This is a genomic window from Bacillus sp. FSL W8-0640, from assembly GCF_038007725.1.
Taxonomy (GTDB): domain Bacteria; phylum Bacillota; class Bacilli; order Bacillales; family Bacillaceae_G; genus Bacillus_A; species Bacillus_A cereus.
Window position 1 is genome coordinate 155,001 of record NZ_JBBOXT010000001.1, and the last position, 87,500, is coordinate 242,500.

Consider the following 87,500-nt stretch of genomic DNA (forward strand, 5'->3'; position numbering starts at 1 on the left):
TCGCTCAACGGATAAAAGCTACCCCGGGGATAACAGGCTTATCTCCCCCAAGAGTCCACATCGACGGGGAGGTTTGGCACCTCGATGTCGGCTCATCGCATCCTGGGGCTGTAGTCGGTCCCAAGGGTTGGGCTGTTCGCCCATTAAAGCGGTACGCGAGCTGGGTTCAGAACGTCGTGAGACAGTTCGGTCCCTATCCGTCGTGGGCGTAGGAAATTTGAGAGGAGCTGTCCTTAGTACGAGAGGACCGGGATGGACGCACCGCTGGTGTACCAGTTGTTCTGCCAAGGGCATAGCTGGGTAGCTATGTGCGGAAGGGATAAGTGCTGAAAGCATCTAAGCATGAAGCCCCCCTCAAGATGAGATTTCCCATAGCGTAAGCTAGTAAGATCCCTGAAAGATGATCAGGTTGATAGGTTCGAGGTGGAAGCATGGTGACATGTGGAGCTGACGAATACTAATAGATCGAGGACTTAACCATATAATATGTAGCAATGTTATCTAGTTTTGAAGGAATATGCATTAAAATTTCTTCTTGACATTTCGAAAGAAATGTTTATAATGATAAAAGTCTGGTAATGATGGCAGAGAGGTCACACCCGTTCCCATACCGAACACGGAAGTTAAGCTCTCTAGCGCCGATGGTAGTTGGGACCTTGTCCCTGTGAGAGTAGGACGTTGCCAGGCTAATATTATTCCGCAGTAGCTCAGTGGTAGAGCTATCGGCTGTTAACCGATCGGTCGTAGGTTCGAGTCCTACCTGCGGAGCCATTATGCTTCCATAGCTCAGCTGGTAGAGCACTTCCATGGTAAGGAAGAGGTCACCGGTTCAAGCCCGGTTGGAAGCTTGGGAATAGGTTTAAAACTTTTTTGGCCCGTTGGTCAAGTGGTTAAGACACCGCCCTTTCACGGCGGTAACACGGGTTCGAATCCCGTACGGGTCACCACTTTTGGAGGATTAGCTCAGCTGGGAGAGCACCTGCCTTACAAGCAGGGGGTCGGCGGTTCGATCCCGTCATCCTCCACCATATATATTTAAAATGTCGGAGGGGTAGCGAAGTGGCTAAACGCGGCGGACTGTAAATCCGCTCCTTCGGGTTCGGCAGGAGATCGCCGGTTCGACCCCGGTCGGGACCGCCATTTTAACTTCTGCTATATAGCAGTTGTTTTTTATTGGACATTATGGTACAATAACATTTGTCTTTGAAAAGAAGATAATTATTTCGATGGGCTATAGCCAAGCGGTAAGGCAACGGACTTTGACTCCGTCATGCGCTGGTTCGAATCCAGCTAGCCCAGCCATTTACGAGCCATTAGCTCAGTTGGTAGAGCATCTGACTTTTAATCAGAGGGTCGAAGGTTCGAGTCCTTCATGGCTCATCATTTTTGCGGAAGTAGTTCAGTGGTAGAATACAACCTTGCCAAGGTTGGGGTCGCGGGTTCGAATCCCGTCTTCCGCTTAATTAATAAGGGGCCTTAGCTCAGCTGGGAGAGCGCCTGCCTTGCACGCAGGAGGTCAGCGGTTCGATCCCGCTAGGCTCCATCTAAATAAAAAAGCTTACATCATATGATGTAAGCTTTTTTTGTGTTTAAAAAGACAACTTTTATACTTGTCGTTTAAAATGAAGAAAACGTAAAAATAAGGGATGGGGAGATAATTGTGAAAGTTGTTATTGCATCTGATTCATATAAAGAAAGCCTAAAAGCTATAGAAGTATGTGGAGCTATTGAAAGAGGTTTTAGAGCAATTTTTCCTAATGCAGAGTATGTGAAAATACCAATTGGAGATGGAGGAGAAGGGACGGTTGAATCACTTGTTGATGCTACAGGGGGGAGAATTATATCAATTAGTGTGACAGGACCGCTTAGAGAAGGTATACAAGCTTTTTATGGCATTTCTAAAGATAAAAAGACAGCGTTTATTGAAATGGCAGCAGCATCAGGATTACAGCACGTTCCAGTTGAAAAGCGCAACCCACTTATTACAACGACAAAAGGAACAGGAGAACTTATATTACATGCGCTAGATCAAGGAGTGGAGTACATAATTTTAGGACTTGGAGGAAGTGCTACAAATGATGGTGGGGCAGGTATGTTAGCAGCTTTAGGAGTAAGATTTATAAATGACAAGGGTGAAGTAATAGATCCATCTGGAGGCACATTACATTCGATTGTTGCTATTGATTTTTCACGAATGGACCCCCGCTTAAAGGGGGTAAAGATAGAAGCGGCATGTGATGTGGATAATCCATTAGTCGGAATGCAGGGAGCATCTTTCATATTTGGGAGACAAAAGGGTGCAAATGTAGAGATGATGAAAGAGCTAGATGAGAATTTACAACATTATGCTAATATGCTTAAACGATATGTATCTTTTGATGTATCTGAAATACCTGGTGCAGGGGCAGCGGGAGGAATGGGAGCGGCTGTTATTTCAGTGTTAAAGGGAGACTTGCGGAGGGGCATTGAAATTGTATTAGATTATACAAATTTCGATAAACATATAGAAGATGCAAATCTCATTATAACTGGTGAAGGTAGAATAGATAAACAAACTGCATATGGAAAGGCTCCTGTGGGTGTTGCGGGGCGTGCAAAACGTTTTTCTGTGCCTGTAATTGCTATTGGAGGGTCTGTATCATCTGATTATTCAGCTGTGTACGAGAAAGGAATAGATGCGGTATTTAGTATTACAACGAGACCGATGACACTAGAAGAAGCATATAAAGTAGCAGAAGAAAATATTGAAATGACAACAAAAAATATTGCAATAGTATGGAAAATAGCATCAGAAAAACACTTCTAAATGTAGGAGTGTTTTATTATTATTATTTAATAATAGTGATTGCGATTGTTTCATTAAGTTAACTTTATACATAGAATAGTCTTGAAATTTAGTTTTCAGTATGAATATAAGTGAATAAATTGTATATCCATACAGAAAAATGTCGAGTTGAGTCAGACTATATAAAAGATTTAAAATATTTAGTGAAGGCATAAAAGGGGGATACTATCTATGAAAAAAGAAATCTCAGTTATTGGAGTTCCAATGGATTTAGGACAGATGCGTCGTGGAGTTGATATGGGACCGAGCGCGATCCGTTATGCAGGGGTAATTGAAAGAATTGAAGAAATTGGATATGACGTTAAAGATATGGGAGATATATGTATAGAGAGAGAAAAAGAGATAGATGAAAATACAAAATTAAGAAACCTTACACAAGTTGCAACTGTATGTAATGAATTAGCAAGTAAGGTGGATCATATTATAGAAGAAGGTCGTTTTCCACTTGTATTAGGTGGTGACCATAGTATTGCTATCGGTACATTAGCTGGTGTAGCAAAACATTATAAAAACTTAGGCGTTATTTGGTATGATGCACACGGTGATTTAAATACAGAGGAAACTTCACCATCTGGAAATATTCATGGTATGTCACTTGCAGCAAGTTTAGGTTATGGACATTCTTCACTTGTAGATTTATACGGAGCATATCCAAAGGTGAAAAAAGAGAATGTCGTAATTATCGGTGCGCGTGCATTGGATGAAGGAGAAAAAGATTTCATTCGCAATGAAGGTATTAAAGTGTTCTCAATGCATGAAATTGATCGTATGGGGATGACGGCTGTTATGGAAGAAACAATCGCATATTTATCTCATACTGATGGTGTACACTTATCATTAGATTTAGACGGTCTTGATCCTCATGATGCACCAGGTGTTGGAACGCCTGTAATTGGCGGTCTATCTTATCGTGAAAGTCATTTGGCGATGGAAATGTTAGCAGAAGCTGATATTATCACATCTGCTGAATTTGTTGAGGTAAATACGATTTTAGATGAGAGAAATAGAACGGCAACAACAGCAGTTGCTTTAATGGGTTCTTTATTCGGTGAAAAACTAAAATAAATGTAAGAAAAGCAACTGAGAAGTTGCTTTTTTTATTTGAAAATAGGCGTATAATAATGATTTATATTATACTGTACAATAAAAATGTTTGACATCTTACCAATTTGAGCTAAAGGGGGTTGTTTGTAATTGTCGTTTGTTTCATGTATGGTATAATTAACTAGTTGTTGGAAATACATACAGATAGAGCATAAAACAATATTTCAATATATGGATAGAATTGCTCGTAAGTAGGAGGAAGGGATAGCATGCCTTTTGAAGATACGACCATTTTGAAATATCTTAGTACGGCATTAGATATTGCCATTGTATGGTTTATTATATATAAGCTAATTCTTATAATCCGAGGGACGAAAGCTGTTCAACTTTTAAAAGGGATTACAGTTATTATCGTCGTTAAGATGATCAGTATTTTCCTTGAATTGCGTACGCTATCTTGGCTAACTGAACAAGTATTAACGTGGGGATTTTTAGCCGTTATTATTATCTTTCAGCCAGAATTGCGAAGAGCACTTGAGCAGCTAGGGCGCGGAAGTTTATTTTCGCGTGTTGGAACGCATGAGGATGATGAACCTGAAATGGTTGCAACAGCGATAGCAAAAGCAACCGAATATATGGGGAAACGTAGAATTGGTGCATTAATTACTTTGTCAAAAGAGACCGGTATGGGTGATTATGTGGAAACGGGTATTCCGCTGAATGCAAACGTATCATCGGAATTACTTATTAATATTTTTATTCCAAATACACCTCTTCATGACGGAGCGGTAATTATGCAAGGAAGTACAATTAAAGCAGCAGCATGCTATCTTCCATTATCAGAAAGTCCGTTTATTTCTAAAGAATTAGGAACTAGACATCGTGCTGCAATGGGAGTTAGTGAAGTTACTGATAGTATTACAGTAGTTGTGTCTGAAGAAACTGGTCAAATTTCTTTAACGAAAAATGGTAAGTTGCATCGTGATTTGAAGACAGAACAGCTGAAGGATATGTTATTAGCTGAATTTAGTGGAAACGAAAAAACGACTTCTTCGTCTTTATGGAATTGGAGGAGAAAGCGTCATGGATAAGTTAATGGAGAATCATTGGTTTTTAAAAGGGATCTCATTACTATTGGCGTGTATGCTTTTTATGTCAGCGACGTTAACTGAAAAAAATACGACATCAGGTATATTACCTTTTGCAAATGATACGAAAGAAACATTAACTAATTATGCTATTAATCTTAAGTATGATGAGGAGAAATATATTGTAAGTGGTATTCCGGCAGAGGGCGTTAAAGTAAAATTAGAAGGCCCAAAAGCATCAGTTGCTACAGCAAAAGCAAAAAAACAATTTGACATACCGGTTGATTTGCGAGATAGTCCAAAAGGAACTTATGAGATTTCTTTAAAAACGAACGGGCTTCCAGATGATGTGAAAGGAACAGTTCAGCCATCAACAATTAAAGTTACTCTTCATGAAAAGGCGAGAAAATATGTTCATGTAGATCTGAAATTATCAAATGAGGATCAGATGCCAGCGGGGGCTACTCTAGAAAAATCAAGCCTTAAACCGGATACTGTTGAGGTAGTTGGGACGAAAGAAGAAATTGAAAGCATTTCATCTGCCAAAGCGTATGTTGATTTAAAAGGTGTTAATAAAACTGTTACAAAAACGCCCGAAGTTACATTATACAATAAAGAAGGAAAACGTTTAAATGTAAGAACAAGTCCATCTAAGATTAGTGTAACGTTGAATGTGGCAACGCAAAATACAGCCAATAATACTGAAAAAACTGTTCCTGTAACGTATACGAAGAAGGGGAGTTTAGCAGAAGGATTGGCGGTTACAAATATCAGTGTTGAACCGAGAGAAGTAACGATAGCTGGTCCAAAAGATATTTTGGATAATATACAATCGCTAGAGGGGGTCGAAGTAGATCTTAGTCAATTGACAGAGTCTACAACATTCGATGCCTCTGTTTTATTACCCAAGGGTGTAACAAGTGCCAAACCGAATCAAGTGAAGGTTTCGGTGGGAGTGCAAAAAACAAAACAAACGAAAACAAAAACGATTGATGGTATCCCAATCCAGAAAAATGGACTTTCTAAAGATGTTACTGCTCAGCTACTTTCGCCGCAAGATGGAAAGATAAGTGTTGATATTTCAGGAGAAGCAAGTATAGTAGATAAAATAACAGCTGCTCAAATAACAGCGGTAATTAATCTGCAAAATGTATCTCCAGGAACGAAAGATATTTCAATTCAAGTGAGTGGTCCTGGTAATATTTCAATAGAGCCAAAACAAAAAAGTGCTAAAGTTACTATTGTGAAGAAAGAAAAACCAGATAAAGAAGTACAGGGTAACGGTCAACAACCGGATTCAAACACCGATCAAGAAAATCAAAATGAGAAACCAAAAAATCCTGAACCTGATTCAGAAAAAGAACAGGAAAAGAATCAAAACCAAAATCAAAATCAAGATAAAGATAAAGAAACGAGTCAAGAACCAACAGTAGATAATCACAATCAAAAAGAGCAAGAAAAAGGAGCGAATCATAATGGGTAAATATTTTGGTACAGATGGAGTACGCGGAGTTGCAAATAAGGAGTTAACACCTGAATTAGCTTTCAAAATTGGACGTTTTGGTGGTTATGTATTAACAAAAGATACAGATCGTCCAAAAGTAATTATTGGTCGTGATACACGTGTATCTGGCCATATGTTAGAAGGAGCTTTAGTAGCAGGGCTATTATCAACTGGAGCAGAAGTAATGCGCCTTGGCGTTATTTCTACACCGGGCGTTGCTTATTTAACAAAAGCACTAGACGCACAAGCGGGTGTTATGATTTCTGCATCTCATAATCCAGTACAAGATAACGGTATTAAATTCTTTGGTTCAGACGGCTTTAAATTAACAGATGAGCAAGAAGCTGAGATTGAAGCTTTATTAGACAAAGAAGTTGATGAACTACCACGTCCGACAGGTACTAATCTTGGACAAGTGAGTGATTACTTTGAAGGTGGACAAAAATATTTACAGTACATTAAACAAACTGTTGAAGAAGATTTCTCTGGCCTACATATCGCTTTAGATTGTGCACATGGTGCAACTTCTTCTCTTGCTCCATACTTATTTGCAGACCTAGAAGCTGATATTTCAACGATGGGAACTTCTCCAAATGGTATGAATATTAATGAGGGTGTAGGATCTACACATCCAGAAGGCTTAGCTGAATTGGTAAAAGAAAAAGGTGCGGATATCGGACTTGCTTTTGATGGCGATGGCGACCGTTTAATTGCTGTAGACGAAAAAGGAAACATCGTTGACGGTGATCAAATTATGTTCATTTGTGCGAAGTACATGAAAGAAACTGGTCAATTAAAACATAATACAGTTGTTTCAACTGTTATGAGTAACTTAGGTTTCTACAAAGCACTTGAAGCAAATAATATTACAAGTGATAAAACAGCAGTTGGTGACCGCTACGTAATGGAAGAAATGAAGCGCGGAGGTTACAACCTAGGTGGAGAACAATCAGGCCATATTATCTTACTTGATTACATTACAACTGGTGATGGAATGTTAAGTGCACTTCAACTTGTAAACATCATGAAAATGACGAAAAAGCCATTATCTGAGCTTGCAGGGGAAATGACGAAATTCCCACAATTGCTAGTAAACGTTCGTGTAACAGATAAAAAATTAGCATTAGAAAATGAAAAAATTAAAGAAATTATTCGTGTTGTAGAGGAAGAAATGAACGGTGATGGCCGTATTCTTGTTCGCCCATCTGGAACAGAGCCACTTATTCGTGTAATGGCAGAAGCACCAACACAAGAAGTTTGTGATGCATATGTACATCGCATTGTAGAAGTTGTGAAAGCCGAAGTTGGCGCTGAATAATTAGCTGAATTTATATGAAAAAGGAGCACAAAAAGTGCTCCTTTTTCATATGTTTTATAGACGATGAAAAAAATTTCATTGACGGTTTATCCATGTTTGTTATAAGATGGTCTTGTTCTTTTTCTCAAAGGAAATATTGTAAATTATAAAAGCGCCAGAACTACAAATAGTGTAGTTGACGAGGTGGGGTTTATCGAGATTTCGGCGGATGACTCCCGGTTGTTCATCACAACCGCAAGCTTTTACTTAAATCATTAAGGTGACTTAGTGGACAAAGGTGAAAGTGTGATGAGAGAAGAGGAACGGATGAAAACTAGCTGTATAAGTATATACGGACTTAAACCCAATCGAGAGGAAGGTGAAAGCCGTTACAAGCTTACAGGGCTAGCAATATGTAATCCGTTTTTTAGTATAAATAAAAATGGTATCGGACTATGTCGTTACATGTTCGCAGAGCAGTGTAAGCATTTGTAACGGCGACTAAACATGTGTGGAATCGTAGGATTTATTGGAGAGCAAGATGCAAAGGAAATTTTATTAAAAGGTTTAGAAAAGCTAGAATATCGTGGATATGATTCAGCAGGTATTGCAGTACAAGCAGAGAACGGTGTTGTTGTATACAAAGAAAAAGGCCGTATCGCAAAACTTCGTGAAATCGTAGATGAGAACGTAGCAGCAAGCGTAGGTATCGGACACACACGCTGGGCTACACACGGTGTTCCAAGTAAAGTAAACGCGCATCCGCATCAAAGTACATCAAAACGCTTTACATTAGTTCATAACGGTGTAATTGAAAACTATGAATTAGTGAAAAAGGAATATTTACAAGATGTAACGTTCGTAAGTGAAACAGATACAGAGGTTATCGTACAGCTTATGGAACAACAAGTGAGCACAGGATTAAGTGTAGAAGAAGCGTTCCGTAATACGCTATCTCTTTTACATGGCTCTTATGCAATCGGATTACTTGATGCTGAAAATCCAAACATGATTTATGTTGCTAAAAACAAAAGCCCGCTATTAGTAGGTGTTGGTGACAACTTTAATGTTGTGGCAAGCGACGCTATGGCGATGTTACAAGTTACAGATCAATTCATTGAGTTAATGGATAAAGAAATCGTAATCGTAACGAAAGAAAGTATTACAATTAAAAACTTACAAGGTGAAACGATTGAACGTGCACCGTTTACAGCGGAATTAGACGCAAGTGATATTGAAAAGGGAACATATCCTCATTTCATGCTTAAAGAAATCGATGAGCAACCACTTGTAATCCGTAATATAATTCAAAAGTATCAAGATGAAAATGGCGAAATTGAATTAAATCAAGACATCCGCAATGCGATTTTAGATAGCGATCGCATTTACATCATTGCATGTGGAACGAGTTATCATGCAGGTCTTGTTGGAAAACAATTTATCGAGAAGTTTGCAAAAATGCCAGTTGAAGTACACGTGGCAAGTGAATTCTCTTACAACATGCCATTATTAACAGAAAGACCATTCTTCATTTACATTTCACAAAGTGGTGAAACAGCTGATAGCCGTGCAGTACTTGTACAAACAAATGAAATGGGGCATAAAGCATTAACAATTACAAACGTGCCTGGTTCTACGCTTTCTCGTGAAGCTGATTATACACTTCCGTTATACGCTGGACCAGAAATTGCAGTTGCATCAACGAAAGCTTACACAGCACAGCTTGCAGTACTTTCAATTTTAGCGGCTGATATTGCTAAAGCAAAAGGTGAAGTTCTTGATTTCGATTTAACACACGAACTAGGACTTGTAGCAAATGCAATGATAGAACTTTGTGATCAAAAAGAAGAAATGGACGCATTAGCAAAACAATTTTTAGCAACAACGCGTAACTGTTTCTTCATCGGCCGTAGCGTAGACTTCTACGTAGGATTAGAAGGTGCGTTAAAACTAAAAGAAATCTCTTACATCCAAGCAGAAGGATTCGCTGGAGGAGAGTTAAAACACGGTACAATCGCTTTAATTGAAAATGGTACACCAGTTATCGCACTTGCTACACAAGAGCACGTAAACCTTGGAATTCGTGGTAACGTGAAAGAAGTAGTAGCACGCGGGGCTAACCCATGTATCATCTCAATGAAAGGCTTAGAAATGGAAGGTGACAGCTTCGTATTACCAGCTGTACACGAAGCGCTAGCACCGCTAGTAGCAGTTATTCCATTACAACTTATCTCATACTACGCAGCACTTCACCGCGAGTGTGACGTTGATAAGCCACGTAACTTAGCTAAGTCTGTTACTGTTGAGTAGGAGATTGGTAGGTTAATAAATATAGTTATAGCTTTAAAATAAATTTACAAATTTGCACCCCTTTAGATATTTTATCTAAAGGGGTATTTTTGTGTCGAAAAAGAACATCTAAAATTGATAAGCGGAAAGAGCCCTATAGATTAAAGTTTTACTTTATCGGATTCACTTTTATTTATCTGAATTTTCCGTTACTATTTTAAGTATCCGTGAACAATTTCCTTTATTACGACAAGAAGAGACGGTAGATTCATGGACATTACAAGGGGGCTTATTATATGAAAGTGAAAGCAAAAACATATTTAAGTATAGAAGAGATTATTTCATTACCAACCGTATCAAGTACAAACATAAGTGATGATGGTAAAAACGTAGCATTTGTTAAGAAGACGGCTGATTGGAAAGACAATACATATAGGAATCATGTATGGATATATGAAAAAGATAAGAAGCAGAGTTACCCATTATCAAATGGTGATATAGATAGTACACACCCATTATGGTCTCCAGATGCTAGGTGTATCGCATATCTTAGTCCAGTTGGTGATGGGGAAAATCAGATATTTGTTAAGTCACTAGATGATTATAGAGAGGTTCAAATTACTGATAAGAAAGAAGGAGTCAGTACATTCAAATGGGGTCCTACTGGCAAGGGTCTTTATTATGTTACGCAGTCAAAAGAATGTGAAGAGATAAAGAAACGTAAGGACCTATATGGAGATTTTCAACATATAGGTAAGGAACACCAGAATAATTGTTTATATTACATTGAAATAGAAAAGGTGATACAAAGTGATACAGATGAACACGAGAACAGAGTTGTTTATCAATTAACGGATGGTAAGGATTTTCATATCCATGAATTTGATATTTCAAATGATGGTAAAAAGGTTGTATTTATGGCGGCACCAAGCTCAAATATGGCAGATTATATAAATGGAGATCTATACATACTCCATATTAAAGCTGGAGAGCTACAAAAGCTGAATGTGGATAAGTTGTTGGGAGGGAGTGTTTGCTTTTCTCCTGACGGCAGTAAAATATGTTACACAGCAAGCATAAGAGAGAAGGATTACTATAGAAACCATATACAAGATAGTACGTTAGAGATATATGATATGAATACTGGAGAGGTAATTCAGCCTCTAACAAACTTTGATAGTACAGTTATGCCATTACAGTGGACAGCTAAAGGAATTTTAATTAGATGGCAGGATAAAACGAATTATCGTATTGGATTACTAGCTGAAGATGGCACTGTGGAAGCATTAAGCGACAAGATAGATGGCTTTATAATGGATGCCTCTATAACAAAGGATGGAAATCATATAACCTATAATAAGGCTATAACAAATGAAACCTTTGAAATCTATTTAGACGATAAAAAAATAACGGATGAAAATAGCTTTTTCAAAGGGAAACTTAAAAGTAACAGGGAAATCATCTCATGGAAAAGTAGTGATGGTCTTGAAATAGAAGGTGTTTTATCAACGCCAGTAGAGTTTGACACTAATAAAAAATATCCTTTATTAGTAGTAATTCACGGCGGTCCGGCTTGGGCATCTTTTCCGATATTTTCAGACTGTTTCAATGAGAAATATCCGATTGAACAGTTTGTTGAAAAAGGCTTTATCGTTTTAGAACCAAATTACAGAGGAAGTTCAGGTTATGGTAATGAATTTTTAAAAGCTAACTATAGAAAACAGGGGATTGCTGACTACGACGATGTTATATCAGGAGTTGATAAACTAGTTGATCAAGGGATAGTAGATAAAGATAGAGTAGGAGTTATGGGATGGAGCAATGGTGGATATGTATCAGCTTTTTGTTCTACATTTAGTAGCAGGTTTAAAGCTATTTCAGTTGGCGGTGGAATAACTAACTGGAGTACCCATTATGTAAATACAGATATACCTTACTTTATTAGAATGTATTTAGGAAATACTCCATGGAATGATCCAGATATATATACGAAGACATCACCTATGACGTATATTAAATCAGCTTGTACGCCTACCTTAATTCAACATGGGGAAAAGGATGCAAGAATTCCGATTACAAATGCATATGATCTATATCAAGGATTAATGGATATGGAAGTTGATACAGAATTAATTATATTTAAAGGAATGGCATATAGTTCTGACCAACCAGGAGTTCATGTGGCTATTATGAAGCAGAACTTGATGTGGTTTTCACACTATATGCTTGAAGAGAGTATGGAGGGTTTTAGGACTTTGTAATAGATGTTTGTACAAGACATATGATTGAAACGGTCTTCATATTGAGATGATTTATTATAAAATATATACTTAAACTACTATCAGTACATACATCAGGGAGGACTAATATGACAGGAAATAAAAATGACTTACTAGTAGAAAAACGTGAAGAGTTATTGAAAGTATTGCAAGCTCGTTTTGAGAAAAACATGAACCGCCATGAAGGTCTTGAATGGGCTAAAGTTGAAGCGAAGCTGACTACTAATAATGAAAAATTGTGGTCACTTAACGAAATGGAAGTAACTGGTGGTGAGCCGGATGTTATTGGTTATGATGAAGAAAAGGACGAATATACTTTCTATGATTGTTCAAAGGAGAGTCCTAAAGGCCGCAGAAGTCTTTGTTATGATCTTGAAGCGTTAGAATCAAGAAAAAAGCATAAACCAGAAAATAACGCTATTGATGTGGCGGCCGCTATGGGTATTGAGTTATTAACGGAAGAACAATATCGAGAGTTACAACAACTTGGAGATTTTGATATGAAATCATCGAGTTGGGTACAAACACCTTCAGATATTAGAGAGCTTGGTGGAGCTCTATTTTGCGATTATCGCTTTGGACATGTTTTCGTGTACCACAATGGAGCAGACTCTTACTATGCTGCCAGAGGTTTTCGTGGTTCATTAAAAGTTTAAATTAGGATAAATAAGAAAAAGAGCCTATATTCAGGCTCTTTTTCTTATTTATATTTTAAAAGTAAATTGTTACTACGCAGTTTTACTTAATTTATATGTTCTGTGGTTGTTTTTACGGAAAAGTTTAGGGAAAACATAGCCATCTAATCCAATACGTCCAGCGTTCTGCCCTGCAACTAAAATGAACATAGTCAAAATAAGCAGGTTTGGGTTTACACTAACAGTTCCGCTTAATAAAAATGAAAGATTCATTATGATTCCGAAAAATGCAGCTGTTTTTGTTAATCCGCCTAAAATCAAACCTAGACCTACTAAAATTTCTCCCCATTGAACTAAAAAGCTAAATAGGTCTGCGTTTGGAAGGACAAAATGTTGAAGGAAATCTGCCCACCAACTTTGTACTGCAGGGTGGTCCCCTGATGCTTGAGCAATAGCACCCTTTAGAAAGCCACTTGCGTCAAAAGATTGTCCGAAGACTTTGCCTATCCCAGCAGCGAACCATGTATATCCTATGTAAAGTCGTAAAAGTAATAATATGAAAGTAGCACGTTTATCAGTTCTTAAAAAATTGATAACCATTGAAATCCCTCCAATATTGTATTTACACGTTTATTATATATCCAATGTGAAAAGATTCACAATGGAGAGAATGTGAACAAGGATAGGTTGTGAATAATTGTTTTATTTTTTGTAACATTTTATCTGCTTTGATAAACTAAGAATAGAGATATATGTAAAGGAGACAAAGACTCAATATGTGGATGAACTTGTAATGATTAGAAACTAGATAGATAAATTTTGCTCTCATAAGCGAGGGTTTATTTAGTTATCTGTAAATCATTCAAGGAATGCATATTTGGCTTGTACATCCCTTTTATAAGGATAGGTGCCTATTTTATGTATCTGTCTTTTTTGTGGGAAAGTTTATATCTCTTATATAAAATATGCGTCCTTTAAACTTGGAGGAGTATATGATGAACCAATTAAAAAATAAAGTAGCAGTTATTACAGGGGTAAGTCGTCTAGATGGTATAGGGGCAGCGATTTGTAAAGAATTAGCAGAATCAGGATACGATATATTTTTTACGTATTGGACAGCTTACGATAAAGAGATGCCTTGGGGCGTTGATAAAAATGAACAAATACAATTAAAAGAAGAGTTACTAAAAAACGGTGTTAAAGTATCAAGTATGGAGTTAGATTTAACTCAGAATGATGCACCAAAAGAGCTTATAAATAAAGTTACTGAACAATTAGGGTACCCTCATATATTAATTAATAATGCAGCATATTCTACGAATAATGATTTCTCTACGTTGACTGCTGAAGAATTAGATAAGCATTATATGGTAAATGTTCGTGCGACTACATTGCTCAGTAGTCAATTTTCCCGGGGATTTGATAAGAAATCTGGTGGTAGAATTGTTAATATTACTTCGGGGCAATTTCAAGGTCCTATGGCAGGAGAACTAGCTTATGCGACAACGAAGGGAGCTATTGATGCTCTTACTAGTACGTTGTCAGCAGAGGTAGCTCATTTAGGAATAACAGTGAATGCAATTAATCCAGGACCAACCGATACAGGATGGATGACTGAAGAGATAAAACAAGGGTTAAAGCCGATGTTTCCTTTTGGCAGAATTGGTGAGCCAAGGGATGCAGCTAGACTCATTAAATTTTTAGTAAGTGAAGAGGCCGAGTGGATTACTGGGCAAGTTATTCATTCAGAAGGTGGATTTAAAAGATAAAAAAGAAGGCATCTCACCAGGGTGAGATGCCTTCTTTTTTAATCTTTCTTCAATCTTCGTGCAACACCATTCCCTAAAGACTGTAATCCTTGAACGAGGATAATTAAAATAAAGACGGTTGCATACATTACTTCAGGCTCGTAGCGTAAATGTCCGAAGCGGTATGCTAAATCCCCTAGCCCGCCAGCACCTACAAGGCCAGCCATTGCTGTTGCGCCGATTAAGCCGATCGTTGCGATTGTTAATCCGAGTACAAGGGAGGGACGAGCTTCTTTCACCATGACGTGCCAAATGATTTTTATAGTAGAGACTCCCATCGCTTGGTAGGCTTCAATGACACCGCGATCGACTTCTAGTAAAGCTGTCTCCATTAAACGTGCGATATAAGGGGCTGTGAAGACGACAAGCGGTACGATAACACCTTGCACGCCAATGGACGTTCCCATTAGAAACTTTGTAAAAGGTAAAATAAAGAATAATAGAATGATAAATGGAAGAGAGCGAATGATATTAATAATTGTATTAAGAATAGGATAGATGATTTTATTTTCACGCTGTCCACCAGGTCTCGTTAAAACAAGTGTGACGCCAAGTGGTAATGCAATAAGGATCGAGATGAGTAATGAGATAGATGTCATTTGAAAGGTTTGGATTGTGGCTTCCCATATGACTTTACCCCATTCATCCAAAAAGGACTTGTTTCCCATAATCTGTTCTACCTCCTTCTACGATGATTCCTTGCTCTTGTAAAAATGATAAAGCACGGTGGATTTCATTTTGTTCCCCTTGCATATGAACGACTAGTTTCCCATATGCTTCATGTTTTAACTGCGTAATATTACCGGATAAAATATTCGGATACACTTGGAAACGTTTTGTGGCAACGGCTAAGGCAGGTTCCCCTGAAGTAGTGCCAATAAATGAAAGTGTTACAATTTCTCCAGTACTTTGTAGTTCTTTCTGTACCTCTTTTGGAATTTTCGCTGCAAATGCGCTATTTACAAATTTCTTCGTGGTTACATGTTGTGGGTTTGTGAAAATATCTTTTACAGTCCCACTTTCGACTACAGATCCATGTTCCATAACAGCAACGCGGTCACATATACGCTGGATGACATTCATTTCATGTGTAATGAGTAAAATCGTAATTCCGATTTCTTCGTTAATCTTTAATAACAAATCAAGGATAGAATCGGTTGTTTCGGGATCTAATGCGCTCGTTGCTTCATCACTTAATAACACTTCAGGTTCATGTGATAGCGCACGAGCAATTGCAACACGCTGTTTTTGACCACCAGAAAGTTCGCTTGGATACGCATCTTTTCTATTAAAAAGATCGACAATGCGTAAATACTTTTCTACTCTTTTTTCAATTTCTGCTTTTGGAATGCCAGCAAGCCGTAACGGTAATGCGATATTTTCATAAACGGTAACAGTTTTAAGTAAATTGAATCCTTGGAAGATCATTCCGATTTTTTGTCTCGATTTTGCTAGTTCTTTTGTCGATAACGTTGTTAAGTCTTGTTCGTTTACAATGATATTTCCTGTCGTTGGTTTTTCTAATAAATTTACACATCGAATCAATGTACTTTTACCAGCGCCACTATACCCAATGATTCCAAATACCTCGCCTTTTTCTACTTTAAGGGAAGTAGACTTAAGAGCCTCAACATTCCCTTTTTTTGTTGTAAATACTTTGGATATGTTTTTTAATTCAATCATTATCGTAAGCTCCTACCAAGATGGTAAAACTGAACCATCAAATTTTTTCTCGATAAACTCTTTTACTTTTTTAGATTGATAAGCTTTCTTTAATTTGTTTACAACGGCATCATCTTTATTTTCAGTACGAACAACGACCCAGTTCACATATGGTGAATCTTTTCCTTCGCGGAAGATAGAATCTTTCGCTGGACTTAATTTTGCACCTAATGCAAAGTTTGTGTTAATTGCAGCTGCTTTCACTTCACTTAGTTGTGTTGGTAATTGAGATGCCTCTAATTCGACAATCTTTAATTTTTTTGGATTTTCAATTACATCTTTTGCAGTCGCTTTTTCTGTAGCCTTTGGATCAACTTTTAAAACCCCTGCTTTTTCAAATAATTTTAAAGCTCGAAGTTCATTCGTTGGGTCATTTGGTACAGCAATTGCGTCGCCCTCTTTTAAGTCTTTTACATCTTTTATATCTTTAGAATATACGCCCATAGGGAATGTTACTGTTGAAAATACTTCAGCTAATTTCATATTGCGTTCAGCTTTAAATACATCTAAATACGATTTCGTTTGGTAGCTATTTACATCAAGGCTTTTTTCATCTAAAGATACGTTTGGCGCTACATAATCATTAAATACTTTTATATCAATTTCGAGACCATCTTTTGCTGCAACTTCTTTTACCTTTTCAAAAATTTGTTCATGTGGTCCACCTGTTACACCGACAGTAATCTTTTTCTCGTCTAATGCTTTTACCTCTTTATCTGAACTCACGCTACATGCGCCTAATAATAATACTGCTCCGCTTACAATGCTTAATAATACCTTTTTCATCTATAAATCCCCCTTCATATACGTTCCAAAATAAAAAGCACCTCCCAAAAATAAGAGAGGTGCCGAATAGACGAAATAGATTCCTCTCTTATCTTCCAAAACGAAAACTCGTTTTGCAGGAATTAGCACCTTAGCTTATACGTCATAAGCTCGGTTGCCGGGCATCATCGGGCCAGTCCCTCCGCCACTCTTGATAAGAGTATGTGTATGTAGTTTTGAATATGGTACTAATAGTAAATCGTACAAAAAGAATTGTCAATGATATTTTCGGAATATATTTTATTTTAAGATAATCGAAACGTTCCCCTTTTTATGTCCTTTTTCTACATATATATGAGCTTCAGCAATTTCTTCTAATCGGTAAGTTCTATCAATAACAGGTTTTAGCTTTTCTGTTTCAGCTAGTTGTTTTAGTAGGTTCATATCTTCTTTACTGACCTTTGCCATCATTCCGTTCACAGATACATATTTTCCATTAGGCATTAATGCATCTGTACAAAGAGACTTTTTATATTTTCCAACTGCATCAAATATAATATCGTAGTGCTCGCCCTGCTTAGTAAAATCTTCTTTCATATAATCAATTATGTTGTCTGCCCCTAAAGTTGTTACTAGATCGAAATTCGAACTACTACAAATGGCTGTGACAGTCGCCCCGAAGTATTTAGCAAGTTGTATGGCAGCTGTCCCTACTGACCCAGAGGCGCCGTATATAAGTACTCGTTGCCCTTTTTTTATCTGTCCTTTTCTAAGGAAGTGCAATGCTGAAGTTCCGCCGAAAGGAATAACGGCAGCTTCTTCATATGTCACATTGGTAGGTTTTAATGCTATTAATCCACTTTCATGCACGCATGTATATTCCGCATAACCACCAAGGTTTAGTTCTGTTAATGCAAAAACTTGATCTCCTTTTTTAAATTGTGTTACATCTGTTCCAATGTCTTCGATTTCACCGGATAACTCTACGCCAAGTATAGGTTTTCTCGGTTTTCTGAAACCTAATATGATCCGCATAGGAATCCAAAATAAGAGGGGGCTATTAAAGCCACGTATTCTACAATCTCCAGTCGATACACTTGTTGCGTGAATTTTAACTAATACTTCATTTTTTTTAGGTTTAGGCTTTTCTACATTTTGAAGCTGGAGAACATTAGGTGGTCCGTACTTTGTACAAATAATCGCTTTCATAATGACCTCCTGAAATGAGTTGTTATTATTTACATCATATTTAAACTTTTTCTCAAACATGTTGTTATATAGGAAATAAATTTAAAGATAAATATTACGAATTATATAGATTTCATAGGAAAAGAGATGATATTATTTTTGGGAAGGAGGGGACGTTATGAAAAAACTTATTTTAATTTCAAGTTTAGTACTTGCAGTCGGTCTAGGAGTAGGGTGTAGTAATGAGAAAACAAAAAAGACTGACGAACCGAAAAAAGAAGCTGTGCAGAAAGAAAAGGAATTAACAGCGAAGGATGTTTTTAATAAAGCGAATGAAGCTTTTAAAAACGAAGAAAATGTAACGATGACATATGATGTGGGAATAAAGGCTGAAGGAACAGAGATGAATGTAATAAAGGCTAAAATGCAACTAGAGCCGAAGAAAAAAAATTCTCGTTCTGAAATGAATGTTTCTGGTACAGAGGTTGTTGTTTATGATGTGGGTGGCAAAATTGCTGGTCAGTTGAAAAATCCTAATACGGGTGAAATTATGTCTGTACCAGAGGAACAATTGAATGCTAACGGAATGAACGCGACTCAAGGAATGGTAGATAATTTAGAGATTCCATCGGAAATTTTAAATAAAGTGAAGATGGAGAAAAGTGGAGATAATTATAAGCTGAAGTTTGCATTAAAAGGGCAAGAGACAGAGAGTATGCTAGCTAGTATGGATGAAAAGCAGAAACAAATGCTACAAGGCCAAAATGCAAAGATAGAAGAAATAGATGGGGAATATATTATTACAAAAGATTTTAAATATGAATCAGCAAAGATAGATATGGTTATGAGTAGCAATGGTGAGGATAAAGCGCACATTATTACGGATGCAAAGTTTACATCGTATGATAAATTTGATCCAATACAATTGCCAGCAGCAAAGTAATCACTGTCAAGAGAGGTACCTGAAAGAAAGGGTATCTCTTTTTGTTGCTAATAAGGAGAGTGTCCTTTGAAAAAAAGAAAGATAGCAGCGGTCATTGTCGCATATACGGTTTTGCTTGCAACGTCTGTACATACGTATAAAAAACAAATTGATCATCCTATTATGAGTGATGTAGGTAAATTGCTTCCGACAAAAATAAAACGTGTTGAAAGTGCTACGGAAGAGCACTCGTTAATAAAATTAGTGCGAGATGCAAAAGTTTCAGGAGAGAAAATTTCCATTGCAGGCATGCAACATAGCCAAGGAGGACAGACATATTATCCGAATGGCACGATGCTCGATATGAAAGGATATAATAAAATATTAGAATTTGATCCAGAGAAGAAGCGGATTACAGTTCAAAGTGGTGTCACCTGGAATGATATTCAGAAGAAAATAAATCCTTATGGCCTTGCGGTACAGGTCATGCAGTCTCAAAATATTTTTACTGTTGGCGGTTCATTAAGTGTAAATGTACACGGGCGTGATATTCGTCATGAGGCACTGATTGATACAGTAGATTCATTTAGATTGTTAATGGCAGATGGCACGGTACGTAATGTAAGTAGAGAAGAAAATGCAGAGTTATTTCCATATGTCATTGGGGGTTACGGTTTATTTGGAGTTATTTTAGATGTGACGCTGAAGTTAACAGATGATGAATTATATGAAATGCACACGAGAATGATAGATTATAAAGAATACGCATCTTATTTCAAAGAGAAAGTGAAAAGAGATGAGAATGTTCGTATGCACTTAGCGCGTATTTCTGTTGCTCCAAATTCATTTTTAAAAGAGATGTATGTGACAGATTATACTTTGGCACAAAATCAAAATATGAGAGAAGAGTACAGTGAATTAAAGGAAGAAAATATTATAGCTGCACCGAAATTTTTACTTGGGTTATCACGTTATAGTGATTGGGGAAAGAATACATTTTGGGATATACAAAGAGGTTATTTTGAACGTACAGATGGAAAGTATGAGACGCGTAATAACGTTATGAGATCAGATAGTGCTTTTATGGAATATGAAAATCCAAATAGGACCGAAGTGTTACAAGAATACTTTGTGCCTATAGATGCTTTCACAGAGTATATAGATGATTTACGTAACGTATTAAATGAAGAAGAGTTTAATTTACTCAACATTACGATTCGTTACGTGGAAAAGAATGAAAATGCAGTTTTGTCCTATGCGAAAGATGATATGTTTGCGCTGGTTCTTTTGATTAACCAGGGACGCTCAGAGAGTGAGATAAAGAAAACAGAGGATGTCATTCGAAAGATGATTGATATTACTTTAAAGCATAATGGTAGTTACTATTTGCCGTATTATTCTTATCCAACGAAAGAGCAGTTAAAGAGGGCATATCCTCGCATTGAAGAATTTCTCAAGAAAAAGAAGGAAGTAGATTCAGAAGAGAGATTTGTGAATTTATTTTATAGGGAGTATACGAAATGACATATAGAAGATTTGTGGCTTCGCAAAGTATCATCATGATGGCAGGAAGTATGGTATTTCCTTTTTATATATTATTGCTTCGAAACGTTGGAAATAGCTTCTCGCAATTTGGCTGGGCGTATGGCTTATTTGCTTTAACATCAGCACTTGTATATCCACTAGTGGGAAAGGTATCTGATCAAGTAGGGGATAAAAAATTATTAATCATATACGCTTGGTCCATGGCAATCTTAATGCTTTGCTTTCCAATTGCCACGGAAGTTTGGCATGTGTATATTCTTCAAATTGTAATGGGCGTTTTAGGTGCTGTGCAGCGTAATACTGAGAAGACTTCGTTAGCACGAAAGGTTGCGCAGGAAAAGGCTGGTTATGAGATTGGAAAATACCATGTGTGGACATCCATTGGCGGAGCAGTAGCGGTTATTGCCACGGGATATTTAGTAGATTTCTTTACGATTGGTACAATTTTTTATATTGCATCTATTCTATATGTAGTGAGCGGGATTGTATTAAGTAGTAAAAAAATATAACTATTCCTATTTTCACCTTAATAACCTTTATTTGTTATACTAAAAGGGAATGCAAAAGAAAAGGGGACAGTGCCTTTGATGAAATTTGTAGTTTTAGCTATTCTTACTTTGTTTTTGATTCCATGGACAAGAAGTAGTAGTAAGCTTCGAGCAGTGGATAAGAAGGGAGATAAGAAGGTTGTAAAGGGTAAGAAATCATCTATTTTAGTTATTCCTGTTTTATTTTGGATAGGTATTGCAATCTATGAATACTTTTGGCTAATTGATGATCGAGTAGATTCGATTCTTACTCATTATTCTGTTGCAGTAGCAATTTTAATTGGGCTTGTTTTATTTTCACAAGATCAAATAGGGAAATTAGAAGGTACATTAAAAGGACTTCTAATGTTTATTTTACTCGCAAGTTACGGCTACTTTGGTTATTTGCACGATATAGTAATCTCGCAAAAGAAATATGATTCTGTTGTTAAGGTAGAGAAAGATATTTCAGAGCCATTTACTGAAAATGACCAGCCGTTTACAGTGCCGCCAAAGACAGCGGAGAATAAGATGAAAAAAGTATTTGGTGATATTCCAAAAGTAGCTTATTTTGAGCTAGGAGAATTAACGCCACAAATGGTAAACGGCGAGGCTTTATATGTAGCGCCGATTGAAGTTTCAGGATTTTTTAAAGCGCGTAAAGCTGAGACAATTCCAGGGTACGTAACGATGTCAGGTACGAATCCTGATGCGGAAGCGAAACTGCACCTCGGTTATAAAATGAAATATGTGCCAAGCATGTTTTTGGGTAATAATTTAGAGCGTGTGGTAAGGCAAGCAGAACCAAATTTAATCTTTAAAGGAAAACCTAAATTTGAGGTTGATGATAAAGGAAAACCATATTATACAATGACGTATGGTGAATTTATTTCAGGAAGATCTGGATTTGAGGTAGAAGGTGTTGTCGTAGTAGATGCACAAACAGGTGAAGTGAAAAGATATGATAAAGGAAAGGCACCTAAATTTGTTGATGGTGTATTAAATCATGAGACTGCATCTACGTTAAATACGTACTTTGGCAAATATATTCACGGATTTTGGAATACGAAATTCTCGCAAACAGATATGAAAATTCCGACTGAGTGGGGAACGAAAGAAGGCGTGACCCCGATCTTTGGTAAAGATGGAACACTGTATTATTTTACAGACTTTACTTCTCCAAAAGAAGGAGTAGATTCAGCTCTAGGCTATTCATTAGTAGATGCACGCACAGGCAAGCTATATTACTATAATGGAAAAGAAGTAAAGGGGATTATGGATGGTTCAGCAGCTACAGAAGTAGTAGATAATTCCTTTAAGAGAGAGAAATGGCATGGGACAATGCCTGTCATTTATAACGTATACGGTAAACCAGCTTGGATTATTCCGGTTGTTGATGACGGAGGCCTAGTACGTGCGCATACAGTTGTATATGCTGCTAATGCAAAAATATTTGCGACAGGTTCTTCGCAGAAAGAAGCGCTTGAGAATTATAAAAACGTAATGAGCGGTAATGGTGATACATTTAGACCAACCTCAACAGGAAAAGAAGCACAAAAAGAAGGTATTGTACAACGTGTATATAAAGAAAAATCAGGTGAAAATACAATCGTGTACGTACTTTTAGAGAATGAACAAAAGGTATTTATGATACCGGTGAAGAAATTCCCATATGCTATGTTTACAGAAGTAGGAGACCCAATTCAAATTACATATTTAGATACGGGAGAGACGATGGCCTCGGTATCTAAATTTACGAATAGCAATGTGAAAAAATAAAGCGGTAGAATTTCTATCGCTTTTTTTACATTATGAAAGAGGAAAATGCACTGTACTTGACGTATGTTTATGATGTAACTATAATTGTTACGATTCAGTGTGTATAGGAAAGGGTGAATTGAAAAAGTGAATGAAGTTAATCACGAAATATATAAACCTGTAAAGGCAAACAGGTTGTGGATGATTCTTGTATTAGGGACACTTACGGCGATTGGGCCATTATCTATTGATATGTATTTGCCTTCATTACCGAAGTTAACGGATGACTTGCAAACAGGTGCATCCCTAGCGCAGCTTACATTAACAGCTTGTTTGCTTGGGTTGTCAGTAGGGCAATTATTTGTTGGCTCAATTAGTGATATTTACGGAAGACGCAAACCACTTATTATTGCTCTTATTATTTATGTTGCTTCTTCTTTACTTTGTGCTGTTGCGCCATCTATTTGGACATTAGTATTATTGCGCTTCCTACAAGGAGCTTCAGGATCAGCCGGGATTGTTATATCACGTGCGATGGTAAGAGATATGTACTCAGGTTCTGAAATGACGAAGTTTTTCTCACTGCTTATGTTAGTAAACGGAGCAGCACCTATTTTGGCACCGATTATTGGGGGGCAATTGTTACAGTTTACAACGTGGCGCGGTGTTTTCATCGTTCTTGGAGCAATTAGCGTATTCATGTTAATCTCAGCTACTTTTGTATTGCGTGAAACATTACCTCCTGAAGAAAGAGAAACAGGTGGTTTGTCAGGGACTTTGGCGACGTACGGAAAATTGTTAAAGGAACGTCTATTTATGGGATATGCATTGTCACAAGGATTAGTAACAGCGGCAATGTTTGCATACATTTCGGGCTCACCATTTGTGTTGCAGAACATATACGGAGCATCACCACAGCAATTTAGTTTATTCTTTGCGATTAACGGCATCGGTATTATTATTGCTAGTCAGGTAACGGGTCGTTTAGCGGGGAAAGTGAATGAGAAGACATTATTTGTTGCGGGTATTATTATCGCAGCTGTTGGTGGCCTATCTTTACTACTGACAATCGTACTAGGAATAGGTTTAATTGGTGTTTTATGTTCGTTATTCCTTGTCGTATCAAGTGTCGGGGTTGTATCAACAACTGGGTTCTCATTAGCGATGAGAAATCAGAAACAAGCTGCAGGAACAGCATCAGCTTTATTAGGTTTATTACAGTTTATTTCAGGAGCTCTTGTTGCTCCGCTAGTAGGTATCGGTGGAAGTAATACAGCATTACCGATGGGTATTGTTATTGCGCTTTGTGAAGTAGGAGCAGTGTTATGTTATCTATTTATGGCCAGAAGAAGTGAGAAACAGTTTGAACTGCAGCAAAAACAAAATCTAGAGGCTTAACAAAAAAGAACTGATTCAAAGGGAATGTTTGAATCAGTTCTTTTTTCATTTCTTTGAAATACCTCATACAGTTTTGTAAGGTGATGTAGTAAAGCATTGCAAAAGTTATTTGTATAAAGTGACGATACTGTGACAAACATGTTGGTATATATATTACGGTGTCGTCTTAAGTGTAAAAAGTAGGATGTTCTCGGTATAATAACAAGTGGAGATAAAAGAAACTATAATGAGTAATAGTTGTAGATAAAAGGAGAAGAAGAGATGAAGAAGGTTTTGGGTATTGCCGTAATGGGAGGAATGCTCCTTCTAGCAGGATGTAATGGAAATAAAGATACGAAAGAACCGAAAGAAAAGGTAGAGCAATCTACAGAACAAACAGAAGAGATGAAAGAATACCGTGCAGTACATGAAAAATACGATATGAAAATGAATAAAGAAATTAATAAAGCACTGCAGTTATTTGAAGTAGCAAAAGAAAAGGGCGGTAAGGAAATAACGACTGCTACATATAAAGAAGATGTGCAAAAGGTAACAACGAGCATGTTAGAAGATATTGATCATATACGTAAAGAAATTCGTGTGCCGAAGTCGAAAGAGCAAGAACATGAAGTATATGTTGGTTTCTTGAATGAATCGGAGCAAGCAATGAAAAAATTACAGAAGTTAGCTAAAGAAGAAGATTCATCGTTGATTCGTGATATAGAAATTAATTTTGCAACAGCATCGACATACTATAAACGTTTTCAAGCAGAAACGAAAAAATAACCTTGCCTGTGCAAGGTTATTTTTTCTTTTTACCATCTTCATCTTCATCTTCATCCTCGGATACTAATACCTTCTGCTCTTCGTGAAATTCGGAAATAGTTTGCCCGGTAATATTATCGAAAGGAGTATAAAAAAAGTAATACGTTTCTTTTTAATAAAGAGTTTATAGAAGCCGATGATGACAAGTATAACGATTGTTAAGGGTAATCCTATAGTAGCAAGAAGTAAGGGGTCCATCTTATAACTCCTTTAACATCATTTCTTTTTATTATAAGCTGAAAAATGTAATTTCGATAAATGGATTAAAAACTGATTTTTCTAAATATACCTAATTTGATTGACTTTTCATTTTTCCAGAATTATAATTCGAAATATACAATTTGAACCAAATAATAATATAGCAATTTACTTATCCAGAGAGGTAGAGGGACTGGCCCTATGACACCTCAGCAGCGGGTTCTGTAGTAGGAACACCGTGCTAATTCCAGCAAGCAAGTCTTGAAAGATAAGTGATGGGCCTTTGTTTATTAAGCCTTGATCTTATTTTTTAAGATCAAGGCTTTTTGTATTCTAAAAAGAGAAAAGGGAGTAATGGAAAAAGTACGTTCATGAAACTAAGTAAATATATGTGTTTAGGGGGTTATTGAAGTGTATGTAATTAAAAAATTATCAGTTATGGTGTTCACGCTATGGGTTATTACGACGGTGACATTTCTAATTATGCATATTATTCCGGGGGATCCATTTTCATCAGATGCAAAAATCTTTCCTGAAGAAGTGATCCAAAACATGAGAGCGAAGTATCACCTTGATGAACCGTTGTGGAATCAATATGTGGCTTATTTAGACGGTGTAGTTCATTTTGATTTTGGTGAATCTGTTCAATCAACCGGGCAAGGTGTATCAGAAATTATAACAACTGGCTTTGGTCCATCAGCAATTATTGGTCTACAAGCACTTGTTATTTCGTTGTTAGTCGGAATTGCTGCAGGTACATTTGCTGCTCTATATCATGGGAAAGTAATTGACTATAGTGTGAGTTTGCTCGCAATTCTAGGTATTTCTATTCCAAGTTTTATTTTAGCACCACTATTTATACAAGTATTCGCTATTCAATTCGAGCTTTTACCAGTAGCCTCTTGGGGAACATTCGAACATACAGTATTGCCATCCTTTGCGTTAGCGTTAGGGCCAATCGCAGTGATTACAAGGTTTGTTCGTTCTAATATGATCGAAGTACTGCAGAGTGATTATATTAAGTTAGCAAGAGCAAAAGGCATACCAATTAAGAAGATTATTATAAGACACGCTCTTCGAAATGCGATTGTTCCAGTACTTACATTTGTTGGACCGTTAATGGCTGGACTCTTAACGGGGACTTTCGTTATTGAAAAAATCTTTTCAATTCCTGGCCTAGGAAAATATTTTGTAGATAGTATTTTTAACCGAGACTATCCGGTGATTATGGGAACAACAATTTTCTATAGTGCATTATTAATTACTTGTATTTTCATTACAGATATTATTCACCGTATTGTTGATCCACGTATTCGTTCTATTACGTAAGGAGGGGGATGTTTAGATGGGGGCTTATGAAATTAATGACCAGTTATTAACAAATGAAGAGAAAAAAGAATTAACGATAAATAAAAATCAGCAAACGATTAGCAGAAAGAAAGAAGTGTTTCGTAAGTTTATATCGAATCCAATCGCAGTTTTAGGAACAGTGACGTTATTGCTAATTATTGTTTTCTCGCTTATTGGCGAAAGTTTAACTTCATTTACTGCGAGTGAACAAGTAAAAGAGGCAACAAATTTACCGCCGAGTAGTGAACATTGGTTTGGAACAGATGATCTAGGGAGAGATATTTGGGCACGTACTTGGGCTGGTGGGAAGATTTCACTAACAGTTGGATTAGTAGCAGCTGCCCTCGATATAGGGCTCGGTGTACTGATTGGTGGATTTAGTGGATATGTGAGAGGGCGTAATCGCCTTGGAACGTTAATTGATGAGTGGATTATAAGAGGAATTGAAGTATTATACGGCATCCCATATTTATTAATTGTTATTTTACTATTAATTGTTATGAAACCAGGTCTTTTCACCATTATTATCGCCCTTGCATTAACGGGATGGATTGGAATGGCTCGTCTCATTCGAGCACAAGTATTGTCTTTAAAACAACGAGAGTTTGTTATTGCAGCAGAGCGATTAGGTACATCACATATGAAAATTATATATGGGCATTTAATTCCGAATTTAACAGGGATTATTATCGTCAATTTATCATTTACAATTCCAGCAGCTATTTTTTCAGAATCATTTTTAAGCTTTATAGGACTTGGGGTACAATCACCAGCGGCAAGTTGGGGGACGATGACGAATGATGCACTCGGGACATTATTGAGCGGAGAATGGTGGCAGCTATTTTTCCCAGCAATCATGATTGCACTCATTATGTTCGCATTTAATGCAATTGGTGATGGTTTGCAAGATGCAATTGATCCAAAAATCGTCAAACGGAATCGAAAGGAGAAAAAACATGGGACAAATCTTATCTTTAGAAAACGTAACGTTAGCCGTTGAAAAAGAGAATAGTAAGCAAGCAATTGTGAAACATGTTTCCTTTTCTATTAACGAAGGTGAAATAGTTGCACTTGTAGGAGAAAGTGGTTCAGGAAAAAGTGTTACAGCACAATCCATTATCGGCTTGAATCAAGAATTAATTCATATCGATGATGGAAATGTATCTTTCCAATCAGAGGAATTAACGAATTTACAAGAATCAGAATGGAATCAAATTCGCGGAAAAGATATTTCCTTTATATTTCAAGATCCGCTTTCATCTTTAAACCCAACGATGAAGGTAGGCAAACAAATTACAGAAGTAATTTTGCAACATGGGAAAAAGTCGAAAAGAGAGGCAAAGGGAATTGCGATTAACTTGTTAACAGATTTAGGGATACATGAAGCAGAGAAACGCTTTGAACAGTACCCACATCAATTAAGCGGGGGGATGAGGCAGCGTATTTGTTTAGCAATTGCGTTTGCTTGTCATCCAAAGCTTGTAATTGCAGACGAGCCGACAACAGCGTTAGATGTAACGATTCAGAAACAAATTATGGGGCTATTAAAAGAAAGAAAAGAAAAACAAAATACGAGTATTTTATTAATTACACATGATTTGGCACTTGTACGTGAGGTAGCTGATCGAGTAGTTGTTATGTACGGGGGACGTGTTGTTGAAAAAGGAACGATACAGGAGGTAATAGGTTCTCCTAAACATCCATATACGAAAAGCTTATTACAAGCAATTCCGAATATGGATGTTTCCGAAAAGGTATTACGTGCTATAGAAGGAACGACACCTTCCATTGAAACATTAAATAGCTTTGGTTGTCCTTTTGTAAATCGTTGTCCAGTAGCCATAAAAGAATGTATTCATCGTTTCCCAGAGAGAACAACGTATTCTAAGGAGCATAGTTCACATTGCTGGCAGCATGTTCTGGAGCATAATAAAGCGAAATCAAAAGAGAAGGTGAATGCCTCATGACGACAGATTTAATTACTGTAAAGCAAGTAACGAAAACATATGGAAGTAAAAGTAAAGAAATCACAGCGTTAAAAGATATATCACTTTCTATCCCGAAAGGAACAACACTTGGCATTATTGGTGAAAGTGGTTCAGGAAAAACAACACTTGGAAAGCTCATAGCAGGGATTGAGAGTCCAACGTTTGGTGAAATTGATTATAACGGTCAAGTTGTTCACATGCTGAAGTCAGCTCATAAGCGAGATTTTTTACAGAAAGTACAGTTCATTTTTCAAGATTCTACAGCTGCATTAAATCCGCGCTGGAAAATACGCGATAGCGTAACGGAGGGTTATATTTCATTCGGTTTAGGTGATAAAGGATTGAAGGATAAAGTAGCGGGTGATGCCCTGGAGCGTGTTGGATTAGATAGAAGATATATTGATCGATATCCGCATGAATTTAGCGGAGGACAACGTCAACGTATCGCTATTGCAAGAGCGTTATTGTGTGAGCCAGAAGTATTGATTCTTGATGAACCAATTTCAGCATTAGACGTTTCATTGCAAATTCAAATTGTACATCTGCTGCAAAAAATCCAAAAAGAACAAGGTTATACATATTTATTCATCGCTCACGATTTACCGATGGTTCACTATTTATGTGAAAAAGTAGCTGTCTTATACAAAGGAGAACTTGTTGAATTTGGAAATACGGACGAAGTATTCCGTAATCCACAACATTCTTATACAAAAACATTATTAGCATCAACACCAAAAATTTCAGGTTAAAGGAGAATGTAGGATGAAGAAGTTTTTACTGTTTGTCATTATGACTGTTTTAGCAATTACTTCTGTTGCTTGCGGTAAGAAAGAAACGCCAAAGGCGAGTGCTGGTAAGGGAGAAGGCGATCGATTAGTAACGAATATTAGTAGTGATCCATATACACTTGATTCTGCTATTGCAACAGATAGCACGTCAGGTTATATAATTGGGCAGTTGTTTTCAAGTTTATATACGCAAGATAGTGATGGGAAATATCAAAATGAATTAGCGGAGAAAGAAGAAGTAAATGCTGATGGAACTGAATATACAATTCATTTGAAGAAAGATATTAAATGGTCAGATGGTTCGCCTATTACAGCAAATGATTTTGAATTTGCATGGAAGCGATTATTAAATCCAAAAACGGGTTCTATGAATGCGACAGAAATGTATTTTATTAAAGGGGCAGAGGCGTATAATACTGGGAAAGGTGAAGAGGGGCAAGTTGGTATTCAAGTTGTTGATCCTCAAACATTAAAGGTAACCCTTGAACACCCAGTTGCTTCTATTAAACAAAAACTAGCAAGCTCACTATTTATTCCATTAGCTAAAAAGTCGATTGATGATAATAATAAATTAAAAACAGATCCAAAAGAGTTAATTACGAATGGGCCATTCACGTTAAAAGAGTGGAAGCATAACCAGGCTATTACAGTACAAAAAAATAAAGAATTCTATGATAAAAAGGTAACTCTAAAAGAAATTGAGTTTCGTATTATTCCAGACTCTAAAACAGCGTATCAATTATTTAAATCCAAAGAATTAGATTTACTAAGTGGTTTACCACAAGAGATGATCGAAAAAGAAAAAGGAAATAAAGAATATAAGCGTGTTGCAGGTTTCTCTTCGTATATTTATTCGTTTAACGTAGAAAAAGAGCCGTTTACAAATGCGAAGGTACGTAAAGCATTTTCATTAGCGGTTGATCGTAAATTTATCGTTGAAAAATTGTATAAAAATAATGCGCAAGAAGCATATGCATTCGTTCCAGAAGGAGCAAAAACACAAAGTGGCCGTGATTTCCGTAAAGAAAAAGGTGATTACGTTAAATTTGATCCAGCAGAAGCGAAAAAGTTATTAGAAGAAGGCATGAAAGAACAAGGCTGGTCTACATTACCTGAAGTAACATTAAAATTCACTACAGATACACAACATAAAAAAGTAGCAGAAGCAATGCAAGAAATGTTTAAGAAAAATCTTGGCGTAGATATTAAATTAGAAAATAAAGAGTGGAAGAGTTACATCGACACATACAAGCAAAGTGATTTCCAATTAGCTTATATGGGATGGGGCGGCTCTTTATTAGATCCAATTACTAAACTAGATTTATATGCAGGTGATGGTCCGAATAACTATGCAAAGTGGCATAATAAAGAATTTGACGCTTTAATAAAAGAAGCAAAAGTTGAACAAAACGAGGATAAGCGCTTTGAATTATTACATAAAGCGGAAGATATTATGTTTACAGATTCACCATTAATCCCAATTATTTTCCCAAGTGCCTCATATTTACAAAAATCATCAGTATCTGGTGTCCAATTCATTATTGGTTCTAGTCCAGAATTAAGATACGCAAAAATTAAAAAATAAAGAAGTAGGCAACCGCCTACTTCTTTATTTTATTTCTCTTTTGTATTCTTTTTTCGTTCCATCAGAGAAGACAACTTCTAAATCAAATTTTTGATAGTCTTTATCAAGTTTGAACACGTTCACTACTTGATCGATTACTTCTTGGTCAGCAGTATTTTTATCAAATTTTAATTCTTGTAAGAGTGGGCTTAATTTTGTGATAGCCTCGTCTCCTGTTAATTTTACATCTGCTTTATGATCTTCAATTTTTGCTTCCATTTTCTTATCAGCTGCTACATTTTTATAGTCTGCTTCGTAGTCTTTCTTTGTATCTTGGTAGTCTGCCTTTAAATCGAATTCATTGAAGTTTAGTTTTAAATCTGCAGGAGCCTCATTTTTTGCTTCTTCAGTCGTCTTTTTATTAGAAGTTGTGTCTTCTTTTGCAGGAGCTTTACATCCTGTTAATGCAGGTACTAGCATAAGAGCTAATAAAACTGATAGTAGAATTCTCATTATAAATTCCTCCTTATGTAAATTCGTTCTATACAAGTTTTTCCCAAAAACATGTAATTATGTATGTGTTGAAAATAAATTATTATTCTGTAGTTGCAAGGGCTAATCCGCAATTTAAATCAAAAAAGATTTGTATGTATATGGTAAATTGAAGTTGTGAGGAGGGGCTAAAATGCATGAAGAATATAAAGAGATAATAAAAAAATCAATTGAATATATAGAGAATCACTTACATGAGGAGCTTACAACAGAAAGAGTGGCATCTCACAGTGCAGTATCGATGTACCATTTTCATCGCATCTTTCAAAGATATGTTGGGATGAGTGTAACAGATTATATTCGAAAGAGAAGGTTAACTCATGCTGCGCAAGTTTTAGTGTCAACGGAGAGAGCTGTTATTGATATTGCAGTGCAATACGGTTTTTCCTCACAAGAGGCATTTACGAGAGCTTTTAAAAGAATGTTTCAATTGCCACCAAAGAAATATCGAAAGTACTTTCAGTTATTTTATATAGAAAGAGAGGGTGTTTCAATGCAAAAAGGTATACCGAAAGGATGGATCTTAAGTGGAAGTCATCCTGCTGAATATGAGATGGGTTTAGATTATGAAGTTGTCCATCAGGGGAAAGTATCTGCATACATAAAAGCAAAAGAGAATGTTACGCACGGAGGATTTTCAACATTAATGCAAATGTTCCGAGCGGATAAATATGTAGGAAAGAGATTACGTTTTACAGCATTTATTAAGAGTGAAAATGTAAGAGATTGGGCAGGATTGTGGATGCGAGTAGATGGAAAAGATACAGAACCGCTCGCTATGGATAATATGCAAAATCGCCCCATTAAAAATACGAATAACTGGCAATCGTACTCGGTTGTATTAGATATAAAAGAAGAAGCACTTGGTATTGCATTTGGTGTTTTATTATCAGGAGAAGGTTGTGTGTGGCTAGATAGTATTCGATTTGATGAAGTAGATGAAAAAATTCCTTCAACAGATTTGGCAGAGAACTTTTATGAAACACTTTTAGAAGAGCCGGTGAATCTACAATTTGAAGAAGTAGAAAAATAAAAAACAAGGAGAAAAGATATGCTCAAATATGTAAAACTAATAAGTATTAGTTTAGTAATATCGTCTTGTATTATGGGAGTTAATTATTTAGTTAGCTATCTTTGGTCAGGGCATATACCTTCTTTGACGTGGAGAACATATTTGATGTTTGTGTTTATATGTATGATGAGTTTTGGTTCAATGCAAAAAGAAGGAAAAGAGGATTATTGACAATAGTCTTCTTCGCCTTTCTTTCATTAACACAAATGGTTGTAACTGTTTTTGGAAATGCAGGTATGATTTTTAATATCATCTCACTATCGTTACAACTTGTAAGTTTGGGTGTAATTGTACCACATGAAATGCTTTCTAAAACATACCAAACAATCAGTGAATTATTTCCTGCAATATATGCAGGAAATGGCTATTATACAATAATATTTGGAGGAGTTAGTTTAGAAAGAAATATTATTTCATTATTAGTTATTGTATTGGTTATACAATTAGTAGCAGGTATGATTTTAGCTATAAAAGGAATGGCAAAGGGAAGAGGAAGCTCTGTAGTTAAAGTTGTATAAAAGTAAAAAGGTATCCTTCGTGGGATACCTTTTACTTTTGTTACTTTGCAACTTCTGTCCACTTGTAGTTAAATTCACCACCGAAGTCAGTTGTTACAAGTCCTTTAATGAAAGAGCGTTGTAAGTAAGAACGACCTTGTTGGTATAAAGGAGCGACAGCGCCGTCTTGTAATAGAATTTTTTCAGCTTGCTTCATTGCTTCAAAGCGTGCTTTTTCATCGCCAGCTAAATCTGTTTTCACTTTATGAATTAGCTCATCGTACTCTTTGTTAGAGTATTTATCGAAGTTATAAGTACTATCTGTTGTAAATAGATCTAAGAATGTAATTGGATCAGCGAAGTCAGGGCCCCAGCCGTCAATACCAATTTCATAGTCACCACTTAATAGTAGTTTTAGCTGTTGTTTACGTGGTTGTGGTTTTAAGTTCACTGTTAATCCGTCTAAGTTCTTTTCTAATTCACCTTTTAAATATTCACCAGTCTTTTTAGCTAAAGCATTGTCACTTGTTAATAGTTCGATTGTTACTTTGTCAGTACCAAGTTCTTGTTTTGCTTTTTTCCAGTTTTCTTTCGCTGTTTTCACATCATCCTTGACTAGATTACCATTTTCTTTACGGAAGTCGTTGCCTTCTGGGCTCTTTGCGAATTTCGCAGGAACCATTCCTTCAGCTGGAACCGCGCCGTTATTTAAGATTGTTTCTACGTAAGCTTTTTTATTCATTGCGCCGTTAATAGCAAGGCGTGCATGTTGATTTTTTAATGTTTCATTTTTCTGATTTAGTCGTAAGAATTGAATGCCGACTTCAGCGCGTTCTTTGAAGTTTGGATCGCTCTTATATTTATCAACAAACTCTGCAGTTAAAGCAACACGATCAATTTGTCCTGAATCATATAAGTTCACTTCTGTAGACTTATCTTTAACGACATTGAAGTTGATTTCTTCTAGTTTTACAGTTTTAGCATCCCAATAGTTAAGGTTTTTCTTCAATTGGAAGCTTTGTTCATGTTTCCAGTTCTCTAATGTGAAAGCACCGTTGTAAATTAAATGATTTGTTTCTAAACCATATTTATCGCCTTGAGACTTTAAGTACTCTTCATTAATTGGTAAGAATGTTGAGAATGTTGTTAAGCTTAAGAAGTAGGGAACAGGACGGTCTAGTTGTACTTCTAACGTTTTGTCATCAACAGCTTTGACCCCTAGTTGATCAATTGGCAATTGTTTTTGGTTTATTTGTTTCGCATTCTTTATATCGAAGAATAAGAATGCGTATTCAGCTGCTGTATCAGGATTTACGGCACGTTGCCAAGCGAAGGCAAAGTCCTTTGCTGTAACAGGAGTACCGTTTGACCATTTTGAATCACGCAGATGGAATGTATATTTTGTTTTATCGGGACTAATGTCAACCGACTCAGCGACACCAGGAACCGGTTTATTATCTTCTCCCATTGCATATAACCCTTCAAAAACATTGCGCATTACGTTCATGGATTCCCCATCCGTTGCTTTTGCAACATCCATTGTTGGAATTTCTGAAGCGAATGATAAGTTAATTGCCTGTTTATCAGGTGCTTTATCGTTTGCTTTCGCTCCGCTTGCATTATCCTTATTTCCCCCGCAAGCAGTTAGTAATAGACTTGCCCCTAAAACAGATGCAACAACAGGTATAACTTTTTTCTTCATTGTTCGTTCCTCCCTAAATGTGTTGTTCGTAACGTCATAATGTCCATGTCTTGAAGTAGCTATAGAAGGAGATAAAACCTATTATAAATATTTGTTTATAGGTAATCAGGTGTTCTATATGTATATACATGTTGATCTATAATCTATCGTTATATGTTTCAACGTAGTAGACATTATATTTTGATGGTGAAATATTTCGTTTCTTTGATTATTTAGAATATTAACACTGGAAAGAACTATATGTCAATAATAAAAATAGATTGTTAATTTCTTAGAATAATATATTGAAAAAGCGGATTCTCATGTGTGAGAGAACCTATTTTTAATATATTTTGCTAAAAAAACAATTGGTGTGGGCTAATAATAAGTGGGGATGAAGAAACCCCCACTTATTAAAGTTTCACTTTATTTTTCAATTTTTGCCCACTTGAAGTTTAATTGCCCTGCAAAGTCTACTTGCACAATTCCTTTCACATAAGAACGTTCTAAATAAGATTCGCCTTTTTGGTAAAGAGGAGCGATAACAGAGTCTTTAAATAATATTTTCTCGGATGCTAGTAATGCTTCCCAGCGAGCTTTTTCATCACCAGCTAAAGTTGTTTTCACTTTTGCTATTGTTTCATCGAATTCCTTATTAGAGTAATGATCTAAGTTATAAGGGTTATTCGTTGTAAATAGCTCAAGGAATGTAATTGGATCCGCAAAGTCAGGGCTCCAGCCATCGATTCCGATTTCGTAGTCACCTTTTAATAAAAGCGAAACTTGTTGCTTACGCGGTTGCGGTTTTATATTTACTGTTAATCCATCTAGATTCTTTTCTAGTTGTCCTTTTAAGAATTCACCAGTTTTCTTATCAAGGTCAGCATCACTCGTTAATAATTCTAATGTTATCTTTTCAGAACCAAGCTCTTGTTTAGCTTTTTTCCATAACTCTTGTGCAGATTTTGTATCAACTTTTGTTAAATCGCCATTTGCAGTACGGAAGTCTTTTCCTTCAGGTCCTTTTGCAAAGTTTTTTGGAACGAGACCAAATGTTGGTGTAGATCCATCATTTAATAACGTATTTACAAAGGATTTTCTATCAATTGTTTGATCAATTGCTTGGCGTGCAGAAACGTTTTGAAGCACTTTGTTTTGTTGATTCATACGTAAAAATTGTACGCCTACGTTTGGACGTTCTTTAAAGTTAGCATCCTTTTTATATTTATCGACGAAGTCAGATGTTAGTTTTATACGATCTAATTGTTTTGACTCGAATAAATTTACTTCTGTTGATTTTTCTTTTACGACGTTAAAATTGATTTCTTCTAGTTTGACAGTATCTTTATCCCAATAGGTAGGGTTTTTCTTGAATTTAAAGCTTTGTTCGTGCTTCCAATCGCTTAGTGTAAAAGCTCCGTTGTACAAGATTGTATTATCTTCTAAAGCGTACTTATCACCTTGTGCTTTAAAGAATTCCTCGTTAATTGGTAGAAATGTTGGGAACGCTGTTAAGCTAATAAAATACGGAACAGGACGCTCCAATTCTACCTCAAACGTATGGTCATCAACTGCTTTTACACCAAGTTGGTCGGCTGGAAGTTCTTTGTTGTTAATTTTTGTTGCGTTTTTAATATCAAAGAATAGAAATGCATATTCAGAGGCTGTTGCTGGATCTACGGCTCTTTGCCAAGCGAACACAAAATCTTTAGCTGTAACAGGAGTGCCGTTTGACCATTTTGAATCTCGCAAATGGAATGTGTATTTCGTTTTATCGCCACTTACTTCATTAGATTTTGCAACACCAGGAACAGGTTTGTTACCTTCACCAAGATTATACAAACCTTCAAATACGTTTCTCATTACTTGACCAGAATCAGTATCTGTAGCACGAGCCGTATCCATTGTTCGTATTTCAGTAGGTGAAGATAAGTTTAAAACCTGTTTATTAGGTGCCTCGTCTTTTGCATTTGCTCCGCTTGCTTCGTTTTTATAACTACCGCAACCAGTTAATAAAATACTTACTCCTACAACTGATGCAATACCGGGTACAAACTTCTTTTTCATTTGATTTTCCTCCTAAATAATTAAGTTTGGATGATGATGAGGGAAATGAAAAATAAAAAATCCCTCTTTTCATATTGAGAAAGAGGGATTTTTACGTACAAGTTATGCACCCGTATATAAACGAAGTCCCTCATTCTATCTTTCAAGCATAAAGCTTGCAGGAAGTGGCACAGTATTCAAAATGAACCTGTTGCCGAGGTTTCAAAGGGCCAGTCCCTCCACCTCTCTTGATACAATGAGTAAACGAATAAATTTTATTAATTTTTGTGTTTCTTTGATAATTCAAAATCTTACACCTTGAATAATGAAGTGTCAACTAAATGAAATATAGTTTAAATTTTCAGTTTTATTAAACGGAAAAACCACTGCATAGGGCAGTGGTTTTTCTACTAGAAGTTAAAGTTATCTGGATCTGGACCAACGCGACGATCTTCATTTAAAGCTTGAATTGATTTCATATCATCAGCACTTAATTCAAAGTCGAAGATGTTTGCATTTTCAATAATGCGATGTTCTTTAATTGATTTGGGAATTGTTACAACTTCGTTTTGTAAATCCCAGCGTAAAATAATTTGCGCAGTTGATTTATTATATTTTGTCGCAATTTCTTGTAACGTTGGATTATCTAGTAGTTGTCCTTGCATTAATGGTGACCAAGCTTCAAGCTGGATATTATGTTCTTTACAGAATGCATGTAACTCTTCTTGTGCTAAACGTGGGTGGTATTCCACTTGGTTGACCATTGGCTTAATTTCAGCAATTTCAAACACGTCTTGTAAGTGGTGAATGTGGAAATTACTCACACCGATAGCGCGAACACGGCCATCTTTATAAAGTTTTTCTAATGCTTTCCATGATTCGGTATATTTCCCTTTTACAGGCCAATGTACTAAATATAAATCTAAATATTCTAGACCTAATTTCTCTAATGTAGTTTCAAATGCTTGAAGTGTTGTTTCATATCCTTGATCGTTATTCCATACTTTTGAGGTAATAAATAATTCTTCGCGTGAAACACCGGATTCACGAATCGCTTGTCCAACGCCTTCTTCATTTTGATAGATTGCTGCAGTATCGATGCTGCGGTAGCCATTTTTAATTGCTGCTTTTACAGAATCAATTACTTCTGAACCATCTTCTACTTTAAAAACACCTAAACCAAACCAAGGCATTTTTACACCGTTATGTAATGTTGTATAGTCTTTTAAACTTGTTAAAATCATATTATTTCCCCCTAGCTTTTTTGTTTGTTGCTTCTACTGCTTTTTGAATTGCCTCTGAAAAATTATATTCGTATAAAGTTTTGAGACCCTCAGCTGTGGAACCACCTGGCGTTGTTACTTGTTCGCGGAGGTTAGCTGGATTTTGCGTTTGTTCGAGCATAGAAGCAGAGCCAGAAATCATTTGAATGACAAGATGTTTTGCGGTTTTTTCATCGACTCCATAACTTTTTGTTGTTTCAATTAAGCTTTCAGCAAAGTAATAAAGGAAGGCTGGTGCACTTCCAGTAACTGCAGTAAGCTGATGAACTTCTTCCTCAGTACAAAGTTGCGAAGTACCAATACCTTTTAAAAGCAGTTGCAGGGTTTCTTGATGCATCTCGTTTACTGATTGTCCCATTGTATATAAGGAGATAGATTTTCCAATTTCAGCAGCTGTATTAGGCATAATCCAAGCAACAGGCGTGCCCTTTGGGAGTCTAGCTTCTAAATAAGATGGTCCAATGCCGGCTGCGACTGTTACGACTAGTTGATTTGATATTAACGGAGATAGCTCAGCTAATAACTCTTCATGAGCAGAAGGTGGCATTGCTAAAACAACCGTATCAACAGATGTAACATGCTGTTTCCAATCTGTTGCAGTAGACACATTATATCGATGTTGTAACTGTTTTAGCTTTTCTACGTTGCTTCGGTTAGAGACGATAATTTCTTCGATGTACTCTTTGCTTGTTTTAAGTAATCCGGAAAATATAGCTTCTGCCATACGACCGGCACCAATAAATAAAATTCGATGTTTAGTTAGCATATTCTTTATTCCTTTCTAGTAGAGATATGTTATAAAAACGATATCATCTTTAAGAGAATGTTGTAAAAAGAAAAGACTTATCGTAGATGGAATGGATAATGAGAAGGCGGAAATTCATGCTAATATTAACTGTTATTAATCTCTTTATATGTGTAGCTGGTTTGCTAGAGTGGAAGAGCAATTATAAGGGGCAAGAACATACAAATAATTATATCTAGAAAATAATTAGAATTGAAAAACCCCTGAAGCATATATGCTTCAGGGGTTTACTAATAGAATATAAGATTATGCTTTTGTCATACCAAGTAATACAGCGCCGCCGATAATTAAAACACTACCTAGTGCAATAAAGATCAATTGACGTTTTGTTTTCTTTTCACCTAAGAATACAATCGCACCGAATGTTGAGATAACGATTCCAGTTTGAGATAATGGGAAGCTTGTTGCTACTCCAACACGTGGTAATGAAAGAAGTAAGAATAAGTTTCCAGTTCCCCATAGTAAACCAGACAAAGCATTACGGATTGCATATTTGTTAAACGGTTTATGTTTAGACGTCAGTACAACCGCACCAACAAACATACCAACTGCTTGTGGTAAAATAGCAGACCAACCATCAATATTATACCAACGAATAATAATTACATATACAAGATAGCCGAAAGTAGAAACAATTAAAGTAAGAAGTCCTTTTTTCAATTGTCCAGGTGGCTGAGCATTTTCTTTATCATCTAATGATGTGAATACAACACCAACTACAATTAATAGGATTGCAATCGTTCCCAGAATGATCGTTGTAGTAGTAGTCCACTCACGGAAAGCGATAACCCCAAAGATAGAAGTTGCAACAAGTTGCATACCAGTAGAAATCGTTACAGTAGTTGAAACGCCTAGTTTTTCAACTGTTTTTAATTGGTTTACTTGTCCTAAAGCCCAGAATAAACCTGAAATAAAACCAACAATTAAGATTGTCATTGTTAAAGCTGGTTGAGTAAATACATACATAATTGTTGCGAAGAATAGAGCACCGATTGTCATACCTACCGTTTGGCTATATGCACCACCGCCCATTTTTACGCTTACTAATAAGATGTTTCCCCATGCAATTGCAGGAAGAAGCGCTAATAAAATGTCCATTACAAGACTCCCTTCGGTTTGCTATACCAATATAGTTACATATCGTTCTAACGATCGGTAATGCCCCACTAATAGAGTAGAAGATTACCGATCGCTAAAACAGGATGAAGAATTCACAATATAAATGCGTTTTCATTTCTTCATTTTTTGAAACACCTCCATATAATAACAGGAAATTGCCTATTTTAGAAAGTGAATTCAAATAAAATGTATATTTAAATAAGAGGTAAAATTCAGTTATTTCCCATTGGTATATTTTATTTCCTAAGAAATAAAGAAGCAGCTTCGACAAAAGCTGCTTTAAGAGTTAGTGATTCTTTTATTAATAAGTTGAATACATAGTAGAAATACGAGTGACATACCGATAGTAATAACTACAAGTGTCCAGGCGAGTTGCATATTACTTGCATCAATAGCCATGTAAATTGCAGTTGGGATTGTCTGTGTTTTGCCAGGAATGTTCCCGGCAAACATGAGTGTAGCACCAAACTCACCGAGCGCGCGGACAAAGCTCAAAATCATCCCGCTTAATAAGGCAGGAAATGCGAGTGGAAGTGTAACGTGCAGAAAAACTTGATATTCACTTGCGCCAAGGTCACGAGCACTTTCTTCAATTTGTACATTTGCGATAGAAAATCCCGTTTTCGCTGATTGGTACATAAGCGGAAATGCAACAACTGTAGAAGCGATAATCGCAGCAGTAGATGTGAACATAATAGACTGCTGAAATAATGATTCAACCCACTTTCCGATCGGGCTGTTGTTTCCAAAGATGATAATGAGAAAGAAGCCGATAACAGTTGGTGGAAGTACCATTGGTAATAAAAATATGGTTTCTAATAGTACTTTATATCGCCATGAGGAGCGAGCTAGTGCTCGCCCGACAATTGTCCCTAAAATTGTAACGAGAATAGTGGCGCACGCAGCTACTCTTAAAGATAGAAAGACAGGCGATAAAATAGCATCAATGCTCATAGTAATTACGACAGAACTGTAAATCCATATTTCTTAAAGATAGATTGTGCATCTTTTGACTGCAAATACTCATAAAATGAAGTCGCCTCTTTCTTATGTTTAGATTCCTTTATAACACCTAAAGGATAGTGGATTGGCTCATGAGAAGTAGCTGCTGCTGTCTCACCAATCTTTACTTTATCCGAAATGAGAGCATCTGTTTTGTATACGATGCCAGCATCGACATTCCCTGTTTCTACATATGTTAACACTTGGCGAACATCTTTTGTAAATACGACTTTATTTTGAACATCATTCCAAAGGTTTTCGTGTGTTAGAGAAGCCTTTGCATATTTGCCAGCAGGTACAGATTCAGGTGTACCAAGTGCAATTTTTTTGATTTTCTCATCTTTTAAATCTTGAAATTTTGTAAGTGAACTATCTTTAGGGATGACTAGAACTAGTTCATTTCCAAGAAGATTTTTCCCTTCTTTTTCACTAATGAATCCTTTTTTTACAAGGGTTTGGAATTTATCTTCTGCTGCAGAGAAGAATAAATCAGCAGGTGCACCTTGTTCAATTTGTTGTTGAAGTGCTCCAGAAGCACCGAAGTTAAAAGAAAGTTTGATATTTGGCTCTTTTTCTTTATATTGTTTTTCGATTTCTTTTAATGCATCTTGTAAGCTTGCAGCAGCTGAGATAGTCAGTTCAACTGTTTTATCCTCTTTAGCAGCTGACTTTGTATGCTTTTCCCCACTTGTACAAGCAGCACTAAATATAAGAAGGAAAGAAAGTATAAGTGCCCCGATGGAACGTAATGTAAATTTATTCATAAAAAAATCCCCTTTCGTTTTGATACATCTAATTATAACTAATTATATCTAAATATAACTAGTTATAATTGAATGTAATTTGAACATATATCTATTTTTAAAAAATAGGAGAAATATTCTTTTCTTTGTTACAATGAAAGGAGAAAGTGAGGAATCGTCTATGGATCATCATTCCTACACAACGGAAGAAGTAGCAAAGCGATTAAAAGTATCAAAATTAACTGTATACGACTTAATTAAAAAAGGAGAACTTCCTTCTTATAGAGTTGGTAGACAGATGCGCATTGATGCAGCAGATTTAGATCAATATATAAAACAAATGAAAACAGGAAAGGTACAAGTTACTCCTGTAAAAAACGATGGTAGTAGTATCTTGAACACGTGTATTATTAGTGGTCAAGAACTAACGTTAGATATGTTAGCTAAACGTATAGAAAATCGTTTGCCAAGTTCTAATGTTTTAAGGGCGTATCAAGGTAGCTTAACGAGTTTAGTGAAAATGTATCAAGGAGAAGGAAGTATCGTTAGTTTGCATTTGTTTGATGGTGAAACTGGTACATATAATGTTCCTTACGTAAAACGCATTTTAGTAGGACAGCCATGCATTATGATTAATTTATTGTCCAGAAATGTAGGATTTTATGTCCGAAAAGGAAATCCGAAGAGAATAAAGGCATGGGCTGACATATCCGGGTCCACTATAAAGTTTGTGAATCGAGAAAAGGGTTCTGGTATTAGAGTGTTAGTCGATGAACAATTACGAATCCAAAAATTAAATAAAGCTGATATTAGTGGATATGAATGGGAAGAATCGAATCATCTTGGTGTTGCCACGCAAGTTGCAAATGGAAACGCTGATGTAGGAGTAGGTTCAGAAAAGTTTTCGCAAATTGTAAATGTGGACTTTATTCCAATCATGAAAGAACAGTATGATTTAGTAATTTTGAAGAATAAAGAAAATGAAGAGTTGATTGAAGTTGTGAAAGACATTCTGCAATCGGAAGAATTTCATAATGAATTAAATGCGATTGGCGGATATGATATTACGAAAACAGGTCAAATTGTATATGAAACAAACTAAAAAGCTGCTTGTCTATAAGACGAGCAGCTTTTTCTATATATAAAGGGGGTTGGGGAAACAAAGTGTTAAACAAGACCTTGAGCAAGTGTATAAATGAAAGCCGTAAGAAGAGTAGCTCCACTTGCAAGTCCGATAAAGTCTGATTTGTTGAAAGTAATGTTGTTCATTATAATCTCTCCTTATTTGTTTAATGTAGTTGCAACAGCTTTTGCATCGACAAGTGCGGATAGCACCATGCCCATTGTATTTAAAAGTTTATTTGATTTCATATTGTTCATCATGCGTATCCGCTCCTTTTCGAATTGTTGTTGCCCTGCTTATGTCTTAATTATAGGAAATATGTCTACTTGCAACTATCGAATTAGCTTACGAAAGACTTACACTTTTGTAAGAAAAAAAGACATTCGTGTAAGAATGTCTTTCATAGCATATTGATATGATGATGTTCTTCAATTGTTTTTAAAAAACTACGCATTGAATTCGTCATATAGCTATCTTTACGGCGTATGAAAACCGTTGAAATACTGCCGTATTTTTCAGGGATTGCATGACAATGTACCTTACCTGCTTTAGAAAGATGATGGACAGCAGACTGTGGTACGAGTGTAATTCCGAGGCCGAGTGCAACGCTGTTTAATATTGTCTCTAATATATTGAATTCCATAATTCTTTTTGGTAGCAAACCTTCATCTTTAAGCCAACGTTCTAGTTTGGAGCGGTATCCACATCCTTGGTTAAAAACGAGTAGAGGAGTTGTTGTAAATTCTTCTATATGAAAGGCTTTATTTTGTGTTATAAGCATTAATTTCTCTGTACTAACATCGTATTGTTCGATTAGTGGATGTTTAATAGGACCTGATATAAAGGCGCCATCCAATTGATGATCTAGTACTTCTCTAATTAATTCTTCTGTTAGACCCGCTTGTAATGATAAATCGACATTCGGATAGCTTTTATAGTAAGAAGATAAAATGGTAGGCAGTGTACTTACTGTTTCGACTGTACCGATTTTTAATATACCGGAGGGTGTTTCGCTATCTAAAAATACTTGTTTTAGTTCGTCGACATCTTGCAAAATTTTACTAACATAAACGAGCATTTTTCTTCCTTCAGCTGTTAAAGTCATTCCTCGTTTATGGCGGTAAAAGAGTGGGGTTTTTAATTCGTTTTCTAGTTGTTTAATACGTGCAGTTACATTTGATTGTACATAATTTAATTCCTTTGCTGCGCTACTTACACTACCCTGATCGGCAACGCTTTTAAAGATTTGTAAGTCTCGTAATTCCATTTTGTAATCCCCCTTGATGTTAACTATCATTATAAATGATAGTTAACATCATTTTGAATCATTTTACGTGATATATTTTTTCTTTTACAATTCTCTTTGTGCAAATAGAAAGAAACGGGGGATTGCGGTGAGAAGAGGTCAAATGATAATAGGGGCTTTAGCGTGTTTAATTGCGAGTATGTCATGGGGAGCGATGTTTCCAGTTGCTGATCATGCGCTAGAATACATAGATCCATTTTATTTTTCGCTTATTCGCTATGGAGCAGTGGCGATAATGCTGATTGTATTGTTGTTAATGAAAGAAGGAAAACAGGCATTTCGTTTAGAGGGAAGAGGAAAATTACTCGTCTTTTTTGGAACGATGGCATTTACAGTATATAATGTCCTCATATTTTTAGGGCAAATGTTGATGGGTAAGTCGGGTGTAATGGTAGCTTCCATTATGGAAGCACTTATGCCGATGATTTCTATTTGTATTTTATGGGGATATAAGCATAGAAAACCGAAGAAGTATATGATAACGAGTATGGTTATTGCTTTTGTAGGAGCTGTGTTTGTTATTACAAAAGGTGAAATGAGTTTCTTTGTAACATTGAAAGATAATATGTTCCCATTAGCATTTATATTTATTGGTGTTGTAGGCTGGGTTATTTATACGATGGGTGGTCAAACTTGTAGTGATTGGTCAACATTACGTTATTCTACGTTGACGTGTGTATTCGGTGCGACTGTTACAGCGATTATAACGGTAATTATTACGTCGCTTGGATATATTTCAGTTCCGAGTATGGGAACGATTTCTATTGTGAAATATGATTTGTTATTTATGATGACATTGCCAGGTATTGTAGCGCTACTTGCTTGGAACTATGGTGTGAAAATTTTATCATCCATTAATGGGATTTTATTTATTAATTTTGTACCAATTACGACTTTAGCTATTATGATGATGCAAGGGTATCAAATCACAATGTTTGATATTATAGGGACTGTACTTGTTATTGCGGCGCTTATTCGCAATAACGTTTGTCAGAGAAAAGAAGAAAATATAAATAAGAGAGTTTTACAAGAAGAACAATTACGTCAAGCTGTTTAATAGGCAAATGGAGGATTTTACATGTTAGAAAGTTTATTGTTTTTCTTCGCCGTCGGAGTTGCCTGTGAGCTTGCAGCAATTAATCGAAATGGTCGTAAAAAGATAAAACAACAAGCTGAGCTGATACAGCTTTTAAAAGAATTGAAAGAAAGAAAAAATTAAAAAGACGACCGGGCATAGACGGTCGTCTTTTTCTATATAAAGGGGAAAGGGGACACAAAGTTATACAAGCGTAGCAGCGTAAATAAAAGCAGTAAGAAGAAGAGAGCCGCTAGCTAATCCTAAAAAGTCTAATTTGTTAAAAGTGATGTTATTCATAATGAGTTCTCCTTACTTGTTTAATGTAGAAGCAACAGCTTTTGCATCGAAAAGAGCCGATAATACCATGCCCATTGTATGTAAGAAATTGTTCGTTTTCATATTGTTCATCATATCAATCGACTCCTTTTCGAATAGTTGTTGCCCTGTTTCTGACTTAATTGTATGAAATATAGTGAGAAGTAACTATCGAATTAGCTTACAAGAAAATTACACTTTTGTAAGAATTGAAATTTAACAATTCACACTTATTTTTATTACCAACTCCTAAAACTTAGTGTTATAATTGTTGTAAGAATATGATTATACTTCGGATGTTTAGAAAGGAACGAAATAAATGTATAAACCAATTACATTTTTGTTGAAATATATATTTAAAACAGCTGGGAAAGTAGAAGTGCAAGGAAGAGAAAAGCTACCAGAAGGTGGTCCGTATGTTGTTGCGTGTACACATACAAGTTTTATGGATGTATTAATGTTAGCTACAGGGATGTACCCAACTCAAATTCATTACATGGCAAAAAAAGAATTATTTGAAGGGAAATTCAAAAATTGGTTCTTTAAAAATGTAAATGCATTCCCTGTAGATCGCGCGAATCCGGGACCGAGTACACTTAAAATTCCATCACGTTTATTAAAAGAAGGAAAGGTAGTAGGGATTTTTCCAAGTGGAACGAGATCAGCGGAAGATGTTTCATTAAAAGCGGGTGCTGTGACAATTGCGATGCGTTCTAATGTTCCGTTAGTACCAGCAGCTTATGTTGGTCCATCAAGTGTAAAAGAATTAATAAAGGGGAAAAAGGCACAATTGATTTTTGGAGATCCAATTCAAATTGAGGGTGGAGAACAAATAGATCGAAAAACCGCTATGAAAATGATGACAGATCAATTAAATGAGAAGTTTGAGGAGTTAAAAGAAGCTTTGCAATCAAATCAAAAATAAGAAAAGACGACCGGGCATAGACGGTCGTCTTTTCTATTACTATTTATAATAAAGGGGAAAGGGGACACAAAGTTATACAAGCGTAGCGGTGTAAATAAAAGCAGTAAGAAGAAGCGAGCCACTAGCTAGTCCTAAAAAATCTAATTTGTTAAAAGTGATGTTATTCATAATATATTCTCCTTACTTGTTTAATGTAGAAGCAACAGCTTTTGCGTCGATAAGAGCGGAAAATACCATGCCCATTGTATGTAAGAAATTGTTCGTTTTCATTTTGTTCATCATATTAATCCGCTCCTTTTCGAATAGTTGTTACCTTGTCTCTGACTTAATTGTATGAAATGTTGCGGAAATTCACTATCGAATTAGCTTACAGAAAAATTACACTTTTGTAAGAGAAACAAATGAAGGTGTAATGATAAGAAGATTTGACATATGTTCATGAGATTCATTAACTTAAAGATAGAGGTGAGTGCATGGCTAATATTAAAGATATCGCAAAGATGGCGGGAGTTTCAGTTACGACTGTTTCGAGAGTGTTGAATGATCACCCATATGTAAGTGAAGAAAAAAGGAAAGCGGTTATAGAGATAGTTGAGAAATTGAATTACTCGCAAAACGCAAATGCTGTTCATTTATCAAAAGGAAAGACGAATATTGTTGGTGTGATTTTACCGTATATTAATCATCCGTGTTTTGATGCGATGGTGAGCGGAATGATGGAGATTGCGTTAACTCATAATTACAGAGTGTTACTTTGCCAAACGAATTATAATAAAAAAGAAGAAATGAAAAGTTTACATATGTTAAAAACAAAACAATTGGATGGTCTTATTATTTGTTCACGTGCAAATGATTGGGAAACGATAGAACCGTATGCTTCTTACGGCACAATAATTGCTTGTGAAGATAATGATATTTCAAACATCTCAAGTGTATATACGAATCATTCAGCGGCCTTTCAATTAGGAATGGATTATTTGATTGAGAAAGGTTATAAAAAAATTGGCTATTGTACGGGAAGAAAATTAGGGCCGAGTAGTCAAAAGCGTTTTGATGTTTATAAACAGCAATTGCAATCTATAGATGAAGAGGTTAACGAAGAATGGATTTTTACAGAATGTTTTACACTAGAAGATGGTGTAAAAGTGGCTCATAAGTTAAAAGAGATGCAGGATCTTCCTGGAGCATTAATAGTAGCAGGTGATGAAGTTGCGATTGGGGTTATGACAGAGGTTGAAAAATTAGGGATTCAAGTTCCTGAGGATTTAGCGATTATTGGCTTTGATAATCAACCTATCTCGCAAGTGTTACAATTGACAACTATTGATCAAAATTTAAAGGAGATAGGGAAAACTGCTTTTGAAATGTTGCATAGAAAAGTGAATGACGAGAGTTCTAAACAAGAAAAGCTGGAAATTCCATACGAACTTGTGGAACGCTCTACAGTTTAATCTTAATCCGTTATGTGTATAATCGCATAACGGATTATTTTTTTGAAATATCTTTGACAGGAAACGCGTTTCATACTTTATAAAGGAGTTAAACCGGTCTGTAATATCCATGGATTCTTTTCAAGTGTTAAAGCAGTGAATAGAATTTGGAGGAATATGCATGAATGAACTTTTATCGAGTATGAAAAAGTATGTAGATGATGATGAAAAGATTTTGGTTTTTGTGGTAGGGATCTTTGAGAAGGATAATTTCATGTTATGTTATCAACATGGAATTTTTGTTGCCACTACTAGACGCCTCCTGTTTTACGGGAAATTTCCTTACTATCCTTCAACATTTAAAGAGTACTCATATGTGCATATAGATAGCATAGATTTTCATCCGTACTTTGAGTTTACTTGTAATCATGAAACCATTCGCGCTAAGTATATTCAGAAAGGGAATGTGGAGCAATTTGTCCGTGCAGTTAGAGCAAATATGAATAATTAATCAACCCTCTGTTTAAACATAATATTTCAATTTTTAAGAGGGAAAATGCGGAATAAAAACCACTTCTAAACCTCTAGGAGATAGTGATACAATGTCAAATGGGGGGAGGGTATGAACTATGGTTAATCAACGTATAAAGGAAATAACACTAATTACAATTGGTTCATTATTATTCGCAATTGGTATTAATTACTTTGCAATTCCAAACCGTTTATCGGAAGGTGGAATTATTGGTTTAACGGTTGTTACGTACTACTTATTTGATTGGTCACCAGGGATTGTGAATTTTGCTATAAATGCAATTTTACTAGCTATTGGTTATAAATTTTTTGATAAGAAAACAATGATTTATACAATTTTAGGGATTGTAGAAACATCTTTGTTTTTATACGTTACAGAACATATTGAGTATCATGTAAATAGTGATACATTATTAGCAGCTTTATTTGCTGGTTTATTTGTGGGTATTGGATTAGGCTGTATGTTCAAAGCCGGAGGTACATCGGGAGGGTCAGCAATCTTAGCTCGGTTAGCAAATCAATATTTAGGTTGGAGCGTAGGTAAAGGCGTACTAATTATTGATATTGTTGTAATTGCTGGTTCTGTATTTATAATAGGGCAAGAAAAGGCAATGTATACACTTGTAGCTGTGTTCATCGGAGCGAAGGTGATTGATTTCATTGTAGAAGGAATGGATACAAAAACGGCTGTTACGATTATTTCGAATCAACCAGATTTAATTCGTGAAGCTATTACGAAAAATATGACACGCGGTGTTACTGTATTAGAAGGGCGCGGCGGATATACTGGTAAAAATAAAGAAGTTTTATATGTTGTTATTAATAAACAAGAGCTTGTTAAGTTAAAACAAGTTATTAGCCGGGTAGATGAAGATGCTTTCGTTGTTATACATGATGTACGTGATGTACTTGGCGGTGGCTTTAAAGCAAGCTAAAAGGTGAACGAGTAAATTCGTTCACCTTTTTTAATTCTTACAAAAATGTAAGTGTAATGTAATGAGATTCAATAGTAGATTTTATTCCCCCTTTTTAAAATGGATGTATATATATCCTGCAGAGGAGGAATGTTTATTATGAAGAAAAAAATGATCACTACTATAATAGCGATGATAGTGATAGTAGTAATGTTACTGCCTACGAAACTTGGACCGGTTATCGATAAATATAATCCATTTTATAAGACGAAAGAATACTATACGGTTGTGAATACAATTGGTCAGCATATTGGTGATGAGTGGTATGAATTTATTGCATTCGATGAACGTGGTAGAGAGCAGAAAATAAAGAAAACGGTTAAGCATATGTTAAAGAGAGATGAAGCATTAAAGGTTTTTGCAAAAGGACGTTACGGTGAATCGATTGAAGAGATTGAGGTTGCAAATATTCCTATAAATGCGAAGAGTAAACTTTTAACGATGAGATAGTGAAATATACCCCCAGCTATTTTTTGTCGAAAATAAAAATACTGGGTAAGGGTATTTTAGGGGTTAGCAAAAAAGCCTTAGTCCATATAGACTAAGGCTTTTTTATTATATAAAGGGGAAGGGGGTACATTGTAGTAGCATGGGTGAAAGGTATAAGAAGAGTAGCTACTAGCAATGCAATTTGGTTATGTGATTGTTCTTCTTATTTGGCTTACTTTCTAACTTTATTGTACGAAATATAAGTAAGGGAAACTATCGAATTACATTACACATAACTTACAAACATGTAAGTCTTCTGTAATGTAATTCGATAGTTAAAAGATAGTAATTTTCATATAGTGTAACTAGAAAGTCTTAATGTATTACTTTCTGTTTGTAATGAAGAATGAAAAACCAACTAATTTTTAATAATCCTCATCTGAATAAAGATGAGGATCCTTTTTTAAACCTTACAACATTGTAAGGTTTACGTAAGTTAATTCGATAGTAAATTTGTCATATTTTTTGCATAATAGATACAGATAGAAAAATAATTAGGGATCTAGTAAGAAGGGAGAAAAATGGGATGCGTAAAGAAGAAGTAGTGAAGTTACCAATTAAAGATTTCTGTAGCTACTTTACTGTTGCCGTAGTGTGTATTGGATTATTTGATATCATAACAAACTTAATTGTTAAATAATATAGATGCTAAAACAAGAAAGGAAGTCCTTTCTTGTTTTTTTTATGGGGGCATAAAGATGAAATGGATTGATAGTCATATACATGTTGATCAATATAAGGATGAAGAGAAGAACAGATTACTGAAAGAGGTGGAAAATAGTAATGAAATAAAGGGGCTTATTGCTGTATCTATGAATTATCAATCTTGTAAGGAAACGTTATCTTTAGCGAAGAAGTATCCCTTTATATATCCAGCGATAGGGTTTCATCCAGAGCAACAGATTCATAAAGAAGAGTGTGAACAGATTTATAAACTTATTGAACAGAACGCAGAGGAAATTGTTGCGATTGGTGAAGTAGGTTTGCCCTATTATTTGAGGAAAGAAGATGAAAGCATTGCTGTAGATCCATACATAGCTGTATTGAAAAAATTTATAGAACTAGCTAGTAAGTATAATTTGCCGATTATATTACACGCAGTTTATGAAGATGCTGACACTGTATGTGATTTGCTAGAGAAATATAAAGTTTCACGTGCACATTTCCATTGGTTTAAAGGAAGTGATGAAACAATGAAACGGATGATGAAGAATGGTTATTATATTTCGATTACACCGGATGTTTTACATAAGGAGAAGATTAGAAAAATTGTTTCGTATTATCCGCTTGAATATATGATGGTAGAAACAGATGGACCGTGGGAATTTCAAGACGATGTTATGACGCACCCGAGAATGATTCGAGATGTATTAAAGGAAATTAGTGTTATAAAAAACATATCTGTTGATCAGGTTGCAGAAACAATATATGAAAATACCATTCGATTTTACCCCGCTATTTGCCGGGGATTAAGACCCTGACTGATTAAGGTTTCGCTTTATTTGAAAGGATAGGAGAGGTACTCTTATTCTTTTTATTATGGATATTTTTTCTAATTTTTTCTATAATTTATGATATGTTTAATTTGATGAAGGAAGTAGGGGAGAAAATGGGGAAAGCACATAAAAAAATAGCTATTACAATGATGATCGGTGCACTTTCAGTTGCAGCGTTTGGTTGTGAAGCAGAAAAGAAAGCTATAAATCCCAACGCAACGCAAGAAAGTAAAGAAGAACAAATTGATCCAGTAGTTGAAAAACAGATGAAAGAAACTGAGAAAAACGGGAATTCGGTTGGAAACAGTTCTAATAAAGGGAAGATGGCAGAGAGTAATGGATGGGTTTACTATGCGGTAAATGGTGATAAAAATACAGGAGGCATTTATCGTACGAAAGATCAATTTCAGACTTCGGAACGTGTAGTGGAAGGTGTAAATGCTTCTTACATAAATATAAAAAACAAAGCTTTATATTTTATTCATACGGATGAAGAGAAGAATGCGGGATTATCTTCTTTAATGAAGTATGATATATCAAATAAAAAGTTAGATAAGTTAAAAGCGGATATAAATTATGTTTATATAAAAGATCAAACTTTATTTTATCCGAAAAAATATTCTGAGCATGGTGGTTTTGATATTGTAGGGATCGCAAAAATCAATTTGAAGACGGGACAGGAAGAAGAAGCGGCATTTAAAAATTCTGGTTGGTCTCGAACGATAGATGATAGTATTCTACATTGGAATAAAAATCGTGGAACACAAATGACAAAAGATAATAAAACTTGGTCAAAAGAAAATTATGCAACAATATCTAGTGCTACGTATAATAATGAAAAATTATATGCTGTTGTCGACTTTTCGTTACCTTTTGAAACAAATGAAGCTGAGCATGGCATATATGAAATAGACGTTCAACAAAATAATGAAAAGTTATTGGTAAAGGATGCCTTGCAGATGAATGTGAAAGGGGATACTTTTTATTATTTAAAAAAGGATGGAGTATATAAGAAGAAAATAAATGGTGGAAATGAAAAGGTAATTTATAATAAAGCGGTTGAACCAACTAAATCCTATTTATATTTTGTAGCAGGAGATATGTATCTCTATACGGATAATGGAACTATCATGAATTTGGATACAAAGAAATCAAATGAAGTAAAAGATAAGAAGCTAGCAGATAACGTTATGTTACAGAAAGTATGGAATGCACAGAAGGAACTGACTAATGTTCAAATGGCTGCACTAACAGGAAACCCAAAACGAGTAGGGGATTTTTCATACGGGGAATTAGTGAACCCTATTTATAATAAGAAAGATAATTTAGAGACTACGCTATCTACGTACTTCTCAAAATCATTTATAGCACAGTATATGAAGAGTAAATATATTAAAGAGTTAAATGGAAAAATGCACTATGCTATTGGAGATCCAGGGTCAAAAGCAGCAACTAAATTTACAAAAATTATTTCTGCCGAGTTAAAGGATGGGAAAATAAAAGCGCAGGTAGAAACGTATAATGACTATGATAATGTAACGGAAAAAGTAGAAGTTGAATTTATTTATGAAAATAATCAATGGGTTATTAATAACATGCCACGTTTTGGTTTAAGTTAAAAAAACCACCAAGCAGAATGCTTGGTGGTTTTGTATTAGGATTCTAATTTCTTCGCACGTTTTAATAATAAAAGAAAGACAATGATAACGAACCCCAGTATAAGGAAGAAGCCATATTGCTTTATATAATCAATTATGTCATTCGCACTGGTTGGTTTTTCAACGTGAATGCCGTCTTTATTCGTCGTAATATGAATATCTTTCATTTTTACTTCATTCTTTTCCTTTTGTAAATCAATCCACTCTATATTTGGAATACTTTCTAGATCCTTTAATACTTCTTTTAATGGTTTCACACCTAAGTAAGGATGATAGAATGCACCAATAATTCCATCGGATAATTTAGAAACAGATAGAGCACGTTCTTTCATTTTAGCAATAGTTTGTGGCGTATCTTCTTCAATAAATCCGACTGTTTCAGGCAATAGTTTCATTCCATGTAAAAATGACGGAGTACTTGTATAATATGGTGAGTGCATGGATTTCCAAGTTGTATCATTTAACTGTAGTTGTCCTACATAAGTTGAAAAGTACCTTGATAATATTTCATATCCTTTTTGAGACATCGTGTAATGAGGTGCTTCAAAGGCAACAGGATATAGTTTAGCATCTACAAGTTCTTGAATTCCTTTTTCAATATGATCTTTCGTATATTTTCCCTCGAATTCTTCCCCTTTTTTTACATATTGGTTATATGCCTCTATATTTGGAAAGTCATCTTTTGTCTTCGGTTTTTCATGCTTCGGTTGGCGAATTGGTTGATCTGTTTTGACATCCCAGAATTCAAAGCCCTCACCTGTTTCACTGTCATAAAATTGGTGAGTATAACCATGCATAATAATTGCTGCACCATCATCTTGCATAGAGCGTAAAAGATCAACTAGTTCTGGTTTATCTTTTAAATGTATTATCTTTCCTGTATCTGGATCTTTATATACCGGAATAACAGTAATCATGTAAGGCATCTTTTTCTCTTTTAGTAATTCAGCAATTTCTTTCAATTGATTTATATCTGCTGCTGGGTGAACATCCTCAAGACGTAAATAAGCTTCAACTTTATTTTTCGTTGGTTTTTGGCTGAAATAAGAAAATAACATTTCACCGACGTAATGAGACATCCAGTCAAAGAGGTTAGGTGTTGCAACATAATAAGATATTTCATGCTGAACGATTAGTGGGTTAGTGTTATTTGAGCTTAAAGCGTTAGCAAGCACAGTTCCATTCGTATCAAATGATTGAATTAATCGTTCCTCTTCTAAGGTATTTTTAAGCTTCTTTTCTGGATATTCAATTTTATTAACTCGTATATCGTCACTCTTCAATGTAATGAAAGAAAAACGCTTAGATAATTGTTCAACATTTTGTCCTAATACTAATACAGGGCCGGAGAAGTTTTCTAGAAATTGTTTCGTTTCATCAGAAAACGCTTCTTTTGTTTCACCGATATAAACAATATGTGTATAGGAGGATACGTTATTAATTGAAGTTGCTTCTTTTAAGTTTTTTACGGTTATATCATTTGTAAAATGTCCTAATTGAGTATTAAGGATTTGGACATTATTTGAAACTTTATCGTCTTGTGTACTATACAAAACAAGTACTTTTGGTTTTGATGATGTTTGTGCAGAGGTGTAGGTAGGGATGAGTAGTAAAATGCTGAACAAGAGTGTTAGGCATTTTTTCATTTTGTACGCTCCTATTCTATATATAGAGTTCAGTTTACAATTATATACAATAAATGCGTTATAGTCTATGAAAGTTACATTTTTGCACGTATTTACCAGCTGTTTTTTCACAAAATCGGTCTAAAGCATGATGATAATACGTATAGTTATTTGCTATGATAAAAGAGTAATAGAATGTAGGTAATTGTAAAGGGAAGGCTGAAAGGGGACAAATTTCAGCGGAGAAAGAGGTAGAGGTAGTGAAGAAATTCTTTGTAGGATTTTTAGTTGTTCTTGGAGTATATTTATATTTCCAAGGAAAGTCTGAAGGAATGGATAAGCTAGTGAATGGAACAAGCTATGTTGATTCAGAAGAAGCAAAACAGATGAAACAAATCATTATAGAGGAAGCGAAGAAAGTAAATCTTCCGGAATGGATACCTCTTGCAATTGCCGAGCATGAAAGTCGATTAAATCCAAGAAGTGTTGGAGATAATGGAACTTCATTCGGATTGTTTCAACTACACCGCGGCGGCGGGCTTGCACCAGAACATTTAACTGATGATGAGCTGAAAGATCCACGTACAAATGCGCAAATTGCAATGCCGCATTTAATGAAAGGATATAAGCGTGGGGTGCAAAAAGGTTTGACTGATTTTGCATTACTGAAATATATAGCGAATACATCTGGATGGCCAGGGAATTTAGGGCCAGAGTGGACGGATAATAACATGAAGTATAACATCGGACTAGAAGATGTGTACTATCGAAATAAAGGTGTAATAAAGTGAAACTTTAATCAGTGGGGGAGTCTGTTCATCCCCCGCTGATTATTAGTCTTCACCAATCGGGCTTTTACGAGCAGTTAATCTTCCGCCTAAATTCTAGCGTTTTCCGGATTTTGAGGTGGAAGTTTTACTGCTCGTTAATGCGGGGTAAAAGAGTAGGTTTTCTATACCTACTCTGTTTTTTTATGAATAATTTCATCCTTTTCTTTCGTGAAATACTGCGTGAGTTGTATTTTCACCTCTTCTAGTTTTGTAGAAACTTGCGGTATTTTATATCCTACATACAATGGTGAAACGACAAATCTAGGTACAACTTTACAAATGATTTTTCCATTTAAGTAATAGAAGAATAAGTTATAACTACTGCATCCTTTATGGAAATCTATCAGTATGTAACGTACAGTTTGCTGAATGTAATTTGCCATTTCATCTATATATGAAATATTATCAATGATTATATTGAATTCAGTGAAGCCAATAATGGGACGCTCTGAAATATTAAGCTCAATGCGTTCATTTTTTTGAACAATTACCCCTTGAAAATTTTCTTCTTCAATATTTTCAAGATAATCTACATATTTCATTCCGATAATTTGCATGTGTGCATGATGCAAACTTCCACCTGAAAATGGACCGTGATTTTTGTATAAAATTACAGATGCAAATTCTTCGCTCTTCTGTAAGTGTAACCAATGTTGAATAGAAAATTGCATTAATTTTCGCATATGTTCTTCTGTATATGTTGCGATATGATCTTCGCAATTATCCGTTTCAATCAGCACCGTTTGAAATGTATCTTGTAATGTAGGAAATTTATTTTTTAACCAAATAATAGAACTATCAGTTGCTAAAATATCCGTTAAATGTTCTTTATCGCAAAATGGACATGCAGCGCTTCTATTCCGAATACTTTCTGGTTTTTGTTTACCGATATCGTTTAAAAAATATAGTTGTTGTGTATCCATTTGTATATATGCCCCTTTAAAATATGTGTAAAAATCCCGCTTAATACATTCGGGAAAAGGAGAAGGAAATCCTCTAAAGACAATATGGAAAAAATAAAAGACAAGATATCCTCATTACGATAGGGTACCTTGTCTTTTATTTTTTCTCTAATAGTGTGTATGGATAATATAGAACATTTTCATTATTTTTCTTTTTTCTATTTTTTATTGTGTATAAAGTGATTGCTGTGCTTGCAATTATAATAATGGCTTTCTTCATATTCATATACCCCTTTTTATTGTTGGTTTAATTCTTGGATAACTGCTTTTGCATCGACTAAAGCGTGTAAAATCATTTTCACCATGTTCATCATATTTCTTCACTCCTTTTTATAGTTCATTTAGTTCTTTTACAACTGCTTGTCCGTTCACTAATACCTCAAAGATTGCTTTTACGATTTCTTTCATCATGTTTGTTTCCTCCTTGTGTTTGTCACTCTTGTTTTACATCTTTATTGTATAGGGAGGCATCTTTTCGTACTATCGCTTTCCATTGCGTGAACATAACAGTTTTGTAAGATTTGATGTCACTTATTGAAATGTTTAGTCTATCTTCATTATTTTCAGAAAAATGACTATTCAAACATGAAATTGGAAAGTATAATAAAGAAGTAAGTATTAAATTCCGTACGAAAGGGGTGAATGAGATGAAACGTTCTTTAGCTGCGCGTGCCAAATTTTTAGATTTTATCTATTTTTGTCGTGCGATTTTTCATGATGTAGTTGTTAACGGGATACGTATGCCCTTTTTTAACAATTGCATAGTGACTATTGAACGATAGAAATCTCTTCACCCATTTTTAATAAACGTGTGAAAAGGGAGCTATTTGGCTTCCTTTTTCTATGCCGAAAACCATGGGGAATGTTTCTTTCTCATGGTTTTTTATATTGAAAGGAGTACGGAAAATGACTATTTGTAGTGTAAATAATGTAACGAAATCTTTTGGTGGAAACATCATATTTGAAAATATATCGCTTGAAATAAAGAATGGTGAACGTGTTGGGTTAGTTGGTCGTAACGGTAGTGGGAAGACAACAATCTTTGGGCTTCTAACGGGAATGGAGAGTTTGGATGCAGGAGCCATTCATATGAAGAAAGGTACACGTATTGGTCATGTCGCACAAATTCCGAAGTTTGATGAGGCCATGACTGTATATGATGTATTGAGTTCCGCTTTTAAAGTAGAAAAGGAATTAGAAAAAGAAATGCATGCTCTAGAAAAAAATATGGCGGAGGAGCAGGAACAATCTGCTTTGCAAAAGCTAATGGAGAGGTACGGAGTAATTCAAGAAAAATTTGCATTTCTCGGTGGTTATGAAATAGAGGCAAATATAATGAAGGTAGCAAATGGCTTACAAGTCACAAACTTATTTCCAAGAGTATTTACGGAATTAAGTGGAGGAGAACAGACGAAAATAAGCCTTGCATATATGCTATTGCAGAAACCAGATTTACTTCTATTAGATGAACCAACAAATCATTTAGATTTGTTTGCAGTTGAATGGTTAGAGAAATTTTTAAAAGAATATAATGGAACAGTTATGGTTATTTCACACGATCGCTATTTCCTTGATGAAGTTGTAACGAAAATTTTGGATTTGGAAGATGGAGAGATTCACGTGTACCATACGAATTATTCTCAGTTCGTTGAGGAGAAGGAAGAAAGGTTACTTCAAGAGTTTCAAGCTTATCAAGAGCAGCAAAAGAAAATAAAGAAAATGAAAGAAGCAATTAAGCGCCTACGTGAATGGGCAAATCAAGCGAATCCTCCGAATGAAGGATTGCATAAAAGAGCGAGGAATATGGAACGTGCGTTAGAGCGTATAGAGAAATTAAAGAGGCCAATTTTAGAAAGAAAACAGATGGGTCTTCAGTTTGAAGGGCAAGAGAGAAGCGGAAAAGATGTTGTTGTAATGAAAGAAGTGAGTAAAGGTTTTGCTGGCCGATCTTTATTTGAACAAGCGAATTTACATGTTCGTTTTCAAGAGCGTGCTGCTATCGTTGGTCGTAATGGTACAGGGAAGACTACATTATTAAAACTACTATTAGAAGAAATAAATCCAGACGTTGGTGAAATTCGAATTGGTAGTAGTGTCAAAATTGGTTATTTATCACAACATGCATATGAAAATATGAAGAGTAATGTATTGGAAGCATTCAGAGAGAATGTGGCTGTAACAGAAGGAGAAGCAAGACATATATTAGCTAAGTTTTTGTTTTATGGTCCAGCAGTATTTAAGAAAGTAACGCAACTTAGTGGTGGAGAAAAAATGAGATTAAGACTTGCGCAACTTATGTATCAAGACATCAATTTTCTAATTTTAGATGAGCCGACAAACCATCTTGATATTGAATCAAGGGAAGTTTTAGAGGAAGCCCTTGAGCAATATAACGGGACGATTTTAGCTGTTTCACACGATCGATATTTTTTAAATAAGTTATTTGAAAAGACGTACTGGATTGATAGATGCAAATTATTTGAGTTTGCAGGAAACTATGCATGGGCTCGTCAAAAGTGGGAAGAAAAGCTTGAGGAGGAAGTAATAAAGCATAAGCACCATGGAAGAAAAAGTGTTGAAGCAATCTCTATAAAAAAGAAAGATTCTAGAAGTTTTGCGGAGATTGAAAACGAGTTAATGCATATAGAAGAAGATATATATGCATTAGAAAGTGAAATGGAATATGTAGCTGATGTTGAAAAACTTGAAAAATTATATGAGGAAAAAACGAAGAAAGAGTTGTTACGAGCAGATTTATATAATGAATTAGAGAATATGGTGGAGTAATGAGTAGAAAGCCACTTCCTTTCAGTTTTGCTGGAGGAAGTGGCTTTTTTCATAATGATATTTTGCTTTAAAGGTTAAATGAAGCGATGTGTTTCACGTGAAACAGTAACTTAGATAAATCCATTTTCCTCAATTTGCATAGTTTGTGAAACATATGAAAATGATAAGGTGAAAAATAAATGTCATTAGTGGTTTTTCGATAGGAGTAATTACAAAAACAAAGGCTAATTATTTCCCGAGAGATAAAGTGAGGGCTTTTACGGGCACCCCGACCCTGACCTAACTTCTTTTGCTTTCGCTGAATTTTGAGGTGGGGGTCTTACTGCACGGCAAATAGCGGGATAAATATGTGTAACAGAGACTAGTGAATGAAAACAAAAAGAGAGCAAAGTTACAGCTTTATGCGCTGAACTCTGCTCTCTTTTTGCGTGGCATCTTCTCTCGTTGAAATTATAATAGCAATCCCGAGCATGATAAAAAAAGCTAAAAAGAGGACGAACTTTGGGAAGAACGGGAATAGTAATAGCGCTCCGACTATCATAATTGTTAATAATACGTAGTGCAGGACGTATTGGAATAGGTTGTCCATATTTTCGCCCCCTTTTTGGTAATTGGTTATTAGTATTCTATGTTTCATGCTGAAGGAATAGAAGTAGATTTTTAAGTTTTAATACGAATTATAGCTGAGTTTTCTTAAAGTATAAATGTAGAGTGATAATTTTGGAAAAATTCTCAAAATATTTATTTAGAAAGAATTGACAAAACATAATGAACGATATAAGCTAATAACCATAAAGTCTACCGGAAAGGTCGGAATAAGATTGTTACCCCTCAAAAACATCTATTTTTTTCTGATTAAAACCGACTTTTCCGATTGGCTATAAATGTGCTGTGGGAGGCATACATAAGCTAATAAGTTCAAAGGGTATAACTATTAAACAGTTAGGGTGGGGACAATGAAGAAAAAGACAAAAAAATGGGCTGGTGTATTTTCAGTATTACTGAGTAGTTCGCTTGTGTTATCTGCTTGTGGGGGACAGGAGGATACGGCTTCTACAGAGCCGGTTAAGCAGCAGGATTTAAAAAATGTGAAAATTGAAAAGATTGCTGCGACAGATAAAACGAAAGTGCCAGACAAAGCGAAGAATAGAAAAGATACGTTAGTAGTTGGTATTAGTAAGCCAGGCGGCGTATTTTTACCATACTTTCAACAAAATGGTTGGGATGGAAACGTAACTTCAGTTATTTTTGCATCTCTCGTATCAACCGATAAACAAGGGAAACCAATTCCAGAATTAGCTGAGAAGTGGGACGTTTCTTCTGATCAGTTAACATATACATTCCATTTACGTAAAAATTTGAAATTTAGTGATGGATCGCCATTAACGGCGGATGATGTAGCTTTCACATTGACGCTTTTACATGATAAGGCATATGAAGGTGAAGTAGATATCTCTCAATATGCCGTTAAAGGTGGTAAAGAATATAAAGAAGGAAAAGCAACTTCAATTGAAGGTATTCAAGTTGTTGATCCACAAACAATTAAAATTACAACTGAAAAAGTGAATTCACAAGCTATATTTGTTTTAGGAGGTACAGTACTATCAAAAGCTTATTATGGAAAAGATTATAAGCAAAATACAAGCTTAGATTACTTAAAAGATTTATATGGAAAGCCATTAGCTGCGGGTCCATATAAATTTGAAAAGTATATTCCAGGTCAAGAAGTTCGTTTTGTTGCTAACGAAAATTATTATGCGGGTAAACCAAAAATTCAAAACTTTATTTATAAAATTACTTCTGGTGATACGAAGCTTCAGTTATTCCAAACAGGAGAAGTTGACCATACTGGCTTAGGTACCGGTGATGAGGTTCTTGAACAGGCTAAGGCTTTAGAATTCGCAAATATCCAAATCGAAACAGCGCCGTCATTTAGTTATATTTATATGAATAATAATAAGCCTTACTTAAAGGATAAAAAGGTTCGCCAAGCACTTATTTACGGATTAGACCGCAAAAAATATGTTGATACAGCGTTAAAAGGATACGGTACAGTAGCCAATGTACCAATTCATCCAACTTCTTGGGCTTATACGGAAGAAGGAGTTAATAAATACGAATACGATAAAGAAAAAGCGAAAAAATTATTAGATGAAGCAGGGTGGAAAGTTGGTTCGGATGGAATTCGTGAAAAAGATGGTCAAAAATTAAAACTTTCTTATTTCGGTCCAAGTTCGGCTAAAGATAGTGATTTATTAATTCCGATTGCGAAAGAGAATTATAAAGAAATAGGTGTAGAGTTTAATCCTGAATTTATGGACTTTAATACGATGCTTTCTAAGGTAAACAAAGGAGATTATGATTTAGCTTCTGTTTCGACACCGATTACAAGTGACCCGAGTGAAACAGCTGGTGAATATTTGTCTACTGCAAATGAAACTAGTCTTGGTTATAAGAATGCAAAAGTAGATGAGCTAATTCAAAAAGGTATTGAAACTGTAGATATCGAAAAGCGTAAACCTATTTATAAAGAATTGTATAAAGAATTAAGTGATGATCCACCAGTAATTCTATTAAACTACCGTAGAACAATTACTGGTTATAACGGGAATATAAAAGGAATTGATCCTGAAAAGTACAACAGTATTAGTGCAAACTTACCAGTATTATCATTTGAAAAATAACGATAAGAATGTATAAGTAGAAGACATTTTTTCATTCGGTTAGTAATGTGCCGCTTTGAAAAAATGTTCTTCTATTTTAAGCATAAGATTGGAGAGAAAAAGGGTGAAAACATATATTGTTCGTAGGTTGTTACAAATGATTCCTACACTGCTTGGTACATCAATTATTATCTTCGTCCTGTTCGCACTTCTTCCTGGGGATTATATTGATTCAAACCCGAAAATTACACCGGAAAGAGCAGCTGAACTGAGGGAATTATATGGGTTGAACAAACCGATTGTTGAGCGTTATTTTCATTGGTTAGGTAATGCATTGCAAGGGGACTTTGGCTTCTCGCTTCAATATCAAGAGCCTGTAACGTCATTATTAAATAAATTTATTTGGAATTCTTTTAGTGTAGCAATTATTGCATTGTTTTTTATTTGGCTAATTGCACTTATTATCGGTGTATTCTCGGCGACGAAGCAACATTCTTTATTCGATAAACTTGTAACAATCGGTGTTTTTGCAGCAATGTCATTTCCTTCATTCTTTATCGGCTTGTTTTTAATTAAGGTGTTTGCGGTTGACTTTAAGTTATTACCGATAGGTGGAATGATTGATGTTGGCAGTAATTCAACAGGATTTGCTTACGTGATAGAAGTTGCAAAACATATGATTTTACCAGTATTTATTTTGACACTTCTTGGGGTCGGCTCGCTAACTCGGTATTTTAGAACAAGTATGTTAGAGGTTGTAAGACAAGATTACATACGAACAGCAAGAGCGAAAGGTTTGAAGGAGAAGACGGTTATTTATAAGCATGCATTAAAAAATGCAATATTACCAGCAATTACGTTATTAGCATTTGAATTACCGGGATTGTTTTCTGGGGCAATTATTATTGAACAAATTTTTAACTGGCCAGGGATTGGTAATATTCAATTAGAAGCATTAAATTTCCGTGACTATACAGTATTGATGGCATTTACGATGTTTCTTTCTTGTTTAACAATCGTTTCAAACTTTTTAGCAGATATCGTATATGCAGTTGTTGATCCAAGAATTCGGTTGAAGTAAGGGGGGAAAGAAATGGAGACTGTTACAGTAATTACAGAAAAAAAAGAAAAAAAGAGCAGAAGCGAATCATCACCATGGCGACAAGCTTTTAAAAAGATAAAGAAAAATAAGATGGCACTTGTAGGGTTTTATGCATTAATTTTTATGTTTTTATTTTGTTTTATCGGTCCGTTCTTTTCTCCATATGCATCAGGGAAAATACAAGTTGCGCTCATTAACAAACCACCTAGTGTTTCTCATTGGCTTGGTACAGATCAATTAGGAAGAGATATTTTAACAAGGCTTATGCAAGCGGGACGTATTTCATTAACCATTGGTTTAGCTTCAATGGTTTTATCGGTTATACTTGGAGCTTTATTAGGAGCGATTGCAGGTTTTTATCGTGGTATTGTGGACAATATTATTATGCGGCTTGCAGATATTTTAATGTCAATGCCAGGATTACCGCTACTTATTATAATGGGTGCGATTTTATCAGAGTGGAAAGTACCGTCTGATTATCGTTTGTATGTCATTATGATTATTTTAAGTCTAGTAGGTTGGCCAGGGCTTGCACGCCTTGTAAGAGGGCAAATTTTATCACTTAGGGAGCAAGCATTTATGCAAGCTGCGGATGTGTTAGGAATAAAAGATTACCGGAAAATTATATATCACTTAATACCTAATGTTTTACCCATTTTAATTGTTGTATCCACATTAGGTGTTGCAGGTTCTATTTTGGGAGAATCCGCACTAAGTTACTTAGGTCTTGGAGTCGTTCCACCTACACCATCATGGGGGAACATGATTAGCGCAGCTAACTCATTAATCGATTTCCAAAAGCGTCCATGGTTATGGATTCCGCCCGGTTTTGCAATCTTTATAACAGTTGTATCAATTAATTTACTTGGTGATGCACTTCGTGATGCGTTAGATCCAAAGATGAGACGGTAGGTGAGAAGATATGAGTAAAGCGGTAGTAGAGCTGAAAGACTTACAAACACATTTTCAAACTGACGAGGGGACAGTGAAGGCTGTGAACCATGTTAGCTTTGCGGTTCGAGAAGGGGAAACAGTTTGTGTAGTAGGAGAATCAGGTTGCGGAAAGAGTGTAACAGCTTTATCTATTATGGGGCTTATTGCTGAATCTGGTAGTGTAGTGGGTGGAGACATTTTATATGAAGGAAAAAGTCTTTTAGGAATGAAAGAGAAAGAACTTCGTAGTTTACGAGGCAATGATATTGCAATGATTTTCCAAGAACCGATGACATCGCTAAACCCCGTCTTCACTGTAGGGGAGCAAATTGTAGAAACGTTAAGAGAGCATGAATTACTTAGTAAAAATGAAGCATATAAGAAGGCAATTGAGTTAATTCGTAAAGTTGGCATAGCCCGCGCTGATGAAATCGTCCACTCTTATCCGCATGAACTGAGCGGTGGGATGTTACAACGTATTATGATTGCTGTTGCGCTTAGTTGTAATCCTAAGTTATTAATTGCAGATGAACCAACAACAGCTCTTGATGTTACCATTCAGGCTCAAATATTGGATCTACTAAGACAAGTGAAAGAAGAATTTAAAACGTCGATTTTATTAATTACACATGACTTAGGTGTCGTAGCGGAAATGGCTGATTATGTTGTCGTTATGTATGGCGGGAAAGTTATTGAAGAAGCCCCAGTACTAGAGATATTCCAAAATCCAAAACATCCTTATACGAAAGGATTATTGAAATCAAAACCAGTAATGGGAAAACGAATAGATAAACTATATTCTATTCCAGGGCAAGTTCCGAATTTAGTTGGTTTAGGTGAATTTTGTTACTTTAGTGGGCGTTGTGAGCATTGTATGGAAATATGTGAAAAAGAAGCCCCAAATCTAAATGTAAATGATGAAAATCATAAAGTAGCTTGCTGGTTATATGAGGAGCGTGCGGAACAATGAGTGAACCATTATTAGAGGTGAAAAACCTAAAGGCATATTTTCCAATTAAGGGTGGCGTATTTAGTAGAACAATTGGGCATGTAAAAGCAGTTGATGGAGTAAGTTTTACTATTAATAAAGGTGAAGTGTTTGGTCTCGTTGGTGAATCAGGGAGCGGGAAAACAACAATAGGAAAAACAATTTTACGCCTCGTTCAAAAAACGGAGGGAGAAGTGAAGTTTAAAGGAAAAGATGTTCATTCTTTATCCAAGGATGAATTAAGAAAACATCGCCCTAATATGCAGCTCGTTTTCCAAGATCCATTTAGCTCATTAAATCCGAGAATGAGAATTGGAGAAGCGCTTGGAGAGCCAATGTTGGCCCACGGATTAGCAACGAAAGAAAATGTGCGTGAAAAGGTAATTGAAGTATTGGAGTTATGTGGATTAGCTCCTTATCATATTGACCGGTATCCCCATGAGTTTTCTGGTGGACAACGTCAGCGTATCGTAATCGCAAGAGCTATGGTATTAAATCCAGAATTCATTGTAGCTGATGAACCTGTAGCGGCACTAGATGTATCTATCCAAGCACAAATTATTAATTTATTTAGTGAGTTACAGGAGAAAAAGGGATTATCTTATTTATTCATTTCGCATGATTTAAGTGTAGTAGAACATTTATGTACGAAAATCGGAATTATGTATTTAGGTACGATTGTGGAGACAGCACCGCGTGATGAGTTATTTACCAATCCGCTACATCCTTATACGAAAGCATTGTTATCAGCTGTTCCAATACCAGATCCAACAGTGAAGCGAGAACGAATTATACTAGAAGGGGATATTCCAAGTCCAGCAAATCCACCTTCGGGCTGTCGTTTTCATACACGTTGCCCATTTGCAACGGATGTTTGTAAAAAAACAGTACCAGAATTCCGTAATGTTGGTGTAGAGCATTTTGTTGCTTGTCATCACGTATAAAAAAGGACTCTTTCAAATTGAAAGAGTCCTTTTTTTATTTACTAGATGAAGTTTGTTTCAATACAAATTGCTCGATTGCGTGAGCAACACCATGTTCATTGTTTGTTAGTGTTACAACATCACATAGCTTTTTTACATCTTCTTCAGCGTTGCCCATTGCAACAGATAAGCCCGCTACTTCTAACATCGGTACATCATTAAAATTATCACCAATAGCAATTGTATCTTCAATAGGGATATTAAAATGAGCTGCCATCTGCTGTATCCCGTTTCCTTTATGTCCATTCTTATCCATAATTTCTAAGTTAGTAGGAGCCGATGCTGTAACCATAATATCAGCATCCTCTTGTAATATACTTAATAGCTGTGCGCGATGCGCTGCATTAAACGTTAAAATGAAGAATTTAGATATTTCTAGTTCTTGGTTATTTACAACATCTTCTATTTTTTTGAAATCAGTAATTAGGTTCGATTTCTTTTGCTTTTCTGTAATTCGTTCAAGTTCCTCTAATGTAACATCAAGCGCATGCTTATTTTCTTCGAATGCTTGCATCACTTGATCTTGCCATGTATATGGAGAATAAACTCCTTTATTTGTATATAGCTTATATGGGAAACCTTCAGATTCTAGTAATTTTGCAAGTTTGTACACTTTGTCGTTTTGTATACAACGCGAGTTAATTACTTTTCCATCCACATAAACAATAGCCCCATTGCTTGCTCCGACTGGAAGAAATAATTTATATTCTTCCAATAGCTTTAAAGCATCCTCTTTCGCACGACCAGAACAGATCATTACAATATGACCGGCTTCTTGTGCAGTTTGGATTGCTTGTAGGTTTTCTTTGGAGATTTCAAGATTAGATGATAGTAGTGTACCATCCATATCTAATGCGATTAATTTCAAAATGACCACCTCTTTGTTTTTATTATACATAGTTATATAGAGGAAACATATAAACTTATCTTGGAAAGACGGTATTTTATCTCATATTAAAAGTAAGTAAAGATTAGATAGGTTTAGTGGCACTAAATAAACAATTTGTAACAAAAATAGAGAGGAATATGACTACATTTCACTTTATGACTGTAATGTTACACGAATGTTACAAACGTGAACTTAGTGAAAAATGCATTAAATAAAGGTTTTTGAGGGTTATTATAAAAAAAACGTAAAAAAAGTGTAATAAATTTTACGTAATTATATTGCAACGTAATAATAGTTATGTTACATTAATGTTACAAACGTTACGTTATCAAATTTAATGTAACGTTAGCATAAAAACTATGAAATAAACATTTCTTAGAAATTACATATAGATAACTTATAAAAAGGGAGGATAAATGATATGAAAGAGCAAGTATTACAAGTAACAAAAGGTGACTTCGTAGGATCAGCAAGTGGAGCAGTAGTATTAACAGCATTAATCGTATTTTTATCAAGCGTATTAGTATAATAGAAGTTTTGTAATAAAAGAAAAAGAGAGGAGAATGAAAGATATGAAAGAGCAAGTATTACAAGTAACAAAAGGTGACTTCGTAGGATCAGCAAGTGGAGCAGTAGTATTAACAGCGTTAATCGTATTTCTATCAAGCGTATTAGTATAATAGAAGCTTTGTAACAAAAGAAAAAGAGAGGAGAATGAAAGATATGAAAGAGCAAGTATTACAAGTAACAAAAGGTGACTTCGTAGGATCAGCAAGTGGAGCGGTAGTATTAACAGCATTAATCGTATTTTTATCAAGTGTATTAGTATAATAGAAGTTTTAAATTAAACAAAAAAGGAAGGAGAATGAGGGATATGAACAGTGAACAAGTGTTTCAAGTAACAAAAACAGATTTATTAGGATCCTTAGGTGGAGCGGTAATATTAACATCATTTATTCTATTCCTTGCAAATGTATTAGTATGAGATATATAAATACAATCATTCAAAAAAAATAAAGACTCTAACGTATTAGTAAGTAGTTAATATGTTGGAGTCTTTTTTATATTCTTCTTATATACCCTCAAGTATTAAAGTTACCTCATTATCCAGCATTCATGGCTAATTAAACGCTGCGGTTGAAACTTGATTCAACGAATAATCAAAAATCCACTGAATAAAATCCCGCTTTATTTCAAAGAGAAAAAAGTCGAATTTTATATGTAAGAAAAAAAGAGGAATTTGACAGAAAAGATAGAAAATTTTAAAGGTCAGAATTTGTTAGCTTGCTAACTAATTTCTATTAATTAACGTTGGAAGCGTTTTCGGTTGGTTTTAAGTATGGACCATTTAATCTATTTACAGGGGGATGAAGATATTATGAAACAAAAATCTATGGATACGCTAGCTGCACAAATGGAGGACTTTTTTCCAGTACGTGATGTAGATCATTTGGAATTTTACGTAGGGAATGCAAAGCAATCGAGTTATTATCTTGCGAGAGCGTTCGGATTCAAAATTGTAGCTTACTCTGGATTAGAAACTGGAAACCGTGAAAAGGTATCTTATGTTCTTGTGCAAAAAAATATGCGTTTCGTTGTGTCTGGGGCTTTAAGTAGTGAAAATCGTATTGCAGAGTTTGTAAAGACTCATGGTGATGGCGTGAAGGATGTGGCACTACTTGTTGATGATGTTGATAAAGCATACTCAGAAGCAGTGAAACGTGGTGCCGTCGCAATTGCTCCACCGCAGGAATTAACAGATGAGGACGGTACATTGAAAAAAGCAGTTATTGGTACGTATGGTGATACAATTCATACGCTTGTAGAGCGTAAAAATTATAAAGGGGCATTTATGCCAGGATTCCAAAAGGTAGAATTTAACATTCCGTTTGAGGAGTCTGGTTTAATTGCTGTTGATCATGTAGTTGGTAATGTTGAAAAAATGGAAGAGTGGGTTAGTTATTACGAGAATGTTATGGGCTTTAAACAAATGATTCATTTTGATGATGACGATATTAGTACAGAGTATTCGGCGTTAATGTCAAAAGTTATGACGAATGGAAGTCGTATTAAGTTTCCTATTAACGAACCAGCAGACGGAAAGAGAAAGTCACAAATTCAAGAGTATCTAGAATTCTATAATGGAGCTGGTGTACAACATCTTGCTTTATTAACAAGTGATATTGTTAAAACAGTTGAAGCGCTTCGTGCAAATGGGGTGGAGTTTTTAGATACACCTGATACTTATTACGATGAGCTAACTGCACGAGTTGGAAAAATCGATGAAGAAATTGATAAGTTAAAAGAATTAAAGATCTTAGTAGATCGTGATGATGAAGGTTACTTACTACAAATCTTTACGAAACCAATTGTAGATCGTCCGACTTTATTTATTGAAATCATTCAACGTAAAGGTTCTCGTGGATTTGGTGAAGGAAACTTTAAAGCGTTATTCGAATCAATTGAAAGAGAACAAGAGCGTCGCGGAAACTTATAAGATTTGTATCCACCAGCAAAAGTCCCTTTGCTGGTGGAAATTTCATTTTTATAAGGAGGAATCAGGATGAAATTTGTTACATTTTGTCTTCCTTCAAAAGAACTACGGGCTGGATGGCTTGAAGGTGACAAAGTAATAGATATGAATCTTGCTAGTGAAGGGAAAATCCCTTCTTCTATGATGGATTTTTTAGAGAAAGCGGATGAGTATGTAGAAGTAGTGCGGAATATTAAGAATCCAAATAAGGGTATATATGCTTTAGAAGAAGTACAATTGACAGCTGCTCTTCCTAATCCGAGTAGTATTCGAGATTTTTACGCATTTGAACAACATGTAAAAACAGCTCGTGGACGAAGAGGATTAGATGTTGTGCCTGAATGGTATGATATTCCGGTTTTTTATTTTACTAATCATCGTGTTGTAATTGGTTCCGGTGATTTTGTAATTGGTCCGAAAAAGTCTAAAAAGCTTGATTATGAGTTGGAGATTGCTTGCGTAATAGGAAGAGAAGGGCGAAATATTTCTCGAGAGCAAGCAGAGGAATATATTTTTGGTTATTGTATTATGAACGACTGGAGTGCGAGAGACTTACAAGCAACAGAAATGAAAGTAGGTCTCGGTCCAGCGAAAGGAAAAGACTTTGCAACTTCATTAGGAGCACATCTCGTTACGAAAGAGGAATTAGACGTTTATCGTAATGGTGATCGATATAATTTAGAAATGACTGCTCATGTAAATGGAAAACTATTATCAAAAGGAAACTTCCAAGATATTTACTATACATTTGCTGAAATGATTGAACGTGCTTCAGAGGACGTTACGTTATATCCAGGAGATGTGATTGGTTCTGGGACAGTAGGAACAGGATGTATTTTAGAACTGGGTACAGAAGAGTGGCTACAAGATGGAGATGTTGTAGAACTGTCGATTACTGGTTTAGGTACACTACGTAATACGATCAAAAAAGAAAAGGAAGCGGGTGATGGGCATGTTTTATCGTCACATGGGAGAACTACCTCATAAACGACATGTACAATTTCGTAAAAAAGATGGGTCGCTTTATCGTGAACAGGTAATGGGAACAAAAGGTTTTTCTGGTACGCAGTCTATTTTGTATCATCATTATATGCCAACAGAAGTAGGTCATTCTGCATTATCGCATTCTTGTCAGTTGCAGTATGAAGAGGATGTTGCTCTTTCTCATCGCCACTTTCGAACGAAAGAAAGTAAAAAAAGTGGTGATGCAATAAGTGGACGGAATTTCATACTTGGAAATGAAGATTTGTTAATTGGAGTAGTGAGTCCAACAGAAAAAATGGATTATTTCTATCGTAATGGTGATGGCGATGAAATGTTATTTGTTCATTATGGAACAGGGAAAATTGAAACGATGTTTGGAACGATTCACTATAGAAAAGGCGACTATGTAACGATTCCAATTGGAACGATTTATCGTGTTATTCCAGATGAAGGAGAGACTAAGTTTCTTGTTGTAGAGGCAAATAGCCAAATTACAACGCCGCGTCGTTATCGAAATGAATACGGACAATTGTTAGAGCATAGTCCGTTTTGTGAAAGAGATATTCGTGGTCCAGAAAAATTAGAGACATATGATGAAAAAGGCGAGTTTGTCGTAATGACAAAATCAAGAGGCTATATGCATAAACATGTTTTAGGACACCACCCGTTAGATGTTGTTGGATGGGATGGCTATTTATATCCGTGGATATTTAATGTAGAGGATTTTGAACCAATTACAGGGCGCATTCATCAGCCACCGCCAGTACATCAAACATTTGAAGGACATAATTTTGTTATTTGCTCTTTCGTACCACGTTTATACGATTATCATCCAGAGTCAATTCCAGCACCATATTATCATAGTAATGTTAATAGTGATGAAGTTCTTTACTATGTAGAAGGAAACTTTATGAGTCGCAAAGGTGTGGAAGAAGGTTCTATTACACTTCATCCGAGCGGGATTCCCCATGGACCGCATCCGGGGAAAACAGAGGCAAGTATAGGGAAGAAAGAGACGCTTGAATTAGCTGTTATGATAGACACATTCCGTCCGCTTCGTATTGTAAAACAAGCACATAAAACAGAAGATGAAAAGTATATGTATAGCTGGATTGAACAAGGTTCATATACTGTGAAATAAGTAAAAAAGGCATGCTCTCAATAAGGGGGCATGCCTTTTTTACGGAATCGACATGTATAATAATACCAAAAAAATAATGGAAAGATATATAGAAAGAATAATAAGGATCGTGCATATTCAGAAGAATTTCTACTTGTTTCGACAAAAGTATTGACTAGGAAAAGCGTAATGAGTAAAATAAAAAAGCGAATTAAAAATTTTCAGAAAATTTAAAACTTGGAGGAGTGAAAGATGAAGCAAATTTTTCAAAAGAAGCCAATTGCAAAGTTAATGCATGAAAGTAAGCAAAAAACGTTAGCAAGAACATTGGGTGCGCTAGATTTAACTATGCTTGGAATCGGAGCAATTGTTGGAACTGGTATTTTTGTTCTAACGGGTGTTGTGGCAGCGAAACATTCTGGGCCAGCTATTATATTATCATTTGCGATTGCCGCGTTAGCTTGTGCCTTTGCTGCATTTTGTTATGCTGAATTTGCTTCTTCAGTTCCTGTCTCGGGCAGTGTGTATACGTATACATACGCGACGATGGGGGAAGTGTTCGCATTTTTAATTGGCTGGGACTTAATGCTTGAATATTTACTTGCTACATCTGCTGTAGCAAACGGTTGGTCTGCATATTTTCAATCTTTATTAAAGGGGTTTGGAATTCACATTCCGACTATTCTCTCCTCGGCTCCTGGTACAGGAAAGGGTGGAATAATTGATCTACCTGCAGTTCTAATTATTTTAGTGATGACAGTTCTTTTATCTAGGGGTGTTCGTGAAAGTGCACGAGTAAATAACATTATGGTATTTATTAAAATAGCAGTTGTTCTTATTTTTATCTTTGCTGGTTTTAATTATGTGAAACCTGAAAACTGGACGCCCTTTATGCCATTTGGTTTAGATGGTGTAATGGCTGGAGCGGCTACAGTATTCTTCGCATTTATAGGATTTGATGCAGTTTCAACAGCGGCAGAAGAAGTGAAACGTCCGCAACGTGATTTACCAATTGGTATTATTGCATCGTTATTAATTTGTACAGTTCTTTATATCGTTGTTTCGCTTATTTTGACAGGGATTGTTCCATACGGCCAGCTAAATATATCAGATCCAGTTGCTTTTGCACTTCAATTTATTGGACAAGATGGTTTAGCGGGGGTAATTTCAGTAGGAGCAATTACAGGAATTACAACAGTAATGCTAGTTATGATGTATGGGCAAGTTCGTGTTTCTTATGCGATGAGCCGAGATGGTTTACTGCCGAAGCGTCTTGCTAAAGTTCATCCGAAATTTAAAACGCCATTTTTAAATACATGGACAACGGGGATTATTGCGGCACTGATTTCAGGATTAATAGATTTAAATGTTTTAGCACATCTTGTAAATATGGGGACATTGTCAGCATTTGCACTTGTAGCTGTTGCGGTAATCGTAATGAGAAGAACTCATCCAGACTTACCAAGGGCATTTAAGGCTCCGCTTGTACCATTTTTACCAGCATTAACAGTGATTTTCTGTTTATACTTAATGCTTCAATTATCAGGGACAGCGTGGATTAGTTTTGGGATATGGATGGTTATTGGTATAGCGGTTTACTTCTTATATAGCCGAAAACATAGTGCTTTAAATAATAGTAAAAAAGAAGAAGATGTTGCAAATTTATAAGCGAAAAAATCCATTCTAATTCTGTTAGAATGGATTTTTTTATTTGAAAATTTACATTTTTCTGAACTTGTTATAAGATAATTGTTGGCTAACTAAAGGGGTGGAATGATGAAAAATACGTGGCGTGAGTTAAGGGAGATGGACCGTAACGTATGGATTCGATTTATTGGAGAGACGTTAAATGGAATTGCAATGATGATGTTAATGCCTTTTTTTGCATTATATTTAAAAGATAAGGTAGATTCGTTGTTGGAAGTTGGGGTTATTATGGCGCTTTCTCCAATTGCTGCAAGCTTTGGATCACTTATAGGAGGGAGAATTGCTGACATATATGGAAGAAAGCCTATTATGATATTTTCTATGGCAAGTAATGCATTATTAATGCTCGGTTTTCTATTTATAGAAGGATTTATTCCGTATGCAATTTTATCTATTTTTTTAGGGTTGAGTAATTCTTTATTTCATCCAGCTGCATCAGCTATGGTCGCGGATGTAACGGCACCAGAAAAAAGAACAGAGGCATATGGTTTATTACGAATGGGACACAATATAGGTGCTGCGATTGGTCCGATAATGGGAGCATCAGTAGTTGTGTTGTCAAAGAACCTTGTGTTTATTATTGCCTCTTCTACAATGCTATTTTATGCGTTACTTGTATTACTTCTTATTCAAGAGACTATACCAAAGAGGATAGATAAGGAAGAACATAAAGAAAAGGAATCTGGGGCAGTTTGGAAAATTTTAATGCGAGATAAGGCATTAATGATTTACTTATTAGCAGGTATTATCATTTCGATGGGGTTTTCTCAAACGGAAGGCATGCTGCCACTACATTTTGATAATGAAATGAAGCGTATTTTTGGAACGAATAATCCATATCCATATTTAATGGCGTTAAACGGACTATTAGTTGTTTTATTCCAGTTTCAAATTTCAAAATGGGCTACGGATAAACCAGTTGGGAAGACGATGTTATATGGTGCATGTTTATTCGGGATTGGATTATTTTTTATAGGGTGGTTACCGAAGTGGTTTGGAGAATTTAATACAAATGCTACAATTATTTTAATAACACTACTGTTCGTTTATGCTATATATACGTTAGGTGAAATGATTATGTCGCCTGTACAGATGACATTTGTAGCAAATTTGGCCCCTGAGCATTTGAGAGGGACTTATATGGGAGCTGCAAGTTTGCAGTGGATTACAGGAAGCGCATTTGGCCCACTTTTGGGAGGTTTTTTATTAGATCGGTTACTTGGTCACTTTCTATTTACAATTTTAGCTGTAGGATGTGTAGTTGCAGGTATTGTATATGTTTCTTTAGATCGCCTTGTTGAGCAAAGGCAAAAAGACACACTAACCAAACAATCTTCTTAGTGAATAGGTGACATACACAAAAAAGGGGATTTCTACATATTTTAGGTACATAACTAGATTAGATTGCCATTTTATTTTGTGTAGCTATATAGAAAATGAAATGAAAAACCAATAAGTGATGTTATTTAATTATTTATGGAAGTTACATTTTATTTCAAATAGGAACTACCTATTTTTATAAAAAGTGCTAAAATAGAAAAATGAAAACAATTGGTTAGGGTGATTTCATTGACGAAAATTAAATTAGGTTTATTATATGGTGGAAAATCAGCTGAGCATCAAGTTTCGCTACAGACGGCTCTTGCTGCTATTAAAGCGTTAAATCAAGATAAATTCGAGATTCATCCAATTTATATTACAGAACAAGGTCAATGGGTACGCGGTGAGCGTATTGAAGGCGAAGTAACAGATGTTGAAGCTTTAAAAATGAGCGGTGCAGAAAATGCGATTTCTCCGTTATCATTAAGTACAGAAATTATCCCATCTGCAGCTTCTGAGGAGAACGCTATTGACGTTATTTTCCCATTACTACATGGACCAAACGGTGAAGATGGAACGGTTCAAGGACTATTAGAATTAATGAATATCCCTTATGTAGGAAATGGTGTTCTAGCATCATCTGCTGGTATGGATAAAGTTGTTATGAAAAACATCTTTGCAGAGGCTGGTTTAAAACAAGCAAAATATGCATCCTTCATTCGTAGTGCATGGGAGAAAAATCGTGAGGAAGCTTATTCTAAAGTAGAAGATAAGTTAGGATATCCTTGCTTCGTAAAACCAGCGAACCTTGGTTCAAGTGTTGGTATTAATAAGTGTAAAAATCGTGAAGAACTTGAGGATGCATTTGTAGAGGCATTCCAATTTGATCGCAAAATTATTGTAGAAGAAAATATTGTAGGTCGTGAAGTAGAAGTTGGGGTACTAGGTAATGATGAGCCGAAATGTTCAGTTGTAGGTGAAATCGTTCCGAAAAAGGACTTCTATGATTATAAGTCGAAATATATCGATGGTGATACGGCGCTAATTATTCCAGCTGAAATGACAGAAGAAGAATCTAATGTAATTAAGCGTGATGCGATTATTGCATTCCAATCATTAGACGGTGCAGGTTTAACGCGAGCTGATTTCTTCTTAACGAAAGATGGAGAAGTGTATATTAACGAAGTAAACACAATGCCAGGATTTACACCGTTCAGTATGTTCCCTCTATTATGGCAACATACTGGGTTACCGTATCCAGAATTAATTGAAGAGCTAATTCGTTTAGCGATTGAACGTCACGAAGAAAAACAAAAAATTAAATATACAATCTAACAAAAAAGGAGGAAGCACTATTCGTAGGAATAGTGCTTCCTCTATGTAAGGAGCGTTTCTATATGATAAAGCGAATGTTAAAGCAAGTGGAACAGATGGTAAATGGTACTGGATTAGCAGAGCAATATGAGGGAATTACTATTCAAGGCGTGTCTATTGATACAAGAAAAATTGAAAAAGGAAACTTGTATGTTCCGATTCAAGGGGAGCGCTTCGATGGACATGCTTTTGTAGATAAAGCTGTTGAAAATGGAGCTGTGGCTACATTATGGATGAAAGATGTAGCGAATCCACCTGAGAATCTTAAGGTTATTTTTGTGGAAGACACGCTATCCGCATTGCAAATGTTAGCGAAAAACTATCGCGATCAATTGGATGTTAAAGTTGTAGGTGTAACGGGTAGTAATGGTAAAACATCTACGAAAGATATTGTAACAAGTCTTCTTGCGACTAAATTCAAAGTGCAAAAAACAGAAGGGAACTTCAATAACCATATTGGATTACCTCTTACCATTTTAAACTTAGAAGAAAATACAGAAGTAGCAGTATTAGAGATGGGTATGTCAAGCCGAGGCGAAATTGAATTCTTATCTAAGTTAGCTCGTCCTAATGCAGCTATCATTACGAATATTGGTGAGGCACATTTAATGGATTTAGGGTCTCGTGAGGCAATTGCTGAAGCGAAATTAGAAATTGTTACAGGGTTACAAGAAGGTGGCGTGTTCGTATATAACGGAGATGAGCCTTTATTAACGAATCGTGTTCCTGAAATGAATTTAGCAGCAGAAACGGTTACGTTTGGTGATGCAAGAGCAAACGATTATTATCCAACGACTGTAACATTACAAGCAACTGGGACACATTTCAAAATGAATAGAGATGAAAATATTTCATTCTACTTACCTGTGTTAGGAAAACATAATGTGTATAATACACTTGCTTCAATGGCAATTGCGAAACATTTTGGTGTAACGTGGGAAGAGATGAAAGAAGGTTTAGTAACACTTCAAATGACGGGCATGCGTATGGAAATTGTGAAAACAAATAGTGGTTTAACAATTATCAACGATGCTTATAATGCAAGTCCGACGGCTATGGAAGCAGCATTCCATTTAATGAATGGTTTAGATGGTTTTGCTAAAAAAATCGTTGTGCTCGGTGATATGTTAGAACTTGGAGATCAAGAAGTACAGTTCCATTATGAGGTAGGAAAATTAATCGATCCAGCAAAAATCTCGCATGTATTCACATACGGTAGATTAGGGGCTCAAATTGCTGAAGGAGCGAAAATTAATTTCCCTAATGAACGTGTAAAGGCGTATGATAATAAAGAAGAGTTAGTAAAAGATTTACAAGCAGTAGTCGATGTGAAAGATGTTGTATTAATAAAAGCATCTCGCGGTATGAAATTAGAAGAAGTAATTACGATGTTGAAATAATTGGTGTATATAAATAGGGATGATAGTTACGAAAATAGAAGAAACTTATAATAAGCGCTTACAGTAAATATAAAAAAATAAAAGTGAAGAAAAAAACTCTGAATATGAAAATAAGGTAACAGTTGGGTTTGCTTTTTACACATACAAAACTTATAATTGATAAAGTGTAATAACGTTTAGAAGTATTTTCGTGAAGAATATACGCCCGTTTATATACGTGAGCATTCAGGAAAAGGGCTTTTCCGCAAATTCGGAAAACGCCTTTTTTTAAATGATAAGTATAGGATAGAAAAGGAGAAGTAACATTGACAACATTTCGAGAATTAGGATTAAGTGATTCTTTACTGCAATCTGTTGAAAGTATGGGCTTTGAAGAGGCTACACCAATTCAAGCTGAAACAATTCCACATGCATTGCAAGGTAAAGATATTATTGGGCAAGCGCAAACAGGTACAGGGAAAACAGCAGCATTCGGATTACCACTATTAGATAAAGTGGATACACATAAAGAATCGGTTCAAGGTATTGTTATCGCGCCAACGCGTGAATTAGCAATTCAAGTTGGAGAAGAATTATACAAAATTGGTAAGCATAAACGTGTTCGCATTTTACCAATTTATGGTGGTCAAGATATTAACCGCCAAATTCGTGCTCTAAAAAAACACCCACACATTATTGTTGGTACGCCGGGTCGTATTTTAGATCATATTAACCGTAAAACACTTCGTCTGCAAAACGTAGAGACAGTTGTTCTTGACGAAGCGGATGAAATGTTAAACATGGGCTTCATTGAAGACATTGAAGCAATTTTAACAGATGTGCCAGAAACACATCAAACATTACTATTCTCAGCGACAATGCCGGATCCAATCCGCCGTATTGCTGAGCGTTTCATGACTGAGCCTCAACACATTAAAGTAAAAGCAAAAGAAGTAACAATGCCAAACATTCAGCAGTTCTATTTAGAAGTGCAAGAAAAGAAAAAGTTTGACGTGTTAACACGCTTATTAGATATTCAATCTCCAGAGCTTGCAATCGTATTCGGTCGTACAAAGCGTCGTGTTGATGAATTATCAGAAGCATTAAACTTACGTGGTTATGCTGCAGAAGGTATTCACGGTGATTTAACTCAGGCGAAACGTATGTCTGTATTACGTAAATTTAAAGAAGGTTCTATTGAAGTTCTTGTTGCAACAGACGTTGCTGCACGTGGTCTTGATATTTCAGGCGTAACGCACGTATATAACTTCGATATTCCACAAGATCCAGAATCATACGTTCACCGTATCGGTCGTACTGGTCGTGCAGGTAAAAAAGGTATTGCAATGCTATTTGTAACACCACGTGAATCGGGACAATTAAAAAATATCGAGCGTACGACAAAACGTAAAATGGACCGTATGGATGCACCGACACTTGACGAGGCATTAGAAGGTCAACAACGTTTAATCGCTGAAAAGCTTCAAAGCACAATTGAAAATGAAAACTTAGCATACTACAAGCGTATTGCAGAAGAAATGTTAGAAGAAAATGACTCTGTAACAGTAGTAGCTGCTGCTTTAAAAATGATGACTAAAGAGCCGGATACAACTCCGATCGCTTTAACATCAGAACCACCTGTTGTTTCAAGAGGCGGCGGTTCTAAAAAACGCGGCGGTAACGGAGGCGGATACCGTGATGGTAACCGTAATCGTAGTCGTGATGCACGCGGCGGTGGCGATGGACGTAATCGTGACCGTAACCGTGATGGACGTAATCGTGACGGAAACCGTGATCGCAATCGTGATGGTGGTAGTCGTGGTCGTAGAGGTGAAGGCCAAGGTCGCCCTGGTTCTTCAAATGGACGCGGCGAAAGAAAACATCATAGCCGTCCACAAGCTTAATAAAAAAAAGAGAATGCCCTTTGCGGGCATTCTCTTTTTTTATTTCTATAATTGTGCATACTACATAATAGTTATGATAGAAAAGGGGCTGTTATATGCTTGTAAGGCTTGGTTACGTTGCGATGAGTGTACATTTGAAGAATGCATCTCCATCTCAAACGATGACGTATGCACAGTTTCAGAAATTAGATGATCGTGCTGCTGCAATTCGTAAACTTGAAAGAATTGCTAATTCCAATTTAGAAAATTGTTTACGTTTATTAAAGCATAATAAAGGGCATGACATATCTTTCTTTCGGCTCAGTTCAAAGCTCATTCCTTTAGCGAATCATGAGGAATTGCTAGAGTGGAACTATATTCGTCCTTTAAAAGAAAATTTAAAAAAACTAGGTGAATATGCAGTTCATATGAATATGAGAATTGATTTCCATCCAGATCATTTTGTTGTACTAAATTCACCTGAGGAGAGTGTTTTTAAACAATCTGTAAAAACATTGCAGATGCACAAAAAATTATTAAAAGGCATGGGGATTGAACATAAGCAACGATGTGTACTGCATGTCGGAGGAGGATATAAAGATAAAGAACTTGCATTAGAGCGCTTTATAGAGAATTGGTCTAATGTCCCAAGGGGTATTCAAGAAATGATTATATTAGAAAATGATGATACAACCTTTACGTTAGAGGAAACATTATATTTAGGAGAAAAATTAGATATTCCCGTCGTATTTGACTTGCATCACCATATGATGAATAATGAGCAAGAAGATTGGTATGAAGATTGGGCACGTGTCGTTCATACGTGGGAAACGTCTTTGTTGCCGGTTAAAATGCATATCTCTAGCCCTAGAGAGGGAAAAGATCCAAGAGCTCATGCAGATTATATTAATGTAGAGGCATTTTTATCTTTTTTAAGAAGGATAAAGGGAAGTGTTCCGCAAATTGATTGTATGATTGAGGCGAAGATGAAGGATGAGTCTTTATTTCAATTAATGAGAGATTTAAGTGAACAAGTAGATGTAGAAATTATCGATGGTGCAAGCTTTTATATTAAATAAGCTTTGCACCATCGTTTTTTTTGGTTAAAAAAGGGGTTAAAATGCCACCGGTTATTAAACCTGTTAAATGACTGATCGGATTGGCAGAAGGGTTAAAGAAAGTAAATAGTAGTAATAGAAGAATCATAATTGAGAAAATGGCAATTTCTTTTGGTTTTGAAGAGCGGTATCGATTGTACAATAAAAATAACTGTGCACCTAATAGTCCGAAAATACCACCTGATGCACCTGCGTGAATATATTCAAGCGGCATAATAATATAAGAAGAAATATTTCCAGAAATTCCAGAGAGAAAAAATAGAATAAAAAAAGAAAAGTGTCCGAGTTGCTTTTCGATAGAAGAACCAAGAGCGAACAAAAAAATACTATTAGAAAGAAAATGTTGTAAGTCTACGTGTACGAGAAGAGAAGTTATGACACGCCACCATTCTCCTTTAGCGATATATTCATTAGAGGCTGCCAGTGGTAAGAGAAAAAAGTCGCCTAATATCATCATGACTAAATGAATAAGAAGTAAGGTAAGAATAGTCGGTTGTAAAGAAATATGAGTGGATCTTATTAGCATACGGTTACTTTCACCCCTTTTGCATCAGAAAGATTCTCTGTTATTCTTATCAATATGAAAGAAGAAAGTTAAATAGAAGAAGGGGATTTCGAAATGATTATAGGGATTGGTATCGATATTATTGAATTAAATCGTATTGAAAAAATGCTAGATGGAAAGCTTAAATTTATGGAACGTATTTTAACGGAAAATGAACGTAATGTTGCTATGGAGCTGAAAGGAAGTCGTCTTACAGAGTTTGTAGCTGGAAGGTTTGCAGCGAAAGAGGCGTATTCAAAAGCTGTAGGTACTGGTATCGGAAAAGAAGTGAGTTTTTTAGATATTGAAGTGAAAAATGATGAAAGAGGTAAGCCAATTCTGATTACAAGTACAGAGTATATTGTTCATTTATCAATTAGTCATAGTAAGGAATTTGCTGTTGCTCAAGTTGTTTTAGAAAGCTCGTCACGCTAGTCTGCATATTTTATATCTTTGTCTCATATATTTGAGGTAGCGATAAGGAAGGTACATCTTCCATTCATTTATAGGGGCAAAGGGGCTGAATTGATGAAAAGGCGTCTGTTTTTAGTTCTTGTCGGTTTGTTGACCGTTTTTGTGTTGGCGGGTTGTATGGAAAAGAAGCAAGATGATGTCGTGAGAGATTTAGAATCAAAAGTAAAAGGGATGAAAAGTTATCAAGCTGAGGCAAAATTATCTATTAAAACAGGCAATGAGCCTCAAGAATATAACGTAGAGATTTGGCATAAGGAACCGTCTTTTTATCGTGTGAATTTAAAAAATGCAAAAAAAGATCAGAGCCAAATTATTTTGAGAAATGAAGAAGGTGTATTTGTATTAACGCCAGCACTTAATAAGAGCTTCCGTTTTCAAAGTGATTGGCCGCAAAATAGTAGCCAGGCTTATTTATATGAATCACTTGTAAGAGATATTTTGCAGGACAAGAAAAACCTTACTTTTGAGAAAACAGATAAGTATTATATTTTTAAAACAAAAACAAACTATCAACATCAAAATATGTTGCCGAGACAAGAGATTACATTGAATAAGAGCGACTTGACTCCAGTTTCAGTGAAGTTAATGGATAATGATCAAAATGTTCTTGTGAAAGTGGATTTCTCTAAAGTGAAATTCGATGCGAAATTTGATAAAGGTGCATTTGATACGAAACAAAATATGTCTAGAGCACAGGTAGATGTTCAAACAACAGCGAAAGAAGACAAACCGTTTGCTATTTTGTATCCACTTGATACACCACAAGGTATGACTCTGAAAGATGAAAAAGAGTTGAAGACAGACAGTGGCAAGCGTGCGATACTCACATACACTGGAAATAAGAAATCCTTTACTTTAATACAAGAAAAGGCAAAAGTTGCAGAGGCATCATCAGCGGTAAGTGTAAGTGGAGAACCAGTTGATCTTGGGTTTACGATTGGTGCATTGACGAAAGACTCTGTAACGTGGTCGCATAACGGAGTAGAATATATGCTCGTGTCTAAAGGTTTAGAGCCGAAGGAGCTGTTAATGGTTGCTCGTTCAGTTACAGCGAAGCAGGTGAAGTAAACTTCTTAGACGTGGTGATATATGTGCACCACGTCTTTTCTTAGTTTGAAGGTGGATTTCATAAAAGAAGCATATAAAAGAATAAGCTTCGCATATCGTGTATAAGGAAGTGTATTTATGGAAGAAGCACCATTTTACCGTGACACTTGGGTGGAAGTGGATTTAGATGCCATTTATAACAACGTTACACATATTAAAGAGTTCATCCCAAGTAATGTAGAGATTTTTGCTGTAGTTAAAGCAAACGCATATGGGCACGATTATGTACCGGTGGCTAAAACGGCATTAGAAGCAGGTGCAACAAGGTTAGCTGTTGCTTTTTTAGATGAAGCTTTAGTGCTTCGGAGGGCTGGTATTACTGAACCGATTTTAGTGTTAGGTCCCTCGCCGCCGCGTGATGTAAATGTAGCTGCTGAAAATGATGTAGCGCTAACTGTTTTTCAAAAAGAATGGGTGGAAGAAGCAATTAAACTTTGGGATGGTTCATCTGTAATGAAATTCCATATTAACTTTGATAGTGGTATGGGGAGAATTGGAATACGTGAAAGAAAAGAGCTAAAAGAATTTTTAAAGAGTTTAGAGGGTGCACCGTTTTTAGAGTTAGAAGGAGTATACACGCATTTTGCAACGGCAGATGAGGTTGAGACTTCGTATTTTGATAAGCAATATAACACGTTCTTGGAGCAGTTAAGTTGGTTGAAAGAATTCGGAGTGGATCCTAAGTTTGTTCATACAGCTAATAGTGCTGCGACGTTACGTTTTCAAGGGATTACATTTAATGCAGTGCGAATTGGGATTGCAATGTATGGATTATCTCCTTCTGTAGAAATACGTCCTTTTTTACCATTTGAATTAGAACCGGCGCTATCACTTCATACGAAAGTTGCTCATATTAAACAGGTAATTAAAGGTGATGGAATTAGTTATAACGTCACCTATCGAACGAAAACTGAAGAATGGATTGCGACTGTAGCGATTGGCTATGCAGATGGGTGGCTTAGAAGGTTACAAGGATTTGAAGTGCTTATAAATGGTAAAAGGGTACCGATTGTAGGGCGAGTAACAATGGATCAGTTCATGATTCATCTTCCTTGTGAAGTGCCACTTGGTACGAAAGTTACGCTTATTGGAAGGCAAGGAGATGAGTATATTAGCGCTACAGAGGTTGCGGAATACTCAGGGACTATTAATTATGAAATTATTGCAACGATCAGTTTCCGTGTGCCAAGAATATTTATACGGAATGGTAAGGTTGTAGAGATAATTAATTACTTGAACAATATATAGAAGGTAGTATGATTGCTTCTTGTCATTGGAGTGACTGTTCATTGCTGGATAATAAGCTCTTTTTGATGAGAAGCTTTTTACTTATAATCATTTTTTATATAAGTTGCACGTAAGTTTTGAAGAGGAGTTCTATTGTTTTTAGTTAGTTATGAGATAAAAAATTTAAGAAGATGAATGTTTTGTTTGTGAATTGGAAAACATAAGCAAGGAATAAGGAAGTCTTTGCAACAGGCTCCATACAATGGTATTATTACAATAGGTGTCATATATATATTTGGGTGTGTAGTTGACGGTGGAGGTGTATTTTTGTGTCCGAATCAAGTGTAACTACTGAAATCGTGGTTCGGTTGCCAAAGCAAATGGTAACGGAATTGGACGGAATTGGAAAACAAGAGAATAAGAATCGCCATGAACTAATTTGCCAGGCAACACAATTGTTATTGCGTCAACATAAGACGAAGAAACGCTACCAACATGAATCAATGCGACGTGGGTACATTGAAATGGGAAAAATTAATCTTGGTATTGCATCTGAAGCTTTCTTAGCAGAGTATGAAGCAGCTCATACAGTAGAACGCTTAGTTAGCGGGGGGTAATATTTTGATTGTAAAACGCGGCGACGTGTATTTTGCAGACCTTTCCCCAGTTGTTGGTTCTGAGCAAGGAGGCGTTCGTCCGGTTCTTGTCATTCAAAATGACATCGGAAATCGTTTTAGTCCAACGGTGATTGTAGCGGCTATTACTGCACAGATTCAAAAAGCGAAATTACCCACTCATGTGGAAATTGATGCGAAAAAGTATGGTTTTGAGAGAGATTCTGTTATTTTACTTGAGCAGATTCGAACAATCGATAAGCAACGCTTAACGGACAAAATCACTCATTTGGATGAAGTGATGATGAGTCGTGTAGATGAAGCGTTACAAATTAGTTTAGGACTAATAGATTTTTAAATCGGCAGTTTAAGTTGCTCTCTTTGAAGGGCAACTTTTTTTATTATAGAGGAGGTTACGGTTGTATATGGAAATGGTAGATAATCGACAAGCGTTAATGAAAATGTTAGTGAAAGAATTAGGCTTTACCGAAAAGCAAGTTCGTCATGTTATTCAATTAACAGAAGAAGGTAACACAGTTCCATTTATTGCTCGTTACCGAAAAGAATGGACAGGCTCTTTAGATGAGGTGCAAATTCGTACGATTTTAGAGAGATGGCAATATATGATGCAACTTGAAGATAGGAAGGAAGAAGTTCTTCGTCTTATTGATGAGAAGGGGAAACTGACAGAAGAGCTACGACAGCAAATTGTTAAAGCTACAAAGTTGCAAGAAGTAGAAGATCTATATCGTCCATATAAAGAGAAAAGAAGAACGAAAGCGACAATTGCTAAAGAAAAAGGATTAGAACCATTAGCTGAATGGTTATTGTTATATAAGAAAGAAGATCCGGCTAAAAAGGCAGTGGAATTTATTAATGTAGAGAAAGAAGTGCAATCTGCAGAAGAAGCTTTACAAGGTGCACAAGACATTATTGCAGAAATGGTTTCAGATGAAGCTGCGTATCGTAGTTGGATTCGAAATGTTACTTTTAGAAAAGGTGTTATGTCTTCGTCCGTGAAAGATGAAAAAAAAGATGAAAAGAATATATATGAAATGTATTACAGTTATGAAGAACCATTGCAAAAAGTAGTGCCACATCGTGTATTAGCAATGAATCGTGGCGAGAAAGAAGATATATTGAGAGTTGCTGTTGTTCCGCCAGTAGATGAGATAGTAACTTTTTTAAATAAGAAAGTAATTCGTGATAACGATTCGAAAAGTGCACATTATGTACAATTAGCGATTGAAGATGGTTATAAACGATTAATTCAATCTTCAATCGAAAGAGAAATTCGTAAAGAATTAACAGAAACAGCTGAAGAACAAGCGATACATATTTTCTCTGAGAACTTACGTAACTTATTATTACAACCTCCGATGAAAGGGAAAGTCGTGCTAGCGGTAGATCCGGCATATAGAACTGGTTGTAAATTGTCTGTAGTAGATGATACGGGGAAAGTACTACATATCGATGTTATTTATCCGCATCCACCTGTTCGTAAATATGATGATGCAAAAACGAAAGTTCTTTCTATTATAGATAAATATCAAGTTGAAATGATTGCAATTGGTAATGGGACAGCATCTAGAGAAACAGAAGAGTTTATAGTAGATGTATTACAAAGTGTGAACCGAGATGTCTTTTATATTATTGTAAATGAAGCGGGTGCTAGTGTATATTCAGCTTCTGATTTAGCTCGTGAGGAATTCCCGAATTTACAAGTTGAAGAGAGAAGTGCCGTTTCTATTGGAAGACGTCTGCAAGATCCACTTGCTGAACTTGTGAAAATTGATCCTAAATCAGTTGGGGTTGGACAATACCAACATGATGTATCTCAAAAGAGACTGAATGAGTCATTAACATTTGTAGTAGAAACAGCTGTTAACCAAGTTGGGGTTAATGTAAATACGGCTTCGGTTGCATTGTTACAATATGTTTCAGGTTTATCGAAAACTGTTGCGAAAAATATTGTGGCAAAGAGAGAAGAAGATGGGAAATTCACGAAGCGCACGGAATTAAAGAAAATCCCGCGTTTAGGTGCAAAGACGTATGAACAATGTATAGGTTTCTTACGTATACTAGAAGGAGCGAATCCATTAGATCGAACAGGTATTCATCCAGAGCAATATAAAAATGTTGAATTGTTATTGAAGAGTCTAGGGTTATCGATAGATGACGTAGGACAACCGCAATTACAAAAGAGATTGGAAGAAGTAGAGATTTCTAAGTTATCTCAAGAAACAGGAGTTGGGGAGCCGACGTTAGTTGATATTATAGATGCGCTTATTAGTCCAGAAAGAGATATGAGGGATGAGTTGCCTAAACCACTTCTGAAAAAAGGGATTTTGAAATTAGAAGATTTAAAACGTGGTATGGAACTAGAAGGAACAGTTCGTAACGTTGTTGATTTTGGTGCTTTTGTTGATGTTGGCGTAAAGCAAGATGGTTTAGTACATATTTCTAAACTTAGCAAACAGTTTGTAAAGCATCCGTTAGATGTTGTATCAGTAGGGCAAATTGTAAAAGTATGGGTAGATGATATTGATACAAAAAAAGGACGCGTTGCACTATCTATGTTGCCGATTGAATAGTAAGAGAAGAGAGCAGACGAAACTGCTCTTTTTTTATGGAATAAAAAGTGTAATGGATTATGAGCTTTGATGTATTTTGCTATAATAAAACCAGCATTCATTTAATAATTTAATTTGATACCGGTTTTTTTCGAAATATGCACGTTGCATTTGTTTTTTTAGCCACGTAGGCATAGGAATCCCTCCTTGTTTAATCCTGCTCTCAAAAATCTAAAATGCTATTGATGAGAGGTTGGTGAGTGGATTTCTATTCATGTTTTGTTTTTAGAAACCACGTTTCTTACATGAGGATGGGTATATGTACTATTTAATATATGTATAAGAAGGGA

85 protein-coding genes, 9 tRNA genes, 2 rRNA genes, 1 pseudogene and 3 riboswitches (1 of these 100 only partly in view) are annotated in these 87,500 nt (G+C 35.7%); of the genes and pseudogenes, 72 read left to right on the forward strand and 25 right to left on the reverse strand.

The window, feature by feature from the left end:
* From N2V80_RS00885 to N2V80_RS00980, 20 genes are all read left to right on the forward strand, one after another.
* Positions 1 to 481: ribosomal RNA gene (locus N2V80_RS00885) — 23S ribosomal RNA — on the forward strand; it begins 2,441 nt to the left of the window's first position.
* Between the two features lie 90 nt (positions 482 to 571).
* Positions 572 to 687, forward strand: a 5S ribosomal RNA gene (rrf, locus tag N2V80_RS00890).
* Positions 688 to 696: 9 nt separating this feature from the next.
* A tRNA-Asn gene (locus tag N2V80_RS00895) sits at positions 697 to 771 on the forward strand.
* A 4-nt stretch (positions 772 to 775) separates the two neighbouring features.
* A tRNA-Thr gene (locus tag N2V80_RS00900) sits at positions 776 to 848 on the forward strand.
* Between the two features lie 24 nt (positions 849 to 872).
* Positions 873 to 947: transfer RNA gene (locus N2V80_RS00905), tRNA-Glu, on the forward strand.
* Positions 948 to 952: 5 nt separating this feature from the next.
* Positions 953 to 1,028: transfer RNA gene (locus N2V80_RS00910), tRNA-Val, on the forward strand.
* Positions 1,029 to 1,051: 23 nt separating this feature from the next.
* A tRNA-Tyr gene (locus tag N2V80_RS00915) sits at positions 1,052 to 1,140 on the forward strand.
* 87 nt (positions 1,141 to 1,227) lie between these two features.
* Positions 1,228 to 1,302 (forward strand) — tRNA-Gln (locus N2V80_RS00920).
* A gap of 5 nt (positions 1,303 to 1,307) precedes the next feature.
* Positions 1,308 to 1,380 (forward strand) — tRNA-Lys (locus N2V80_RS00925).
* An 8-nt stretch (positions 1,381 to 1,388) separates the two neighbouring features.
* Positions 1,389 to 1,460: transfer RNA gene (locus N2V80_RS00930), tRNA-Gly, on the forward strand.
* Between the two features lie 10 nt (positions 1,461 to 1,470).
* Positions 1,471 to 1,543 (forward strand) — tRNA-Ala (locus tag N2V80_RS00935).
* A 117-nt stretch (positions 1,544 to 1,660) separates the two neighbouring features.
* A complete protein-coding gene (locus N2V80_RS00940) occupies positions 1,661 to 2,806 on the forward strand; it encodes a glycerate kinase (protein ID WP_000869584.1) in 1,146 nt (381 codons plus the stop codon).
* A gap of 210 nt (positions 2,807 to 3,016) precedes the next feature.
* Positions 3,017 to 3,910, forward strand: a complete 894-nt coding sequence (rocF, locus tag N2V80_RS00945) for an arginase (RefSeq protein WP_000711563.1) — start codon at positions 3,017 to 3,019, stop codon at positions 3,908 to 3,910.
* Positions 3,911 to 4,158: 248 nt separating this feature from the next.
* Positions 4,159 to 4,980 (forward strand): diadenylate cyclase CdaA, encoded by an 822-nt coding sequence (cdaA, locus tag N2V80_RS00950; protein WP_001115697.1) that lies wholly within the window; start codon positions 4,159 to 4,161, stop codon positions 4,978 to 4,980.
* Positions 4,973 to 6,460 (forward strand): CdaR family protein, encoded by a 1,488-nt coding sequence (locus N2V80_RS00955; protein WP_000359598.1) that lies wholly within the window; start codon positions 4,973 to 4,975, stop codon positions 6,458 to 6,460. The genes cdaA and N2V80_RS00955 overlap by 8 nt, the downstream gene beginning before the upstream one ends.
* Positions 6,453 to 7,799 carry a phosphoglucosamine mutase gene (gene glmM, locus N2V80_RS00960; RefSeq protein ID WP_000521476.1) on the forward strand — a complete coding sequence of 449 codons (1,347 nt, stop codon included), beginning with the start codon at positions 6,453 to 6,455 and terminating at the stop codon, positions 7,797 to 7,799. Before N2V80_RS00955 ends, glmM begins: the two co-directional genes overlap by 8 nt.
* A 288-nt stretch (positions 7,800 to 8,087) precedes the next feature.
* Entirely contained in the window at positions 8,088 to 8,273 is a 186-nt protein-coding gene (locus tag N2V80_RS00965) for a hypothetical protein (RefSeq protein WP_001206405.1), read from the forward strand.
* 12 nt (positions 8,274 to 8,285) lie between these two features.
* Complete coding sequence (gene glmS / locus N2V80_RS00970; protein ID WP_000334163.1) at positions 8,286 to 10,088, forward strand: glutamine--fructose-6-phosphate transaminase (isomerizing); 1,803 nt, start codon at positions 8,286 to 8,288, stop codon at positions 10,086 to 10,088.
* 275 nt (positions 10,089 to 10,363) lie between these two features.
* A complete protein-coding gene (locus N2V80_RS00975) occupies positions 10,364 to 12,328 on the forward strand; it encodes a S9 family peptidase (RefSeq protein ID WP_000864889.1) in 1,965 nt (654 codons plus the stop codon).
* Between the two features lie 107 nt (positions 12,329 to 12,435).
* Positions 12,436 to 13,002: a DUF4256 domain-containing protein gene (locus N2V80_RS00980; protein ID WP_000147390.1), complete on the forward strand. Its 567-nt coding sequence runs from the start codon at positions 12,436 to 12,438 to the stop codon at positions 13,000 to 13,002.
* A 72-nt stretch (positions 13,003 to 13,074) separates the two neighbouring features.
* On the opposite strand, the gene N2V80_RS00985 is transcribed toward N2V80_RS00980, so the two are convergent.
* Positions 13,075 to 13,581: a DoxX family membrane protein gene (locus N2V80_RS00985; protein ID WP_000236359.1), complete on the reverse strand. Its 507-nt coding sequence runs from the start codon at positions 13,579 to 13,581 to the stop codon at positions 13,075 to 13,077.
* A gap of 392 nt (positions 13,582 to 13,973) precedes the next feature.
* On the opposite strand from N2V80_RS00985, the gene N2V80_RS00990 reads away from it, so the two are divergent.
* Positions 13,974 to 14,750: an SDR family oxidoreductase gene (locus N2V80_RS00990; protein ID WP_002098920.1), complete on the forward strand. Its 777-nt coding sequence runs from the start codon at positions 13,974 to 13,976 to the stop codon at positions 14,748 to 14,750.
* A 38-nt stretch (positions 14,751 to 14,788) separates the two neighbouring features.
* Here the strand turns inward: N2V80_RS00990 and N2V80_RS00995 are convergent, their stop codons facing one another.
* The 4 genes from N2V80_RS00995 to N2V80_RS01010 form a co-directional block, all read right to left on the reverse strand.
* Positions 14,789 to 15,457, reverse strand: a complete 669-nt coding sequence (locus tag N2V80_RS00995; RefSeq protein ID WP_000527151.1) for a methionine ABC transporter permease — start codon at positions 15,455 to 15,457, stop codon at positions 14,789 to 14,791.
* Positions 15,432 to 16,472, reverse strand: a complete 1,041-nt coding sequence (locus N2V80_RS01000) for a methionine ABC transporter ATP-binding protein (protein WP_000571318.1) — start codon at positions 16,470 to 16,472, stop codon at positions 15,432 to 15,434. Before N2V80_RS01000 ends, N2V80_RS00995 begins: the two co-directional genes overlap by 26 nt.
* Before the next feature lie 12 nt (positions 16,473 to 16,484).
* A complete protein-coding gene (locus N2V80_RS01005; RefSeq protein WP_061654878.1) occupies positions 16,485 to 17,297 on the reverse strand; it encodes a MetQ/NlpA family ABC transporter substrate-binding protein in 813 nt (270 codons plus the stop codon).
* 85 nt (positions 17,298 to 17,382) lie between these two features.
* Positions 17,383 to 17,497: riboswitch (SAM riboswitch) on the reverse strand.
* Between the two features lie 79 nt (positions 17,498 to 17,576).
* The gene (locus N2V80_RS01010) at positions 17,577 to 18,485 is read right to left on the reverse strand and encodes an NAD(P)-dependent alcohol dehydrogenase (protein ID WP_000643862.1); all 909 of its coding nucleotides are present in this window, start codon (positions 18,483 to 18,485) and stop codon (positions 17,577 to 17,579) included.
* Between the two features lie 157 nt (positions 18,486 to 18,642).
* Here N2V80_RS01010 and N2V80_RS01015 point away from each other — a divergent pair, with 157 nt between their 5' ends.
* The 6 genes from N2V80_RS01015 (at position 18,643) to N2V80_RS01040 (ending at position 25,379) form a co-directional block, all read left to right on the forward strand.
* Positions 18,643 to 19,407, forward strand: coding sequence for a DUF6612 family protein (locus N2V80_RS01015; protein ID WP_000733612.1), 765 nt, complete (start codon positions 18,643 to 18,645; stop codon positions 19,405 to 19,407).
* Between the two features lie 66 nt (positions 19,408 to 19,473).
* Entirely contained in the window at positions 19,474 to 20,910 is a 1,437-nt protein-coding gene (locus N2V80_RS01020; protein ID WP_000746276.1) for an FAD-binding oxidoreductase, read from the forward strand.
* Positions 20,907 to 21,440, forward strand: a complete 534-nt coding sequence (locus tag N2V80_RS01025) for an MFS transporter (RefSeq protein WP_000222367.1) — start codon at positions 20,907 to 20,909, stop codon at positions 21,438 to 21,440. Before N2V80_RS01020 ends, N2V80_RS01025 begins: the two co-directional genes overlap by 4 nt.
* 78 nt (positions 21,441 to 21,518) lie before the next feature.
* Positions 21,519 to 23,237: a DUF3981 domain-containing protein gene (locus N2V80_RS01030; RefSeq protein WP_000674050.1), complete on the forward strand. Its 1,719-nt coding sequence runs from the start codon at positions 21,519 to 21,521 to the stop codon at positions 23,235 to 23,237.
* A 117-nt stretch (positions 23,238 to 23,354) separates the two neighbouring features.
* Positions 23,355 to 24,614, forward strand: a complete 1,260-nt coding sequence (locus tag N2V80_RS01035) for a multidrug effflux MFS transporter (RefSeq protein ID WP_253859310.1) — start codon at positions 23,355 to 23,357, stop codon at positions 24,612 to 24,614.
* Between the two features lie 261 nt (positions 24,615 to 24,875).
* Positions 24,876 to 25,379 (forward strand): hypothetical protein, encoded by a 504-nt coding sequence (locus N2V80_RS01040; RefSeq protein WP_000756517.1) that lies wholly within the window; start codon positions 24,876 to 24,878, stop codon positions 25,377 to 25,379.
* A 16-nt stretch (positions 25,380 to 25,395) separates the two neighbouring features.
* On the opposite strand, the pseudogene N2V80_RS01045 reads toward N2V80_RS01040, so the two are convergent.
* Positions 25,396 to 25,616, reverse strand: a pseudogene (locus tag N2V80_RS01045) (DUF3951 domain-containing protein).
* A gap of 169 nt (positions 25,617 to 25,785) precedes the next feature.
* Positions 25,786 to 25,891: riboswitch (SAM riboswitch) on the forward strand.
* Positions 25,892 to 26,027: 136 nt separating this feature from the next.
* On the opposite strand from N2V80_RS01045, the gene N2V80_RS01050 reads away from it, so the two are divergent.
* Genes N2V80_RS01050 through N2V80_RS01070 form a run of 5 tightly spaced genes read left to right on the forward strand, consistent with a single transcriptional unit; the run spans position 26,028 to position 31,327 of the window.
* A complete protein-coding gene (locus N2V80_RS01050) occupies positions 26,028 to 26,945 on the forward strand; it encodes an ABC transporter permease (protein WP_000289322.1) in 918 nt (305 codons plus the stop codon).
* A 16-nt stretch (positions 26,946 to 26,961) separates the two neighbouring features.
* Positions 26,962 to 27,966: an ABC transporter permease gene (locus N2V80_RS01055; RefSeq protein ID WP_000501529.1), complete on the forward strand. Its 1,005-nt coding sequence runs from the start codon at positions 26,962 to 26,964 to the stop codon at positions 27,964 to 27,966.
* Positions 27,923 to 28,933: an ABC transporter ATP-binding protein gene (locus N2V80_RS01060; RefSeq protein ID WP_000529796.1), complete on the forward strand. Its 1,011-nt coding sequence runs from the start codon at positions 27,923 to 27,925 to the stop codon at positions 28,931 to 28,933. Before N2V80_RS01055 ends, N2V80_RS01060 begins: the two co-directional genes overlap by 44 nt.
* Entirely contained in the window at positions 28,930 to 29,703 is a 774-nt protein-coding gene (locus N2V80_RS01065) for an ABC transporter ATP-binding protein (protein ID WP_000205679.1), read from the forward strand. The genes N2V80_RS01060 and N2V80_RS01065 overlap by 4 nt, the downstream gene beginning before the upstream one ends.
* A gap of 13 nt (positions 29,704 to 29,716) precedes the next feature.
* Positions 29,717 to 31,327 carry a peptide ABC transporter substrate-binding protein gene (locus N2V80_RS01070; protein ID WP_000714099.1) on the forward strand — a complete coding sequence of 537 codons (1,611 nt, stop codon included), beginning with the start codon at positions 29,717 to 29,719 and terminating at the stop codon, positions 31,325 to 31,327.
* 24 nt (positions 31,328 to 31,351) lie between these two features.
* On the opposite strand, the gene N2V80_RS01075 is transcribed toward N2V80_RS01070, so the two are convergent.
* Positions 31,352 to 31,819 carry a YusW family protein gene (locus tag N2V80_RS01075; protein WP_001221553.1) on the reverse strand — a complete coding sequence of 156 codons (468 nt, stop codon included), beginning with the start codon at positions 31,817 to 31,819 and terminating at the stop codon, positions 31,352 to 31,354.
* A gap of 172 nt (positions 31,820 to 31,991) precedes the next feature.
* On the opposite strand from N2V80_RS01075, the gene N2V80_RS01080 reads away from it, so the two are divergent.
* The 3 genes from N2V80_RS01080 to N2V80_RS01090 are packed head-to-tail and all read left to right on the forward strand — an operon-like array spanning position 31,992 to position 33,448.
* Positions 31,992 to 32,891, forward strand: coding sequence for a helix-turn-helix transcriptional regulator (locus N2V80_RS01080; RefSeq protein WP_061654877.1), 900 nt, complete (start codon positions 31,992 to 31,994; stop codon positions 32,889 to 32,891).
* Positions 32,892 to 32,909: 18 nt separating this feature from the next.
* Entirely contained in the window at positions 32,910 to 33,101 is a 192-nt protein-coding gene (locus N2V80_RS01085; RefSeq protein WP_000922552.1) for a hypothetical protein, read from the forward strand.
* Positions 33,098 to 33,448, forward strand: coding sequence for a hypothetical protein (locus N2V80_RS01090; protein WP_000156943.1), 351 nt, complete (start codon positions 33,098 to 33,100; stop codon positions 33,446 to 33,448). The genes N2V80_RS01085 and N2V80_RS01090 overlap by 4 nt, the downstream gene beginning before the upstream one ends.
* A 40-nt stretch (positions 33,449 to 33,488) precedes the next feature.
* Here the strand turns inward: N2V80_RS01090 and N2V80_RS01095 are convergent, their stop codons facing one another.
* The 7 genes from N2V80_RS01095 to modA all read right to left on the reverse strand — a co-directional run bounded on the left by N2V80_RS01095 (position 33,489) and on the right by modA (position 42,127).
* Positions 33,489 to 35,129 carry a peptide ABC transporter substrate-binding protein gene (locus N2V80_RS01095; protein WP_000730941.1) on the reverse strand — a complete coding sequence of 547 codons (1,641 nt, stop codon included), beginning with the start codon at positions 35,127 to 35,129 and terminating at the stop codon, positions 33,489 to 33,491.
* Positions 35,130 to 35,534: 405 nt separating this feature from the next.
* The gene (locus N2V80_RS01100) at positions 35,535 to 37,175 is read right to left on the reverse strand and encodes a peptide ABC transporter substrate-binding protein (protein ID WP_061654876.1); all 1,641 of its coding nucleotides are present in this window, start codon (positions 37,173 to 37,175) and stop codon (positions 35,535 to 35,537) included.
* A 132-nt stretch (positions 37,176 to 37,307) separates the two neighbouring features.
* Positions 37,308 to 37,412, reverse strand: a riboswitch (SAM riboswitch).
* Between the two features lie 152 nt (positions 37,413 to 37,564).
* On the reverse strand, positions 37,565 to 38,398 hold the full coding sequence (locus N2V80_RS01105; RefSeq protein WP_000604192.1) for an aldo/keto reductase: 834 nt from the start codon (positions 38,396 to 38,398) through the stop codon (positions 37,565 to 37,567).
* A gap of 1 nt (position 38,399) precedes the next feature.
* Positions 38,400 to 39,203 (reverse strand): pyrroline-5-carboxylate reductase, encoded by an 804-nt coding sequence (gene proC, locus N2V80_RS01110; protein ID WP_000956279.1) that lies wholly within the window; start codon positions 39,201 to 39,203, stop codon positions 38,400 to 38,402.
* Between the two features lie 285 nt (positions 39,204 to 39,488).
* On the reverse strand, positions 39,489 to 40,340 hold the full coding sequence (locus N2V80_RS01115; protein ID WP_000353544.1) for a GRP family sugar transporter: 852 nt from the start codon (positions 40,338 to 40,340) through the stop codon (positions 39,489 to 39,491).
* 300 nt (positions 40,341 to 40,640) lie between these two features.
* Positions 40,641 to 41,315: a molybdate ABC transporter permease subunit gene (gene modB / locus N2V80_RS01120; RefSeq protein WP_000020526.1), complete on the reverse strand. Its 675-nt coding sequence runs from the start codon at positions 41,313 to 41,315 to the stop codon at positions 40,641 to 40,643.
* Positions 41,316 to 41,320: 5 nt separating this feature from the next.
* Positions 41,321 to 42,127 carry a molybdate ABC transporter substrate-binding protein gene (modA, locus tag N2V80_RS01125; protein ID WP_001032229.1) on the reverse strand — a complete coding sequence of 269 codons (807 nt, stop codon included), beginning with the start codon at positions 42,125 to 42,127 and terminating at the stop codon, positions 41,321 to 41,323.
* A 160-nt stretch (positions 42,128 to 42,287) separates the two neighbouring features.
* Here modA and N2V80_RS01130 point away from each other — a divergent pair, with 160 nt between their 5' ends.
* Positions 42,288 to 43,208: a substrate-binding domain-containing protein gene (locus N2V80_RS01130; protein ID WP_058839667.1), complete on the forward strand. Its 921-nt coding sequence runs from the start codon at positions 42,288 to 42,290 to the stop codon at positions 43,206 to 43,208.
* A 65-nt stretch (positions 43,209 to 43,273) separates the two neighbouring features.
* Here the strand turns inward: N2V80_RS01130 and N2V80_RS01135 are convergent, their stop codons facing one another.
* Together N2V80_RS01135 and N2V80_RS01140 are read right to left on the reverse strand one after the other, a co-directional pair.
* On the reverse strand, positions 43,274 to 43,375 hold the full coding sequence (locus tag N2V80_RS01135) for a DUF3948 family protein (RefSeq protein WP_001060018.1): 102 nt from the start codon (positions 43,373 to 43,375) through the stop codon (positions 43,274 to 43,276).
* A 254-nt stretch (positions 43,376 to 43,629) separates the two neighbouring features.
* The gene (locus tag N2V80_RS01140) at positions 43,630 to 44,496 is read right to left on the reverse strand and encodes a LysR family transcriptional regulator (protein ID WP_000423032.1); all 867 of its coding nucleotides are present in this window, start codon (positions 44,494 to 44,496) and stop codon (positions 43,630 to 43,632) included.
* Between the two features lie 127 nt (positions 44,497 to 44,623).
* Between N2V80_RS01140 and N2V80_RS01145 the strand changes: the two genes are divergently transcribed.
* The gene (locus N2V80_RS01145; protein ID WP_061654875.1) at positions 44,624 to 45,592 is read left to right on the forward strand and encodes a DMT family transporter; all 969 of its coding nucleotides are present in this window, start codon (positions 44,624 to 44,626) and stop codon (positions 45,590 to 45,592) included.
* Between the two features lie 21 nt (positions 45,593 to 45,613).
* Positions 45,614 to 45,754, forward strand: a complete 141-nt coding sequence (locus N2V80_RS01150) for a YrzO family protein (RefSeq protein ID WP_000894065.1) — start codon at positions 45,614 to 45,616, stop codon at positions 45,752 to 45,754.
* 60 nt (positions 45,755 to 45,814) lie between these two features.
* Here the strand turns inward: N2V80_RS01150 and N2V80_RS01155 are convergent, their stop codons facing one another.
* Positions 45,815 to 45,910 (reverse strand): DUF3948 family protein, encoded by a 96-nt coding sequence (locus N2V80_RS01155; protein ID WP_001060007.1) that lies wholly within the window; start codon positions 45,908 to 45,910, stop codon positions 45,815 to 45,817.
* A gap of 337 nt (positions 45,911 to 46,247) precedes the next feature.
* Between N2V80_RS01155 and N2V80_RS01160 the strand changes: the two genes are divergently transcribed.
* Entirely contained in the window at positions 46,248 to 46,853 is a 606-nt protein-coding gene (locus N2V80_RS01160) for a lysophospholipid acyltransferase family protein (protein WP_000277779.1), read from the forward strand.
* 72 nt (positions 46,854 to 46,925) lie between these two features.
* On the opposite strand, the gene N2V80_RS01165 is transcribed toward N2V80_RS01160, so the two are convergent.
* The gene (locus N2V80_RS01165) at positions 46,926 to 47,021 is read right to left on the reverse strand and encodes a DUF3948 family protein (RefSeq protein WP_001060008.1); all 96 of its coding nucleotides are present in this window, start codon (positions 47,019 to 47,021) and stop codon (positions 46,926 to 46,928) included.
* Between the two features lie 305 nt (positions 47,022 to 47,326).
* On the opposite strand from N2V80_RS01165, the gene N2V80_RS01170 reads away from it, so the two are divergent.
* The 6 genes from N2V80_RS01170 to N2V80_RS01195 all read left to right on the forward strand — a co-directional run bounded on the left by N2V80_RS01170 (position 47,327) and on the right by N2V80_RS01195 (position 53,392).
* Positions 47,327 to 48,304, forward strand: coding sequence for a LacI family DNA-binding transcriptional regulator (locus N2V80_RS01170; RefSeq protein ID WP_001273899.1), 978 nt, complete (start codon positions 47,327 to 47,329; stop codon positions 48,302 to 48,304).
* A 160-nt stretch (positions 48,305 to 48,464) separates the two neighbouring features.
* Positions 48,465 to 48,794, forward strand: coding sequence for a PH domain-containing protein (locus tag N2V80_RS01175; RefSeq protein WP_001004251.1), 330 nt, complete (start codon positions 48,465 to 48,467; stop codon positions 48,792 to 48,794).
* A 118-nt stretch (positions 48,795 to 48,912) separates the two neighbouring features.
* Entirely contained in the window at positions 48,913 to 49,749 is an 837-nt protein-coding gene (locus tag N2V80_RS01180) for a YitT family protein (protein ID WP_000248040.1), read from the forward strand.
* Positions 49,750 to 49,887: 138 nt separating this feature from the next.
* Positions 49,888 to 50,238: a YxeA family protein gene (locus N2V80_RS01185; protein ID WP_061654874.1), complete on the forward strand. Its 351-nt coding sequence runs from the start codon at positions 49,888 to 49,890 to the stop codon at positions 50,236 to 50,238.
* Between the two features lie 737 nt (positions 50,239 to 50,975).
* Positions 50,976 to 51,758 (forward strand): TatD family hydrolase, encoded by a 783-nt coding sequence (locus N2V80_RS01190; RefSeq protein WP_000871064.1) that lies wholly within the window; start codon positions 50,976 to 50,978, stop codon positions 51,756 to 51,758.
* A 128-nt stretch (positions 51,759 to 51,886) separates the two neighbouring features.
* Positions 51,887 to 53,392, forward strand: a complete 1,506-nt coding sequence (locus N2V80_RS01195) for a DL-endopeptidase inhibitor IseA family protein (protein ID WP_061654873.1) — start codon at positions 51,887 to 51,889, stop codon at positions 53,390 to 53,392.
* Between the two features lie 35 nt (positions 53,393 to 53,427).
* Here N2V80_RS01195 and N2V80_RS01200 read toward each other — a convergent pair whose 3' ends face one another.
* Positions 53,428 to 55,077, reverse strand: coding sequence for a DUF2334 domain-containing protein (locus tag N2V80_RS01200; RefSeq protein WP_000710609.1), 1,650 nt, complete (start codon positions 55,075 to 55,077; stop codon positions 53,428 to 53,430).
* A gap of 239 nt (positions 55,078 to 55,316) precedes the next feature.
* Here N2V80_RS01200 and N2V80_RS01205 point away from each other — a divergent pair, with 239 nt between their 5' ends.
* Entirely contained in the window at positions 55,317 to 55,847 is a 531-nt protein-coding gene (locus tag N2V80_RS01205; RefSeq protein WP_000713248.1) for a transglycosylase SLT domain-containing protein, read from the forward strand.
* Positions 55,848 to 56,014: 167 nt separating this feature from the next.
* On the opposite strand, the gene N2V80_RS01210 is transcribed toward N2V80_RS01205, so the two are convergent.
* Both N2V80_RS01210 and N2V80_RS01215 read right to left on the reverse strand, forming a co-directional pair.
* A complete protein-coding gene (locus N2V80_RS01210; protein ID WP_048567476.1) occupies positions 56,015 to 56,809 on the reverse strand; it encodes a DUF4931 domain-containing protein in 795 nt (264 codons plus the stop codon).
* Between the two features lie 136 nt (positions 56,810 to 56,945).
* Positions 56,946 to 57,074: a hypothetical protein gene (locus N2V80_RS01215; RefSeq protein ID WP_001998915.1), complete on the reverse strand. Its 129-nt coding sequence runs from the start codon at positions 57,072 to 57,074 to the stop codon at positions 56,946 to 56,948.
* 421 nt (positions 57,075 to 57,495) lie between these two features.
* On the opposite strand from N2V80_RS01215, the gene N2V80_RS01220 reads away from it, so the two are divergent.
* Entirely contained in the window at positions 57,496 to 57,630 is a 135-nt protein-coding gene (locus N2V80_RS01220; RefSeq protein ID WP_000830643.1) for an RAxF-45 family protein, read from the forward strand.
* A 124-nt stretch (positions 57,631 to 57,754) separates the two neighbouring features.
* Positions 57,755 to 59,635 carry a ribosomal protection-like ABC-F family protein gene (gene abc-f / locus N2V80_RS01225; RefSeq protein WP_000150883.1) on the forward strand — a complete coding sequence of 627 codons (1,881 nt, stop codon included), beginning with the start codon at positions 57,755 to 57,757 and terminating at the stop codon, positions 59,633 to 59,635.
* 391 nt (positions 59,636 to 60,026) lie between these two features.
* Here abc-f and N2V80_RS01230 read toward each other — a convergent pair whose 3' ends face one another.
* The gene (locus N2V80_RS01230) at positions 60,027 to 60,224 is read right to left on the reverse strand and encodes a hypothetical protein (protein ID WP_000369253.1); all 198 of its coding nucleotides are present in this window, start codon (positions 60,222 to 60,224) and stop codon (positions 60,027 to 60,029) included.
* Positions 60,225 to 60,591: 367 nt separating this feature from the next.
* Between N2V80_RS01230 and N2V80_RS01235 the strand changes: the two genes are divergently transcribed.
* The 5 genes from N2V80_RS01235 (at position 60,592) to N2V80_RS01255 (ending at position 66,265) form a co-directional block, all read left to right on the forward strand.
* Complete coding sequence (locus N2V80_RS01235; RefSeq protein ID WP_000730688.1) at positions 60,592 to 62,319, forward strand: ABC transporter substrate-binding protein; 1,728 nt, start codon at positions 60,592 to 60,594, stop codon at positions 62,317 to 62,319.
* 103 nt (positions 62,320 to 62,422) lie between these two features.
* Entirely contained in the window at positions 62,423 to 63,379 is a 957-nt protein-coding gene (locus N2V80_RS01240; RefSeq protein WP_000860748.1) for an ABC transporter permease, read from the forward strand.
* A gap of 12 nt (positions 63,380 to 63,391) precedes the next feature.
* Complete coding sequence (opp4C, locus tag N2V80_RS01245) at positions 63,392 to 64,312, forward strand: oligopeptide ABC transporter permease (RefSeq protein WP_000451080.1); 921 nt, start codon at positions 63,392 to 63,394, stop codon at positions 64,310 to 64,312.
* A 10-nt stretch (positions 64,313 to 64,322) separates the two neighbouring features.
* Positions 64,323 to 65,303, forward strand: a complete 981-nt coding sequence (locus N2V80_RS01250) for an ABC transporter ATP-binding protein (RefSeq protein ID WP_000030767.1) — start codon at positions 64,323 to 64,325, stop codon at positions 65,301 to 65,303.
* Positions 65,300 to 66,265 carry an ABC transporter ATP-binding protein gene (locus N2V80_RS01255; protein ID WP_001294485.1) on the forward strand — a complete coding sequence of 322 codons (966 nt, stop codon included), beginning with the start codon at positions 65,300 to 65,302 and terminating at the stop codon, positions 66,263 to 66,265. The genes N2V80_RS01250 and N2V80_RS01255 overlap by 4 nt, the downstream gene beginning before the upstream one ends.
* 34 nt (positions 66,266 to 66,299) lie before the next feature.
* Here N2V80_RS01255 and N2V80_RS01260 read toward each other — a convergent pair whose 3' ends face one another.
* Positions 66,300 to 67,172, reverse strand: a complete 873-nt coding sequence (locus N2V80_RS01260) for a Cof-type HAD-IIB family hydrolase (RefSeq protein WP_061654872.1) — start codon at positions 67,170 to 67,172, stop codon at positions 66,300 to 66,302.
* 442 nt (positions 67,173 to 67,614) lie between these two features.
* Between N2V80_RS01260 and N2V80_RS01265 the strand changes: the two genes are divergently transcribed.
* From N2V80_RS01265 to uvsE, 13 genes are all read left to right on the forward strand, one after another.
* A complete protein-coding gene (locus N2V80_RS01265; RefSeq protein WP_000664237.1) occupies positions 67,615 to 67,722 on the forward strand; it encodes a DUF3948 family protein in 108 nt (35 codons plus the stop codon).
* A gap of 34 nt (positions 67,723 to 67,756) precedes the next feature.
* On the forward strand, positions 67,757 to 67,873 hold the full coding sequence (locus N2V80_RS01270; protein WP_000654250.1) for a DUF3948 family protein: 117 nt from the start codon (positions 67,757 to 67,759) through the stop codon (positions 67,871 to 67,873).
* Between the two features lie 34 nt (positions 67,874 to 67,907).
* Complete coding sequence (locus N2V80_RS01275; protein ID WP_000654250.1) at positions 67,908 to 68,024, forward strand: DUF3948 family protein; 117 nt, start codon at positions 67,908 to 67,910, stop codon at positions 68,022 to 68,024.
* A gap of 43 nt (positions 68,025 to 68,067) precedes the next feature.
* Positions 68,068 to 68,178 (forward strand): DUF3948 family protein, encoded by a 111-nt coding sequence (locus N2V80_RS01280; protein WP_001083690.1) that lies wholly within the window; start codon positions 68,068 to 68,070, stop codon positions 68,176 to 68,178.
* A gap of 393 nt (positions 68,179 to 68,571) precedes the next feature.
* A complete protein-coding gene (gene hppD / locus N2V80_RS01285; RefSeq protein ID WP_000810922.1) occupies positions 68,572 to 69,690 on the forward strand; it encodes a 4-hydroxyphenylpyruvate dioxygenase in 1,119 nt (372 codons plus the stop codon).
* Between the two features lie 66 nt (positions 69,691 to 69,756).
* Complete coding sequence (locus tag N2V80_RS01290) at positions 69,757 to 70,713, forward strand: fumarylacetoacetate hydrolase family protein (RefSeq protein WP_061655758.1); 957 nt, start codon at positions 69,757 to 69,759, stop codon at positions 70,711 to 70,713.
* Positions 70,679 to 71,851: a homogentisate 1,2-dioxygenase gene (locus tag N2V80_RS01295; RefSeq protein WP_061655759.1), complete on the forward strand. Its 1,173-nt coding sequence runs from the start codon at positions 70,679 to 70,681 to the stop codon at positions 71,849 to 71,851. The genes N2V80_RS01290 and N2V80_RS01295 overlap by 35 nt, the downstream gene beginning before the upstream one ends.
* A 231-nt stretch (positions 71,852 to 72,082) precedes the next feature.
* A complete protein-coding gene (locus N2V80_RS01300) occupies positions 72,083 to 73,498 on the forward strand; it encodes an amino acid permease (protein ID WP_000809349.1) in 1,416 nt (471 codons plus the stop codon).
* Positions 73,499 to 73,606: 108 nt separating this feature from the next.
* The gene (locus tag N2V80_RS01305) at positions 73,607 to 74,878 is read left to right on the forward strand and encodes an MDR family MFS transporter (RefSeq protein WP_061655757.1); all 1,272 of its coding nucleotides are present in this window, start codon (positions 73,607 to 73,609) and stop codon (positions 74,876 to 74,878) included.
* Positions 74,879 to 75,106: 228 nt separating this feature from the next.
* Positions 75,107 to 76,192, forward strand: a complete 1,086-nt coding sequence (locus N2V80_RS01310; protein WP_000161427.1) for a D-alanine--D-alanine ligase — start codon at positions 75,107 to 75,109, stop codon at positions 76,190 to 76,192.
* A 62-nt stretch (positions 76,193 to 76,254) separates the two neighbouring features.
* Positions 76,255 to 77,631, forward strand: a complete 1,377-nt coding sequence (murF, locus tag N2V80_RS01315) for a UDP-N-acetylmuramoyl-tripeptide--D-alanyl-D-alanine ligase (RefSeq protein ID WP_061655756.1) — start codon at positions 76,255 to 76,257, stop codon at positions 77,629 to 77,631.
* A gap of 305 nt (positions 77,632 to 77,936) precedes the next feature.
* Positions 77,937 to 79,514 carry a DEAD/DEAH box helicase gene (locus tag N2V80_RS01320; protein ID WP_000206584.1) on the forward strand — a complete coding sequence of 526 codons (1,578 nt, stop codon included), beginning with the start codon at positions 77,937 to 77,939 and terminating at the stop codon, positions 79,512 to 79,514.
* A 95-nt stretch (positions 79,515 to 79,609) separates the two neighbouring features.
* Complete coding sequence (uvsE, locus tag N2V80_RS01325; RefSeq protein ID WP_000961161.1) at positions 79,610 to 80,572, forward strand: UV DNA damage repair endonuclease UvsE; 963 nt, start codon at positions 79,610 to 79,612, stop codon at positions 80,570 to 80,572.
* Here uvsE and N2V80_RS01330 read toward each other — a convergent pair.
* Positions 80,565 to 81,137: a rhomboid family intramembrane serine protease gene (locus tag N2V80_RS01330; protein ID WP_000908523.1), complete on the reverse strand. Its 573-nt coding sequence runs from the start codon at positions 81,135 to 81,137 to the stop codon at positions 80,565 to 80,567. The two genes, uvsE and N2V80_RS01330, sit on opposite strands and share 8 nt — an antisense overlap.
* A 93-nt stretch (positions 81,138 to 81,230) precedes the next feature.
* Between N2V80_RS01330 and acpS the strand changes: the two genes are divergently transcribed.
* The 6 genes from acpS to N2V80_RS01360 all read left to right on the forward strand — a co-directional run bounded on the left by acpS (position 81,231) and on the right by N2V80_RS01360 (position 87,171).
* Entirely contained in the window at positions 81,231 to 81,590 is a 360-nt protein-coding gene (gene acpS, locus N2V80_RS01335; RefSeq protein ID WP_000583417.1) for a holo-ACP synthase, read from the forward strand.
* Between the two features lie 156 nt (positions 81,591 to 81,746).
* Positions 81,747 to 82,697 carry a LolA family protein gene (locus N2V80_RS01340; protein WP_002060618.1) on the forward strand — a complete coding sequence of 317 codons (951 nt, stop codon included), beginning with the start codon at positions 81,747 to 81,749 and terminating at the stop codon, positions 82,695 to 82,697.
* A 117-nt stretch (positions 82,698 to 82,814) separates the two neighbouring features.
* Positions 82,815 to 83,984, forward strand: a complete 1,170-nt coding sequence (gene alr / locus N2V80_RS01345) for an alanine racemase (protein WP_000390617.1) — start codon at positions 82,815 to 82,817, stop codon at positions 83,982 to 83,984.
* 308 nt (positions 83,985 to 84,292) lie between these two features.
* Positions 84,293 to 84,580: an antitoxin EndoAI gene (locus N2V80_RS01350; RefSeq protein WP_000004570.1), complete on the forward strand. Its 288-nt coding sequence runs from the start codon at positions 84,293 to 84,295 to the stop codon at positions 84,578 to 84,580.
* 4 nt (positions 84,581 to 84,584) lie between these two features.
* Complete coding sequence (ndoA, locus tag N2V80_RS01355) at positions 84,585 to 84,935, forward strand: type II toxin-antitoxin system endoribonuclease NdoA (RefSeq protein ID WP_000635965.1); 351 nt, start codon at positions 84,585 to 84,587, stop codon at positions 84,933 to 84,935.
* A 67-nt stretch (positions 84,936 to 85,002) separates the two neighbouring features.
* Positions 85,003 to 87,171, forward strand: a complete 2,169-nt coding sequence (locus N2V80_RS01360) for a Tex family protein (RefSeq protein ID WP_061655755.1) — start codon at positions 85,003 to 85,005, stop codon at positions 87,169 to 87,171.
* A gap of 57 nt (positions 87,172 to 87,228) precedes the next feature.
* Here N2V80_RS01360 and cmpA read toward each other — a convergent pair whose 3' ends face one another.
* A complete protein-coding gene (cmpA, locus tag N2V80_RS01365; protein ID WP_001143642.1) occupies positions 87,229 to 87,345 on the reverse strand; it encodes a cortex morphogenetic protein CmpA in 117 nt (38 codons plus the stop codon).
* Positions 87,346 to 87,500: the final 155 nt, after the last annotated feature.

Coding starts and splice junctions, on each gene's coding strand:
- rocF (WP_000711563.1), top strand. CDS start 3,017: ATGAAAAAAGAAATCTCAGTTATTGGAGTTCCAATGGATTTAGGACAG.
- cdaA (WP_001115697.1), top strand. CDS start 4,159: ATGCCTTTTGAAGATACGACCATTTTGAAATATCTTAGTACGGCATTA.
- N2V80_RS00955 (WP_000359598.1), top strand. CDS start 4,973: ATGGATAAGTTAATGGAGAATCATTGGTTTTTAAAAGGGATCTCATTA.
- glmM (WP_000521476.1), top strand. CDS start 6,453: ATGGGTAAATATTTTGGTACAGATGGAGTACGCGGAGTTGCAAATAAG.
- N2V80_RS00965 (WP_001206405.1), top strand. CDS start 8,088: ATGAGAGAAGAGGAACGGATGAAAACTAGCTGTATAAGTATATACGGA.
- glmS (WP_000334163.1), top strand. CDS start 8,286: ATGTGTGGAATCGTAGGATTTATTGGAGAGCAAGATGCAAAGGAAATT.
- N2V80_RS00975 (WP_000864889.1), top strand. CDS start 10,364: ATGAAAGTGAAAGCAAAAACATATTTAAGTATAGAAGAGATTATTTCA.
- N2V80_RS00980 (WP_000147390.1), top strand. CDS start 12,436: ATGACAGGAAATAAAAATGACTTACTAGTAGAAAAACGTGAAGAGTTA.
- N2V80_RS00985 (WP_000236359.1), bottom strand. CDS start 13,581: ATGGTTATCAATTTTTTAAGAACTGATAAACGTGCTACTTTCATATTA.
- N2V80_RS00990 (WP_002098920.1), top strand. CDS start 13,974: ATGATGAACCAATTAAAAAATAAAGTAGCAGTTATTACAGGGGTAAGT.
- N2V80_RS00995 (WP_000527151.1), bottom strand. CDS start 15,457: ATGGGAAACAAGTCCTTTTTGGATGAATGGGGTAAAGTCATATGGGAA.
- N2V80_RS01000 (WP_000571318.1), bottom strand. CDS start 16,472: ATGATTGAATTAAAAAACATATCCAAAGTATTTACAACAAAAAAAGGG.
- N2V80_RS01005 (WP_061654878.1), bottom strand. CDS start 17,297: ATGAAAAAGGTATTATTAAGCATTGTAAGCGGAGCAGTATTATTATTA.
- N2V80_RS01010 (WP_000643862.1), bottom strand. CDS start 18,485: ATGAAAGCGATTATTTGTACAAAGTACGGACCACCTAATGTTCTCCAG.
- N2V80_RS01015 (WP_000733612.1), top strand. CDS start 18,643: ATGAAAAAACTTATTTTAATTTCAAGTTTAGTACTTGCAGTCGGTCTA.
- N2V80_RS01025 (WP_000222367.1), top strand. CDS start 20,907: ATGACATATAGAAGATTTGTGGCTTCGCAAAGTATCATCATGATGGCA.
- N2V80_RS01030 (WP_000674050.1), top strand. CDS start 21,519: ATGAAATTTGTAGTTTTAGCTATTCTTACTTTGTTTTTGATTCCATGG.
- N2V80_RS01040 (WP_000756517.1), top strand. CDS start 24,876: ATGAAGAAGGTTTTGGGTATTGCCGTAATGGGAGGAATGCTCCTTCTA.
- N2V80_RS01055 (WP_000501529.1), top strand. CDS start 26,962: ATGGGGGCTTATGAAATTAATGACCAGTTATTAACAAATGAAGAGAAA.
- N2V80_RS01060 (WP_000529796.1), top strand. CDS start 27,923: ATGGGACAAATCTTATCTTTAGAAAACGTAACGTTAGCCGTTGAAAAA.
- N2V80_RS01065 (WP_000205679.1), top strand. CDS start 28,930: ATGACGACAGATTTAATTACTGTAAAGCAAGTAACGAAAACATATGGA.
- N2V80_RS01070 (WP_000714099.1), top strand. CDS start 29,717: ATGAAGAAGTTTTTACTGTTTGTCATTATGACTGTTTTAGCAATTACT.
- N2V80_RS01075 (WP_001221553.1), bottom strand. CDS start 31,819: ATGAGAATTCTACTATCAGTTTTATTAGCTCTTATGCTAGTACCTGCA.
- N2V80_RS01080 (WP_061654877.1), top strand. CDS start 31,992: ATGCATGAAGAATATAAAGAGATAATAAAAAAATCAATTGAATATATA.
- N2V80_RS01085 (WP_000922552.1), top strand. CDS start 32,910: ATGCTCAAATATGTAAAACTAATAAGTATTAGTTTAGTAATATCGTCT.
- N2V80_RS01095 (WP_000730941.1), bottom strand. CDS start 35,129: ATGAAGAAAAAAGTTATACCTGTTGTTGCATCTGTTTTAGGGGCAAGT.
- N2V80_RS01100 (WP_061654876.1), bottom strand. CDS start 37,175: ATGAAAAAGAAGTTTGTACCCGGTATTGCATCAGTTGTAGGAGTAAGT.
- N2V80_RS01105 (WP_000604192.1), bottom strand. CDS start 38,398: ATGATTTTAACAAGTTTAAAAGACTATACAACATTACATAACGGTGTA.
- proC (WP_000956279.1), bottom strand. CDS start 39,203: ATGCTAACTAAACATCGAATTTTATTTATTGGTGCCGGTCGTATGGCA.
- N2V80_RS01115 (WP_000353544.1), bottom strand. CDS start 40,340: ATGGACATTTTATTAGCGCTTCTTCCTGCAATTGCATGGGGAAACATC.
- modB (WP_000020526.1), bottom strand. CDS start 41,315: ATGAGCATTGATGCTATTTTATCGCCTGTCTTTCTATCTTTAAGAGTA.
- modA (WP_001032229.1), bottom strand. CDS start 42,127: ATGAATAAATTTACATTACGTTCCATCGGGGCACTTATACTTTCTTTC.
- N2V80_RS01130 (WP_058839667.1), top strand. CDS start 42,288: ATGGATCATCATTCCTACACAACGGAAGAAGTAGCAAAGCGATTAAAA.
- N2V80_RS01135 (WP_001060018.1), bottom strand. CDS start 43,375: ATGAACAACATTACTTTCAACAAATCAGACTTTATCGGACTTGCAAGT.
- N2V80_RS01140 (WP_000423032.1), bottom strand. CDS start 44,496: ATGGAATTACGAGACTTACAAATCTTTAAAAGCGTTGCCGATCAGGGT.
- N2V80_RS01150 (WP_000894065.1), top strand. CDS start 45,614: ATGTTAGAAAGTTTATTGTTTTTCTTCGCCGTCGGAGTTGCCTGTGAG.
- N2V80_RS01155 (WP_001060007.1), bottom strand. CDS start 45,910: ATGAATAACATCACTTTTAACAAATTAGACTTTTTAGGATTAGCTAGC.
- N2V80_RS01160 (WP_000277779.1), top strand. CDS start 46,248: ATGTATAAACCAATTACATTTTTGTTGAAATATATATTTAAAACAGCT.
- N2V80_RS01165 (WP_001060008.1), bottom strand. CDS start 47,021: ATGAATAACATCACTTTTAACAAATTAGATTTTTTAGGACTAGCTAGT.
- N2V80_RS01170 (WP_001273899.1), top strand. CDS start 47,327: ATGGCTAATATTAAAGATATCGCAAAGATGGCGGGAGTTTCAGTTACG.
- N2V80_RS01175 (WP_001004251.1), top strand. CDS start 48,465: ATGAATGAACTTTTATCGAGTATGAAAAAGTATGTAGATGATGATGAA.
- N2V80_RS01180 (WP_000248040.1), top strand. CDS start 48,913: ATGGTTAATCAACGTATAAAGGAAATAACACTAATTACAATTGGTTCA.
- N2V80_RS01185 (WP_061654874.1), top strand. CDS start 49,888: ATGAAGAAAAAAATGATCACTACTATAATAGCGATGATAGTGATAGTA.
- N2V80_RS01190 (WP_000871064.1), top strand. CDS start 50,976: ATGAAATGGATTGATAGTCATATACATGTTGATCAATATAAGGATGAA.
- N2V80_RS01195 (WP_061654873.1), top strand. CDS start 51,887: ATGGGGAAAGCACATAAAAAAATAGCTATTACAATGATGATCGGTGCA.
- N2V80_RS01200 (WP_000710609.1), bottom strand. CDS start 55,077: ATGAAAAAATGCCTAACACTCTTGTTCAGCATTTTACTACTCATCCCT.
- N2V80_RS01210 (WP_048567476.1), bottom strand. CDS start 56,809: ATGGATACACAACAACTATATTTTTTAAACGATATCGGTAAACAAAAA.
- N2V80_RS01215 (WP_001998915.1), bottom strand. CDS start 57,074: ATGAATATGAAGAAAGCCATTATTATAATTGCAAGCACAGCAATCACT.
- N2V80_RS01220 (WP_000830643.1), top strand. CDS start 57,496: ATGAAACGTTCTTTAGCTGCGCGTGCCAAATTTTTAGATTTTATCTAT.
- abc-f (WP_000150883.1), top strand. CDS start 57,755: ATGACTATTTGTAGTGTAAATAATGTAACGAAATCTTTTGGTGGAAAC.
- N2V80_RS01230 (WP_000369253.1), bottom strand. CDS start 60,224: ATGGACAACCTATTCCAATACGTCCTGCACTACGTATTATTAACAATT.
- N2V80_RS01235 (WP_000730688.1), top strand. CDS start 60,592: ATGAAGAAAAAGACAAAAAAATGGGCTGGTGTATTTTCAGTATTACTG.
- opp4C (WP_000451080.1), top strand. CDS start 63,392: ATGGAGACTGTTACAGTAATTACAGAAAAAAAAGAAAAAAAGAGCAGA.
- N2V80_RS01250 (WP_000030767.1), top strand. CDS start 64,323: ATGAGTAAAGCGGTAGTAGAGCTGAAAGACTTACAAACACATTTTCAA.
- N2V80_RS01255 (WP_001294485.1), top strand. CDS start 65,300: ATGAGTGAACCATTATTAGAGGTGAAAAACCTAAAGGCATATTTTCCA.
- N2V80_RS01265 (WP_000664237.1), top strand. CDS start 67,615: ATGAAAGAGCAAGTATTACAAGTAACAAAAGGTGACTTCGTAGGATCA.
- N2V80_RS01270 (WP_000654250.1), top strand. CDS start 67,757: ATGAAAGATATGAAAGAGCAAGTATTACAAGTAACAAAAGGTGACTTC.
- N2V80_RS01275 (WP_000654250.1), top strand. CDS start 67,908: ATGAAAGATATGAAAGAGCAAGTATTACAAGTAACAAAAGGTGACTTC.
- N2V80_RS01280 (WP_001083690.1), top strand. CDS start 68,068: ATGAACAGTGAACAAGTGTTTCAAGTAACAAAAACAGATTTATTAGGA.
- hppD (WP_000810922.1), top strand. CDS start 68,572: ATGAAACAAAAATCTATGGATACGCTAGCTGCACAAATGGAGGACTTT.
- N2V80_RS01290 (WP_061655758.1), top strand. CDS start 69,757: ATGAAATTTGTTACATTTTGTCTTCCTTCAAAAGAACTACGGGCTGGA.
- N2V80_RS01295 (WP_061655759.1), top strand. CDS start 70,679: ATGTTTTATCGTCACATGGGAGAACTACCTCATAAACGACATGTACAA.
- N2V80_RS01300 (WP_000809349.1), top strand. CDS start 72,083: ATGAAGCAAATTTTTCAAAAGAAGCCAATTGCAAAGTTAATGCATGAA.
- N2V80_RS01305 (WP_061655757.1), top strand. CDS start 73,607: ATGAAAAATACGTGGCGTGAGTTAAGGGAGATGGACCGTAACGTATGG.
- murF (WP_061655756.1), top strand. CDS start 76,255: ATGATAAAGCGAATGTTAAAGCAAGTGGAACAGATGGTAAATGGTACT.
- uvsE (WP_000961161.1), top strand. CDS start 79,610: ATGCTTGTAAGGCTTGGTTACGTTGCGATGAGTGTACATTTGAAGAAT.
- N2V80_RS01330 (WP_000908523.1), bottom strand. CDS start 81,137: ATGCTAATAAGATCCACTCATATTTCTTTACAACCGACTATTCTTACC.
- acpS (WP_000583417.1), top strand. CDS start 81,231: ATGATTATAGGGATTGGTATCGATATTATTGAATTAAATCGTATTGAA.
- N2V80_RS01340 (WP_002060618.1), top strand. CDS start 81,747: ATGGAAAAGAAGCAAGATGATGTCGTGAGAGATTTAGAATCAAAAGTA.
- alr (WP_000390617.1), top strand. CDS start 82,815: ATGGAAGAAGCACCATTTTACCGTGACACTTGGGTGGAAGTGGATTTA.
- N2V80_RS01360 (WP_061655755.1), top strand. CDS start 85,003: ATGGAAATGGTAGATAATCGACAAGCGTTAATGAAAATGTTAGTGAAA.
- cmpA (WP_001143642.1), bottom strand. CDS start 87,345: ATGCCTACGTGGCTAAAAAAACAAATGCAACGTGCATATTTCGAAAAA.